The sequence below is a fragment of the Citrobacter sp. CK206 genome (assembly GCF_030333125.1).
Lineage (GTDB): Bacteria > Pseudomonadota > Gammaproteobacteria > Enterobacterales > Enterobacteriaceae > Citrobacter_B > Citrobacter_B koseri.
Window position 1 is genome coordinate 57,371 of sequence record NZ_JAOWGM010000021.1, and the last position, 114,143, is coordinate 171,513.

The 114,143-nt window shown below is 52.7% G+C and carries 116 protein-coding genes and 2 pseudogenes (2 of these 118 running past the window's edge); 69 read left to right on the top strand and 49 right to left on the bottom strand.

Annotated features, from left to right (window positions below; translation table 11 throughout):
- Nucleotides 1–430, bottom strand: the 5' portion of a protein-coding gene (locus tag OGX81_RS03320; protein WP_121265172.1) for an inovirus Gp2 family protein. It extends 182 nt beyond the left edge of the window; only the first 430 of its 612 coding nucleotides appear in the window; it begins with the start codon at nucleotides 428–430; its stop codon lies off the left edge, out of view.
- Nucleotides 431–812: 382 nt separating this feature from the next.
- Nucleotides 813–1,019 (bottom strand): helix-turn-helix transcriptional regulator, encoded by a 207-nt coding sequence (locus OGX81_RS03325; protein ID WP_121265174.1) that lies wholly within the window; start codon nucleotides 1,017–1,019, stop codon nucleotides 813–815.
- 393 nt (nucleotides 1,020–1,412) lie between these two features.
- Between OGX81_RS03325 and OGX81_RS03330 the strand changes: the two genes are divergently transcribed.
- The 12 genes and pseudogenes from OGX81_RS03330 to OGX81_RS03385 form a co-directional block, all read left to right on the top strand.
- Nucleotides 1,413–2,324 (top strand): hypothetical protein, encoded by a 912-nt coding sequence (locus OGX81_RS03330; protein ID WP_121265176.1) that lies wholly within the window; start codon nucleotides 1,413–1,415, stop codon nucleotides 2,322–2,324.
- 90 nt (nucleotides 2,325–2,414) lie between these two features.
- Nucleotides 2,415–3,278: a GTPase family protein gene (locus OGX81_RS03335; protein WP_121265177.1), complete on the top strand. Its 864-nt coding sequence runs from the start codon at nucleotides 2,415–2,417 to the stop codon at nucleotides 3,276–3,278.
- Nucleotides 3,279–3,367: 89 nt separating this feature from the next.
- Nucleotides 3,368–4,195, top strand: coding sequence for a DUF932 domain-containing protein (locus OGX81_RS03340; protein WP_047738083.1), 828 nt, complete (start codon nucleotides 3,368–3,370; stop codon nucleotides 4,193–4,195).
- A 225-nt stretch (nucleotides 4,196–4,420) separates the two neighbouring features.
- Nucleotides 4,421–5,107, top strand: a complete 687-nt coding sequence (locus OGX81_RS03345) for a WYL domain-containing protein (RefSeq protein ID WP_275055240.1) — start codon at nucleotides 4,421–4,423, stop codon at nucleotides 5,105–5,107.
- A 72-nt stretch (nucleotides 5,108–5,179) separates the two neighbouring features.
- Nucleotides 5,180–8,023 (top strand): Ag43/Cah family autotransporter adhesin, encoded by a 2,844-nt coding sequence (locus OGX81_RS03350; protein ID WP_275055239.1) that lies wholly within the window; start codon nucleotides 5,180–5,182, stop codon nucleotides 8,021–8,023.
- 141 nt (nucleotides 8,024–8,164) lie between these two features.
- Nucleotides 8,165–8,629: an antirestriction protein gene (locus OGX81_RS03355; RefSeq protein WP_121265179.1), complete on the top strand. Its 465-nt coding sequence runs from the start codon at nucleotides 8,165–8,167 to the stop codon at nucleotides 8,627–8,629.
- Nucleotides 8,630–8,644: 15 nt separating this feature from the next.
- Nucleotides 8,645–9,121: a JAB domain-containing protein gene (locus tag OGX81_RS03360; protein WP_114263041.1), complete on the top strand. Its 477-nt coding sequence runs from the start codon at nucleotides 8,645–8,647 to the stop codon at nucleotides 9,119–9,121.
- 8 nt (nucleotides 9,122–9,129) lie between these two features.
- Nucleotides 9,130–9,351 carry a DUF987 domain-containing protein gene (locus tag OGX81_RS03365; RefSeq protein ID WP_023233115.1) on the top strand — a complete coding sequence of 74 codons (222 nt, stop codon included), beginning with the start codon at nucleotides 9,130–9,132 and terminating at the stop codon, nucleotides 9,349–9,351.
- A gap of 18 nt (nucleotides 9,352–9,369) precedes the next feature.
- A complete protein-coding gene (locus OGX81_RS03370) occupies nucleotides 9,370–9,687 on the top strand; it encodes a type IV toxin-antitoxin system YeeU family antitoxin (protein ID WP_275055238.1) in 318 nt (105 codons plus the stop codon).
- A 20-nt stretch (nucleotides 9,688–9,707) separates the two neighbouring features.
- On the top strand, nucleotides 9,708–10,076 hold the full coding sequence (locus tag OGX81_RS03375; protein WP_121265183.1) for a TA system toxin CbtA family protein: 369 nt from the start codon (nucleotides 9,708–9,710) through the stop codon (nucleotides 10,074–10,076).
- A gap of 14 nt (nucleotides 10,077–10,090) precedes the next feature.
- Complete coding sequence (locus OGX81_RS03380) at nucleotides 10,091–10,432, top strand: hypothetical protein (protein WP_286487528.1); 342 nt, start codon at nucleotides 10,091–10,093, stop codon at nucleotides 10,430–10,432.
- A 54-nt stretch (nucleotides 10,433–10,486) separates the two neighbouring features.
- Nucleotides 10,487–10,907: pseudogene (locus tag OGX81_RS03385) on the top strand (tyrosine-type recombinase/integrase); the annotation flags it as partial.
- 630 nt (nucleotides 10,908–11,537) lie between these two features.
- On the opposite strand, the pseudogene OGX81_RS03390 reads toward OGX81_RS03385, so the two are convergent.
- A pseudogene (locus tag OGX81_RS03390) lies at nucleotides 11,538–11,894 on the bottom strand (DUF4113 domain-containing protein); the annotation flags it as partial.
- A gap of 100 nt (nucleotides 11,895–11,994) precedes the next feature.
- Between OGX81_RS03390 and cscK the strand changes: the two are divergent.
- The 5 genes from cscK to OGX81_RS03415 all read left to right on the top strand — a co-directional run bounded on the left by cscK (nucleotide 11,995) and on the right by OGX81_RS03415 (nucleotide 18,487).
- A complete protein-coding gene (gene cscK / locus OGX81_RS03395) occupies nucleotides 11,995–12,900 on the top strand; it encodes a fructokinase (protein WP_012133766.1) in 906 nt (301 codons plus the stop codon).
- Nucleotides 12,901–13,071: 171 nt separating this feature from the next.
- Entirely contained in the window at nucleotides 13,072–14,589 is a 1,518-nt protein-coding gene (locus tag OGX81_RS03400; protein WP_047458720.1) for a carbohydrate porin, read from the top strand.
- A gap of 67 nt (nucleotides 14,590–14,656) precedes the next feature.
- Nucleotides 14,657–16,027, top strand: a complete 1,371-nt coding sequence (locus OGX81_RS03405; RefSeq protein WP_012133764.1) for a sucrose-specific PTS transporter subunit IIBC — start codon at nucleotides 14,657–14,659, stop codon at nucleotides 16,025–16,027.
- Nucleotides 16,027–17,433, top strand: coding sequence for a sucrose-6-phosphate hydrolase (locus OGX81_RS03410; RefSeq protein WP_012133763.1), 1,407 nt, complete (start codon nucleotides 16,027–16,029; stop codon nucleotides 17,431–17,433). Before OGX81_RS03405 ends, OGX81_RS03410 begins: the two co-directional genes overlap by 1 nt.
- A 28-nt stretch (nucleotides 17,434–17,461) precedes the next feature.
- The gene (locus OGX81_RS03415; protein WP_012133762.1) at nucleotides 17,462–18,487 is read left to right on the top strand and encodes a LacI family DNA-binding transcriptional regulator; all 1,026 of its coding nucleotides are present in this window, start codon (nucleotides 17,462–17,464) and stop codon (nucleotides 18,485–18,487) included.
- Between the two features lie 519 nt (nucleotides 18,488–19,006).
- Here the strand turns inward: OGX81_RS03415 and OGX81_RS03420 are convergent.
- A complete protein-coding gene (locus OGX81_RS03420) occupies nucleotides 19,007–19,375 on the bottom strand; it encodes an outer membrane protein (RefSeq protein WP_024130640.1) in 369 nt (122 codons plus the stop codon).
- Here OGX81_RS03420 and OGX81_RS03425 point away from each other — a divergent pair.
- Nucleotides 19,367–19,546, top strand: a complete 180-nt coding sequence (locus OGX81_RS03425) for an Hpt domain-containing protein (protein WP_047458716.1) — start codon at nucleotides 19,367–19,369, stop codon at nucleotides 19,544–19,546. The two genes, OGX81_RS03420 and OGX81_RS03425, sit on opposite strands and share 9 nt — an antisense overlap.
- A 143-nt stretch (nucleotides 19,547–19,689) precedes the next feature.
- Here the strand turns inward: OGX81_RS03425 and OGX81_RS03430 are convergent, their stop codons facing one another.
- The 9 genes from OGX81_RS03430 to OGX81_RS03470 form a co-directional block, all read right to left on the bottom strand.
- Nucleotides 19,690–20,721, bottom strand: coding sequence for a methionine synthase (locus tag OGX81_RS03430; protein ID WP_104869049.1), 1,032 nt, complete (start codon nucleotides 20,719–20,721; stop codon nucleotides 19,690–19,692).
- A 27-nt stretch (nucleotides 20,722–20,748) separates the two neighbouring features.
- Nucleotides 20,749–21,732, bottom strand: a complete 984-nt coding sequence (locus tag OGX81_RS03435) for a DUF1852 domain-containing protein (RefSeq protein ID WP_104869048.1) — start codon at nucleotides 21,730–21,732, stop codon at nucleotides 20,749–20,751.
- A gap of 269 nt (nucleotides 21,733–22,001) precedes the next feature.
- Entirely contained in the window at nucleotides 22,002–23,225 is a 1,224-nt protein-coding gene (locus OGX81_RS03440) for a Zn-dependent hydrolase (protein ID WP_104869047.1), read from the bottom strand.
- Entirely contained in the window at nucleotides 23,222–23,704 is a 483-nt protein-coding gene (locus tag OGX81_RS03445) for an L-2-amino-thiazoline-4-carboxylic acid hydrolase (protein ID WP_012133757.1), read from the bottom strand. The genes OGX81_RS03440 and OGX81_RS03445 overlap by 4 nt, the downstream gene beginning before the upstream one ends.
- Before the next feature lie 17 nt (nucleotides 23,705–23,721).
- Nucleotides 23,722–24,879: a branched-chain amino acid ABC transporter substrate-binding protein gene (locus tag OGX81_RS03450; protein ID WP_058668647.1), complete on the bottom strand. Its 1,158-nt coding sequence runs from the start codon at nucleotides 24,877–24,879 to the stop codon at nucleotides 23,722–23,724.
- A 27-nt stretch (nucleotides 24,880–24,906) separates the two neighbouring features.
- Nucleotides 24,907–25,626 carry an ABC transporter ATP-binding protein gene (locus OGX81_RS03455; protein ID WP_058668648.1) on the bottom strand — a complete coding sequence of 240 codons (720 nt, stop codon included), beginning with the start codon at nucleotides 25,624–25,626 and terminating at the stop codon, nucleotides 24,907–24,909.
- Entirely contained in the window at nucleotides 25,619–26,386 is a 768-nt protein-coding gene (locus OGX81_RS03460) for an ABC transporter ATP-binding protein (protein ID WP_012133754.1), read from the bottom strand. The genes OGX81_RS03455 and OGX81_RS03460 overlap by 8 nt, the downstream gene beginning before the upstream one ends.
- The gene (locus OGX81_RS03465) at nucleotides 26,383–27,489 is read right to left on the bottom strand and encodes a branched-chain amino acid ABC transporter permease (RefSeq protein ID WP_049010604.1); all 1,107 of its coding nucleotides are present in this window, start codon (nucleotides 27,487–27,489) and stop codon (nucleotides 26,383–26,385) included. The genes OGX81_RS03460 and OGX81_RS03465 overlap by 4 nt, the downstream gene beginning before the upstream one ends.
- Before the next feature lie 10 nt (nucleotides 27,490–27,499).
- On the bottom strand, nucleotides 27,500–28,450 hold the full coding sequence (locus tag OGX81_RS03470; RefSeq protein ID WP_024130638.1) for a branched-chain amino acid ABC transporter permease: 951 nt from the start codon (nucleotides 28,448–28,450) through the stop codon (nucleotides 27,500–27,502).
- Nucleotides 28,451–28,621: 171 nt separating this feature from the next.
- On the opposite strand from OGX81_RS03470, the gene OGX81_RS03475 reads away from it, so the two are divergent.
- On the top strand, nucleotides 28,622–29,554 hold the full coding sequence (locus OGX81_RS03475; RefSeq protein ID WP_047458702.1) for a LysR substrate-binding domain-containing protein: 933 nt from the start codon (nucleotides 28,622–28,624) through the stop codon (nucleotides 29,552–29,554).
- 52 nt (nucleotides 29,555–29,606) lie between these two features.
- On the opposite strand, the gene OGX81_RS03480 is transcribed toward OGX81_RS03475, so the two are convergent.
- The 16 genes from OGX81_RS03480 to OGX81_RS03555 form a co-directional block, all read right to left on the bottom strand.
- On the bottom strand, nucleotides 29,607–30,413 hold the full coding sequence (locus OGX81_RS03480; protein ID WP_104869046.1) for a phosphate/phosphite/phosphonate ABC transporter substrate-binding protein: 807 nt from the start codon (nucleotides 30,411–30,413) through the stop codon (nucleotides 29,607–29,609).
- A complete protein-coding gene (locus OGX81_RS03485) occupies nucleotides 30,410–31,414 on the bottom strand; it encodes an ornithine cyclodeaminase family protein (RefSeq protein WP_104869045.1) in 1,005 nt (334 codons plus the stop codon). Before OGX81_RS03485 ends, OGX81_RS03480 begins: the two co-directional genes overlap by 4 nt.
- Complete coding sequence (locus OGX81_RS03490) at nucleotides 31,411–32,382, bottom strand: ABC transporter ATP-binding protein (protein ID WP_104869044.1); 972 nt, start codon at nucleotides 32,380–32,382, stop codon at nucleotides 31,411–31,413. The genes OGX81_RS03485 and OGX81_RS03490 overlap by 4 nt, the downstream gene beginning before the upstream one ends.
- 12 nt (nucleotides 32,383–32,394) lie before the next feature.
- On the bottom strand, nucleotides 32,395–33,027 hold the full coding sequence (locus OGX81_RS03495; RefSeq protein ID WP_012133747.1) for an ABC transporter permease: 633 nt from the start codon (nucleotides 33,025–33,027) through the stop codon (nucleotides 32,395–32,397).
- On the bottom strand, nucleotides 33,024–33,647 hold the full coding sequence (locus OGX81_RS03500; protein ID WP_104869043.1) for an ABC transporter permease: 624 nt from the start codon (nucleotides 33,645–33,647) through the stop codon (nucleotides 33,024–33,026). The genes OGX81_RS03495 and OGX81_RS03500 overlap by 4 nt, the downstream gene beginning before the upstream one ends.
- Nucleotides 33,647–35,191: an HAL/PAL/TAL family ammonia-lyase gene (locus OGX81_RS03505; RefSeq protein WP_104869042.1), complete on the bottom strand. Its 1,545-nt coding sequence runs from the start codon at nucleotides 35,189–35,191 to the stop codon at nucleotides 33,647–33,649. Before OGX81_RS03505 ends, OGX81_RS03500 begins: the two co-directional genes overlap by 1 nt.
- 9 nt (nucleotides 35,192–35,200) lie before the next feature.
- A complete protein-coding gene (locus tag OGX81_RS03510; protein ID WP_047458689.1) occupies nucleotides 35,201–36,082 on the bottom strand; it encodes a glycine betaine ABC transporter substrate-binding protein in 882 nt (293 codons plus the stop codon).
- A 366-nt stretch (nucleotides 36,083–36,448) separates the two neighbouring features.
- On the bottom strand, nucleotides 36,449–36,952 hold the full coding sequence (locus tag OGX81_RS03515) for a DUF1543 domain-containing protein (RefSeq protein ID WP_049009514.1): 504 nt from the start codon (nucleotides 36,950–36,952) through the stop codon (nucleotides 36,449–36,451).
- A gap of 141 nt (nucleotides 36,953–37,093) precedes the next feature.
- Nucleotides 37,094–37,681, bottom strand: coding sequence for a LuxR C-terminal-related transcriptional regulator (locus OGX81_RS03520; protein WP_012133743.1), 588 nt, complete (start codon nucleotides 37,679–37,681; stop codon nucleotides 37,094–37,096).
- Between the two features lie 45 nt (nucleotides 37,682–37,726).
- Nucleotides 37,727–38,392, bottom strand: coding sequence for an EAL domain-containing protein (locus OGX81_RS03525; protein ID WP_104869041.1), 666 nt, complete (start codon nucleotides 38,390–38,392; stop codon nucleotides 37,727–37,729).
- Nucleotides 38,393–38,444: 52 nt separating this feature from the next.
- Nucleotides 38,445–39,227, bottom strand: a complete 783-nt coding sequence (locus tag OGX81_RS03530; protein WP_146209150.1) for a response regulator transcription factor — start codon at nucleotides 39,225–39,227, stop codon at nucleotides 38,445–38,447.
- A 317-nt stretch (nucleotides 39,228–39,544) separates the two neighbouring features.
- A complete protein-coding gene (locus tag OGX81_RS03535) occupies nucleotides 39,545–40,636 on the bottom strand; it encodes a fimbrial protein (protein ID WP_104869039.1) in 1,092 nt (363 codons plus the stop codon).
- A 15-nt stretch (nucleotides 40,637–40,651) separates the two neighbouring features.
- Complete coding sequence (locus OGX81_RS03540; protein ID WP_104869038.1) at nucleotides 40,652–43,090, bottom strand: fimbria/pilus outer membrane usher protein; 2,439 nt, start codon at nucleotides 43,088–43,090, stop codon at nucleotides 40,652–40,654.
- A gap of 31 nt (nucleotides 43,091–43,121) precedes the next feature.
- Nucleotides 43,122–43,820, bottom strand: coding sequence for a fimbrial biogenesis chaperone (locus OGX81_RS03545; RefSeq protein ID WP_104869037.1), 699 nt, complete (start codon nucleotides 43,818–43,820; stop codon nucleotides 43,122–43,124).
- A 181-nt stretch (nucleotides 43,821–44,001) separates the two neighbouring features.
- The gene (locus OGX81_RS03550; RefSeq protein WP_024130637.1) at nucleotides 44,002–44,580 is read right to left on the bottom strand and encodes a fimbrial protein; all 579 of its coding nucleotides are present in this window, start codon (nucleotides 44,578–44,580) and stop codon (nucleotides 44,002–44,004) included.
- 773 nt (nucleotides 44,581–45,353) lie between these two features.
- Entirely contained in the window at nucleotides 45,354–45,737 is a 384-nt protein-coding gene (locus OGX81_RS03555) for a nuclear transport factor 2 family protein (RefSeq protein ID WP_232103868.1), read from the bottom strand.
- A gap of 151 nt (nucleotides 45,738–45,888) precedes the next feature.
- Between OGX81_RS03555 and OGX81_RS03560 the strand changes: the two genes are divergently transcribed.
- Nucleotides 45,889–46,599 carry an AraC family transcriptional regulator gene (locus tag OGX81_RS03560; RefSeq protein ID WP_232103860.1) on the top strand — a complete coding sequence of 237 codons (711 nt, stop codon included), beginning with the start codon at nucleotides 45,889–45,891 and terminating at the stop codon, nucleotides 46,597–46,599.
- A gap of 691 nt (nucleotides 46,600–47,290) precedes the next feature.
- Nucleotides 47,291–47,839 (top strand): copper-binding periplasmic metallochaperone CueP, encoded by a 549-nt coding sequence (gene cueP / locus OGX81_RS03565; RefSeq protein WP_012133730.1) that lies wholly within the window; start codon nucleotides 47,291–47,293, stop codon nucleotides 47,837–47,839.
- Between the two features lie 115 nt (nucleotides 47,840–47,954).
- On the opposite strand, the gene OGX81_RS03570 is transcribed toward cueP, so the two are convergent.
- Complete coding sequence (locus OGX81_RS03570) at nucleotides 47,955–48,485, bottom strand: hypothetical protein (protein ID WP_012133729.1); 531 nt, start codon at nucleotides 48,483–48,485, stop codon at nucleotides 47,955–47,957.
- A 311-nt stretch (nucleotides 48,486–48,796) separates the two neighbouring features.
- Here OGX81_RS03570 and OGX81_RS03575 point away from each other — a divergent pair, with 311 nt between their 5' ends.
- Nucleotides 48,797–49,141 (top strand): anti-adapter protein IraM, encoded by a 345-nt coding sequence (locus tag OGX81_RS03575; protein WP_047458657.1) that lies wholly within the window; start codon nucleotides 48,797–48,799, stop codon nucleotides 49,139–49,141.
- A 232-nt stretch (nucleotides 49,142–49,373) separates the two neighbouring features.
- Complete coding sequence (locus tag OGX81_RS03580; RefSeq protein ID WP_158661222.1) at nucleotides 49,374–50,834, top strand: EAL domain-containing protein; 1,461 nt, start codon at nucleotides 49,374–49,376, stop codon at nucleotides 50,832–50,834.
- 126 nt (nucleotides 50,835–50,960) lie between these two features.
- Here the strand turns inward: OGX81_RS03580 and OGX81_RS03585 are convergent, their stop codons facing one another.
- Nucleotides 50,961–51,218, bottom strand: coding sequence for a hypothetical protein (locus OGX81_RS03585; RefSeq protein ID WP_024130634.1), 258 nt, complete (start codon nucleotides 51,216–51,218; stop codon nucleotides 50,961–50,963).
- Between the two features lie 168 nt (nucleotides 51,219–51,386).
- On the opposite strand from OGX81_RS03585, the gene OGX81_RS03590 reads away from it, so the two are divergent.
- Entirely contained in the window at nucleotides 51,387–52,376 is a 990-nt protein-coding gene (locus tag OGX81_RS03590; protein ID WP_012133726.1) for a lysozyme inhibitor LprI family protein, read from the top strand.
- Between the two features lie 60 nt (nucleotides 52,377–52,436).
- On the opposite strand, the gene OGX81_RS03595 is transcribed toward OGX81_RS03590, so the two are convergent.
- The 7 genes from OGX81_RS03595 to OGX81_RS03625 are packed head-to-tail and all read right to left on the bottom strand — an operon-like array spanning nucleotide 52,437 to nucleotide 58,732.
- Nucleotides 52,437–54,533 carry a flagellar biosynthesis protein FlhA gene (locus tag OGX81_RS03595; RefSeq protein ID WP_012133725.1) on the bottom strand — a complete coding sequence of 699 codons (2,097 nt, stop codon included), beginning with the start codon at nucleotides 54,531–54,533 and terminating at the stop codon, nucleotides 52,437–52,439.
- Nucleotides 54,520–55,653, bottom strand: coding sequence for a flagellar biosynthesis protein FlhB (gene flhB / locus OGX81_RS03600; RefSeq protein ID WP_012133724.1), 1,134 nt, complete (start codon nucleotides 55,651–55,653; stop codon nucleotides 54,520–54,522). The genes OGX81_RS03595 and flhB overlap by 14 nt, the downstream gene beginning before the upstream one ends.
- A complete protein-coding gene (gene fliR, locus OGX81_RS03605) occupies nucleotides 55,653–56,426 on the bottom strand; it encodes a flagellar biosynthetic protein FliR (RefSeq protein ID WP_012133723.1) in 774 nt (257 codons plus the stop codon). Before fliR ends, flhB begins: the two co-directional genes overlap by 1 nt.
- Nucleotides 56,427–56,432: 6 nt before the next feature.
- Nucleotides 56,433–56,705, bottom strand: a complete 273-nt coding sequence (gene fliQ / locus OGX81_RS03610) for a flagellar biosynthesis protein FliQ (protein WP_012133722.1) — start codon at nucleotides 56,703–56,705, stop codon at nucleotides 56,433–56,435.
- A gap of 2 nt (nucleotides 56,706–56,707) precedes the next feature.
- Nucleotides 56,708–57,460: a flagellar type III secretion system pore protein FliP gene (gene fliP, locus OGX81_RS03615; protein ID WP_047458650.1), complete on the bottom strand. Its 753-nt coding sequence runs from the start codon at nucleotides 57,458–57,460 to the stop codon at nucleotides 56,708–56,710.
- Nucleotides 57,457–57,855: a flagellar motor switch protein FliN gene (fliN, locus tag OGX81_RS03620; protein ID WP_012133720.1), complete on the bottom strand. Its 399-nt coding sequence runs from the start codon at nucleotides 57,853–57,855 to the stop codon at nucleotides 57,457–57,459. The genes fliP and fliN overlap by 4 nt, the downstream gene beginning before the upstream one ends.
- Nucleotides 57,848–58,732: a FliM/FliN family flagellar motor switch protein gene (locus OGX81_RS03625; protein ID WP_047458648.1), complete on the bottom strand. Its 885-nt coding sequence runs from the start codon at nucleotides 58,730–58,732 to the stop codon at nucleotides 57,848–57,850. The genes fliN and OGX81_RS03625 overlap by 8 nt, the downstream gene beginning before the upstream one ends.
- Before the next feature lie 510 nt (nucleotides 58,733–59,242).
- On the opposite strand from OGX81_RS03625, the gene OGX81_RS03630 reads away from it, so the two are divergent.
- The 10 genes from OGX81_RS03630 to OGX81_RS03675 all read left to right on the top strand — a co-directional run bounded on the left by OGX81_RS03630 (nucleotide 59,243) and on the right by OGX81_RS03675 (nucleotide 69,294).
- Nucleotides 59,243–60,274 carry a sigma-54 interaction domain-containing protein gene (locus tag OGX81_RS03630; protein WP_101743927.1) on the top strand — a complete coding sequence of 344 codons (1,032 nt, stop codon included), beginning with the start codon at nucleotides 59,243–59,245 and terminating at the stop codon, nucleotides 60,272–60,274.
- Nucleotides 60,275–60,293: 19 nt separating this feature from the next.
- Nucleotides 60,294–60,662 (top strand): flagellar hook-basal body complex protein FliE, encoded by a 369-nt coding sequence (fliE, locus tag OGX81_RS03635; protein WP_104869033.1) that lies wholly within the window; start codon nucleotides 60,294–60,296, stop codon nucleotides 60,660–60,662.
- Between the two features lie 10 nt (nucleotides 60,663–60,672).
- Nucleotides 60,673–62,355 carry a flagellar basal-body MS-ring/collar protein FliF gene (gene fliF, locus OGX81_RS03640; protein WP_104869032.1) on the top strand — a complete coding sequence of 561 codons (1,683 nt, stop codon included), beginning with the start codon at nucleotides 60,673–60,675 and terminating at the stop codon, nucleotides 62,353–62,355.
- Nucleotides 62,327–63,364 (top strand): flagellar motor switch protein FliG, encoded by a 1,038-nt coding sequence (locus OGX81_RS03645; RefSeq protein WP_012133715.1) that lies wholly within the window; start codon nucleotides 62,327–62,329, stop codon nucleotides 63,362–63,364. The genes fliF and OGX81_RS03645 overlap by 29 nt, the downstream gene beginning before the upstream one ends.
- A 3-nt stretch (nucleotides 63,365–63,367) precedes the next feature.
- Entirely contained in the window at nucleotides 63,368–64,126 is a 759-nt protein-coding gene (gene fliH / locus OGX81_RS03650) for a flagellar assembly protein FliH (RefSeq protein ID WP_101743924.1), read from the top strand.
- Entirely contained in the window at nucleotides 64,113–65,432 is a 1,320-nt protein-coding gene (fliI, locus tag OGX81_RS03655; protein ID WP_012133713.1) for a flagellar protein export ATPase FliI, read from the top strand. The genes fliH and fliI overlap by 14 nt, the downstream gene beginning before the upstream one ends.
- A 6-nt stretch (nucleotides 65,433–65,438) precedes the next feature.
- Nucleotides 65,439–65,882 carry a flagellar export protein FliJ gene (gene fliJ, locus OGX81_RS03660; protein ID WP_012133712.1) on the top strand — a complete coding sequence of 148 codons (444 nt, stop codon included), beginning with the start codon at nucleotides 65,439–65,441 and terminating at the stop codon, nucleotides 65,880–65,882.
- Nucleotides 65,883–65,887: 5 nt separating this feature from the next.
- On the top strand, nucleotides 65,888–67,321 hold the full coding sequence (locus OGX81_RS03665; protein ID WP_024130631.1) for a glycosyltransferase family 2 protein: 1,434 nt from the start codon (nucleotides 65,888–65,890) through the stop codon (nucleotides 67,319–67,321).
- Between the two features lie 33 nt (nucleotides 67,322–67,354).
- Nucleotides 67,355–68,296 carry a hypothetical protein gene (locus OGX81_RS03670; protein WP_104869030.1) on the top strand — a complete coding sequence of 314 codons (942 nt, stop codon included), beginning with the start codon at nucleotides 67,355–67,357 and terminating at the stop codon, nucleotides 68,294–68,296.
- Nucleotides 68,297–68,406: 110 nt separating this feature from the next.
- Nucleotides 68,407–69,294, top strand: coding sequence for a glycosyltransferase family 9 protein (locus OGX81_RS03675; RefSeq protein WP_158661221.1), 888 nt, complete (start codon nucleotides 68,407–68,409; stop codon nucleotides 69,292–69,294).
- 99 nt (nucleotides 69,295–69,393) lie between these two features.
- Here the strand turns inward: OGX81_RS03675 and OGX81_RS03680 are convergent, their stop codons facing one another.
- The 5 genes from OGX81_RS03680 to flgA all read right to left on the bottom strand — a co-directional run bounded on the left by OGX81_RS03680 (nucleotide 69,394) and on the right by flgA (nucleotide 73,442).
- The gene (locus OGX81_RS03680; RefSeq protein ID WP_071259984.1) at nucleotides 69,394–70,467 is read right to left on the bottom strand and encodes a glycosyltransferase family 2 protein; all 1,074 of its coding nucleotides are present in this window, start codon (nucleotides 70,465–70,467) and stop codon (nucleotides 69,394–69,396) included.
- Nucleotides 70,468–70,485: 18 nt separating this feature from the next.
- Nucleotides 70,486–71,733 (bottom strand): class I SAM-dependent methyltransferase, encoded by a 1,248-nt coding sequence (locus OGX81_RS03685; RefSeq protein ID WP_172958462.1) that lies wholly within the window; start codon nucleotides 71,731–71,733, stop codon nucleotides 70,486–70,488.
- 73 nt (nucleotides 71,734–71,806) lie between these two features.
- Nucleotides 71,807–72,244 (bottom strand): flagella synthesis protein FlgN, encoded by a 438-nt coding sequence (locus tag OGX81_RS03690; protein ID WP_012133706.1) that lies wholly within the window; start codon nucleotides 72,242–72,244, stop codon nucleotides 71,807–71,809.
- Nucleotides 72,245–72,246: 2 nt separating this feature from the next.
- Nucleotides 72,247–72,519 carry a flagellar biosynthesis anti-sigma factor FlgM gene (gene flgM / locus OGX81_RS03695; RefSeq protein WP_012133704.1) on the bottom strand — a complete coding sequence of 91 codons (273 nt, stop codon included), beginning with the start codon at nucleotides 72,517–72,519 and terminating at the stop codon, nucleotides 72,247–72,249.
- Nucleotides 72,520–72,650: 131 nt separating this feature from the next.
- A complete protein-coding gene (gene flgA, locus OGX81_RS03700) occupies nucleotides 72,651–73,442 on the bottom strand; it encodes a flagellar basal body P-ring formation chaperone FlgA (RefSeq protein ID WP_047458630.1) in 792 nt (263 codons plus the stop codon).
- Nucleotides 73,443–73,520: 78 nt separating this feature from the next.
- Here flgA and flgB point away from each other — a divergent pair, with 78 nt between their 5' ends.
- From flgB to OGX81_RS03760, 12 genes are read left to right on the top strand one after another with little or no spacing between them, the layout of a single operon-like run.
- Nucleotides 73,521–73,871, top strand: a complete 351-nt coding sequence (gene flgB / locus OGX81_RS03705) for a flagellar basal body rod protein FlgB (protein WP_012133701.1) — start codon at nucleotides 73,521–73,523, stop codon at nucleotides 73,869–73,871.
- A gap of 23 nt (nucleotides 73,872–73,894) precedes the next feature.
- The gene (gene flgC / locus OGX81_RS03710) at nucleotides 73,895–74,320 is read left to right on the top strand and encodes a flagellar basal body rod protein FlgC (protein ID WP_012133700.1); all 426 of its coding nucleotides are present in this window, start codon (nucleotides 73,895–73,897) and stop codon (nucleotides 74,318–74,320) included.
- Between the two features lie 2 nt (nucleotides 74,321–74,322).
- A complete protein-coding gene (gene flgD / locus OGX81_RS03715; protein WP_012133699.1) occupies nucleotides 74,323–75,006 on the top strand; it encodes a flagellar hook assembly protein FlgD in 684 nt (227 codons plus the stop codon).
- A gap of 34 nt (nucleotides 75,007–75,040) precedes the next feature.
- Nucleotides 75,041–76,231, top strand: coding sequence for a flagellar hook protein FlgE (gene flgE, locus OGX81_RS03720; protein WP_012133698.1), 1,191 nt, complete (start codon nucleotides 75,041–75,043; stop codon nucleotides 76,229–76,231).
- Entirely contained in the window at nucleotides 76,231–76,962 is a 732-nt protein-coding gene (locus OGX81_RS03725; protein ID WP_058668668.1) for a flagellar basal body rod protein FlgF, read from the top strand. The genes flgE and OGX81_RS03725 overlap by 1 nt, the downstream gene beginning before the upstream one ends.
- A gap of 21 nt (nucleotides 76,963–76,983) precedes the next feature.
- Nucleotides 76,984–77,769, top strand: coding sequence for a flagellar basal-body rod protein FlgG (gene flgG / locus OGX81_RS03730; RefSeq protein WP_012133696.1), 786 nt, complete (start codon nucleotides 76,984–76,986; stop codon nucleotides 77,767–77,769).
- A gap of 26 nt (nucleotides 77,770–77,795) precedes the next feature.
- Complete coding sequence (gene flgH, locus OGX81_RS03735; protein ID WP_012133695.1) at nucleotides 77,796–78,461, top strand: flagellar basal body L-ring protein FlgH; 666 nt, start codon at nucleotides 77,796–77,798, stop codon at nucleotides 78,459–78,461.
- On the top strand, nucleotides 78,461–79,564 hold the full coding sequence (locus OGX81_RS03740) for a flagellar basal body P-ring protein FlgI (protein WP_012133694.1): 1,104 nt from the start codon (nucleotides 78,461–78,463) through the stop codon (nucleotides 79,562–79,564). Before flgH ends, OGX81_RS03740 begins: the two co-directional genes overlap by 1 nt.
- Before the next feature lie 9 nt (nucleotides 79,565–79,573).
- Complete coding sequence (locus OGX81_RS03745; protein WP_071259975.1) at nucleotides 79,574–79,963, top strand: rod-binding protein; 390 nt, start codon at nucleotides 79,574–79,576, stop codon at nucleotides 79,961–79,963.
- A gap of 3 nt (nucleotides 79,964–79,966) precedes the next feature.
- A complete protein-coding gene (flgK, locus tag OGX81_RS03750) occupies nucleotides 79,967–81,352 on the top strand; it encodes a flagellar hook-associated protein FlgK (RefSeq protein ID WP_012133692.1) in 1,386 nt (461 codons plus the stop codon).
- 22 nt (nucleotides 81,353–81,374) lie between these two features.
- Entirely contained in the window at nucleotides 81,375–82,292 is a 918-nt protein-coding gene (gene flgL, locus OGX81_RS03755) for a flagellar hook-associated protein FlgL (protein WP_071818870.1), read from the top strand.
- Between the two features lie 5 nt (nucleotides 82,293–82,297).
- Nucleotides 82,298–83,302 carry a hypothetical protein gene (locus OGX81_RS03760; RefSeq protein ID WP_049011795.1) on the top strand — a complete coding sequence of 335 codons (1,005 nt, stop codon included), beginning with the start codon at nucleotides 82,298–82,300 and terminating at the stop codon, nucleotides 83,300–83,302.
- Nucleotides 83,303–83,342: 40 nt separating this feature from the next.
- On the opposite strand, the gene OGX81_RS03765 is transcribed toward OGX81_RS03760, so the two are convergent.
- Nucleotides 83,343–83,813 (bottom strand): hypothetical protein, encoded by a 471-nt coding sequence (locus OGX81_RS03765; RefSeq protein WP_012133689.1) that lies wholly within the window; start codon nucleotides 83,811–83,813, stop codon nucleotides 83,343–83,345.
- A complete protein-coding gene (locus OGX81_RS03770) occupies nucleotides 83,785–84,738 on the bottom strand; it encodes a winged helix-turn-helix domain-containing protein (RefSeq protein ID WP_047458621.1) in 954 nt (317 codons plus the stop codon). The genes OGX81_RS03765 and OGX81_RS03770 overlap by 29 nt, the downstream gene beginning before the upstream one ends.
- Before the next feature lie 743 nt (nucleotides 84,739–85,481).
- On the opposite strand from OGX81_RS03770, the gene OGX81_RS03775 reads away from it, so the two are divergent.
- The 13 genes from OGX81_RS03775 (at nucleotide 85,482) to OGX81_RS03835 (ending at nucleotide 96,391) form a co-directional block, all read left to right on the top strand.
- Nucleotides 85,482–86,360, top strand: a complete 879-nt coding sequence (locus tag OGX81_RS03775) for a flagellin N-terminal helical domain-containing protein (protein ID WP_024130628.1) — start codon at nucleotides 85,482–85,484, stop codon at nucleotides 86,358–86,360.
- Between the two features lie 247 nt (nucleotides 86,361–86,607).
- A complete protein-coding gene (locus OGX81_RS03780; RefSeq protein WP_024130627.1) occupies nucleotides 86,608–87,501 on the top strand; it encodes a flagellin N-terminal helical domain-containing protein in 894 nt (297 codons plus the stop codon).
- Nucleotides 87,502–87,705: 204 nt separating this feature from the next.
- Entirely contained in the window at nucleotides 87,706–89,034 is a 1,329-nt protein-coding gene (gene fliD, locus OGX81_RS03785; RefSeq protein ID WP_047458617.1) for a flagellar filament capping protein FliD, read from the top strand.
- Nucleotides 89,035–89,056: 22 nt separating this feature from the next.
- Complete coding sequence (fliS, locus tag OGX81_RS03790; RefSeq protein ID WP_012133681.1) at nucleotides 89,057–89,449, top strand: flagellar export chaperone FliS; 393 nt, start codon at nucleotides 89,057–89,059, stop codon at nucleotides 89,447–89,449.
- Entirely contained in the window at nucleotides 89,446–89,751 is a 306-nt protein-coding gene (locus OGX81_RS03795) for a hypothetical protein (RefSeq protein WP_012133679.1), read from the top strand. The genes fliS and OGX81_RS03795 overlap by 4 nt, the downstream gene beginning before the upstream one ends.
- Nucleotides 89,751–90,824: a flagellar hook-length control protein FliK gene (locus OGX81_RS03800; RefSeq protein ID WP_012133678.1), complete on the top strand. Its 1,074-nt coding sequence runs from the start codon at nucleotides 89,751–89,753 to the stop codon at nucleotides 90,822–90,824. Before OGX81_RS03795 ends, OGX81_RS03800 begins: the two co-directional genes overlap by 1 nt.
- 13 nt (nucleotides 90,825–90,837) lie before the next feature.
- The gene (locus OGX81_RS03805; protein ID WP_012133676.1) at nucleotides 90,838–91,308 is read left to right on the top strand and encodes a flagellar basal body-associated FliL family protein; all 471 of its coding nucleotides are present in this window, start codon (nucleotides 90,838–90,840) and stop codon (nucleotides 91,306–91,308) included.
- Nucleotides 91,309–91,327: 19 nt separating this feature from the next.
- Nucleotides 91,328–92,023: a FliA/WhiG family RNA polymerase sigma factor gene (locus OGX81_RS03810; RefSeq protein WP_110123515.1), complete on the top strand. Its 696-nt coding sequence runs from the start codon at nucleotides 91,328–91,330 to the stop codon at nucleotides 92,021–92,023.
- A 7-nt stretch (nucleotides 92,024–92,030) separates the two neighbouring features.
- Entirely contained in the window at nucleotides 92,031–92,894 is an 864-nt protein-coding gene (gene motA, locus OGX81_RS03815; RefSeq protein ID WP_012133674.1) for a flagellar motor stator protein MotA, read from the top strand.
- Complete coding sequence (gene lafU / locus OGX81_RS03820) at nucleotides 92,894–93,841, top strand: putative lateral flagellar export/assembly protein LafU (RefSeq protein ID WP_104869027.1); 948 nt, start codon at nucleotides 92,894–92,896, stop codon at nucleotides 93,839–93,841. The genes motA and lafU overlap by 1 nt, the downstream gene beginning before the upstream one ends.
- 16 nt (nucleotides 93,842–93,857) lie before the next feature.
- Nucleotides 93,858–94,670 carry a C40 family peptidase gene (locus OGX81_RS03825; protein WP_309146682.1) on the top strand — a complete coding sequence of 271 codons (813 nt, stop codon included), beginning with the start codon at nucleotides 93,858–93,860 and terminating at the stop codon, nucleotides 94,668–94,670.
- Between the two features lie 43 nt (nucleotides 94,671–94,713).
- Nucleotides 94,714–95,748 carry a plasmid segregation protein ParM domain-containing protein gene (parM, locus tag OGX81_RS03830; protein ID WP_197982146.1) on the top strand — a complete coding sequence of 345 codons (1,035 nt, stop codon included), beginning with the start codon at nucleotides 94,714–94,716 and terminating at the stop codon, nucleotides 95,746–95,748.
- The gene (locus tag OGX81_RS03835; RefSeq protein ID WP_146209151.1) at nucleotides 95,741–96,391 is read left to right on the top strand and encodes a hypothetical protein; all 651 of its coding nucleotides are present in this window, start codon (nucleotides 95,741–95,743) and stop codon (nucleotides 96,389–96,391) included. Before parM ends, OGX81_RS03835 begins: the two co-directional genes overlap by 8 nt.
- An 80-nt stretch (nucleotides 96,392–96,471) precedes the next feature.
- Here the strand turns inward: OGX81_RS03835 and mtr are convergent, their stop codons facing one another.
- From mtr to OGX81_RS03855, 4 genes are all read right to left on the bottom strand, one after another.
- Nucleotides 96,472–97,716 carry a tryptophan permease gene (gene mtr, locus OGX81_RS03840; protein WP_024130622.1) on the bottom strand — a complete coding sequence of 415 codons (1,245 nt, stop codon included), beginning with the start codon at nucleotides 97,714–97,716 and terminating at the stop codon, nucleotides 96,472–96,474.
- Between the two features lie 136 nt (nucleotides 97,717–97,852).
- Nucleotides 97,853–99,241, bottom strand: a complete 1,389-nt coding sequence (gene tnaA, locus OGX81_RS03845; protein WP_012133668.1) for a tryptophanase — start codon at nucleotides 99,239–99,241, stop codon at nucleotides 97,853–97,855.
- Nucleotides 99,242–99,366: 125 nt separating this feature from the next.
- Entirely contained in the window at nucleotides 99,367–99,462 is a 96-nt protein-coding gene (tnaC, locus tag OGX81_RS03850; RefSeq protein ID WP_024130621.1) for a tryptophanase leader peptide, read from the bottom strand.
- 221 nt (nucleotides 99,463–99,683) lie between these two features.
- Nucleotides 99,684–101,846, bottom strand: a complete 2,163-nt coding sequence (locus OGX81_RS03855) for a TonB-dependent siderophore receptor (RefSeq protein WP_060816139.1) — start codon at nucleotides 101,844–101,846, stop codon at nucleotides 99,684–99,686.
- Between the two features lie 449 nt (nucleotides 101,847–102,295).
- Between OGX81_RS03855 and OGX81_RS03860 the strand changes: the two genes are divergently transcribed.
- The 10 genes from OGX81_RS03860 to OGX81_RS03905 all read left to right on the top strand — a co-directional run.
- Entirely contained in the window at nucleotides 102,296–103,123 is an 828-nt protein-coding gene (locus tag OGX81_RS03860) for an ABC transporter ATP-binding protein (protein ID WP_058668675.1), read from the top strand.
- Nucleotides 103,120–104,133: a FecCD family ABC transporter permease gene (locus OGX81_RS03865; RefSeq protein WP_104869025.1), complete on the top strand. Its 1,014-nt coding sequence runs from the start codon at nucleotides 103,120–103,122 to the stop codon at nucleotides 104,131–104,133. Before OGX81_RS03860 ends, OGX81_RS03865 begins: the two co-directional genes overlap by 4 nt.
- Nucleotides 104,130–105,182, top strand: a complete 1,053-nt coding sequence (locus OGX81_RS03870) for a FecCD family ABC transporter permease (protein WP_012133662.1) — start codon at nucleotides 104,130–104,132, stop codon at nucleotides 105,180–105,182. Before OGX81_RS03865 ends, OGX81_RS03870 begins: the two co-directional genes overlap by 4 nt.
- A 15-nt stretch (nucleotides 105,183–105,197) precedes the next feature.
- Nucleotides 105,198–106,145 carry an iron-siderophore ABC transporter substrate-binding protein gene (locus OGX81_RS03875; protein WP_012133661.1) on the top strand — a complete coding sequence of 316 codons (948 nt, stop codon included), beginning with the start codon at nucleotides 105,198–105,200 and terminating at the stop codon, nucleotides 106,143–106,145.
- Between the two features lie 2 nt (nucleotides 106,146–106,147).
- On the top strand, nucleotides 106,148–107,041 hold the full coding sequence (locus OGX81_RS03880) for a MurR/RpiR family transcriptional regulator (protein WP_012133660.1): 894 nt from the start codon (nucleotides 106,148–106,150) through the stop codon (nucleotides 107,039–107,041).
- A gap of 188 nt (nucleotides 107,042–107,229) precedes the next feature.
- Nucleotides 107,230–107,796, top strand: a complete 567-nt coding sequence (locus OGX81_RS03885; RefSeq protein ID WP_049009383.1) for a TetR/AcrR family transcriptional regulator — start codon at nucleotides 107,230–107,232, stop codon at nucleotides 107,794–107,796.
- A gap of 160 nt (nucleotides 107,797–107,956) precedes the next feature.
- On the top strand, nucleotides 107,957–109,078 hold the full coding sequence (locus OGX81_RS03890) for an efflux RND transporter periplasmic adaptor subunit (RefSeq protein ID WP_012133656.1): 1,122 nt from the start codon (nucleotides 107,957–107,959) through the stop codon (nucleotides 109,076–109,078).
- Complete coding sequence (locus tag OGX81_RS03895; protein ID WP_012133655.1) at nucleotides 109,078–112,185, top strand: efflux RND transporter permease subunit; 3,108 nt, start codon at nucleotides 109,078–109,080, stop codon at nucleotides 112,183–112,185. Before OGX81_RS03890 ends, OGX81_RS03895 begins: the two co-directional genes overlap by 1 nt.
- Nucleotides 112,186–112,188: 3 nt before the next feature.
- Nucleotides 112,189–113,553, top strand: coding sequence for an efflux transporter outer membrane subunit (locus OGX81_RS03900; RefSeq protein WP_012133654.1), 1,365 nt, complete (start codon nucleotides 112,189–112,191; stop codon nucleotides 113,551–113,553).
- Nucleotides 113,554–113,571: 18 nt separating this feature from the next.
- Nucleotides 113,572–114,143, top strand: partial view of a multidrug effflux MFS transporter gene (locus tag OGX81_RS03905; RefSeq protein ID WP_012133653.1) — the 5' portion only. 598 nt of this gene lie beyond the right edge of the window; the window shows 572 of its 1,170 coding nt (coding positions 1–572); the start codon lies at nucleotides 113,572–113,574; the stop codon falls past the right edge of the window.

The window sequence follows — 114,143 nt, forward strand, 5'->3', positions numbered from 1 at the left end:
GGCTCAACTGTAAAGCACTCAGCCAGGCTGCCTGTATCAGGCTGGCTAATCCAGTTCCATTTTCACTGTACGCCCCTAACCCGTTGAAAGTATCTTTATTCACAAAGAGTACCATGTGGTAATGAGACTTCTTGTTTACTTCTCCAACCTCCCGGACCCAGGCGTAACGTAAATGACATGGGTAGCATCGAACACCCTGCTTTTGTTTGCTTCGATATCGTGCTTCAATCTTTGCATTTAGTGATTCTATAAATCGAGAGATAAGACCAGCCTTACATTCATCATGGTTATCAGGAAGTCGTAGGTCTACACGAACAGCCATTGTTCGTGGATATTGTGCTGTAGCGTTATTAATTACGCTAAGCATCCGTTGCAGATACATTGTATTGAATGGGGAATGACGTTGATCAAGATAAATATCGTTAAGCATCATAAATTCCTGTTGTCTGTATAGTATCTAGGGTGATTCCTTACCTTGGGTTGACGAGGTAATTAAATGGTGATTTATGGTTTTGATTTGAATGTTTGTTAGTTTGATTTGTGGGGTTGTGTATATGTGCAGAGTGTATTGACTGTTGTCTTTTATATACTTGCAATGGATGAGTGTGTTGATGGTTGGATGCGTTGTATATTGTTGTATATATTACCAATCCGGGGCGTTAATTTTAATGTGTGTCATGCAAGATGTGGTTTTATTAGCTGGTGGTCATTTATTTTTACTCCGAAGTTAACATGTGGGTTATATAATGATGTTTATGATGTAAATATGCAGTCCGATATTTAAATTGTTGGGGTGTGGGCGTAATTTCATTTCAGATTCGCGATGCTTTAACTCGTTCTCTTAACCAATTTTCAACTTCACTCTGTAACCAGCGAGAACTTCTCCCTAGCTTAATAGGTTTTGGAAATTCACCATCTTTAATTAATTTATAAAACCACTTATCAGTTAATCCAGTTAGGGTGGTGATAAATAACATGTCAACTAATTTGTCTTCAGTTAATAGTGTTTCAGTTGTCATATTAGATTCTCCGGTTGTTATTAGTGTGGTAGAGCTCAATTTGGAATTGAGTTTGCGTTCTGGCATAACAACCGGTTGTTATGTAAAAATTATAATGAGCCTTTTAAGTGATTCTGGAAATTGAAATATCCCACTTCATGCATATAAAGCAGTAAGGTTTTTTATAATTCGTAATGGCTATTTCAATCTGTTTATATTTGCGCTTAGAGTTTTATATCCCTTTGTAATCCAGTACCCAAACAGTTCTTTTACTTCTTCCCTTCTGCTATCCCCCAATCCTCAAGAAGCCAAATTTTCGTGACCGTATACACGTTATCAACAATAACTCATTGAGTTAATGTGCAAAAATGGGTATTTTTGTACCTATAATCACGTAGTGACAAGGGGGTGGTGGTGGTTTCATTTTATGATGAAAGGAATCTCATTTTATTTTTGTACTTTAAATTAAAGAAATTCGAGGTTGATATTCCTCCTGAGTCGTCCGAAGCAAATCTTGCAAACTATGAAAAGAGAGTGCGCAATTTATTATTGAGTGGGAATAAAGGTTCCGAAAGAGAAGTAGATACTTTTATCAATAACACCCGGGTTGAAGCTAAAAAAGAGATTCCATGTGAAGATGAGCTTGAATGGTTCACCACAGACTCCAGGGCTAGTTATTGGTTACTTTGTAAAACAGATCAAGATCACGTTACCTCGGGTTATGCACCCTATACAAACACTTTCCCTATTCAGGTAGGAAATTCTCTGTTAAATGAACCATTCACTTTAGGATTCGATATTCCACCGGTCCATAATCTTCGGGTGCGGCTTATCAAAGATAAAGTTGTAAAAAGTATTTCTGAAGGCAATACCAGGCAATATATTCTAAAATTACATAATGAGTGGAATGAATTAATCACAAAGAAAAATTTATTTTCTGATGTTAATGGGAAAGCAGGGGTAACCATTGACTGGTTGCTGAATTATTTGCAGGAAAATAATGTTACCTTGCAAAGGTATCGGCATGCTGAAGGAACAGAAGAAAAAATCGCATACTGTTATGCATCATATTTTATCTGGCGTGAGGATTTTTTTAGGACTGAAGCAGAAAGAGAACTATTCATAAGAAAATTTAAAAGTGCATTGAGCACACAGAAAAGTCGAGAGAAGAAGCGTGCAGATAAAAATAAAGCCCTTAACGTGATCATTTCTCAGGAGACTCATGATAAGCTTCGTGATATATCTGTGAGAGAAGGGATCTCAAATGCCAGAGTTATTGAATATGCTATTCATCTGGCATGGAGGCAAAAATTGAATCCACGCTGAATGTTTTTTTGGATATATATCATCCCCATGAAGGATTCAAAAAGGCAGCCGTGTAAGCTGCCTTTTTATTATCAATAAGAGGGTGGTGTTATGAAAAATAAATACGGTTATTCTTCTTTGCTAAAGCCGGTATCTGGATTACCTGAATGGGTTACTGAGCATTTATTGCAACAAATAAGACAGATAACTGAGTATGAACCGGTTATAGGTATTATGGGTAAAACGGGAGCAGGCAAAAGTAGCCTTTGCAATGCCCTGTTTGCTGGTGAGGTATCGCCTGTCAGCGATGTGGTAGCCTGTACCCGGGAACCTCTGCGCTTTCGCCTTCAGGTTGGCGAGCGCGTTATGACGTTGGTAGACCTGCCCGGCGTAGGGGAAAGTAGTGCACGCGATAGCGAGTATGCCGGGCTGTACCGTGATCAGCTTCCCCGGCTCGACCTGGTGCTGTGGCTGATCAAGGCCGATGATCGGGCGCTGGCGGTGGATGAGCATTTTTATCATCAGATAATTGGTGAGTCGTACCGGCATAAGGTGCTGTTTGTTATTAGTCAGTCGGACAAGACCGAACCCACTAGCGGTGGCGGTTACTTATCCACAGAGCAGAAGCAAAACATTAGCCATAAAATTTGCCTGCTGCATGAATTGTTCCAGCCTGTTCATCCTGTATGTGCCGTATCGGTCCGGGCTAAGTGGGGATTACGAACAATGGCGGAGAGAATGATTCGTTGCCTGCCGAGCGTGGCCAGCAGCCCGGTGGTAGCGCAATTGCAGTCTCCCTTTCGCACAACAGTAGTCCAGGAAAAAGCGCGCGTTGATTTTGGTGAAACTATCGGTGCGGTGCTGGATACGGTGAGTACTTTCCCGCTGATACCGACTCCGGTGCGGACCATCATTCAGGCCATGCGCACCACCGTGGTATCAGTGGCCCGTGCTGTCTGGGATTTCTTCTTCTGAGCGTTTAATTCCAACCTGTTATTCCATGAGCCCTGTCGCCTGTGCGGCAGGGCTTTCTATTATTGTTTTCCATTATGAGGAGCCTGTTTATGACCCGTCTGGCTTCGCGCTTTGGCGCAGCAAATCTTATCCGTCGTGACCGTCCGTTAACCCGCGAAGAACTGTTTCGTGTGGTGCCCAGCGTTTTCAGCCAGGACAAACACGAATCCCGCAGCGAACGTTATACCTATATTCCAACCATCTCCCTGCTGGACAGCCTGCAGCGCGAAGGCTTTCAGCCATTCTTTGCCTGTCAGACCCGCGTGCGTGACCCGGGGCGTCGGGAACACACCAGGCACATGCTTCGCCTGCGGCGGGAGGGGCAAATTACAGGTAAACAGGTGCCGGAAATCATTCTGCTTAACTCTCATGATGGCACCAGTTCGTATCAAATGCTGCCGGGATTATTTCGTGCGGTGTGTCAGAACGGGCTTGTCTGCGGTGAATCGTTTGGTGAGGTGCGGGTACCACATAAAGGTGATGTGGTGAGTCAGGTGATTGAAGGGGCTTATGAAGTGCTTGGGATTTTTGACCGGGTGGAAGAGAAACGCGATGCCATGCAGTCTCTGATGCTACCGCCACCTGCGCAGCAGGCACTTGCGAAAGCAGCGCTTACGTATCGCTTTGGTGAGGACCACCAGCCTGTTACTGAATCGCAGATACTCTCCCCACGCCGCTGGCAGGATGAGAGCAATGATCTGTGGACCACTTATCAGCGTGTACAGGAAAACCTGATTAAGGGCGGGCTTAGTGGACGCAATGCTAAAGGCGGACGAACGCATACCCGTGCGGTGCGTGGCATTGACGGGGACGTAAAACTCAACCGTGCGCTGTGGGTGATGGCGGAAACGATGTTGTCACAGTTTCAGTCTGTTTAACTTCAGATTCTGCATCTGAAAAGTTAATGCCTCGTTAAAGAATGACATGCCCTGTCAATTCACCTCTTCTTGTATTGCTGATTAATTGAACAAAAAAACGGCTTACCCAGTGAGCAGTGGCTTCCTGTCCATCGAAAAATAGTTATTGCCCCGGACATACCCTGTCAGACCCCTTCTTTAGAATCATAACCCTTTCAGTCAGTTAACTCGTATGGAGAAATGATAATGACACAGACAGAGCGCCGCCACGACAGGCTGGCGATCAGGCTGTCGCTGATTATCAGTCGTCTTGTCGCAGGCGAAACGCTGGATATGCGCAGGCTGACCGCAGAGTTTGGTGTATCTGCACGTACTCTGTACCGCGATTTTCGCGAACGGCTAATGTATCTGGATCTTGAATGTAGCAACGGTTGTTACCGCCTGCGGACGGGCGTGAGTGGTGCGCAGGCCGAGCTGGATGTGCTGACCTTCGCTCACCGTACAGGTGTAGCCGATCTGTTTCCGGGGCTGGACCGTCGACTGGTCAGCCTGCTGCTGAACTGCAACGACGCGCCCTGTCTGGCGGGTGAAGCTATGGGTATAACCAGCCCGTCAGCGTCACTGTCATTCTATCGTCTGGTCAAAGCCATTACCGCCTGCTATCGCGTCACGCTGCTCGCTGACGGACAGCGTTGCGAACGGCTGGCACCGTATCGGCTGATGATGCAGGAAGGTCACTGGTATCTGATCGCTGAATATCAGGAGCGTCCGGCTGTTTTCACCCTGAATGAAATCCATGTGGTACAGCCCACAACGGAGATATTCAGACGTAACGAGAGGCTCTGGCGGATGGCAGAGAATACCGGTTTTGCCCGGGCTCTGCCGCATTTCCGCTGCATCCAGCAGTCGCTGAATGCATTTACCTCACCCTGAAGTTTTTCACCAGCCAGCATCCACGGAGAGTGGATGCTGGCTTTTTTATTTACACACAACAAGGTTAATACGATGAAGCGAAATCTGAATACCAGCTATCGGCTGGTCTGGAACGAAGTTCTTGGCGCATTTGTGGTTGTTTCAGAACTGGCAAAAGCAAAAGGAAAGCGTACTGGCGCAGTACTCGCACTAGCCGTTGCCGGACTGACCTCTGGTACAGCACTGGCGGCAGAGACCTCTGTACCTGTCGGGGAGACGACTGACGGGGTGGTTATCAGCAATAACGACACACAGCTGGTTTACGGGCAGGCGAATAACACCACCATTAACACTGGGCTTGAGTACGGCAGCGATGATGAAGATAACAATCAGGGCGGCCAGTTCGTACAGGATGGTGGCGTAGCAAACCACACCACCATAAACAGTAACGGTCTTCAGGCGGTGCTTGCAGGCGGCAGTGCCAGCGATACAACGATAAATACCGGTGGTGGTCAGAGCGTACACGGTCAGTCTTCCGGTACGGTACTGAACGGTGGCGAGCAATGGGTACATTCCGGCGGGATTGCCAGCGGTACCGTCATTAATGAAGGCGGCTACATGGTAGTTAAAGGGGGGGCTCAGGCAATTGGCACCGTTGTGAATACCGGCGCACAGGGTGGTCCGGATTCGGAAAACAGCGACGGGATGTTTGTTTCTGGTACCGCAACAAATACAACCATCAATGAAAATGGCCGCCAGGTCGTTTTCGAGCAAGGGACCGTCGTCGCTACGACGGTGAATGCTGGCGGTGACCAGAGCGTTCATGGCAGTGCAGAAAATACCACGCTAAATGGCGGCTATCAGTACGTTCATTCCGGTGCGGCAGCAACGGATACCGTCATCAACAACGGTGGCTGGCAGGTAGTTAAGGACGGCGCTCAGGTCAGCGATACCACGGTCAATAACAGCGGCAGACTCAGCGTGGTGGCGGGTGGCAAAGCCTCAGATGTCATTATCAATGCCGGTGGCGCACTGGTGACAAATACGGCTGCGGATGTGTCCGGCACCAACCGGCTAGGCAGCTTCAGTGTTGATTCGGTTTCCGGTAACGCAAGCAATGTGGTGCTGGAAAATGGGGGGCGACTGGATGTCCTCACTGACAATGCCGCAGACACAACAATGGTCGATAAGGGCGGTGTGCTGGCGGTTAACAACGGCGGAACGGCGACAAACGTGACTATAAATGAGGGCGGTGCCCTGATTGCCGACAGCGGTTCAACGGTCAGCGGTACAAACGCGCATGGTGAATTCAGTATTGATGCTGCATCTGGCAAAGCCAGTGGGCTCTGGTTGGAAAACGGCGGTCACTTTAGCGTTAAATCCGGTGCGATAGCGGAAAATACAGCCGTTGGCAGCGGCGGCGAGCTGAGTGTGAGAAATGGCGGTGGGCTGGCCGGAACCACCAGCCTGGCTGAGCATGCAAACCTGACGATTACGGGGGATGTCATCAGTACCGGCACCATTGAAAATGCCGGTACGATAACCTTCGCGCCTGAGCAAAGCGATGCCGCCAGAACTCGCCTGTTTGCTGCTTCCTCTGATATTACCTTTACTCCCCGCAAGCTCACCACGACAAACATTGTCGGCCAGGGGGGCACCATTAACATGAGCATTAATCTGGCTAACCCAGACTTCCCGGCTGATATGCTGGTTATTGATGGTGGGCAGGCAACGGGTAAAACCTGGCTGAATTTCACCAATGCCGGTGATGCCGGGCTGGGCCTCGCCACCACGGGGAACGGCATCAAAGTAGTGGATGCGATTAACGGTGCCACGACGGATGCCGGGGCCTTTGCACTTGGCAGCAAACTGCAGGCTGGTGCGTATAACTACATCCTGAACCACGGTGCTGCGGATGAAAACTGGTATCTGACCAGCGAAGCTGGCTATCGTGCTGAAGTTGCTCTTTATGCTTCGCTGTTTGCGCAGAGCATGGACTATGACCGCGCACTGGCAGGCAGTTACAACCAGCGCAGCGCGGTCAAAGGTGACAGCGGAGTCTGGGGACGCATCCAGGGCGGTCACATGGGACATGATAATAACGGCGGAATTGCACAGGGTGCGACACCGGAAAGCAGCGGCAGCTACGGCTTCGTACAGCTGGGTGGTGACATGTTGAGTACGCCATCACTGAAAGCCGGTGTGTACGGTGCAGCAGGACATTCTTCTGTTGATGTAAAAGACGATGACCGCTCCCGCGCCGGGACTGCCCGTGACGATGTGTACAGCCTGGGCGGTTACCTGACCGCCGTGCATGCCGCCAGCGGCCTGTGGGCGGATGTGGTGGCTCAGGGCTCCCGTCATAACCTGAAAGCGACGTCTGATGCAGACAGTTTCGCTACCCACGGCTGGGGCTGGCTGGGCTCGCTGGAAACGGGCCTGTCGTTCAGTGTGACCAGTGGCCTGATACTGGAGCCGCAGCTTCAGTATGTCTGGCAGGGGCTGTCCCTGAATAACGGCTATGACAATGGCGGCTACGTGAACCTCGGTGACGGTAGCGTACAGCATATTCGTGCCGGTGTTCGCTTCGGCAGCCAGTCAGAGATGGCCTTCGGTAACGGTACTTCCACACAGGCAGGTTTTGGCGACAGCACGAAACGCAGCGTAAGCGAACTGCCGGTGAACTGGTGGGCGCGTCCGTCTGTTATTCGTACCTTCAGCTCAGATGGTGATTTGAGCATGGGAACGGCCACGGCGGGAAGCAATGTTACCTTTACCCCGTCTCAGGATGGCACAGCGGTTGATCTCCAGGCGGGTATCGATGCACTTATCCGCCAGAACGTGACGCTGGGTATTCAGGGCGGCTATACCCGTAGTGTCAGCGGTAACAGCGCTGACGGTTACAACGGGCAGGCCACGCTGAAAGTCGCCTTCTGATAGCACAGCCCCACTAAAACAGAGATAACCACTCTCATCCGGCCCCTGTTGCTTATGCAGCAGGGGCTTTTTGTTTTTAACGTTATGTAATCGACTTCACGCCAGCACACAGTCGCTGGCTTTTTATTTCGGAGAAACATCATGAACGCATTCAATAGCAATAGCGTTACGCCCTTTCAGGAACAATCGCCAGCGACAGGTATTACCGCCTCTGTTGTGCCCGATCGTCAGCGGCTCTCATTCTGGCCGACACACTTTGGTTCCATTCCGCAGTGGATAATCCTGAAGCCCCGCATTTTCGCCTGGATGGACCGCTTCTGTGATGAGTACAGCGGTGGTATCTGGTCCTTTTACACGCTCAGCAATGGCGGCGCGTTTATGGCTCCTGATGCTGACAGTGACGATAAATGGCATCTTTTCAACAGCATGAACGGTAATGGTGCGCAAATGAGCGCAGAAGCCGCAGGTATTGCTATCTGCCTGATTGAATACAGCCATCACGCCTGTCGTACAGAATGTGACGCAATGACCGCACACTATTATCGCCTGCGGGACTATGCCCTGCAGCATCCCGAAGCTCACGCCATTCTGCGTATCATCGACTGAAAGGAGGAACAACGGATGAAACAGCTTTCCTTTTTACCCGGCGAGATGACGCCACAGGACCGGCGTCTCATTCAGCGGGCGCTCAGGGCTCTGGAGCGGCACCTGCATGAGCCTGGGGTAGCCTTCACCTCCACTCATGCCGTTCGGGAGTGGTTGCGACTGCATATGGCCGCACTTGAGCGGGAAGAGTTCCGGGTGCTGTATCTGGATAATCAGAACCAGCTTATCGCTCATGAGACGCTCTTTAGTGGCACGATTAACCGCACCGAGGTTCATCCCCGGGAAGTGGTCAAACGCGCCCTGTACTTCAATGCGGCAGCAGTGATACTGGCGCATAACCACCCTTCCGGCGACACCACTCCCAGCCAGGCAGATAAGACCATAACGCAGCGTCTGGTGCAGGCGCTTCAGTTCGTTGATATCCGTGTGCCTGACCATCTCATCGTCGGTGGCACGCAGATATTGTCGTTCGCTGAACACGGTCTGCTTTGAGGTATTACATGAAAATTATCAGTAAACGCCGGGCGATGACGATTTACCGTCAGCATCCGGCCTCCCGCATTTTTCGATACTGCACCGGCAGATACCAGTGGCACGGCAGTGTCTGTCATTACACCGGTAAGGTAGTTCCTGACATTCCCGGCGTGCTGGCGGTATACGCCGAACGCCGCCAGGACCGCAACGGGCCTTATGCCTGCCTGATGAGTATCACCCTGAACTGACAATAGTGGAGAACTGTAATGAGTAACATCACCTGGGGCCTGCAGCGGAATATCACTCCACGCCTGGGAGCCCGTCTGGTGCAGGAGGGGAACCGGCTGCATTATCTGGCTGACCGGGCCAGTATCACCGGTAAGTTCAGCAAAGCAGAATGTCTTAAGCTGGATGTGGCATTTCCGCATTTTATCAGCCAGATGGAATCGATGCTGACCACTGGTGAAATGAATCCCCGCCATGCCCACTGTGTCACCCTGTACCACAACGGTTTCACCTGCGAAGCCGATACCCTGGGTAGTTGCGGCTACGTATACATCGCCATTTATCCCACACAACGCTAACAAATTTCACGAGAGCAAACATGAAAAAACTACCTGCTACAATTTCGCGGGCGGCGAAGCCCTGTCTGTCGCCCGTTGCAGTCTGGCAAATGTTACTTACTCGTCTGCTTGAGCAGCACTATGGCCTAATGCTAAGCGACACACCTTTTAGCGATGAAACCGTTATAAAGGAGCATATCGATGCCGGTATCACTCTGGCTAATGCCGTTAACTTTCTGGTAGAGAAATATGAGTTAGTTCGTATCGATCGCAATGGATTTACCTCTCAGATACAAGCACCATATTTGACTACGACAGACATTCTTCAAGCTAGGAAAGCGTGCGGGCTGATGAGCCGGTGTTCTTACAGGGAGGTAAGTAATATTGTTCTTAGCCGATCACGGCTGTGAGGGGATGGAGATCTGTGAAGGTTTCCACGATACGTGAAGAATTTGATGAGATTAACGACTCGATGAAAGTCTCATCGAGTCGCATGAAAAACAAGGTGGGGGCACAAAAGGGGGCATTTATAAAGATGAAACAAGAAAATATATGTATTTATCAAAGAGAATATGCGATGTGTTATGTTCCTATTATCATTCCAAATTCTTCCCAGGTCTACCGAAATCAACTCAAAGCCCGTATACTGCGCCTTCTGGCCCGTATCTTATCTCCTGTTATCAACTGGACTCAACCGGAATCAAGTTACAGTTGGGGGCACAAGTGGGGGTATTCTGTGCTCGGTCCAGGGATATGCCCCCAATGAAGCTAAAATGCCCGACAGGTTGATGCCGCTAAATCCAGAGAGAAAGCCTGCAAGCTGGCAGACGGAGCTGGTTTGTATCTTGAAGTCGTTCCCTCTGGTTCTCGATACTGGCGGATGAAATATCGCTTCAATGGAAAAGAGAAGCGTATGGCTTTTGGTGTCTATCCGGCAGTCTCCCTTGCACAAGCCAGGGCACTACGTGATGAAGCCAAGAAAAAGCTGGCCGAAGGTATCGATCCATCATTTTGCCAGGAAAGAAGAAAAGCGGGTTGATGTGCAGCTCAACAACACGTTTCAGGCCGTGGCGCTTGAATGGCACGGAACGAAGCCGATGGTCAGAAGGGTATGCTTCTGACGTTCTGGAGGCCTTTAGGTTCTACTGAATGTGCTACGTCGAATGGAAAGCCGTGGCGCGACAGAGAAGGCAAAGAAGGTTCGCCAGCGTTGTAGTGAAGTCTTTCGCTACGCTATCGTTTAAACTTATAGTTCCGAAGGAACGATACCGCATCTGTGTGAACACGTTCACATACGTTATCTTCCTCATCACGCCATCGCTGTACTATATTGATATCAAGCTCAATACCTATATTTCTGTCGGCCGGTAATTTATTGCGCATGACAGCCCCACCACTTGGATGGGTTTCAATATAAGTATGGTGCTGCGGCATAATATTAATGAGCCGCTGAAAGCACTTGCTTTTTCCGCCTGGATATTTCATTACTCAATCATCGCCATAAATGATGATATAAAGTTATTGTCCCGTTCATTATATCTCTCATCATGTAGTTAAATTCATGACATTTACTCTGTCAGGTGTTGACATTGCACATGATGGGGTCCGTTTGGAAAAAGGAAAATATCTCAAGCTAAGACTTTTTTGTACTACCCAGTGTCAACTGTGCGTAATGACCGATGCCCAAATATTTGCAGCCTTTTACCGTCATTACTTTCAGTTTTTTGGGTTGTCTCTACGGAGGTGTTTGCACTCGATGTCACTGCGTATCATCGCGTTCAGTTTCATATGTCTGAAGAGGAAGCTGCAAAGTCGCTGAAGCAGATTACTCCGCCTGCAGGTTAACCAGCGTATATACCGGGTGGTCAGAATTAGCAAATGTAAGCGCGAGGAAGATCTGACCATTTTGTTGCATAAGATGGTGAGAGCATTTCACTATTCATTTGCCATTCCGGCGCTATCCCTCCGAGGTTGTAACTCGTCAAACAGGTTAAGCTGAGAAACGCCAGAAGGGGTAAAGTCATTCAGCATCACACCTGCCTTCGCGTAACAATGGCCCTCAAGAAAGATACGATCCAGAGCCTTTACAGCGGCGGTGATGATGTCACATGTATCGTGGGTGGGAAGACGCAACTTTTCGCTGGCCACGTTGCTGTAGTAAGTCTCTTTGACTGCAAATAGTGACGTTTTTTGACGTGCCGGCAATATTGTCGTTCTCCTCGCAGCTTAGCGGTCTTTCCGGGGATCTCTAACCCATGTATTTCCCAGTATCCTGGCTTGTGCTTAAATAGCTAAATCGGTTTAACGTTATTTAGCTATGAGGATTACATGGAAAAGATCTGGGTGCTTGGCGACGCGGTTGTGGATCTTCTGCCGGATGGTAAGGGCAGATTACTGCAATGCCCCGGGGGCGCACCGGCCAATGTCGCGGTTGGCATTGCCCGCCTCGGCGGCAAAAGCGCGTTTATCGGCAGAGTCGGTGATGACCCATTCGGCAGGTTTATGCAAAAGATGCTTGCGGACGAACAGGTCGACGTTCAGTGGATGCGGCGGGACCCGCAGCATCGCACATCAACGGTGGTGGTTGATCTGGACGAACAGGGTGAACGCTCGTTTACGTTTATGGTACGCCCGAGCGCCGATCTGTTCCTGACATCTGATGATCTCCCGCCATTTCAGGTTGGGGAGTGGCTGCATGTCTGTTCGATTGCCCTGAGCGCAGAACCCTCTCGTTCCGCTACACTTCAGGCAATGGAAACCATCAGAAAGACCGGTGGTTTTGTCAGCTTCGACCCCAACATCCGCCACGATCTCTGGCGTCATGATGCCGAGTTGCGCCAGTGCCTTGCGCAGGCATTGACCAAAGCCGATGTGGTGAAACTTTCCGTGGAAGAGTTGAGCTATTTAACGGGGGAGCATCAGGTACAGGACGGTCTGACGGCGTTAATGCAAAGCTGTCCTGCCAGTCTGGTGCTGGTAACTCGGGGTAAAGAGGGGGTGATTACCTGGCATGAGGGCACGATGACCCACTATCCCGCGACGTCAGTGGAATGCGTTGACACCACCGGCGCAGGGGATGCCTTCGTGGCGGGACTTCTCTACGGACTGGCGTCAGCAGGCTCTGCCATTCCCCATCATCTCCCCCCGATAATCGGACTCGCACAACGCTGCGGCGCACTCGCCACAACGGCCAAAGGGGCAATGACTGCACTGCCGTATCTCCACGAACTGTAATATCCCTCCGCAGGCTGCCTATCGGTGGCCTGAATTGTTGCCCTGATCACAATTGTTAAACCGGTTTAGCAAAAAGCATTGCCGATTCAGAATCCATCAGTTTAGTATCACTTTCCTAAACCGGTTTAGCTGATTAGCAATATTCAATAACTTCTTTCAGGATGCGACAAAATGTATAAAAAACGCAGAATTGCCGTGATGATAGGCATGCTGATCGGCAGTACCTCTGTTCTTGCCCAGACGGATATGACGAGTATCGAATCACGCCTTGCGGCGCTGGAGCAGCGTCTTCAGGACGCAGAAACCCGCGCACAGGTGGCTGAGAAACGTGCCATAGCAGCAGAACAAAAAACGCAGCAGTTGGTTGCCGCCCAGCAACAGGCGCAAACCATCACCCGGGAGGTGGCGCAGCGGACTACCGCGCTGGAAAAGAAAGCCGATCAGAGTAGTGGATTTGAGTTTCACGGCTATGCTCGTTCCGGCCTGCTGATGAACGACGCAGCCTCGAGCAGCAAAAGTGGCCCGTACCTGACGCCAGCCGGGGAAACAGGCGGGGCGATTGGGCGTCTGGGGAATGAAGCAGATACCTACGTCGAGCTAAACGTGGAACACAAGCAGACCCTGGACAACGGCGCAACCACGCGCTTTAAGGCCATGCTGGCCGACGGGCAGAAAACCTATAACGACTGGTCAGCGGACAGCAGTGATCTCAATATTCGCCAGGCCTTTGCTGAACTGGGCAATTTGCCTGATTTTACCGGTGCGCTGAAAGGCAGTACCTTCTGGGCGGGAAAACGTTTTGACCGCGATAACTTTGACATTCACTGGCTGGATTCTGACGTGGTGTTCCTGGCCGGTACGGGCGGCGGTGTGTATGACGTGAAGTGGGACGACACGCTGCACAGTAACTTCTCTGTCTATGGGCGCAATTTTGGCAGCGAGGAGGAGATCGACAACAACGTTCAGAACTACATCCTCAGCATGAACCACTTTGCCGGACCGTTCCAACTGATGGTGAGTGGTCTGCGGGCTAAAGACAACGATGACCGTAAAGACAGCAACGGTGACCTGATTAAAACTGATGCGGCGAATAACGGTGTTCACGCTATGGCTGGCCTGCACAACAAGAGTTTCTACGGCCTGCGGGAGGGATCTGCCAAAACGGCGCTGCTGTATGGCCACGGCCTGGGTGCGGAAGTAAAAAGTATTGGTTCCGATGGCGCACTGCTGTCTGAAGCTGATACCTGGCGCTTTGCCAGTTATGGTGTCACGCCTCTGGGCGGCGGCTGGCATATTGCACCTGCAGTCCTGGCGCAGAGCAGTAAAGACCGTTACGTCAAAGGCGACAGCTATGAATGGGTCACGCTCAACACTCGTCTGATTAAAGAGGTCACGCAGAATTTCGCCCTGGCGTTCGAAGGTAGCTATCAGTACATGGATTTGAATCCTGAAGGCTACAAAGACCGTAATGCGGTCAACGGGAGTTTCTACAAGCTGACTTTCGCCCCGACATTAAAAGCAGGCAAGATCGGCGATTTCTTCAGCCGTCCGGAGCTGCGTCTGTTCGCCACCTGGATGGACTGGAGCAGTAAACTGGATAACTACGCCAGCGATGACGCCTTTGGCAGCAGCGGCTTCAATGCTGGCGGGGAATGGAACTTTGGGGTTCAGATGGAAACCTGGTTCTAAGCCTTCACGCTCCTGCGTGGCGGGAGCGTTTTAAACACCATAAAAATGAAGTCAGGCAGAGGTATATATGGATTTTGATAATATCGCCCGCGAACTCATCCCGCTGCTCGGAGGCAAAGAGAACATCGCAAGCGCCGCTCACTGCGCAACGCGTCTGCGTCTGGTTCTGATTGACGACGCGCTTTCCGATCAGCAGGCCATTGGCAAGGTCGAAGGGGTGAAAGGCTGTTTTCGTAACTCCGGGCAGATGCAGGTGATTTTTGGTACCGGTGTGGTTAACAAGGTCTACGCCGCGTTTATTCAGGCTGCGGGGATTAGCGAATCCAGCAAGTCCGAAGCTGCAGATATCGCCGCACGTAAGCTGAACCCGTTCCAGCGTATTGCTCGTCTGCTGTCTAACATCTTCGTGCCAATCATTCCTGCCATTGTGGCGTCCGGTTTGCTGATGGGCCTGCTTGGGATGGTAAAAACCTACGGCTGGGTGAATGCGGATAACGCGCTTTACATCATGCTGGATATGTGCAGCTCGGCGGCGTTTATTATTCTGCCGATCCTGATTGGCTTTACCGCAGCCCGGGAATTTGGCGGTAACCCGTATCTGGGGGCGACGCTGGGTGGCATTCTGACGCACCCGGCGCTGACCAACGCCTGGGGCGTGGCGTCCGGCTTCCACACCATGAACTTTTTCGGTTTTGAAATCGCCATGATTGGCTATCAGGGAACCGTGTTCCCGGTACTGCTGGCGGTGTGGTTTATGAGCATAGTGGAGAAACAGCTGCGCCGGGCGATCCCGGATGCGTTAGATCTGATCCTGACCCCGTTCCTGACTGTTATTATCTCCGGCTTTATTGCGCTGTTGATCATTGGCCCTGCGGGCCGCGCGCTGGGAGACGGTATCTCCTTCATCCTGAGTACCCTGATTGCTCATGCAGGCTGGCTGGCCGGGCTGTTGTTTGGTGGTCTGTATTCGGTAATTGTTATTACCGGTATTCACCACAGCTTCCACGCCATCGAGGCCGGACTGCTGGGGAATCCGTCGATAGGCGTTAACTTCCTGCTGCCAATCTGGGCGATGGCGAATGTGGCGCAAGGCGGGGCGTGTCTGGCGGTGTGGTTCAAAACCAACGATGCCAAAATCAAAGCCATTACATTACCGTCGGCGTTCTCTGCGATGCTGGGCATCACCGAAGCGGCGATTTTTGGTATCAACCTGCGCTTCGTGAAGCCGTTTATCGCGGCGCTGATCGGTGGCGCGGCGGGCGGTGCTTGGGTGGTGTCGGTGCATGTCTACATGACCGCCGTGGGACTGACTGCTATTCCGGGCATGGCAATAGTACAGGCCAGCTCGCTGCTTAACTATATTATCGGCATGGTGATTGCTTTCGGTGTGGCGTTCACCGTCTCCCTGCTGCTGAAATATAAGACGGACTCTGAATAATGACTTTAGCTTCCCGCTGGCCTGCCGTGTTGCAGGCAGTAATGCAAGGCCAGCCGTGTGCACTGGCGGACAGCCATTATCCGCAGTGGCATCCCGCGCCGGTAACGGGGCTGATGAACGATCCGAACGGGTTTATCTGGTTTGCCGGGCGCTACCACCTGTTTTATCAATGGAACCCACTGGGCTGCGATCATCGCTATAAGTGCTGGGGACACTGGAGCTCCGTGGATCTGGTGCACTGGCAGCACGAGTCAATTGCCCTGATGCCCGACGAAGAGTATGACCGTAACGGCTGTTACTCCGGCAGCGCCGTGGATAACAACGGCGTGCTGACCCTGTGCTACACCGGTAACGTCAAGTTTGACGACGGCGGTCGCATCGCCTGGCAGTGTCTGGCGGTGCAAAATGACGATGGCAGTTTTACCAAGCAGGGGCCAGTGTTGCCCCTGCCGGAAGGGTACACCGGGCATGTACGGGACCCGAAGGTGTGGTGCCATGATGGGCAGTGGTACATGGTGCTCGGTGCGCAGGATCTGCAAAAGCAGGGCAAAGTGCTGCTGTTCACATCCGATGATTTACACCACTGGCAGCCCTGCGGTGAGATTGCTGGACAGGGCGTGAACGGTCTTACGGACTCCGGGTATATGTGGGAGTGTCCGGATCTGTTTGCGCTTGATGAAACACATGTGTTGATCTGCTGCCCGCAGGGGCTGGCGCGCGAACCGCATCGCTATCTCAATACCTATCCGTCAGTCTGGATGAGCGGGGCATTTGATTATGAAACGGCTTCGTTTGCCCACGGCGAGCTGCATGAGCTTGACGCCGGTTTTGAGTTTTATGCGCCACAAACCACGGTGGCGGAAGACGGAAGACGCATCCTGATCGGCTGGATGGGCGTGCCGGACGGTGAAGAGATGCTTCAGCCCACATGTGCGTACGGCTGGATCCACCAGATGACCTGCCCGCGGGAATTGAAGTATCGCGACGGCAGGCTCTGGCAAACGCCTGCCAGAGAACTTGAACAGCTTCGCGAAGCCGAACACCAGTGGCAGGGCCGCGCCAGCGATGCGCCAGAACTGGAGGCGACGCGTCTTGAGTTTGAACTGAGCACTTCGTACGTGAATGCCGATTTTGCCGGCGCGTTGCGTCTCACGGTCGATGACTACGGTGTGCGTCTGGAACGCGCCAGTCTGAAAAACGGTGAAATGTTGACCCGCTACTGGCAGGGCGACGTCAGCCATTTACGCGTTCTGTGCGACAGCTCCAGTATTGAAATTTTCATCAACCATGGCGAAGGGGTGATGAGCAGCCGCTATTTTCCTGACCATCCGGCCCGGGTACGCTTCGAAGGTGCGTCCGACATCACATTACGCTACTGGTCGCTGCGCCGCTGCATGATAGAATAGGAGTTTTGGCAGCCGGATCTAAGTCGTTGTGAGAAAAACAAAACGCGTCACAATAAAAGACATCGCGGAACTGGCGGGGGTCTCAAAAGCCACTGCCAGCCTGGTACTGAACGGACGCAGCAAAGAGCTACGGGTGGCGGAAGAAACACGGGATCGTGTACTGGCTATTGCAAAAGAGCATCACTACCAGCCCAGCATTCACGCCCGCTCGCTGCGTGATAACCGCAGCCACACCATTGGTCTGGTGGTTCCGGAAATCACCAACTACGGTTTTGCCGTCTTTTCTCACGAACTGGAAACCCTGTGCCGGGAGGCGGGCGTTCAGTTGCTGATTTCCTGTAGCGATGAAAACCCAGGCCAGGAGACCGTAGTGGTCAATAACATGGTGGCGCGCCAGGTGGACGGGTTGATTGTCGCCTCCAGTATGTTGAATGATGCGGATTACCAGAAACTGAGCGAGCAGATGCCCGTGGTTCTATTTGATCGCCACATGAACGACAGCTCTCTGCCGCTGGTCATCACCGATTCGATTACTCCCACGGCTGAACTGGTGGCGGATATCGCCCGCCAGCATCCTGACGAGTTCTACTTCCTCGGCGGTCAGCCGCGGCTTTCCCCGACGCGTGACCGTCTGGAGGGGTTTAAGCAGGGGTTACGTGAAGCCAACGTTGAACTGCGCCCGGAGTGGATCATCCACGGCAACTATCACCCTGGTTCCGGTTATGAGATGTTCGCTGAACTTTGCGCCCGACTGGGACGTCCGCCTAAGGCGCTGTTCACCGCCGCCTGCGGGCTGCTGGAAGGGGTGCTGCGCTATATGGGCCAGCACAATCTGCTGCAAAGTAACATGCGGCTGGCCAGCTTTGACGATCACTATTTGTATGACTCACTCACTATTCCTGTCGATACCATCCGCCAGGATAATCATCAGCTGGCATGGCACTGCTTTGATCTTATTGGCAAATTGATTGAAGGGGAAAACCCGGAACCTCTCCAGCGTAAGCTGAAAGCAACACTGCAACGGCGATATAAAACAGAAAAACAGACGCAATAGTCTGTCCTGACACGTTAATAAAAAGAATCGGAGAACCACTGGCTAACGGTATTTTTTTCAGACACGAAACTCAAATTTTAAACTCTTCGGGATAACGCTTACCGTCCATGGGCACCTCTTTTTAAGCCATCTTAAACGACTCTGAGGTGTCTGTTAAACCCGTGGCGATTCAGGATTCAAGCCATTCGGCACCTATATTGATAAGAAGTCTGCGTATCCGTGGCGATTCATATTGGTAAAACGGATAAAGTTAACTGTGCCCCCAGTTGAGTCCAGCATTCAGTCATGTTTTCATCGGATCAATACCAATTATTTTACTTGAATTTAATGGGGTTTTAGAGTGAATGCCAAAGAAGTATCGGTGAACCTACCAACATTATAAGATTTTTTTCGCCATTAGGGCTGTGGGTTAAAAGCCTTACCACCCGGCAGGAAGGCGGTAAGGTCAGGAAAAAAGTGGCATAAAAGATGAGAACAAATACCTGAAAGGAGGGGGATGAAACTCTCTGTCAAAGTGCCTTAAAGGACGTAACGAACGCCGAACACAAATTCATTGTTGACCAGGCGTCCACGCATATTTTCATCCTGTAGAGCACGGGCGTTTACAAAGGTGTTACGGCCGCTTTCGATATTGCCCATATCGACATAACGATAAGTGGCGTACAGGGTCAAATCGTTAATAACTTCATAAGAAGCACCCGCACCAACGGAGTACGTAAAGTTGGTTTGCGTGTTGCCGGCGAACTCGCGGGTGTCATTACCCTGCCAGCCACCTACTTTCACTTTCGCTACACCGGCGCCAGCCGTTGCGTACAGGGCGAATTTATCGGGAAACTTAAACTGCGACTTGAACAGCGAGACCGTGACAAGGTTGGCCGCATGGCACACCGGATTAACGGCGGTGCACGGATGATGAATTATACGCCGCTGAAAGAGACCTGTGAGGCGCTTGAAGTTGCCTGCAATAACGAGCAGGACTGGGAAACGATTGAACAGTTGGTCGAATGTGTGCTGGAAGATATGGTGCGCTTTAATAAGTGGCTGGCAGAAAAATCTTAACCCCCTCCGGGCAGTTATGAACTGTTTGAAAGAGGGCGATAAACAGCAGCTGTCTGGCTGACGCCTTCTGCGCCAGCATGCGGTTCTGCCGCTCAGGGATATATTACCCACTGCGGTTTATAGCCCGTATCTTATTAACAGAGTCATTTAGCCGAAAGTTCTCTTCGGATGATTTCTGCGCCTGCGCTTAGGGCATCGAGCTTACCTCTGGCTACCTGACGAGATAAGGGTGCCATACCACAGTTGGTAGAAGGATAGAGCTTGTCGGCATCGACAAACTGAAGCGCTTTACGTAACGTACTGGCGACGTCCTCTGGTGTCTCAATGGTATTGGTTGCCACGTCAATGGCTCCTACCATGACTTTTTTACCGCGAATCAGTTCAAGCAGATCCATTGGAACATGCGAGTTATGACATTCCAGTGAGATGATATCGATATTAGACGTTTGCAGTTTGGGAAAAGCTTCTTCATATTGTCTCCACTCTGACCCCAGCGTCTTTTTCCAGTCGGTATTGGCTTTGATGCCATATCCATAGCAGATATGCACAGCGGTTTCGCATTTTAGCCCTTCAATGGCTTTTTCTAATGCGGCGATCCCCCAGTCATTCACTTCATCAAAAAACACATTAAATGCGGGCTCATCAAACTGGATTATATCGACACCGGCAGCTTCTAACTCTCTGGCTTCCTGATTGAGAATTTTTGCAAATTCCCAGGCCAGCTTTTCGCGGCTTTTATAGTGGGCATCGTAGAGCGTATCGATCATCGTCATAGGCCCTGGCAGCGCCCATTTAATTGGCTGACGAGTGAGCTGGCGTAAATACTTTGCATCTTCAACAAAAACGGGTTTTTGACGCGCTACCGCATCAACAACGGTCGGTACGCTCGCATCATAGCGATTACGAATTTTAACAATCTGACGTTTCTCAAAATCAACGCCGCTGAGGTGTTCAATAAACGTGGTGACAAAGTGTTGGCGCGTTTGCTCGCCATCACTAACAATATCAATACCTGCCCGTAGTTGATCATCCAGGGACAAACGTAGCGCATCTTGTTTTCCCTCGATTAATTCCTCATTTTGCAATTTCCAGGGCGACCAAAGCGTCTCAGGTTGAGCAAGCCAGGAAGGTTTAGGTAAACTGCCAGCCGTTGAAGTGGGTAGTAATATTTTCATAATCGATGACCTTTTATTTTCGGTTAATCAAAGAGCGTAGTGAGCAGACCATTTTTCAAGAATATCTTTGTATGGTTTGATGAAATGCTCTTCTGTAAACTTTCCCTGCTCAATAGCCAGCTGGCTGCGTTCTTCCCGATCATAAACAATTTTTGTTAATGAATGATCCTGGTGGTTCAGATTTGGTTGATAGCATTGACCTGCGGCGGCGTTGGCATTGTAAATTTCAGGTCGGTAAATCTTCTGGAACGTCTCCATCGTGCTGATGGTGCTGATAAGTTCAAGATTCGTGTAATCACTAAGTAAATCACCAGAAAAATAAAAGGCTAAAGGTGCAACGCTATTTTTTGGCATAAAATAGCGAACCTGCAAATCCATTTTTTTGAAGTATTTCTCAGTTAACGAAGAACCACCTGGCTGGTATTCGATACCCAATACAGGATGCTGATTCCCAGTCCGATGATAGATATCGTTACTTGACACGCTGAGACATATCACAGGTGGTTTTTTGAAATGCTCTTTGTATTCATTTGAGTTTATGAAATGTTTAAATATGTTACCATGCAAATCACCAAAATTATCTGGAATGCTAAACTCAGGTTTGTTTTTGTTATGCTCTGGCAGTAATACGCTAAAATCATAATCTCGCACGTAAGAGGAGAAATTATTCCCGACAATACCTTCAAAACGTTCGTTGTTCTTTTTGTCAATAATATTGGTTTTTAATATTTCAATTGCGGGGAACGTATCGCTGTTGCTATCAACGTTAATATTCATCGCAACAGAAATGATATCAAGTTCCACAGAATAACGATCGCTTTTGGGGTTATCCCAATACGCCAGTGTATTGAAGCGATTGTCAATCATCACTAACGTGTTGCGTAAGTTTTCCTGGCGGTTCTTTCCTCTGGCCAGATTCGCAAAGTTGGTAGTAATACGCGTATTTTCAGAAGGGTTATAATGTTCATCGAAGCGACTGCTTTTGATCGTAAATGTAAAATCGTTATTCATCGTGATCCTGCATCCTAAGTCATGATATGAAAACTGAATTAATTTATTGATTTTACAGAGTTACCTGACTTTATTATTTAGCAGTCTTCATGTTATCAATAAGTGAGTAAGGTCTCTTTTATGCCAGAGTCACTGGATGAGTGAAAGAGACTTAATTTCATTACAACATGAGTCATATTCATGGTCTGCTGTATGGTCAAACCCGGTCATGCTTGTAATCGATTAAGTTGAATAGTGATTCTTCTGACTGACCGGTTCACCTGGCTCTGTTATTCAAGCGCAGCTGGCAGGAGGCTGTGCAGCAGAACATTAGCGCCTTTTTCTGCCCATTCCGGCTGAATGTTTTCTGCCTCGTTATGGCTGATGCCTTTTTCGCAGGGGATAAAAATCATGCTGGCAGGCGCGATTTTGCTGATATAACAGGTATCGTGACCGGCGCCGGACACCATCCGTTTGCTGCTGTATCCCAGTGCCTGGGCCGCGTTTGCGCTGCGCTGTAGGCAGGTCTCGTCAAATGCGATGGGGGCGTAATCGAAGATACGTTCCACGTCGAGCTGAATGCCGCGCTGATTCAGATCGGCGGTTGCCTTGCGAAGCGCCGTTTCCATTGCCTGGAGGGTGGCAGTCTGTGGATGACGAAACTCCACGCTGCAATGTACTTCCCCTGGCACTACGTTACGCGATCCCGGTGAAATCTGCGCCATACCGATTGTCGCTCTGCCGTTTGGTTCGTGCTGATTGCCAATATCCTCCACCGCCAGCGTCAGACGGGCGAAGGCGGTCAACGCATCGCGGCGGCTGGCCATTGGCGTGGTGCCGGCATGGGCGGCAAATCCGCGAATTACAACGTTGAACCAGCGCTGGCCCATAGCGGCATGCACCAGGCCGATATCAATACCTTCCTCTTCGAGAATCGGGCCTTGCTCGATATGTAGCTCGTAACAGGTGTAGACAGGGAAGGCGACGGCGGGCTGGTCGCCACGGTAACCGATGGCCTCAAGCGCTTCGCCGACGCTGATGCCATCCTGATCTTCACGCGCCCACGCGTATTGTTGTGTGAACTGCCCGCTCCAGACGCCGGAGGCCAGCATTGCTGGCGCGAAGCGCGCGCCTTCTTCATTGGTCCAGTTGACCAGTACAATATCGCGTTCGGTCTCTATGTTCTGATCGTTTAAAGTACGCAGCACTTCCAGCCCGGCCAGCACGCCGTAAATTCCATCATATCGCCCACCCAGCGGCTGAGAATCAACGTGTGAACCGGTCATCACCGGCGCAAGCTGTGGTTTTTTACCGGCGCGGCGAATAAACATGTTGCCCATGCTATCGATTTCGCAGCGGAATCCGGCTTCCAACGCCCAGTCGCGCAGTAAATCACGGGCGAGGCGATCCTCATTGCTTAATGCCAGTCGGGTGACGCCACCGGCTGGTGTGCCGCCGATTTGCGCCATTATCTCAAGCGTCGACCATAAACGCTCTGCATTCACGCGGATCATACGTCTTCCTTTTTGGTGCGATAGCGAAAGTCACAGCATGCGCCACCCTGCATGATGGTGGTCGTACGGGTCAGCTCCACGTCGGGCGCGTAGCCGACGATAAATTTCTCATCGCGGGCGCAGGAGAGCAGGTGGCCAATCTCACCGAGGCCCATCTCGTGGTACATCTCGGCATAACGGCAGCGGGTGACGTTATAGTTGTACTGCTTGTCGTCGGCGTCGATCACTTTGACATCCAGCGCGTTATCCTTCTCCCACAGGTATTGCAGGGCGATAAAACTCTTCACGTCTGTGCCATTCGGCTCCTTGCGCGCAAATTCTTTACCGGCATCGATCGCCGCCTGCTCAATGGCTTCGCCAATGACCGCCTGGGCGCGGGCTTTCCCTATCTCGCGCACCAGGATTTCATAGATTGGTTTAATAATCTCTGCTTCTATTTTGCGGCGGGCGAGAATGCCCAGCTCATTATTATCACTCATCACATTGCCTCACTGCGTTACTTCGTTTTGGCGCCGCCCAGTACCGTTTGCGGCTGCCATTTACCATCCACGACTTTGTAGACGGTGAAAGACGGCGATTTCAGGTTGCCTTCATTATCAAAAGCGATCTGCCCGGTAACGCCGGAATAGCTTATTGCGCGCAGAACCGGCAGATACTCAGCCGGATCGACAGAGTCGGCTTTTTCCATCGCAGCAACCAGAACGCGGGTGGCGTCATAGGCGAACGGGGCGTGGAGTTCAATATGGGTGTGGTAGCGAGACTGATACTCTTGTTCGAACGCCTTACCGCCCGGCATTTGCTCAACCGGCAGGCCCGGCTCCAGCGCCACGACGCCTTCACCTTCTTTCTGGGCCAGTTGTAGGAAGGTCTGGCTGACGAAGCCGCCTGCGCCCATCAGCGTGGCGTTCATACCCAGCTGTTTGATACGACGCGCCAGCGGCGCGGCCTGGCTATCCACGCCGCCGAAGAAGATCAGGTCAGCATTTTTGCTACGAATGGCGGTCAGCACGGCGCTGAAATCCACGGTTTTGTCGTCAACGTACTGACGGTCAACAATCTTCACGCCCTGCGCTTCAAGTGATTTTATAAACTCGTCAGCCAGCCCCTGACCGAATGCGGTACGGTCGTCGATCACGGCAATACGTTTTGCCTTCAGGGTATTCACCGCGTACTGACCGGCAAACTGGCCGCCGTCGTCGTCATGCCCCATCACACGGAAGCTGGTATCAAAGCCCTGTCTGGTATAGGCATGACCGGTGGCAACGGGCGCGACCTGGGCGATACCCGCATCGTGATAAACGCGTGCCGCCGGAATACTGGTGCCGGTATTCCAGTGGCCGACCACGCCCGCCACGCCGCTATCGACCAGACGCTGCGCCACAGCCACGGCAGTGCGCGGGTCAGACTGATCGTCTTCAGATTGCAGCCTGAAGGTCACCGCTTTACCACCGATGGTCGGGTGCTGCTTGTTGATATCGTTAATCGCCAGTTGGGCGCCGTTCTCCAGATCTTTACCAATACGGGCAGACGGGCCGGTAAGCGGGCCTGCAAGACCGATGGTCACGGTTTCGCTTTTAGCTGACCATGCACCTGTAGAGGCAAAACTACTGAGCAGAATAGCGGCGCTGAGCGCACTGATTTTTACTGTTTTCATTGTTTTTCCCTGCTGTTGGTGAGTGTGTTAAACAGGCATTTCGCCCAAATAAATCTGTGCAATTTGATCGTCATTAAGCATCGCTTTCGACTCGCCGTGATGCACAATGCTGCCGCTGTCCATCACCCAGGCGCTGTCGGTTACTTCCAGCGCCAGTCGGGCGTTTTGTTCAATGAGCAGCAGGGCGACGCCGCATGCGCGCAGCCCGGCGATCACGGTAAAAATGTTTTCCACCATCCTGGGGGCTAACCCCATAGACGGCTCGTCGAGGATCAGCAAACGCGGGCGGCTCAGCAGGGCGCGGTTGAGCGCTAACAGCTGCTGTTCGCCGCCAGAGAGCAGTCCTGCAAGCTGGTGCTGGCGTTCGCCAAGACGCGGGAAACGCTCAAAAATCTCTGCCATTTCGCGCTTAACGCTGGCGGCGTCACGCCTTAACCATGCCCCCATCTGCAAATTTTCAAGCACCGTCATGCGGGCAAAGATGCCGCGACCTTCCGGCACCATCACCAGCCCGTTGCGCAGCAGCGTCTCCGGTTTCTGTTTGCGTACGGCTTTGCCATTGAACTCAATGTTGCCGTTAAAACTTTCCAGCCCGGTGATGGCGCGCACGGTGGAACTTTTACCCGCGCCGTTGGCGCCAATCAGCGTGGCTTGTTCACCCTCATGCAGGGTAAAGGAGATATCGCGAACGGCCTGAATACCGCCGTAATGCACATCCAGGCGTTCCACCTTCAGTAACTCAGACATGCTTATTGCCTCCAAGCCAGGCTGCGATAACTGCCGGGTCGCGACGCACGCTATCCGGCGTGCCGCAGGCCAGCGTTTTGCCGTAATCGAGCACCGTCAGGCGGTCGCAGATGTTCATCACCAGCTTGACGTCGTGCTCGATCATCAGCAGGGTTTTGCCATCTTCACGAATACGGATTAACAGCTCGCCAAGCGCGACCTTCTCGGCGGCGTTCATCCCCGCAGCAGGTTCGTCAAGCGCCAGAAGCAGCGGATCTGTAGCCAGCGCGCGGGCGATCTCAAGACGACGCTGGTGGCCATAGGCCAGATCGCAGGCGCGGTAATGGGCAAACTTTGCAATGCCGGTGTACTCCAGCCAGCGCCAGGCCTGTTCGCGGGTTTGCGCTTCTTCCTCACGGGCGCGTTTATGGCGGCTCAGTGCAGCCCATAGCCCATTACGGGTACGAACGTGGCGACCGACCATCACGTTTTCCAGCACCGACATCTCGTTGAACAGACGCACGTTTTGAAAAGTGCGTGCAATCCCGGCGGCGGTGACTTTCTCTATCTGTTTTGGGTAATAGGGTTGGTCTGCAATAAAAAACGCCCCCCTGTCTGCCGGGTAAAGCCCGGTAATCAGGTTAAAACAGGTGGTTTTTCCGGCTCCGTTGGGGCCGATCAGACCGTAGATCTCGCCTTTATTAATGGAAAGCGAGACATCGTCCACGGCGGTCAGGCCGCCAAAGCGTTTGGACATATTGCTCACGGTTAACAGGCTCATGCTTTCACCTCTTTGTGGCGAACCGGCCAGATACCGGATGGGCGAACCAGCATCACCAGCACCAGTGCAAGGCCGTAGAAGAGCTGACGCAAAATTTCCGGGTCAATCAGTACCGTACCGAACAACATCTGTTGAACAGGGGCCGCCTGGCTACGGAGCAGTTCCGGCAGAGCGGTCAGCAACACCGCACCGAGGATCACGCCGGGGATATGGCCCATACCGCCCAGCACCACCATCGCCAGCACGGCAATGGACTCTTGCAAGGTGAAGGATTCCGGGGAGACAAATCCCTGAAACGCGCCAAACAGTGCGCCAGCGACGCCGCCAAACGAGGCGCCCATAGCAAAAGCCAGCAGCTTATAGTTGCGCACGTTAATGCCCATCGCGCGGGCCACGTCTTCGTCCTCACGAATCGCGTGCCAGGCGCGACCGATACGTGAGTGTTGCAGGCGCAGGCAGACAAAAATGATCGCCACAATGACCAGCATCAGCAGGTAGTACCACAGCCACAACGCGGGCACTTTAAAGCCGAGCCAGTGATAAACACCGCTGAACTTCAGGCCAAACAGGTTAAGCGTATCCACGCCGGTGATGCCTTTGGCGCCGTTGGTGATATTCACCGGACGATCGAGGTTGCGCATCAGAATGCGGATAATTTCGCCAAAGCCCAGCGTAACAATTGCCAGATAATCCCCACGCAGCTTCAGCGTCGGTGCGCCAAGCAAAATGCCGCATACGGCAGCGACCAGTGCCGCAGCCGGAACGATCAGCAGATACGAGGTATGTAGCCCGTCCGGGAACCAGACGGTGAGGATTGGGAACACCTCAGACAGATGGGGAGAGGCCAGCAGAGCGGCCAGATAAGCCCCAACGGCATAAAAGGCAATAAACCCCATATCCAGCAGGCCGGTATAGCCCACGACGATATTAAGCCCCAGCGCCAGCATGATGTAGAGCAGGGCGAAATCGATCACGCGGACCCAGTAGTTACCGCCAAGCTGACTGGCAACGACAGGAGCGATCAGCAATGCGATGCAGAACAAGGTCATGCCTGACCAGAATTTGCGCGTCGTGGCTGGAGCTTGCAGTTGTACGGTTGTCATTGATTTTCCCTTACGCTCTGTGCGCCACGCGCTCGCCCAACAAACCTGCCGGACGGAATACCAGCACCAGGATCAACACGATGAAGGCAAACACGTCCTGGTAATTACTGCCAAAGACGCCGTTAGTGAGTTCACCGAGATAGCCCGCACCCAGCGCTTCTATGACGCCCAGTAAAATCCCGCCGATCATCGCGCCGCGAATATTGCCAATGCCGCCAAGCACGGCGGCGGTGAACGCTTTAATTCCGGGGAGAAAGCCCATTGAGAAGCTGGCGTTACCGTAGTTGCTCGCCATCATCACGCCGGCCAGCGCCGCAAAAATGCCGCCGATAGCAAACGTCAGGGTGATGATGGCGTTTGGGTTAACGCCCATCAGCGTGGCGACTCGCGGATTCTCTGCCACTGCGCGCATGCCTCGCCCGAGGCGAGTGTATTCAACCAGCAGCCACAGACCGGTCATGACTGCCAGCGCCAGCCCGACGGTGACAATGCCGGTGAGAGTGATAATCGCGGGTGGATGAGTTTCGCCGCCGGAGGTCACGGCGATCGGGGCCATCGACAGGATCTGCGGGAACATCAGCGGGTTGCGGGTCCAGACGATCATCGCCACGGTTTGCAGTAATACGGAAACGCCGATACCGGAGATCAGCGGAGCCAGCCGTGGAGCGTTACGCAGCCTGCGATAGGCGAAACGTTCTACCGCCATTGCCAGCAGGGCGCAGACGGCCATCGCAATGAGCAGCGCTACACCGAGTTGCAGTAACTGCGGCATAGCAGGGAAGGTATGATTCAGGACATTGATGGCGGAGAGCGTAGTAAGCGCGCCAACCATCAGGATATCGCCGTGAGCAAAGTTAATAATACGCAAAATACCATACACCATGGTATAGCCCAGCGCGATCAGCGCGTAGATGCTGCCCAGCATCACACCGTTTATCAGTTGTTGTATGAGTGTGTCCAACGTTTGTACCCGACAAATTGCTCTTTCAGTGGGTACCATCCAATAATTGAATAAAATTGTAAAATACACATATATTATTTCTTATGATAAACAGATATTTTCATATCTTAATGATTAATATGATTATTTTATTAATCACAAAACAAGGTTACAGCCTAAAGAAATCAATATATGAATAAAACAGAACAATTGACGACATTGCCCTCCTTTGCGGAGAGTCGCCTTGCCAACGATCCTCCGTTGCGGGCGGTGCGCGCCTTTGAAGCCATTGCCCGGTTAGGAAGCGTGACGCAAGCCGCGAGGGAACTGGCGATTTCGCCATCTGCGGTTAGCCATCAGCTCAAATTACTTGAGGGATATCTGCAAATCGCGCTCACCGAACGGCATGGGCGACGACTGGCGCTGAGCCAGCAAGGGCGTGAATATTATCGTTCGATCCGTGCGGCGTTTAACGTTTTGCGTCAGGCGACGGAGCATCTGGTGGAGCAGGAGCAGACCCGGCAGGTAACGATTAGCTTGATTCCGCTTTTTGGGATGGGCTGGTTTATTCCTCGCCTGCCGATGTTTATGCGCGCGAATCCGCATACCGAGATTAACGTGGTGTATGCCAATCACCGCAACTATCTGAGTGATGCTTCAGACATGTCGATCCGCTTCGGCAATGGCAACTGGGCGGGATACCAGAGTGAAAAACTGATTTCCGGGCGCATGGTGCCAGTATGCAGCCAGGCGTTTTTGCGACTGCATGGTCATATTGATACCCCGGAGCAACTGATGCAGATGCCGCTGCTGCATGATGAAGAACGAACCACCTGGCATCAATGGTTTATTCAGCAGGGCGTGAAGCGTTCCCCGCCGCGCAGCGGCCCCTTGTTTGAGGACGGTCTGCTGACGCTGGCGGGCGTACAGGCAGGACTGGGATGCGCCCTGATGCGCGAACCCCTCATTATGCCGTACCTGGACAAAGGCGAGCTGGTGAAGATTTTCGATCTGCCAATAGATGACGGGCGCGACTACTATTTGTGCGTCCGCCAGGATAGTGAAATGACGCAGGATGGCAAGCTATTACAGAATTGGTTAAGGCGCGAAGCGGCTACCGTATAACGACATCACCGCGTATGAAGCGAGTTGGGGGCGACATAATAAAATGCCGTTTTCAGCGCAGCGTTGCATAACCTCTGGAGAACGCAATTTCTTCCCGGTCGCAGACGACTTGCCAGGCGTCTGCTGACGGGGTGATAAATCCCCGCAGCCCCAGAGGCCGTAATAGCGTGGCGTCGCGCTCTGTATTCAGCGTCAGCAGCGCCGTTTGCAGTGCCGTAATGGTCTGTGGATTAACGGTATCGCTTGCCACCAGTAAAGGCATCGGTGCGGGAACGCTGCGCGTCAGTATGCGCACATGGCGCGTTAATTCCGGCTCATACCGGCACAGAAGCGACCAGGCATAGCTGTCCAACGGGCCGACATCCGCTTCGCCCGCCGCCAGCGCTTCCACCACGCGTCGCGGGGTGATTAGCGGCCCGACAAGCGTGCGATAGAGCGTCTTTCGCGTCTCGTTAATGTATGCCGACAGATGATAGCGTACCGCGTTATAGCCGGAGTGCGACTCCGGGTTGGTATACGCCAGCCGCCCGCCGAACGTCTCTTCCAGACATCTGGCGGTAGACGATGTCGGCACCATAAATAGGGTGCGGTAGTGCCCTGGAATCCCTTCTCTGGCGGCCTCTTCCGTAACCGGCGCGGCCACCGGGCGTACCGAAAAGCGCCGCTGCGCGAAGGGCCAGCCGCACATGAATACCGCCAGCAGATCGGAACGAGCCCATAGCCCCTCCAGCCTGGCCGGGGCCGGGTAGTCAACAATCTCTGCCGTCAGCCCGGCGCGGCGCACGGCTTCGGGCAGGAGTCTTTTCCACCCCTCCGCCGCAGCCGGAGTTACCGAGTACATTCTTGCGTTAACAATCATCGGTATCGTAGCTCCTGACCAATACCCAGCGCATGCGCTTTCTTCAGCATCGTATGCCCCAGCGCAATATCGCTTAGCGACAGCCCCCGGTGCCAGAAGAGGATGGTTTCATCATCATTTTCACGGCCTGGCTTCGTGCCCGCGACAATGTCGCCCAGCTCGGCATGCAGGGTATGCTCACTTAATTTTCCCGCTTCTACGTGGGCTCGCAGTGAACCAAACATGCCGCCTTTGCACTGCCCCCAGTCGTCCACCACCAGCTTGTCCATCATGTCGGTGAGCGACAGTTCCACGGCGCTCATGGTGCCGTAGGGCACAACAAAGGCGCCGGGCTTTATCCATTCTGTTTTTAACAGCGGCGTAGGCGCATTAAGACGCGAGGCTTCGACCACAATATCCGCGCCGCGCACGCAGCTTTCCCAGTCATCAGTAACGATGATTTTTTTGCCGAGATCCTGCTCCAGACGGCGGGCAAATGCGGTACGGCTTTCCGGGCGACGCGAATGAATGCGGATTTCATCAAAATCATAAATGCTGTTGAGCAGACGAACGTTCCACCAGGCGGTTCCCCGCGCGCCGATATGTCCCAGCACTTTACTGTTGCGGCGGGCAAGGTGGCGTGCGCCCAGCGCGGTAAGCGCGCCGGTGCGCATATCGGTGATCGCTGACGCGTCCAGAATGGCGACCGGCATCCCGGTGCGCGGATCGAACAGGTTCAGCAGCGCCATTTCCGAGGGCAGCCCGAGCGTATAGTTATTGACGTAATCGCCGACGATTTTTACCCCGGCGAGTCCCAGCGGTTCGATATAACCGCGCAGCACGTTAAAGTGGCCGTTAAACGCTTTATCGGGAATTAAATGCATGCGCGGTTCAATGACTGTTTTTTTCTCTCCCTGTGCCCGCAGCCCGTCCTCCACCGCCGTGAGGATTTCTGTATCCGTGAGCTTCAGTTGGTCAACGTCGAGGCCGTTTAGCCAGGTTAAATGGATGGGTTGAGTCATAGATTTCTCTCACTGATAGCATGGTTCGCATCGGGTCGTACGTGGGTGAAAAGCCGCTGGCGAGTTAATACGCCAACGGGCGCGCCGCATTTGGTGACGGTGATGCTGTCGGCGCGCCGGGAAAGCATCAGCGCCAGCGCATCTTTCAGGGTAGCGTTGACGTCAAGCCGTTGTGGATGGTCAGCGCTCAGAGACGTTTCCATCGCCTGGGCGACCGGGGTAATAGCAAGAAGTTTCAGCGCCGCATCGCTGCCGACAAAAGCCGCGACGAACTCATCTGCCGGGGCCGAGAGCACTTCAGCGGGCGGGGCATACTGGCACAGGCGTCCTTCGCGCATAATGGCGATGCGATCGCCCATTTTGATGGCCTCATCAAGATCGTGAGTGACGATAATCACCGTCTTTTTCACGCGTTGCAGAATCTGCTTAAACTCGGTCTGTAATCGCCCGCGAACCAGCGGATCGATGGCGCCGAACGGTTCATCCATCAGCATGACCGGCGGGTCCGCCGCCAGTGCGCGGGCAACGCCGACCCGTTGCCGCTGACCACCGGAAAGCGCGGCAGGAAATCGGCTGGCGTATTGCCGGGCATCCAGCCCGACCAGTTCCAGTAATGTTTCCACTCGCGCCTGAATACGCGAGGCGCTCCAGCCCAGCAGGCGCGGCACCGTGGCAATGTTGTCCGCGACGGTCATATGCGGGAACAGTCCGACGTTCTGAATAACGTAGCCGATATGCCGACGCAGCATCACCGGATCTTCCGTTGCGACGTCGCGCCCATTTACCCGGACACGCCCGGAAGTGGGTTGTTCCAGCCGGTTGATTAAGCGCATGGTGGTGGTTTTACCGCAGCCGGAAGGGCCAATCAGGGCCGTGGTGGTTCCCTCTTCAAACGTCATGGAGAGATCGTCAAGCGCTTTACGCGGCGAACCAGGATAAATTTTGCTAATATTTTCCAGTGTAATCATTACATTAGCCCTTTACGTCGGCTGAGAAAACAGGCGCTCAAGCAGGGCGAAAAGCGCTTCGATAGCCACAGCGAGCAGAATAATCGGCACCGCGCCGACCAGCAGGCGCGACATGTCCATGATGGCAATGCCGGTGGTGACAAAATCCCCCAGACCGCCGCCACCGATAAATGACGCCAGAGCCGCGCCGCCGACAACCTGTACGGCGGCGGTACGGCAGCCGGCGAGAATGCCGGGAGCCGCCAGAGGCAGTACGATTTTGCCTGTGACCTGCCAGGGCGTCAGCCCCATGCCGTGCGCCGCTGAGAGCGTATCCGGGTTCACGGACTGAATGCTGGTGCAGGTGTTGAGCAAAATCGGCGGCACGGCCAGCACCACCAGCGCGACGACTGAAGGCAGCAGGCCAATACCGAGAAACGGCATGACCGCCGCAAGGATCGCCAGACTTGGGATCGTCCGCAGCGTGCTGGCGCCGCTGGTGATGATAAAAGCGAGGCGAGGGATGTTCGCGATCAGCACGCCCGTCGGGATAGCAATAATCAGGGCGATGCTGAGCGCCAGCCCGCACATCATCAGATGCTGCCACACTGCCTGCCAGAACAGCGGCTGGTTATCCAGCACCCATAGCCATGCCTGGATTATCATTGGTCTCTCCCCTGTAAAACGCGCCGCTGTAGCCGGACAAAAAACAGATCCGCGCCGATCGCCAGCAGTGACGTCAGGCCGCCGCCGATATATATTTTCTCTGGATAGCGCTGATCCAGCCCGGCGAGAATAATCGCGCCAAGTCCACCGGCGTTGATATATGCCGCGACCGTAGCGATGCCGATAAGCGTGGTGGTGGCAATGCGCAGTCCGGTGATGATGAACGGTAGCGCCAGCGGCAGTTCCACTTCGCGCAAATTGCGCCAGGCGCCATATCCCATTCCGCGCGCCGCTTCGCGGACGTCCAGCGGAATGGCATGAAAACCGGTGGCAATATTGCGGGTCAGGATCATCAGCGCATAGGCTGTCAGCCCGACAATAGCCGGGAGCATTCCGATGCCGAGCCACGGGATGAGCAGTGCGAATAGCGCCAGCCCTGGAATGGAAAAAATCATGCCGGTGACCGCCATCACCAGCGCATACAGTCGCGGGCGGCGGGCGGTGGTAATGCCGAGAAACAGTGAAATGGCGAACGCCATCAGCATTGCGGCGCCGACCAGTACCAGATGCTGCCAGAGCGCCAGCAGAATGTCGTCATAGTGTCGCGTCGCCCAGCGCATCAGGAGGTCTCCAGCAATACGGCCTGGCCTGCAAGCCATTCCGGCTGCATTATTGCGTCGGCCAGAACGGAAATATCGCCAGCGCTGGCGCGATCTTCATCCAGCGGCGCCACCCGAGCGCGAATCTTGTCGTGTAATGCCGTTGCATAGCGTCCTGGGCGTGGCGACGCCTGAAGATCCAGCGCCTGCGCGGCAACCAACAGTTCAATGGCCACCAGATAGCGCAGGCTTTCCAGTAGTCGTGTGGTTTTTGCGACCACCCCCATTGCCTGCGAGGCGTAATCTTCAATCCGATCGGCTACCGGCATCGTCAGCGGGGAGAGCGGCTGGGCATGATGGGCGATATCGCTGACCAGCGCGGAAACCGTTTTTTGCAGCGTGGCGAAGCCTGTCTGCCCGGCGTGGCGGGTGAGAAAACGCGGCAGGCCGCTGGCGGCGGGTGACATCAGTTTCATGATGCGTTCACCGCTGCATGCGGCATGGCGGGCGAGAGCCAGCCCGAGGCTTTCCAGCGCCAGCGCCAGATGCGTGGCATCAAAATTGGCATTTGCCAGAACCTGTTCAGACTCAGCCAGCAGGCCGGGATTGTCGTCGGCGCTGTTGAGTTCCAGTTCCACCGCCGCGCGGGCATTCAACCAGGCATGGCAAACGCAGGCCAGCACCGGCGCGACGCAGCGGAAGCTAAGCGGGTCCTGCAACGAACGCGCGCTGCCGGGCTGGAGTAGCGGGCTGCCTTCCAGCAGCGCCAGCAGATACGCGGCGGTCCTGGCCTGTTGCGGTGCGGGGCGCATCCGCGCCGCCCAGGGCGTCAGCGGCGAGATATTAGCGCGAAACGCTTCAAACGAGAGCGTGATAGCGCCCGCGTGGACGTTCATAAGCCGGGAGGCGTCGTGCAGCAGCAGCGCGGCGAGGCCGACGCTGGCGGCGTTAGACGACACCAGCGCCAGCCCGTCTTTTCCACGCAGCGGCGCAGGCGTCAGACCCGTCTGGTTCAGCAGTGCGGAGACCGGCGCCACCGTACCCTGATATTCCGCTTCGCCATCGCCGATGAGCGCGCATCCGATATGCGCCAGCGGCGCGAGATCCGCTTCGCCGATAGATCCGATAAGCGGAACGCGCGGATGGATGCCTTCGTTGATAAAGGCCAGCAGCGCCTGCGCCACGGGCAGAGAAATACCCGATGCGCCCTGCACGAAACCCGCAAGACGCGCCAGCATGATCGCGCGAACCTGTGCGGGCGTTGCCTGCTGGCCGACGCCGACCGCCCGCGCCAGCGGGATTCGTCGCTGAATCGCCTGTAGCAGATCCTCATCGTGACGGTCATTTTGCGTGTGCAGCAGCGTCGTATCGACATTAGCGCCAAGCCCGGTGGTGACGCCATAGATATGTTTTCCGGCGCTGATGCTATGCAGCAGAAAATCAAAGGACGCGCTGATGGCCTGCTGCGCCTGCGCCCCCAGCGCGACAGTCTGGCCGCAGTCAGCGACAGCTCGCATGTCATCAAGCGTGAGCGGCGCGTCGCCCAGAAAAAGTGTCGTTGTCACGGTCGTACCCTATTTAATTACGCCTTTTGCGCGCAAAAAGTCTTCCGCCACATCGCGCGGTTCTTCTTTATTCTTTTCCACTTCCGCATTCAGTTTTTGCATCGTGGCGTTATCAAGCAACTGGCTGATGTTATTTAAAATGTCGCGAACCTGGGGATGTGCCTGTAGTGCGGCATCGCGCACGACCGGCGCAACTTCGTAGGGAGGAAAGAGGTGTTTGTCGTCTTCCAGTGCGACATACTGGTTTTCCGCGATTTGCCAGTCGGTTGCGAAGCCGTTTGCGACGTCTATTTGCCCGGCAGCAAGGGCGTCGTAGCGCAGGCCGACTTTGGCAAACTGGCGGAAGGCTTTAAATTTAATGCCGTAGGTCTGCTCCAGCCCTTTCAGGCCGTCCTGGCGGTCGCCAAACTCCGCACCTGCGCCGATGGTCAGTTCCGGCGCTGCTTTGGCGAGATCGGAGAGCGTTTTCAGGTGGTATTTCTCGGCGGTTTGTTTGCTCACCAGCAGTGCGTAGCCGTTGTTCACGCGGGCTGGTTGCAGCCAGGTGAGATGATATTGCTGCTGGTAGGCGTCGCTGACCTGCTTAAACACCTGTGCGGCATCGGAGGAGGGCTTTCCTTTGACCACTGCGCTGAGCGCCGTACCGGTATATTCCGGGTACATATCAATTTCGCCTTTCAGCAGCGCGGCGTGGGCGATTAACGTCCCGCCCAGGTTTGTTTTGCGTTCAACGGAAAGACCGGATTGCTCCAGTGCCTGGGCATAGATTTCCGCCAGAATATATTGTTCGGTAAAGTTTTTGCTGCCCACAACGAAATCCGCTGCCTGCGCCTGCGCTGCGAACAACCCCAGCGCCAGCCAGGAGGCTGCCAGTTTGTTTTTTATGCTCATCCCCGTTTCCCCGCAAAGAAATGCATGAATTTACTTGTATATACAAACCAGCGAAGCTAGCAGCATATTGACGGCGCATGAAATAGGGATTCGTTCTTTCTTATAACGAAACTTTAAATGTTTACTATTTGGCTGACTTCCCCATGATGTGCCGTTTATTGATGCTGATTACAATATGGATAATGGGTTCGAACGTGTGAAACCGTAAATTTCAGGGAAGGGAGTTGTATTATGGAAAGGAGTAAAGCCATTTTTTGATAATGGCTTAGTCAATGGGGAATACCCGCTTACCCCGCTAAATGATGAAGGGTAAAGGCCCGATTGCCGCAGAATGTATACGCAGGCCGGAGAGCAGGCTCCTGAATGTTATTCACCTATCGGTTGATAACCCTGCCATTCTGGTTGGTCACGACGTCCTGTCGGGCAGGGTGTCAGATGAATAAATAGCCCGCCTACCTTTTCAAGTAACAGACAATCATCGACATCCTTCAGATTGTCTTTATGTTGCTGTTCAACGCCGCAGAGCAACGTTTGTAGTGCATTCTTCCTGGCCTGTTGTGCGTCTTGCGCGACAAAAAGATCAAATTCATGTAATTCAGCTAACGTATCAGGCCGGTATCCACCAACGTTAACAAAAAATAACCTGTTCGCCGTTGGGGAGGGTTCAGGAGAGAGTGTGACAGAATAGCCATTCACCCACGTAATACGGCTGTAACCATCAATGTGAATCTTATCCTTGTCACCAAACCATGCTTCTCTTAGCGCAGGCCAGGCGTCTTGTGGCTCGTTGGCTGCGACAAACTGAATATCGTGTACTTCGATATTGGATTTACCGGCATTTCCACCGATATAAAACATATACAGGTTCATGGAAACTCTCTTTTAGCATTGATGTCGTTATGTATTTGACTACATAATGATTGTGGTCGCAACCTGATAAACAATATCGGGAGTCTGGGTATCCCCGGTATCAAAGCGTACCAGCATCGTCAGACAAGTTTCAGGTGGGGCTCAGTGCCGTTGAATGGTCTTAACGGCGGAGAGCGCCGGGTGGATACATAAGTAATTTTGGCTGCTCAGTAATCCCATCTTTTTTAATGCCGACCTCTTGTAGTAAGAGACCGTTTTTTCAGAGATGTTTATTGCGCTGTACATTCGTTTCACATTCCCGGCGCGGACTAACTCGCTGAGAATAAAAAACTCTTTGTCAGTGATGGTGTTACTTTCCGTATTTTTTCTATTTGAAATAGCAATCAGAATATCGTTTAATTCTGATAATGTTTTGTTTTTATTGAAGTAATATACACCGTACTGGCAAAAGAAATGGCGACGGGAATGCAGGCCTGACGGTGATATGCACAGCGTAACCTTACTAAAGAAAAAGGTTATTAACCTGTCGAGTAAACCCGGTTCTCTGACGGAGAGTAACACAACGGTATCTTTTGATAGCGAAAAAGAGGTGGTTAGCGTGAAACGTTCAAACTCGCCAGCATCGCTTAAAAAAATGCTCTCAACACGCGTACCTGACTCTTTCATCCCTTTCGATATACCCGTCAGATAATAGACGTCATCAGACACTATCACTATTTTCAACTTCATTTGAATCCCTTTTTTATATTTGAAATATGCTGGTTTCCTTAATATTTAAATCGTTATTACGAATGATTCTCGCTCATCAACGGGCCAGAGAAACCCCTGGGCATAATGTACGTCGCTCTCCGAAATAAAGCGGTGCTGGTATTCGTTTTCAACGCCTTCCACCAGAACATGATCCGTCAGGTATTCCACCTGTCTTACCAGCGTTGTCATTGCTGAGGTATCCTGTTCAGCGGATATTCTCCAGAGTTCATGTTTATCAATCTTAATCCCATCAAAGCGAAAGGGGAGTTGTGCAATTAACGGAATATGCCTGACATAGAGATCGTCCAGCCAAAGTTGAGTATTAAAAGCGCGCATTAGGGTCAGAATTGCATCAATATGCGGCACAAGCCGCGGAAAATAAGACTCGCTTTGCTGGCAATCAATTTCAATGACCTTTGGGCCAGGTAACATGGCAAGAATCGATCTGAGCCACACCAGATTCATAAGCAATGGAATCGTAATATTCAAAAATAAAATGCCATTGCGATCGTGCTGATTTGCTACTCCCGTGCATATCTGTTCCTGAACAATATGTGACAGGAGTTCTGGCGAAACAGAGCGGAAAAATAGCTCTGGATCTGCCCCTTCCGGCTGGCAGAGCACCTCACCGCCAATCCGTCTACCGGTCTGGACATGAATGATAGGTTCGATACGGCACATGAGTTTCATAATAATGGCATATCCTTTTTAATTATAAACGGTGCATCGGGCTTTTCTGGGATTAATTAAATCGGTCGCGATAAGAGATGCTTGCACTTTTTAGTGGATTACTGTTTATCGCTTTCAGCATTTTTATGTGTTCATTTTTAGTGCTTAGATGCAGCTTTTTATTAATCTTTTTGATGTAGTAAAAAAGCGTGTGATAGCGTTTATTTATTCTTTTTGCGATGTCATGGGTAGGCGTGCTGTGGGCCAATTCGGTCAGAACGGTCCATTCAATGTCGTCAAAAGAATCCGGCTGTTCTATTTCAGCCATGAGATCGTTAATGTACTGGCTGTAAAAAGCCTCATCCAGCCAGCAGGCATGAACGGCATGATTAAGCTCGGACATGGGTTCATACTTAGAAACGATATTGATATAATGAAAACTTCGCAAAACCTGAAGCAGGTAACTGTTACGCGTAAAAGTAAACACCGTTAAGCGAATGCCAGGATAGTTTATCTGCATATCATAAATAAAATTAAGCGCCTCCAGCGCACTCTCCTCCAGCGTAAAAACTTCCATGACGACATTATCAATAATATGGTTTTCTATTTTGTATTTTGCTTCTCTGAATGTCGGGCTGGTGTGTAATACCAAAGGGTTGATCAGGTGTTTGCAAAGAAAATTAATCATATAGTTATCGGTATCAATAATTAACGTTGAATGGAGCGGCTGCGTAACGCTATTTAATGACTTGACAGAGTTTTCTATCATGACTAAATCAAATCTTGCAGTGGAAGGATTACAGGGGGAGTCCTCACTGCTGAGATAAAGAAATTGATCGTTCTGTAGTGTACGCATTATATTTTTCGATCCGCATATCGTTTACAATAATGACAAGATGTAAAATTTAACTGTAACTATTTATAAAATAAGAAAATAATAGTGATGCTATTAAAACACACCATGATAAGGCGTTGATATACACTTCATCCTTCAGACTGCCTCTTTGTTGGCTGCGCTCATTCACCCCGGTCACGTACTACGTGTACGCTCCTGGGGGCTCATTCACTTGCCGCCTCGATGCTTCTCAAATGATTTTGTGTATAAATATTTTTCTTTTTTTGTTGAGGCTTCTGATTATTTCAGTAGATGACTATTCTGTTTCTCGCCTTTTATCATGGGTAAATGATGTTTACTTTCGCCGTGGTTTGTATTCTGCCTTCCGTCGGTTTTGCACCATAGATGTAATAATATGCTCTCAGTGGAATATCAAAATTGCTTCCCCACTGCGCAATCTTATAGAGTTCATACTCGCTGGTAATATTACCTGCGGTAAGCTCTGTCTGGCTGATGGCAATTTTTTTACTGGTATCGGCACGCATAATTCGCACCCCAATATTCCTTGCCGTTCCCTGGGTGTTTTTCAGGGTGTATTTATCCGTATCGACGCTGGCGCTACTGAGATAAAACTGAATGGTGCGTGTGCTCATGCCTTCTAACAGGTCGCTGCATTCGGCATGCAGAGTGAAGTTTTCATAAAACTGCGCTTCCTTTCCTGCGGATATCAGGCTGGTAAGATCGGTTTCCGGTAGCGTGACCGTCGTATCCGGGATGCTACAGGTGCTGACATGAGGACGATAATTGATCGTGATATTCTGGTAGAACAGGCGTTTCTCTTCGTCAGAACCGATAAGGCCTAATATCCATTTAATGAATTCGGCTAAATTAACGCCGGGAAACCAGAAATCGATACCTGAAGCATCAACAACGGATATAGCGTGAGCAAGAGTAATACTGGTTGCGTCCGGGCCAACGTTATAGACATAGGCCGGGTTGGCGCCGCTCGGTACGCTTTTGAGTAACTTAGCCTTATAGGTATAGACCACGTTATTCAGCGAAGTACCGGGAATATGACTTTCTCCAGAGCGACTATAGTCTTTTTTCGTGGGTACAATATTGCCGATGGTGAATTGCAATACATAGTTACCATAATTGATATAGGCCGTGCTGTTGGCCATTTCAGAGATAATAGCAACACGGTTAACATAACCAATCCATTCGCCACTACAGCTAAACGTACCGGATGACAGCGACAGGTTCTGCGAACCTGTGGTTTCGCTGCTGAGGGAAAGTGAATCCAGGTTGAGCACCAGATTGCTCTCTTTTTGCGCGCCGGAATCGCTTTTACAGGAGGCCTGTACGCCATAGCTTATCGATCCCAGTAGCCAGGCAAGAATTAACGTTATTGTACGCATAGTGATTTTCATCCTCTGCTCCTGCCATTAGCGGCAAATATTTATCTGACCATCGTGGGTCGGCTGGCTAATAACACAGCTTTGGCGGCCGTCACTGCTGGTTTTGATATGTAAACGTGACGGGAGCTGTTCCGTTTTCAGGTACAACATTCCTCCCTGGGCGACATATCCGACGCTGGCGCCAGCATCGTCAAAAATTTCGGTGCCGAAGGGGAGAGGGCGCCCGTTAACGGCCCGTGCTGGCAACATGAACTGCCGCCGTTGGTCGGTATCGAAGCGCACATAGGTGACGGAACCCGCATAAGGCACCACTTCCTGGATATTGCCTTTTAGCTCAACGCCTTCCTTCATATGGGTGGTATCTAACTGGATTCGGTTTTTACGGTACGGGGACAGGTAAGGAACCAACGCTTTCCCGGCGGTATTCGTGGTGCGTGTGCCGTCGCCGCCCAGCGTGGCCCCTTGAGCGCCTGGCGCGTCGATAATCGCAAAGGTATCGCCCAACTGGCTGGACGTCAGCAGGCCGCCCCGATAAGCCACCAGGCTACCGCTGGCTCCCGCGCCGATCTGACGATAGTCTCCTGACTCGCTATAGCTGCCGTTTAAGGTGGTAAACGCAGTGCGATAGCTCAGGCTGCTGCTGGCCGAGTTATTCCCACCGCGACGGTTGCTGCCGCTGACGCTATAGGTCGCCTGATTAAATTCGCCTGCGGTTCCGCTGATCCCCACGTTCGTGTCGGAATAGCCGTCACGATTAAATGTAACGCTGCTGTTGAGGAAAACGGGCCGTTCAAAGAGACTCAGGGGCACCGAGAACGTGAGGTAATAACGTCGTTCTTCGCGCTGATTATCGTTACGCATGCTACTGGCTGAGAGGGTATAACTTACGGCGCCAACGTGGTTGGAATACCCCAGTTGATACTCTTTTGTTGTGCCATGACCATTCCAGTAGTCCCGCCAGGTTCCTGATAAGTAAAGGGAACCCAGTTCCTCACCCAGAGACTGGCTCAGGTTGATATTAAAGGTGTTTTTCTGGCGCATATATCTGGCATTAGGGCTGTCAGCGTTCTCTTTTTGCCAGTTGTGCAAAGCGATTGCATCATTGAAGCTGTAATAGTTTTTCGTGGAATAGCGATACGCCGCCAGCGCAAAGTTCGTCCCGGTGACATTGAAGAAACGGCTAAAGGCGACTTTGTAACTTTGCCCACGGACTTTTTTATCTGCCGGAATTTGCGTTTGTGACTGTGTGACGTCAAAAGACAGCGCGCCAAACGGGAGATTAAGGCCGCTCCCGAGAAGAAACGCGTTATAGTCTTCGCTGTAAATTACCCCGGTATAACCGGTGATCAGGTTATTGATCCCGTATTGATAGCTGCCCTGGGCAAACTGGGGGCGATAGCGGCTTTCTTCCGTGCGCGCTTCCCCCAGCAACAGACCATATTTCCCAATCCCTTCTTGCAGCATGTTTGGCACCGAAGAAAAGGGGACGATGAAACTGCTGGTGCGCCCGTCTGCTTCAATGACTTCGACATTCAGATCGCCGCCTGAGCCGGTAGGAAGGATATCCGCAATTTCAAATGGGCCAGGCGACACGTTTTTCTGATAAATAACCTGCCCGTTCTGACTAATTTTAACCAGCGCGTTAGACTGTGCGACGCCGCGTACAATCGGGGAAAAGCCCTGCTGAGAATCGGGTAACATGCGCATATCCGTGCCCATGCTGACGCCGCGAAAACGCAAAGAGTCAAAAAGATCGTTGCTGGAATAGCTGTCACCCATGCGGATGATCGATTTAAGCGCAGCGATCCCGCGCTCAACGTAGCGTGTATTGTTTGTCCATGATCCTTCCACGCCCTTGCTTTTGTTATAGCTGGAGCTATCGCGAAATTGCCAGCCAAACGCATTCAGCCCGCTGTTTAACTGGAAATAGGCGTTTTCCTGATTGCGTCCTCCGCCTTTGGCTTCGTTGTAGTTATAGTTGGCATTGTATCCCAGCATCAGCGCCGGAATGCCTTCATCCCAAAAGACGGGATCGACATAACCGCGCAGCGTCTGGCGAATATACGCCTGGGGAATGGTCAGACGCAGCGACATATCGGCCGCATTGACTTTCATACTGCCTCCGTGCAGTAACGTATTCACATCCACTCGCTCGCTGGCGCTATTTGCGGCAGGGACTATTGAGGGAAGAAGCCCAAGCTGGGCAATATTCTCATGCTGGAAAAACGTTCCTTCATCCGTGATATAAACGGGAAGCCGGCCTTTCCATTCCTCGTTAATAAAAACATCAAACGGGTATTCACCAGGAGGAAGCGCAGAGGCACGATAAAAACGCGACATATCGGCATTTTTAGAGTCACCGGCTAAAAAGTCAGTATTGAAAGCCACGGCATACGCCCGACTATAAATAGACATCATCGCCAGTATTGGCAATAAACATGCGTATTGACTCTTTTTACCAGCCATTGCCATCCCCATTCATTTGGACATTATTATATTATTTTGTGGTGAATGAATATTTTTGATATGAACCGTAATCATCAACTAACAGAATATCCAAAGCCTGCCCCGATAAAACCGCCCCTGTCGTGGGTATTGTCAGTGTTGACAATGGCGCAATCATTTTAGGCTCGCCAGTAAGAGATTTACCTCGTGAACTCATTGTGGCAATCGATGCGAAATAAGGAGCCCGGTTTGTGGCGACAAGTTGATTACCCTGCGCGGTAAACGATAAATACTTATGTAAATCGCTGGCCGGAATCGTGAGTTCGGTCGGGCGATAAAATAATTTGATGCGCGACTTAATGGCGATTTGCATCGTGTTTTTGCCATCAAGATTTTCCTGTTTTGGCGGAATATCCAGCACATTCAGGTAATAAACGGATTCCCTGTCCTGAGGCAGTGCGTTGGCTGAACCGGTATAGCGAATGCGCAGCTGCTGGCCGCTACCGCCTTCAACTTTCACCACTGGCGGCGTCAGCAAAAAGGGAACCTGAGCGGTTTCTGGCGTAGAGTCTGGATTACCTTCGTCTATCCAGGCCTGAATTAACGCCGGACTGTTGCCACGGTTAATCAGCTGAACCGTTGTTTCTTTTTGTTCTTCAGGATAGATAACCCTGGTATTGCTAATAATAATATTCGCCAGACTGCTAAAGCTGAAGGCAATAAGCGTTAGAAAAATGAGAGAACGTTTCATATTAACCTGAAAAAAGAGAGCCTAATCTAATCAATATACCTGGTCGCGTTTATTTTCTCTCTTCCCTCCTGAATTGCAGGTATAAGAATACCTCACCAGAAGGTGAAAATAATTCGCGAATACAATAAGTCAATAATGACGGATCAGGCTCTTTATTTATATGAGTAAATTAACCCGTTGCTTATAAATACGCGACGGTATAAGTCAGCATGGTGTTAACGGCACCGGTATCGGCAGCGTCTGAACCGACTTTATAGTAGTTCGCATACAGATCGACAGTGGCGCTATCACCTTCAACATTCGTATCAAGGTTAGTATGCAGGTTCAGCGGCGTCTGGCTATTGGCCAGCGTGCTGAGTGCGATACCCACGTTTTTCTTCGTGCCGTCGGTTCTCAACTGTGTGTTGTTCAGATACAGACCATCGTTAGAAATACTGTCTGAACTCAGGATCAGATTCAGGGTATTTTTATTTCCCGCGCCATCGTCCTGCCCCAGGGAAGCAGAAGTACAGCCGGTAAATTCCAGAGTAAATTGTTTACGGTTTTTCTGGATCAGACCTGCGGTAGATGCATCGCTAACGGCGATGGGATCTAATGGAATCGTCAGGTCAGCAGAGTTTCCGCCGTTAATTGTACAGGTTGTATCAGTAACCTGGCCGGTAAAGGTGATAGTACCGCCAGAAGCCTCGGTTGCAGCGCTGACATTAAAGGCTGCGAAGGATGACGCGATAACGAAAGAAGAGATAGCGAGCTTTTTCATTGATATTAACTCCAGTATGTTTGCTCCCGTCCTGGGGACAAACATTTCATGTCACAAAACCGTCCTGGTCTTGCTGTCTACATCCGTAAAATCCCTGAAAACGGAAAAATGGAGCCTGCATCATTATTTCCATCAGGTTAGGTGATGATCCTAATTGATGTAACACAATCTTAAAATATCAGTTTAAGAATTTACTTAAATTAAGTGTATAAGTCTGCTGTTTTGGTTTTTTTTCTTGTTTATCAGCATATGGCACTGATCGTGTAACTGAGATGTAACTTTAAATTTTAAAATTCTTATAAAACGAAAGGCAAAATGGAAAAAATCTGATGCTTACATTCAGTAATATTGATTTACACAATCAGGTAACGACAAAAAAAGAGAATATTTTGCGCGCTAATGTTATATTTATAAAGAAAAGTAGTTAAATGTTCTTTGTTTGTTTTATTTTTGTTTCATTATTCAGGGTGGATTATTTTAATTAATAAGATTTATTAAAATGAAAGTGGGTGAAGAGGATGAGCAAAAGGGATAAAAACGCCCAGGCATGCAATATAAAATGGCGTTTTAATAAAAAGGAGAGCGGAGGGGGATTGCTGCTTATTCTTACAGGTACGCACTGACGCTAACTAAATAGCGCAATGGCAGGGGAGCAGAGTGTACGGCTTTGCCATATGGGGACTGTTATATACCGTAAACTCCGTATTTTTATAGGCGGGGCTGCGTTCTGTCGTTGCATTCCGGCCTTTATCTGCCCCTTAATTCGCTCCCGATCACCGCAGACTTCCCAGCATTTTATCTTCTTCGGCGCCGCTGATTAACCGGGTTAATTCCTGACAGGCAGCAATACGGCCATTTTCTAATGTGAAACAGGCAAAGACTTCGGTTTGTGCCTGTTCGCCGTTCGTTTTGATGACGGTCACCAGGTGATGGGTCAGAACGTGATTGCCCTGCTGAGCGATGGCCAGAATGTTCACCTTCATGGTACGAGTAACCTGTTTTAGTTTTGCCATGTGCGTGACGAAGTTATCGTAATCAAGGTCGATGCCATTTACCGTCTGGCGATAATCGGGCGTGAAAAATAATTCGATAGTGTGTTCATCGTGCCCGGGCCGGGAAATAACGGCATCAAGCGCCTGAGCAACGCGTTGCATCATATTTTTCAATGTTCTCTTCCTCATCGTGATTGTGTACAGGGAAGATTACCCTCAGACTGAAGCGGCAAAGTAACCGTAGTAAGACAATAAATACGCTAAATCGGCCATGATGATAGAAAGCATTCAACCTTTACATCACTCCTCTAAGCATATGACTCAGTGGCATCATCACCCTGGCGGGCAGTTGTACTGGATCACGCGTGGCATGGTGATGGTCGAAACGGAGCAAGGGCAGTGGGCGTTGACGCCCGGTTCGGTAGGGTGGATTCCGCCGTCGTTACCCCATTGCGCGTGGATGCCGGTGAGTGCATATGGCGCCAGTCTGCACTTCAGCGCGGAATATTGCGGGGCCTTTCCCTCCTCGCCGTGCATTCGGGCAGCGTCGCCTTTTTTACTGCTGTTGCTTGAGAAAATTTGTGGGGAGGGAACCATCGGAGAGCCTTCAGAGCGGCTGGCTCACCTGTTGCAGGTTATGGTCGATGAGATTCGCTATGCTGATGCGCTCTCTTCACAATTGATCCTTCCCGACGACAGAAGGGTCAGACAGATTGCGCAAAAAATACTGGCCGACAGGGCCTATACGCTGAGTCAGGCAGAGCTGGCGAAACAGGCCGGGCTGAGCGTCAGGACGTTGAGCCGCCTTTTTATACAGCAGACGGGATTAACATTCGGTCAGTGGAAGCAAAAAGCGAAAGTCATTTTGTCGCTGGAATATTTACTGCGCGGAGAGCCTGTCAGCCTTGTCGCGCAATTAGCGGGTTATGAGAATGTGAGTGCATTTATTGCCGTGTTCAGGCGTTTTATGGGAATGACGCCAGGGCAGTTCTATCTGCGTTTCGGTCATGGTACGAATGTGGTTTAAAAAAAGGTCGCATAAATAGAGTTACTTATGCGACAAGGCACACGGAGTCAGACATCCCTGCCTGTATAATAGAATCTTATGATTTGTTCTTCGTTTTCTCCAGAATGACGCCTTCCAGAAAAATAATTCTGTTTTCCAGCAGATTAATATAATCCTTCATCAGGACATTTTCTTGTCGCAACGTTTTAAAGACATTAATTTTTAAGTTAAGGTCGTGGTCTATTTTATTTCTTCCTGTTTTTTTTATGTTTAACAGTTCCCTTTTCATAAATATTCCTTATGCTTATAAGGTTATGCCTTTATTTCTTGTTGCCCATATTTATGCTGTGTAATTATCTTGTCAAGATTATTATTTTTTCTCATTGGATTTAAGATGCAAGGACAATGTACCGGAGAGAATAAATGAGACTCTGGACTCAGGCGTGTTCTGTTTACATTGATGTATTACGCTTTTATCAGTGTTGACATGTTATCAGTTAGTTGTTTATATAACATATGTTTTACAGGGAAAAGTTCATAATTGTGATATGGTCACTTGAACTCTTTTTTATTGGACTGCATGTCTTTCATTTTTTTGCTTATTTAGCACGCTCATACAGATCTTTTCTAAACTTTACCTGATGTGCGCCTGTCTTCTTCTTCCTGAAAAGACGTATAATTGTGAAACACAATTCGTACAAGGATAATAATTATGCCGAAAATCATTCAGTCTTTATTATTATTTATTGCACTAAGTAATATCTCAATGGCATCGACGCAGGAAACGGCGTTTTTGGCTGAACGCGGGCTGGCGGGAAAATCGGTTGAGCAAATGGTGGATGCTATCGATCAAAACCCTCAGGCTCGTCCTTTACCGTATACCGCTTCTGTGACCAGCACGGATCTGAAACTGTCGGCGAATGGCGAAACGTACACCTTTCCGCTGGGTGAGAAATTTTATCTCTCGCTGGCGCCTTATGAATATCAAACCCATCCCTGTTTTAACCACAGTCTTTCAGGTTGCCAGGGAGAAATGCCGGACACCTGGTTTGATGTGAACGTGACAGATCGGAACGGTACGGTGTTGATACATAAGAAAATGAAAAGTTATCAGAATGGCTTTATCGGGTTATGGCTGCCGCGTAACACTGAGGGGATGATTGAAATCAGTCATGAGGGGAAAAAAGCGGCTTATTCGTTTAAAACCGCGAATGACAGTCAGACTTGCCTGACCGACCTGCAATTACGCGCTGCCTCGTAAAGAGATAAACAGCCTGAAGAGATGACTGACGATGTGCTGCATTCTTCGCCAGTCTCTATCTTCAGGGCGATTCCCTTGCCGGTGACTCAGCCCCGCATCGGGTGCGAATCACGTATCATGTAATGGTGACTTCTTTTCGGATTTTGTTTTGAAATTCCGTAGACAGCGATTTAAATTGCGCTCGCTTTTCTGTCAGTGTGGTAATGACTTTATTGCTGCTGGTACATCTGCCGTAGATAAAGTCAAAATAGATAGAGCAGTTTGAAACTTTACACAGCGTATTATAATCATCCTGTAGATGCGGAAAGTAAATAGATATTAATGCTTTTATTTTGGAGTAAAGTTTGCTGTCGCCGCTTATTGTCGGTTGTGTTATCGGCGTTTCTGTGGCGCTTTTACTCTTCACTTTTGTAATGAAAAACTCAATGGTGGATATTCGATACGTATGCCATTCGATTTCCATTGCTAACAGCTCCTCATATTTTTGCAGAATTTTATTATTCTGATCCTCTTTCCTTTTGAGTTCCAGCCCATCCATTATTTTTTGTTCTATTTTAGCTTCGGCTTTCAGAATGAGTATCCATCCTCCAGACAGTGCCAGGATGCAGCCAATTATGATTAAGGAGATAATAAATATTATGTCCATACATCAGACTCCTTCATTTGTTATTTTGCTCAAATTGCCTGAGTACCATTGCGACACAATCCGGCCTGTACTTAAATCTTATGTTGTATGATTGCTATAAATTCTGTTGATATTTTAAAAAATAGATGCAGAGTTAGCTGATATGTTTCATTAAGTCAAATCAGATCGCCTTGTCAATGTGTAAATAAAGTATTTGTTTTCTGTTCAAGCGTAAGGTTTTTGATTTTTCTTATTTCTGTTAGACATGAGGCAGAGTATTAGTAATTCTCTTAGGGCGTTAATGGACGAACATACAACAAAAGGAGTTTGTTATGGAGTGGAGCGTCGAAAATAACCTGGTGTGCCCGACAACGGGAACCGCCTTTGCGCTGACCAGCGGAGCGGAAAATCTTAAGTTCATTCTGTGGTATAAGGGCGATTATTTTTTACGCACAGGTTCCGTTATCTCCCCGGAGGATTCAGGCGTCCTGGCGAACGGGAAAAAAAGAAACATCAAAATCCTGCACGTTTTCCCCTACAGCAATGCGTTATGGGCCTCTTTTCATAACCGAATTGACTGCCCGGGAAATGGCGTTGTTACCATCAATCACTGTGCGCGACAGCAGCGGTGCGTATTCACGCTTTGTCCGTATGGCGCGAGGACTGTCACCGGATAAAATAATTTATGGCGTGACTATTCTGGCATCGCAGAACGTCGTCGTTACATGCAAATTGGGTATCCATCCTTTTTATTGCTGTCATTTAAGACGGGCCGGTTTTGTGTCGCCTGAATACAGAGTGCCCTGAGTAGAAAAGAAGCGACCTGATATGTCTTTAAGGTTTATAACAAAATCAGATAAAAGAATCCTTACAGCTTCTGTCTTTCTGTTTTTTCTGGTATTTGCCAGCGTGCTGTGGCTGGAGTTAACGAGCGTACAGCAAAGTAAGCAGGCGCTGCTGCAATCTGAGGTCAAAAGTCTGGCTTTTGTCGTCGATAAAGTATTAGGCGATGCCCGACTGGCGATTGCGCAGGCGCAACCGTTACTGGGTCAGCCCTGTAATACGACACTGGAAAAAAAGCTCAATATTATCCCCACACGCTACCCGCATCTTCAGTCGCTTAACTTTACGCAGGGCAATACGATTTATTGTTCCTCGCTACTCTACAACAAAGGGTACACCCTGAGTCCTGCTCTCTCTTTACAGCAGGGCATAAGGGTTGATCGGGTGATCACCTCTCCGCATGATTTCATCATGATGCTTTATGTTTCTTATCCGGCGGGAAGAATATTTGCGGCTTCTGATGTGCGCATTATTGTTGAGCGCATCAAAAATATGGCGTTCAGCGATCGTATTGTTTTACGCATGAACGATAAAATTTTAACCGCCTCTGGCGTTAAACCGGGGAGTTTGCAGGAGTCGCATTTTTCACACTATATAAAAGCGGAAAGTTATAACAAACTTTATACGATTGCCTGGCGAAAAACCGAACTGGGGGATGCGCTGGTCGTGATCGCCCACTCATGGCGCTATATTGCGATGATTATCGCCAGTGCGCTCGTATCATCCATATTGCTCTGGTTACTGTTATCGCATCGGGCATCATTACCTCATCACCTTGCGGTGGCCATCAGAAGAAATGAAATCCAGCCTTACTACCAGCCGATTGTATGCGCCAAAACAAACCGCGTGATTGGCGCGGAAGTTCTGGCCCGCTGGCAACATTGTGAAGCGGGTTCTGTTTCTCCCGATATCTTTATCCCGGTGGCAGAACGTGCCGGGTTGATTGCCGACCTGACGAAAGGATTACTGGATCTGGTGGTTATCGATATTCAACGCTCGGTCACGGTATTTAAACCGGGTTTTAAATTTAACCTGAACATCAGCCATGCTCATCTGGTGAAGGACTCTTTTTATTCATTCATCGGGACGTATTCAGGTGTGTTTCGCGAACAGAACCTGCAACTTGTTTTTGAAATCACCGAGCGTGGAGAGATCGAAGTGAATGATGATATCTCCAATAAAATTGATTATATGAAGATTCATAATGTCGGGCTGTCGCTGGATGACTTTGGCACGGGATTTTCTAACCTGTCTTATATCACTGGCCTGCGGCCAGAGAATATTAAAATAGGTCGCATGTTTATTAATCTGATTTCGGAAGGGAAAAATACGCCGCTTGTTGATTGTGTGGTCGAGATGGCACAAAGAATGCGTATTCAAACGACTGCGGAAGGGGTGGAGCATAAGTACCAGGTTGATTATCTTCGATCTAAAAATGTTGATTTCTTCCAGGGCTATTTCTTCTCCCGGCCACTTTCATTCGCGAATTTTATCCGCTTTATCAGAGGTTATCAGGTTGTCACGTAACATACTGATTATAGGGGGGATATCCTGAAAGACTCTGCGCGGGGGAGGGGGCGTGATATGAACGATAAGCTATCTCAAGTGCGTGACAGATTACCGCTCATAATAATTATGCTGTATAGCGATGATTCAGACTGGCGTCTCTTTACCTAAATCATACTGAATTAACTGCCATTGCACGGGCGAGCCCTGATAATAAGGCATCATTTCCCCTTTTTTTAGGTTCACTACAGCCGATACCGCGGTGCTGGACAATTGCCAGTAGCCGCTTTGTGGACTGGCCTGCCCGCTGTTACGCGTGATGCCGAGAGGTTTGCGACTGGCATCGTTTTGTGACGAACCTGAGGAGAGTGTCGAAAGCATGTAATTACTACTGTCTATCTTCATAACCTAACAATCCATGAGGAACACATATTGTTATCAAGCGACATTTACCGGCAACAACTTAAATCAGGGAGGTGATTATTCATAATGTGAATAAAATCTTGTGACTTATTGCAAATAAAACATAATTTAGCCAAAATAAGCCCCTGTATTGGTTAAAGATTATTCATAATGATTGGTCGCCTGATTAACTGTCTGATACTCCTTGTGTCATTCTCCGCTGCCAGCGCTTATGCGGTTAACTGTCAGCGTGCTTCTATGCCTTTAGAAAACACCATTTGTAACAACGACAATCTTCATTGGCTGGACAGCACAATGACGGTTATCTATCACACGATGTTGGTCAGAAACCCTTCTCAACAGGTTCACAAGAAGTACCAGGAATGGGAAAAGTCGCTACAGGCGTGTACCTCCGACAGCTGCATTGAGCGCGCCTACTATCAGGGCATCAGTTCTATTTCAGACGTTGCCCCGGATTTTGACTGGGAAGGGCTGTGGTGGAACACCAGTGTGTCCAATTTAAGTGGCGGAATGATCCAGTTCAGCCGGAGCGCGGAATGGTCAGTCACGACGGATATTCGCGTCTGGTCGGGATTGAATAAAGATGAGTTTACGGCCGAAGCCCGAAAACTGTACGGCATGGCGCTGGTTGAACGTATTGCCGATACCAGTAATTGCAAACTGCTGTTTATCCCCCGTAAAAGCGGCGCGCTTCAGGTCTACAGCAACGCGGACTGGGGATGCCGGATTTCGATGCCGACGGGGGCATTTATTGATGGGCGCTATCTGCGCTCGGATCACGATCCCCGCCCGAAGGCGACGCTGTACTCGCTGGGAATTTTCTCCGACCCCAAAATGGATGAGCGCTTCCGCGCGCTGGTGGGGGATGATTACCAGAAGTTTGTGGATACCGCCAACGTTTACATTTATCAGGATGATATAGATAACATCGGCGCAACGGTCGTCTCTATGTGGGTGCGTGGCGCGGCGAACAACCATACGGCCATTATTATGTACACGCAAAGCAATATCTGGGCGGCGAGGGTAGAACGCGACAGCGCCGGAAAAATGCAGTTGTACTACTTCAGCACCAGAGGTAACGATATCAAGAAAATGCCGCGTACGCTCGCTGGCTGGAAACTGCGTTACCTGGATCAATAAAACCTGTCGTTATGGGAAAGGAGATCGTCATCGCGATCTCCTTTGTCGATCTCCTGCCGGTTATGCCAGCGTCCCTACGACGTTCAGATCCGCGTCATCCGGCACTTCATTATAAGAAAGAATATGCAGCCCGCTGGCGAACAGTCGGCCATAGCGGGAGATCACCGGACGTAGCTGCGGCGTTACCAGCAGCAGCGGCGGCAGCCCTTTCGCCTTCATCTGCTCGTAAATCATCGGCATTGTCGTTTGCAACTGGGTCAGAATGTTCGGATCGACAGGGAAGCTATCCAGCGCCACTTTTCCGGCCTGCTGCGCCTGGTTGAGCGCGCCCAGCAGCATATTCTCCAGCTGGCTGTCGATGGTGTAGGCCGCGAGTTGTTGACGATCGCCGTTAATGGTGTGAACGATGGCGCGGCGCAGAGCATAGCGCACGTCGGAGGTCAGCAGCACGGGATCTTTCGTCACGGTGACGCTTTCCAGCAATGTGGACGCGATGGTGACGATATCCTTCAGTGAAATCTGCTCCAGCAATAACTGGCGATAAATGCGCAGCAGCAGACTGTAGTTAAACGCGGCATTTAAATCCTCCGCCAGCTTTGGCGCCTGGAGCGCCAGGCGCGCATGCAGGTGGGTAATATCGTCATAGTTAAACAGATCTGGCAGATGCTCGCGGGCGACCTTGTTGACGTGCGTCGCCACCACGCTCGCGCAGTCAACCACCTGATAACCAAGATTCAGTGCTTTCGCCTTTTGTTCCGGGTCGATCCAGACAATCGCCATGCCGTAAGCGGGGTCGGTATCCAGTATGCCGTTGATCTCCCCGTACAATTCAGTGCCGGGAATCGCCATCAGTTTTTCAGCCTGGACTTCGCCGAGCGCGGTACGAATGCCGTTGATATGAATCGCGTATTGCGCCGGTTTCAGGCGGAAGTTTTCCCGGATGCGGATCTCCGGCAGCAGTACGCCGCAGTGCTCGGAAATGACCTGGCGAACGCCGCGTATACGTTGTGACAACGGACTGCCCTTCGACTCATCCACCAGCGTGACCAGTTTATAGCCGAGATTCAGGCCAATGGGCTCCACCAATGGAATGCTTTCCCAGGAAACGCCTGGCGTCGCATCCGGCGCGATGGCTTCGGTGATGGCCTCCATATCCGTCTCTTCCTGGGCGGGCTGCACCGCTTTGCTCTGCCGCCAGGCGGCAAACAGCAGCAGGGCGGTGAAGCTCAGGAAGGCGATGTGCGGCATTCCCGGCACAATCGCGAGAATAAACATCACGAAAGCGGCGGTATAGAGCACCTTCGGGCGAGAGAGAAGCTGGATTTTAATCTCATCGCTGACGTCATTGCCTTCGCTGACGCGGGTCACGATAATCGCTGCGGCAGTCGCCAGCAGCAGCGACGGGATCTGGGCGACCAGACCGTCACCAATGGTCAGCAGTACGTACTGGCGGAACGCGTGGCTGGCATCGAGATCGTATTTAAAAATACCGATACAGATACCGCCGATCACGTTGATGATCAGCACCATGATCCCGGCGATGGCGTCACCGCGAACAAACTTCGACGCGCCGTCCATCGCACCGTAGAAGTCTGCTTCTTTCGATACTTCCTGTCGGCGGTTTCGGGCCTGCTGCTGGTTAATCAGACCCGCGTTCAGATCGGCGTCGATAGCCATCTGTTTGCCCGGCAGCGCATCCAGGGTAAAGCGCGCGGAAACCTCGGAAATACGTTCCGCCCCTTTGGTGACTACCACGAAGTTGATGATCATCAGGATGATAAACACCACGAAACCGACGACGAAATCGCCGCCGATGACCACCTGACCAAAGGCTTCAATGACCTTACCCGCCGCGCCTTCGCCTTCATGACCGTGCAGCAACACCACGCGGGTAGAGGCGACGTTCAGCGTCAGACGCATTAACGTCGTGATCAGCAACAGCGTCGGGAAAATCGCAAAGTCCAGCGGACGCTGCATATTCACCGATACCAGCAGCACGATGACCGCCAGGACGATATTAAAGGTAAACAGAATATCCAGCATCAGCGGCGACAACGGCAGAATAACCATTGCCAGCACGCAGAGAAGCAGAATAGGCACGCCGACTTGCCCCTGACGGAGCACGCTCAGCGCGTTGCGCAATTTACTGTTCGCCATTGGCTTTCAGTACCTCTTGAGGAATGTTGATTTGCCTGTTCAGGCGGGGCTTTTGTTCCACGTTGCCTTCGCGCCAGGATTTTAATTGCATGACGTAGGTCAGTACGTGGGCAATCGCGCGGAAAAGCTGCGTGGGAATCTGTTGGTTAACGCGGGTGGTGTAATAAACTGCCCGCGCCAGCGGCGGAAATTCCACCACCTCGATATTGTGATTAGCGCCCACTTCACGGATCCAGAGCGCAACATCGTCGATTCCTTTAGCAACGATGTAAGGGGCTTCGGCACGCTGTGGATCATATTTCAGCGCAACGGCGTAATGCGTCGGGTTGGTGATGATAACGTCTGCCGTTGGTACGGTTCGTGCGATTTGCCCCATCGCCATCTGACGCTGAAGCTGGCGGATGCGTCCTTTAATCTGTGGATTACCGTCATTGTTTTTATACTCTTCTTTCACTTCCTGTTTGGTCATGCGCATTTTTTTGGTGAACATGAACTTACTGAGCGGTACATCCAGCAGGGCGAAAATGACGATAACGGCGATGAAGTAGCTGAAGACGTGACGAAAAATGGCAAACCCTTGTCCGATCGCCTGACGAAGATAAAGCTGTTGCAGGTGCAGCAGAGCGTGCATGGAGTCATGCACCATCATGTACAACACGGTAAGAATAATGCCGCACTTGAGCAGCATCTTGCCGACTTCCGTGTAGTGGCTGGCGGAAAACATCCGCTTGATGCCGCTAATGGGGCTGAGCTTTTTAAAATCCGGCTTCAGTTTTGTGGGGGTAAAAATCCAGCCGCCAGGCACCAGGCTTGCCACTATGCAGCACAGCGGAATCGGAATCAGCGTTGCGATAAAGCGCAGTACAACCCAGACGTTCAGCAGCATAAACTGATTCAGCGCCGTGGGATCGTCGAGCCTGCCCGCCATTTCACCGACAGCGGCAAACGATTCACGGATTAACTGCTGATAATAGGGCAGAAATGCGGCGAGGGTGAAAAACGACGCCAGCAGTCCCGCCGCCATCGTCAGATCTTTTGAGCGCGGGAGGTCGCCTTTTTCACGCGCTTTGCGCAGTTTTCCGGGGGTGGGTTTTTCGCTTTTGTCGCCGCTGGAGGACATTACGACACCCTTATGGCGTCGAGCTTCGCCAGTATTTCATTGGTGAGATTGAGATAGTGATCAGGAATGTTAGTCACCATCATCGAGATACAGAGCAACCCAAACAGCATACTGATCGGAAAACCCAGCGAGAAAAGGTTCAGCGTCGGTGAAACGCGGTTTAACAAGCCAAATCCGCCCTGCACAATCAGCATGACGAACGTCGTTGGCAGCGCGATAAGCGTCGCGGATGCCATAATCCAGCCCAGTCCCTGAACAATCAGCGTCAGCGTTGGCTGGTTAATCGCCTGACCAATAGGCCAGTAGCTAAAGCCTTTGAACAGAATCGTGACCAGCAGCAGGTGTCCATCCATGATGAAAAAGAGCAGTGCGCAGAAAACATAAATGATCTGCGAAATCACCGTAGTGGAGCTGCCGTTGACCGGGTCGTTCATCATCGCCATCCCCAGCCCCATGTTCATCGACAGAATATGCCCGGCGGTTTGCAGCGTGACAAAGACGAGCTGGAGCGCCATGCCGAACAGGAATCCCCACAGGAGCTGCTCGCCGATCAGCAAGACGGTGCGCATCGAAAGCAGTTCGCTGAGCACAACATTATTGGGCAGCATGGGGGTGATAATGATCGACAGCGCCAGCGCTGCGGCAATCTTAATGCGACGGGAAAAAGCCCGGTTGTCCAGCACGGGCGCGAACTGCAAAAACGCCAGGATGCGGAAAAAGGGCAGCACCAGAGCCATCAGCGGCGTGAACAGCGCCTGTATATCGATTCCCATCGCCGCTTAACCGACCAGCGCAGCCGCCTGGTGAAAGATCTGGATCGTAAAATCCACCAGTTGCGTCAGCATCCACTTACCGGCGAAGATCAGCACGCCCAGGGTGACGACCAGTCGCGGCAGAAAGCTCAGCGTCTGTTCGTTAATTTGCGTGGTGGCCTGAAAAATACTGACGCACAGCCCGACAATCAGGCTGGGAATAATGGCGACGGCGGAAATCAGCAGCACCAGATGGATGCCGGTCGCCATGATGTCGCCTGCTGTGTCCATGTTCATCATCGCTAAAGACCCTGAACGCTGGAGGCCAGCGTACCGACGATCAATGTCCAGCCATCGCACAGGACGAACAGCATCAGCTTAAAGGGCAGCGAGACGATCAGCGGCGAGAGCATCATCATCCCCATTGCCATCAGGATACTGGCGACAATCAGGTCGATCACCAGGAAGGGGATATAGATCATAAAGCCGATCTGGAAGGCGGTTTTCAGTTCGCTCAGCAGATAGGCCGGAGTCACGATCGTGAGATCCTGCTCGCGCGCATCGCCCTCGATCCCGGCGATGCTCATCATTTGCGCCATCGCTTTATTGTTCGTCTGGGCCAGCATGTAGTTCTTCAGCGGCACTTCCGCCTTCGCCAGCGCCTGTTTCAGCGTGATTTCATCTTTTTGAAAAGGGTCAATGGCGTCAGTATAAATCGTGGTCCAGACCGGGCGCATCACCAGCAATGTCAGCGCCAGCGCAATCCCGGTAAGAATTTTATTGGGTGGACTTTGTTGCAGCCCGAGCGCCTGACGCAGAATCGCCAGAACGATAATGAAGCGGGTGAAACAGGTCATCATCAGCACCATGATCGGCAATAAGCCGAGCAGGGTCATCAGGATCAGGATCTCAATTTTAACGTTGTAATCCTGACCTGCGCCGTTGGCGGCGGTGCTAAAGAGGGTAATGTCGCCATTTGCAGCCAGTGCCGGTTGTGCGACAAGCAGACCCAGGAGCAGCAGAGCGATGCCGCTTCTGTTAAACAAGCGGTTCATCGCGTGAGCTCACCGAGTTCTTTGGCGTTGAATTCAATGATTCGCAGGCCGTATTTATCGTTGAGCACCACCACTTCTGCTTTACCAAACAGAATGCCGTTCACTTTAATGTCCAGCGGCTCGCCCGCCATCTTGTCCAGTTCGACCACCGAATCGCTGTTGACTGACATTAATTCAGCAAGCGAGATATTTACGGAAGCGACTTCCAGTGTCAGCGTCACGGGAATGCGGCTAAACAGCGCCATTTTACGGATATCCGTCATCGCGGTGTTGCGCGTTTCAGGCTGCAAATCCAGGCGGATATTCCCTTCGACGGTGTCTTCCTGCGTCATATCGCTAAGGTTCAGGTCATCCAGATCAAGAGACTGGCTTAGCTCGTGTTGCAAATCACTCATATTGCTTCTCGGTTGTCTTATCATAGATATCGCACAAAAACAGCTTGCTACGATCTTCAACGATAGCAGCCTCAAAAATCTGTTCTTTGCCGATAAATACCGGTAAAGGTTCGTTAATGGCGATGGGGATGATATCCCCGGGTTTAATATCGGAAATCTGGGCGACGGTCAGGTTCAGGCTGGCCAGACGCCCGCTCAGTTTTAACGGCAGACTGTCGAACAACCGTTCTATCTGCGCAGGGCTCAGGGGCACGCTTTTCACGGCGCGGCTATCGGCCGCATCTGGCGAACGGAGTATCGCCAGCATCTGATCAACATGGTGGTGATCGAGCAGAATGGTAAAAGAGCCGTGATCGTACCCTTCGAGGGTAAAGGTAATGCACCAGGACCAGTGGCTAATGACCGTTGAATAATCGACCTTAATATCGAGATTTTCGCCAAAGGTTTCTTTGCAAATCACCAGTTGCGTGAGTTCCTGACCCAGTTTACTTCTCAGGCGCTCTTCTGTTTTTGTCACACGCAACGATTCATCTGGTGCAACATGGCTGCTGTCTTTACTTAAACCGTAATAATCATGAAGGATGTTCAGCAATAAGATGCGATCAATAACAAAGGCGACATTTCCGTAAGGCGTCGAAAAAACCTGCGCATTCTTATATTGCTGGTCGATTGCGAAGGTCATCGACTTCAACGCGGCATTAACACGGAGTTTCTTCAGAAAATAAATGCTCAGGCGTGCATCAAGTATGTCAAAACTGTCATTCATCAACTTGGGTAACTTGTGCCACGGCCGACCGAGTTTACTGGTGTCGAGCTTTACCAGAGAAGGTAAATCCTTTCTCTGATGAATTCTGACTCGCTGTGATGCAGGGTTCATGATTATTCCGGGTTACCAAAAGTTTAGATGAAAAATAACGCCACTTTTTGGTTGTTGTGTAGCGTGAACCGTAAAATTTCCTGGAGGTATTTGAGTTTTAAAAATTATGTGTCGCTCTTGAACAACACAGAAGAAACGTCGCTGTCGAAAACTCTCACACATTACGTCAGGATGTAGATTAGACAATCTTAACCCTGCTATTGCAAGCATCCAGGGGTTATTAATCCATTATTTCTCTAGGAATTTTCTCATTAATAACTTTTTTAATTTATTGATTTTTATAGATTAATATTTTAATACCCATTAAAAACAAGACAATTCCTATTCGCTACGTATACTGCCTTTACTTTATGAAAGTTGCCTGATTCATGAGTTAAAAAAACTGTTTATTTTTATTAACATTTTATAAAAACCCATTAACAAACTGGGTTTGTGATGTTTTTAAAAGATGCTTTGAATAATGGCTGAACAGCATATTTCTTATTTTGTTTTTTCTGTTGGTACACCTAAATGAGTATTATCATTGAATGCGAAGATCGTAATAGAAATGGCTTTATCGCCGTTTCTCCTGCCAGCGTTAGCGTAATGTCGTTAGCGCGTCGCGTTGCTAAGTATAATGTATCAGTACTGATTACGGGCGAAACGGGAACAGGGAAAGAGTGTATCGCCAAATACATTCACGAGAATGCCTGCGGCAGTGACGCCCCGTATGTCGGCGTTAACTGTGCAGCTATTCCAGAGAGTATGCTGGAAGCCATTTTATTTGGTTACGAGAAAGGCGCGTTTACCGGCGCTGTTGCGAGCGTCGCCGGTAAATTTGAGCAAGCTAATGGCGGCACGCTGCTGCTTGATGAGATTGGCGATATGCCGTTGGCGTTGCAGGCAAAATTACTGCGCGTATTGCAAGAGCAGGAAGTTGAACGTCTGGGAAGCCATAAGCGTATTCCGTTGGATATTCGCCTGATCGCTTCTACAAATAAAGATTTGCAGCAGGAAATTGCCGAAGGCCGTTTCCGCCAGGATCTTTTCTACCGTATTTCCGTCGTGCCTATTCATATTACGCCGCTGCGTGAACGCAGGCAGGACATCCTGCCGTTGGCCCAGCGTTTTATCACTAAATACCGCGCTTTTCATAAAGGCGATCTGCGTCTGAGCGATGAGGCGCGTACCGTCCTGCTCAGATACGACTGGCCGGGTAATGTCCGTGAACTGGAGAATGTGATTCAGCGCGGCATGATTTTGTGCAACGGCGAAGAGATTCACGCCGCCGACTTTGGCCTGGCCGTTCGCGCTTCCCAGCCTGAAGCGCCGGTTATCGAAATGATGCCTGCCTATCGCGAGCAGGAGACGGGCAACCCGTCGATCCGCGATGTCAAACTGCACGGACGGCTGGCGGAATACCAGTACATCATCGATCTGCTTAAACGCCATAAAGGCAACAAATCCAAAACCGCAGAGTTTTTAGGCATCACCCCACGCGCTCTACGTTATCGTCTCGCCTCCATGCGCGACGAGGGTATTGATATTGAATGTTATTCCTGAGGCCAGGAAGGATTGATGAATGGATAAGATTACTGCCGCAGGCATCAACACGACACACCAGGCGTTGCTGGACAGAATGCAGCAAACCGCTTCATTAGCGTCAGCCGGTTCGGTTGACGCCTCTTTAACTATTGCTCCCGCCAGCAACGCGTTTGGCGTCAGTGAACCGATTTCCTTTGCGGGCGCGCTGAATAACGCTATCGATAACGTCGATGCGATTCAACACAGCGCAGGCGCAAAGCAAAAAGCGATTGATATGGGGCTGAGCGACGACTTAGCCGGTGCGATGATCGAAAGTCAGAAAGCCAGCGTGGCTTTTTCGGCCATGATGCAGGTGCGTAATAAGCTCACCACGGCACTGGACGAAGTAATGAATATTCCGCTCTAAGGTTTTAACCGTGCTTACTAAGATTAAAAGTCGTCTCCCTTCCGTGTCGGTGCCATCCGGTCTGAATAAGCCCCAGCTCATGGCGATTGTGGGCGGCGTGGTGCTGGCGGCCGCGATTATTCTGTCGCTGTGGAACCGCAATCAGGGTTATGTCGCGCTCTACGGTTCGCAGGAACATCTGCCGGTGTCACAGGTGGTGGACGTTCTGGGGGCAGAAAACATCGCTTACCGCATTAACCCGGACAATGGCCAGATTCTGGTGAGCGAAAGCAAACTGCCGCAGGCGCGAATGGCGCTGGCGGCAAAAGGCATCAGCGCGGCGACGCCCGATGGCTACGAGTTGATGGACAAAGAAGAGATGCTCGGCAGCAGCCAGTTTATTCAGAATGTCCGTTACAAACGCAGCCTGGAAGGGGAACTGGCGAAGAGCATTATGGCGCTGGACCCCGTGGAAAACGCGCGCGTCCATCTTGGGCTTAACGAGTCCAGCTCCTTTGTATTGACCAATAAACCGACCAGCAGCGCATCGGTCATGGTGCAACTGCACTATGGCAGAAAACTGGATGAGCAGCAGGTCGCTTCTGTCATTCAACTGGTGGCCGGAAGCGTACCGGGTATGCAGCCTGGCGCGGTGCGGGTGGTCGATCAGAGCGGTAATTTGTTGTCTGACGGCATCGAAGGCACGGATGGCGGTATGACGAGCAAGCGCATGGGCGATGACGTCATGCAGCGCATTCGCGAGGATACCACGAAAAATATCACCAGCCTGCTGACGTCGTTAGTGGGGCCGGGCAACTTCCGTATCAGCGTTGCGCCGACCGTAGATTTAAGCCGTGTGGAAGAGACTCAGGAACGGCTGGGTAAAGATCCGCGCGTCAGCGATGAACAACTGAGCCAGGAAAACACCACCAATGAAATGGCGTTTGGCATTCCCGGCTCGCTGAGTAACCGTCCGGTCAACCCGACGCCGCAGGCTCCCGCCAACCCGGCGGAGGGCAATCCGCCCGCTGCAAACGCCGCGAATAACACCGATCCGCGCTCGCTTTCCAGCCGCAGTCAGGAACAGCGTAAGTACGCGTTTGATCGTGATATTCGCCATATCCGCCACCCGGGTTACAAGCTGGAAAAACTGAGTGTCGCGGTGGTGCTGAACCAGGCCGCTCCTGCGCTGGCGAAAATTACGCCGGAACAACTGACGTCGATGACGCGCCTGGTGGAAAGCGCGGCGGGTATCGAAAAAGCGCGCGGCGATGCCTTAACGCTGGATGTTCTGACCTTCACGGCCCCGGCAGACGATGTCATGCCAGACCTGAAATGGTGGCAAGACCCTTCCATGCAGTACTGGGGACAGAATGGCGGAATTGGGCTGCTGGCCTTGCTGACATTGCTGTTTGGCGTTCGCCCGCTGGTACAGCGCTTTGGACGTCGCGACCCGATCACCCTTGATGGCGAGGCGACGAAGAAAGAGCTGGAAGCGCCTGACAATGGGGTGGTGATGAACGATGACGAGTTCGCCAGCCTGTCGAAAGCGGCGTTCAACAATAATGAAGATCTGCTGCCGCCGCAAAGCTCCGGCCTGGAAGCCAAAGTGGAATTCCTCCAGCTGTTGGCTCAGAGCGAAACCGAGCGCGTAGCAGAAGTACTGAAACAATGGATCAACAGTAATGACCGAAGCAACAGTAAGCCGGAATGATAAAAACCACTCAGCCTCAGCCGGGCGCAGCCGTCTGGAGCAGGCGGCGATCCTGCTGATGAGCGTAGGCGAAGAGGCCGCCGCGCAGGTGATGCAGAAGCTGAACCGCGAAGAGGTTATGTTGTTGAGCGAAACGATGGCGCGTCTCCATGATGTGAAGGTGCATCAGGCGCGTCTGGCAATGAACAATTTTTTCTCTGATTACCGCGAACAAAGCGGGATCAACGGCGCCTCACGCACGTATCTGCGCAGCATTCTGGAAAAAGCGTTGGGCGGTGAGATTGCCCGCAGCGTGATCAACGGTATCTACGGCGATGAAATTCGCTACCGTATGGCACGCCTGCAATGGGTCGATATCCCACAGCTGGCGGCATTGATTGAGCAGGAACATCTCCAGCTCCAGGCCGTTTTTCTCGCCTTCCTGCCACCGGATATTGCCGCCAGCGTGTTAAGCGTTCTGCCGCAAGAACGGCAGGATGAAATTATCTATCGCGTCGCGCGTCTGGACGACATCAACCGTGACGTTATCGACGAACTGGACAGACTGATCGATCGCGGCGTCGCGGTGCTTTCCGAGCATGGTTCAAAAGTGATTGGCCTCAAACATGCCGCCAACATCGTTAACCGTATCCCCAGCAATCAGCAACAGCTGCTGGATCAACTGCGCGAGCGCGACGAGAAAGTGGTCGAAGATCTGAAAGACGAGATGTACGAGTTCTACATTCTCAGTCGTCAGACGCCGGTGACGTTGCAGCGTCTGATGGATGAAATCCCGATCGAAGAGTGGGCGGTAGCCCTGAAAGGGACGGAGCCGGTTCTGCGTCAGGCCATCTTTAACGTGATGCCAAAACGCCAGGTCACGCTGCTGCAAAGCACCACGACCCGCCTGGGGCCAGTGCCGATCAGCCGTATAGAGCAGGTGCGCAAAGAGATCATGCAGGTTGTGCGCCAGCTGGCTGAAGAAGGTGAAATTCAGGTGCAACTGTTTGCCGAGCAGACGGTGGAGTAAACCATGTTCAAGAAACGGAGTTTACCGCTGGATGCCCTGACCGCCAGCCGCCAGGCGGTGGTTAAGCCGCGCTTATACCGCTTCCCGCCCCTGCGTAATCGCAGGATGCCTGCCGGTGTTGTCGCTGATGAAGACGCCGCACCGACGCTGGACCCCGCCGACTACCAGTTACAGGTAAAAGAGGGGTTCCAGGAAGGGATGAACCGGGGGTTTGCCCAAGGGATGGAAGAAGGCCGGGAAGAGGGCTACCAGGAAGGTATTCGTCTTGGTTTTGACGAAGGGATGCGCAAAGGGCTGATTGAAGGTAAACAGCAGGCGCGCCAACAGTTCCTGGACGCCGCCGCCCCGTTTGAGCGCCTGACCGCAGAGGTGCGGAACTACCTGGAGCGTTACGAGCAGCGTCGCCGCGAAGAGTTGCTGCAACTGGTGGAAAAAGTGACCCGCCAGGTGATCCGCTGTGAACTGGCGTTGCACCCGACGCAACTGCTGGCGCTGGTGGAAGAGGCGTTGACCAGCCTGCCGCATCAGCCGGAGCAGGTGCGTGTTCAGCTGAACAGCGAAGAATTTATGCGCATCAGCGAGGCCGAACCGGAGAAAGCGCGTGAGTGGGGACTGGTTGCCGATCCTTCTCTGGAGCCGGGAGAGTGCCGCGTTATCACCGATACCACGGAGATGGATGTGGGCTGTCAGCACCGTCTCGATCAGTGCGTAGATGTACTGAAAAACAGTTTGCTGCCGGAATCGCCGCATGAGCAGCCTTGATTTTGAAGAGGCGCTGCGCTCTATCGAGCAGATCGATCTGGCGCGCGTCGCCGGGCGGTTGGTCAGGGTCAACGGCATTCTGCTGGAGTGCGTCGGTTGTCGTCTGGCGGTAGGGCAGATGTGCCACGTTGAAAGCGTCGATCAGGAGATGATGGATGCGCAGGTGGTTGGCTTTGATCGTGACGTGACCTACCTGATGCCCTTCAAGCATCCCTCTGGCCTGATCGCTGGCGCACGCGTGTTTCCCGCAGGCAAAACTGAAGGGGTTATGATCGGCGATCAGTGGCTGGGACGCGTGGTAAACGGTCTTGGCGAACCTCTTGATAATAAAGGAAAGCTCGGCGGAGATACGCTGTTAGCACAGCAGCTTCCGCAGGTGCATCCGCTTAAGCGTCAGCCTGTTCATGCGCCGCTGGACGTTGGCGTTCGCGCCATCAACGGCTTGCTGACTATTGGTAAAGGCCAGCGCGTCGGGCTGATGGCGGGCAGCGGCGTCGGTAAAAGCGTTCTGCTCGGCATGATCACGCGTTACACCCGGGCGGAAGTCGTGGTGGTAGGACTGATCGGTGAGCGAGGCCGTGAAGTCAAAGAGTTTATTGAAAATGCTTTGCAGGCTGAAGGGCTGGCGAAGTCGGTGATTGTCGCCGCGCCAGCGGATGAATCGCCGCTGATGCGCATTAAAGCCACCGAGTTATGCCACACCATTGCCAGCTATTACCGCGATAAAGGGAAAGACGTTCTGCTGCTGGTGGATTCCCTCACGCGTTACGCGATGGCGCAGCGCGAAATCGCCCTGTCGCTTGGCGAACCACCTGCGACCAAAGGCTATCCGCCGTCGGCGTTTGGGATGATCCCGCGGCTGGTTGAAAGCGCCGGAAACAGCGAAAGCGAGGGATCGATGACCGCGATCTATACGGTGCTGGCGGAAGGGGACGATCAGCAAGATCCGATTGTGGACTGCGCCCGCGCGGTGCTTGACGGGCATATCGTGCTTTCGCGCCACCTTGCCGAGGCCGGGCATTATCCGGCGATTGATGTCGGCCAGTCTATCAGCCGCTGTATGAGTCAGGTGACGGAGCGTGAGCACCAGCTCGCCGCCCGCACGCTGAAACAGCTGTATGCCGAATACCAAAGTATTAAACCGCTGATCCCGCTGGGGGGATACGTTGCAGGCGCCGATCCGCTGGCAGACAGAGCGGTACGCCTTTCGCCCGCGATCAATCAATTCTTACAACAGGAAGTCCAGGATGCCGCGCTGCTTGAGCCGACAATCAGCGATCTGTGCGCCCTGGCGCAGGCAGGGTAATGCACGATGAGCAAACTGATTTCTACGCTTGAGCAACTTCACCTGCTGCGCACTCGCGCGGTAGAAGACTTAAGCACGAAGCTGGCATCGCAAAACCAGCTGTGCCAACGGTTTGAGAAAAATATCGATACGCTGACGTCACTTGCTGCGGGTCTGGTGTCCCAGAGCGCCAACAGTGCGGCCATGATGATTAACCAGTCGAAATATAAACATAACATTCAACGCATTATCGACTGGCAAAAACAGGAGCAGGCGCTGGCGCACCTGGAAGCGCAAAAAATTCAGGGCAACCTGCTGGCGGAGGCGAAGCGGGAAAAAAGCATTGAGCTGGTTCTCGACGCTAAACGCGCTGACCGGCAGGCTGAAATCAACCGTCGGGAACAGAAAATGACCGATTCGCTCTCTGCCCAGTGCTGGCTGCGTCAACAACGTCTGATTCGTCAACGATAAGCGCTATGAAAAGAAACAAACCGGGTTTCCCGCAAACGTCTTCGCGTTCTCTGATGGGGACGCTGATTCACCGTCAGCAGACGGCGCGCGTTCACAGCACGCCGTTCGTTAGCGTCGTCTGCCCGACGTATAACCGACGCGAGTTCCTGCCGTATCTGCTGTATATCTGGCAGTACCAGGACTATCCGGCTGACAAACGCGAACTGATTATTCTGGATGATTCTCCGGTCAGCAATGCCGATCTGATTGAGATGATGACGGACCCGTCGCAGCCCAACGTGCGTTATGTCCACAGTGAAGCGCGCCTGGTACTGGGGCAAAAACGTAACATGCTCAATGCGATGGCGCAGGGAGAGTACATCCTGTGTTTTGACGATGACGATTATTACCCGCCGGATAAAATTTCCTGGCAGGTGGCGCAGATGCAGGCCAGCAACGCGCTGTTCTCCGGCAGCGATCAGATTTATATCTGGTACAGCCATCTGGACAAAATCTATATCACGCACCCTTTCGGGCCGAGACATGCGCTGAACGGCACTTTTGGGTATCACCGCAATTTGTTGAAAAAAAATCGTTATGACGACGATGCGACAAAAGCGGAAGAGACGGGATTCCTGAAAGGCTTTACCACGCCAGTTCACCAGATAGATCCGAAGCGCGCCATTCTCTGTATTTCGCACAGCAGCAATACCTATGACAAAGATTTCATCATGGGCAGCTCCACGCCGGTGGATCTGACGCTGGAAGACATTGTCGATGACGCGAACTTGCTGGCGCACTACCGTCGACTGAGTCATGCGCCGCTGAATGTTCAGGTGAACTGGCAGGCTTTTGAAAAGGTGGCGGTGCTCTACGACCCGGCAAAAGAGGCGGAACTGGCCCGTCGCTGCGAGGCTTTACTGGATTTTGGCCTGCGCGGCGAACAGATCTGGCCGGTAGCGAAAAACGCGGAGGCGTCGGCGGAACGGGCGGAACTGGCAACGCACTGCCAGGTGCTTGAGCGGGCGCAGAAAGAAGGCTGGAAAAATGTGCTGCTGCTGGATGCCGACGTGCAGTTCGTCAAAAAAGAGAACGCCGTTAACGACATCAACAAGCTGCTGAATGGCCTGAACCAGCTTAACTGGCAGGTGCTTCTGCTCGGCGGGCGCTATGAAAACTTTACGCTCACCCAGTCATTGAAGGGCGTAGCGCGGATCTATAACGCGGGCTGCGGCTGCGCGTATGCCGTTAACGCGGGTTATTACGATGCCCTGCTGGACGCCTATCGCCAGGCGATGGACTATCCGGCAAGCCTGGATCGCTGCTGGGCGGCATTAATGAATAAGGGGGATTTGTGGCTGGGATTCAGCCCAAGCTTTGCCTTCCTGCAACATCACCCGGACCCTAAAAGTGGCGAAATCATCGATTGTACGCACTGGTTTTTCCGTAAACACCGCTAACCGCAGGCCAGAATACGCCTGGAGAGAGCAAACATGGAACTGATAGAACATTACCAACCTGAATTTGTGTCACGCTTTGATGCGCGAGAAACCCTGTGCCAGTGCCCGGCTTGCCAGCATGCGCAGCAAAACTGGCCGCGTATTAGCGTGAAGCTGAAAAACCAGCAGCGTGAAAGTCTGGATATCACCTGTGAAGCGGCGGCCAGAGAGATGCTGCTTAACCCGGAGGCCTTTATCCTGCACACCTCGCAAGGGGAGGCGCAGGGCGAAGATGAGTTATCCGCCTGGAGCGAAACCCTGAACCAGCAATGTATTAACCTGGCGGTACATCCTGCGCTGTCGCTGGAAGGCAGCCTGTATGCGATCGGCGTTTTGCTGAGTAAGGCGCAGCAGTATCTGGACGGCGGCGAGCACGATCCGGCCCTGCTGTCCTCTATGGGAGAGCAACTGGCGATGCTGGCAGAACAAGGCGTGCTGACACAGCAGTTTGCGCTGTTGCCTCCGATTGCTGAAAACCGCATTGCCGCGCTGAAAGAGATGGGCCGGGTACGCCTGAATCTGAATCTGCCGCTGACTGAAAAAATGAGCGTGGCGCTGAAAATGAGCGAGCTGTCGGTGATGCAGCCAGCGCGGCTGGCGGATCGTCTTCAGCAACTGGAATCGCTCTGGTCAACCATTCCACTGTTTGATGAACAGCCGCATATCCTGCGTAATGCGCTGATTTATCAACTGTATAACGATGTATTCCCCGGCATTCAATGCACCAATTACGGTGAGGCGCTACTGGGGCTGGCCAACCAGTTCTTCCAGATCAAAATGCTGTGCGCAATCCGCCGCGAACAGGGAGCGCTGACGCAGGATGATGTCGTGCTGCTGATTAACGCGCTGAAGGGGTGGCAGCAGCAGAATCCGTTCTCCGCGAATGCGGCGCATACCTCTGACTACAGCCTGCTGTGCGGGTTGTCGCTGTTGTAATAAATCATATGGATACTGTTTATTTACATCTTAATGCTGCAATGGGAGATACCCTGTATCTCCTGGCAGCGTGCAGAGCCATCAAAAATAAAACCGGCGCGAGCATTGTTATGCTGAGCCAGCCGCACTTTAGCGCGCTGGCGCGGGCATGCCCGCATATCAGCGAGGTCTGGCCGGTGGATTCTCTTAATGCGGAGCAGCATCAATGCATTCAGCGGGCGCAGGCGCAAGGGCGACTTTTTGACTTTACGCATTGGGCCCATGCGCTCAGACCGCGACATATGATCGATGCTTTTCTCGCGCAGGCAGGGCTTGAGGCGTCCGCAGCGGATAAACACCTCGATTTGGTCATTCCAGAATCTGCCCACAGTGCCGTTGACGCGTTCTGGCAGCAACATAAATTAGAGAACGCGCCGGTGTTATTAATGCACCCTAATATTGGGCACCCAAACCGGACCTGGCCGCAAAATAACTGGCATGAGCTGGCGCAAATGTGGCTGCAAACGGGGTGGCAAGTTGTGTTCATTGGGAGCAATAACAACTCTGAGGCGGGAAAATCGATGGCGGAAGCGTATCCGGCCGGGGTTATCAATGCTATTGACCGCTTTTCAGCGCTGGAAACGGTTGCGCTTATGCAGCGAGCGAACATGCTGGTTTCCTGTGATTCAGGGCCGGTCATGCTTGCGGCGGCAACAGATATCCCTGTGGTAGCCCTCTATTCAACCGTGGCTGCGGAACACCGATTGCCGTTTCGTTATGGGGAAGCGGGCTGGCGTTGTATGGGAATTGATCTCGCCTGTAGTCATGGGCCATGTGCGCGTTTGCTGATGAACGATGTCATTTTCACCACCGTGCTTAAACGCCCTTTTGATGTGCCGACGACTCAGGAATTTGCAAACTGGTGCGTTCATAAAACCCCTTTCCGTTGTCTGCGACAATATGAACCGGCGATGCTGTATACCCAAATGGTCAGTTTTGTTTTATCGCTCCAGGAATAACGTTATTTCTTGTCGTGCCGGTTCCTGAAGGAATATCTGGTAAAAGCGATTGGCTATGCGGCATAGCCAATCGTATTGCTAAATAGCGTGGTATGAAGACTAAAAACCTTCGGCTAATATTCTTCTTTTGTTCTTTATCGCCAGTTCAATTCTGCCTGATAGCGCGATGAATTCGCTCTCATCAATAATATTGCTGTCGCGAGCAATTTGGTTAATCAAGGCATGCAGCAACACAAGCCCATTCTCTGTTGGCGTGTCTACATACAGTTCATGAAAAATGGATGCCAGATAGTGAATCATCTTCTGTGCGGAAAATAAAGGCAGCGTTTCGGGCAAATTACGGATTATCGCATCCTGATATAGCATACCCGTATATCGGTTTAAACATTGTACGGTTTGGGGATTGCTGATATTTCCGGCCCGGGGAAGCAGCAGTCGGAAGGTATCAAGGATAGCCAGCGCGCGTTTTGCTTTGCTGCTGGAAGTGGTGATTGAGCCGTTACGAATGGTATGGAAATACAGTCTGTCGGCAAGGCACCTTACTTTTGCGTCGGGCACGCTGAGCAGCAATTCGGTGGTGAAGTATTCATCCTCAAAAAACGGTGTCTTAAACCGCATATGAGCATACGTTTTTCGCCGCCAGGCATATCCCCAGACCACAACGGAGTAACCGTGTCCTGTTCGGGCGCGTTCGGTAATGCAGTGATTAAAGAACGTTTCGGCATGAAATGTTTTATTAATCAGATTACGCGGCCGTTGATAATACCCGGAAACCATATTGTTGCTGATATGGTGCAGGTGAAATTCCAGATGGGTGGAGAAAAACAGGACATCCAGGTGATGCTTTTCCATTTCGCACACAATGGTTTCGATACCATCCGAAGCGATATGATCGTCAGAGTCCAGGCAATAAATATATTCACCTGATGCGCTTGCTAACGCGGCGTTGCGGGCCTCGGCGAGTCCTCTGTTTTCCTGGTCAACGATACGCATACCCGGCAGACGGCTCTGATAACGCGCCAGAATATCCCGGGAGTTATCTGTCGAACCGTCATTAACCGCGATAATTTCCAGATGCCGCCAGGTCTGCGCAACGAGTGAATCAAGGCAGCGCTCAAGGTATGCGCTGACATTGTAGACCGGCAAAATAATCGATACGACAGGGTGATTCATTGGCTACTCTCCCTGTTGCTATGATTTCAGCTTTTGGATGATTATCTCAATTGCGGATTCAGCAAACGCCGTCCGCGTTTGATCGAATCGAGGCATACCTTTTAAATGGCTATGATTCAGCCTCTCTATTTTCTCAATGCTGAAGTTCCCTGGCAGGGTTTGTAATAACGATAATACGTTGACGGAAACAGGCGACCAGCTCCGATGCTTAAAGGGCGTAAAAGTATGTTTATGATCGTCGTTGAAGGTTGATGGCCAAACGCCTTGCTCGTATAAATCTTCGTCTGGAATGGTTAAAACCAGATGACCGCCGGGTTTTACGACCCTTAACCAATGAGGCAGCGCGACGTAGGGGTCCATGACATGCTCCAGGCAATGCCCTGAATAAACGAAATCAAATTCGTTATCCGGTACTCTGGCTAAATACTGCGCGTCACCTTGTTGAAGATCGAATACGGTTATTGATTGGATTAAAGGAAACAGACTTTGATACAACGCAATACTGTCATCGCCGCCGCCAATATCCAGACCTTTTCCTGACAGCCAGCGAGTACTGAAACGCGCATCAAGCAATCGCCTGTTAATTGACATACAGGTTGATCCTGGTATCCCCGTTCGAAATACGGGGGCCGCAGTCCGGTCTCCTGCCAGAATATGGGTGTTAACGCCGAATTCTCGCCAGCTTTTAGGCCAAAGTACAACGTAGCCCTGGTCATCGGGGTAATGTTTGATGATATGCGTCCCGCTATAGGCCTCAAGCGCTTCCAGAAACGCGTTCTCAGCGTCTTCTGTGGGAGGAGGGAGCGCTTTGCAGCCGGTGGCCTCATGCATAACGCGAAGATAGATACGGCTATCATCAATAATAATCAGCGCATTATCCGCAAATTCTTTTAGCTGGCGTAACTCATTGAGCAGAGGAAGGCGCGTTTCCTCATTGTATTTATTGCTCTGGTAGTCCTCGAATTTAAAATCCGCGCCGGGGAAGTGTGCATCCAGAAAAACAACGGCGCGCTTGATGAAAAGAGTGCGTTTAATTTCTTCATGGGACAAAAATGTCAGGCTGTCTTCATTGTACAGATGCAGATTGTCTATTTTTGGCGCGGCATCAAATAACGGTTTATAGATTTCACAGGAATAAACTTCTTCAGCACCTGAGCGTAAGGCATATACACTTGATGCACCTTTACCAAAACCTGTTTCAATTACATGAGTAACACGATAGTGACGAATCAGGTGGGGAAGGTTGAAGCGTCGTAATTGCCCCATAATATTGGCCTCGATGAAAATTACGGATAGAACGCAAACGGAACAAAGCTACAAATCAATAAATTACAGCGCATTACCCCTGCTGATACAGCCAGTTTTCGGGTTCGCTGATATTCAACAGATTGGTCAGAATCTCCTGCTGCATATTCATCAGCATGGCGTTGTATTCATTGGTGGCCTGACATTGCGCGACCTGTTGCTGGAGACTTTGCCAGAGAGCGGAAACGGAAGGCTGGTGGGCGGCAGGCAGGCGGGCAATGAGCGTTTGCATGCCCTGCGCGTTGGCGTTAATGCCTAACCGCTCAAGCAGGCGATAACGTTGCTGACTGTGCTGCGACAAGTGCTGGTAGCATGCCATGATTTGCGCGTTCAGCACGTCAAGCTCTGCGGCGCGGCGCGCAATAATGTGGTCGCGCTGCTGTATAAGTAAATCATTCAGGACATGGTAATGCTTACGGTCTTCGGCCATGTCCTGTATCAGTGTTTTAACGCTCTGAGCGGCGTTAGTCATAATTACCTCTGGAAATACTTCTGCATCGCATCCGTCAGCGAATCGAGGTTAACCGCGATTTTACCGCTGCTGATAGCGTCTTTCATTTCAGCTACGCGCGCCATATCCACTTCCGGCAGCGCAGAGAGTTGTGTTTGCGCATCGCCCAGTACCGGATCGATCGCGGCGCTGCGCTCAATTTTCGTGCCTTCCTGAGCGACAGTGCGGGTCTGTTCTGCGGCGCTACTCTTGTTGATTGCGGTTGCCAGATTGTATTGATTCGCTACTACTTTCATCGCTTCGCCTCTTTTTCATCTTTTCGTTATGGTTGCGGATGAATCCTGCCCTGCGGAAGGAGGACTTCCGATGCCCTCACCGTTAAAGAGCGGCCTGTTGCCGGTAAAACTTAAACCGCGAATGAATATTTTTAGTTTCCGCTGGCGTAGACCATTTTGACGACGCCAGCGTCCGCGACAATTGCGCTTACCACCCGCTCGCTGCTCTCATTTTTCACCTTAATCATTTCGCCTTTACGTCCCTTTTTCATGGCTTCCCCCATCGTACGGGCCTCTACGCCTCCCTGTTCGGCGATCATCAGAACGCGCTGACCGCGTTCAACCAGCACCGGAGATTCCAGTTGCGTCAGGGTGATCGGCTGTAGTTCACGAATGCGGCGCTTCACGGTCAGCCCAATGGCCTCATCCGGGTCGGTGAGGTAGTTGCCGCGCGTGCTGCTGATGTTGAGCTTTTTGATGGATACGTCGCTGGCGGATAACACCTGGCCGCGCTCCAGCGAATTTTTGGCGATCACCACCGGAAGATAGACATCCGGTTTGACGGTGACGGCGACATCCCAGCCTTGCGGCCCTTCACAGCGCACATCAAAACGCAGGCGGTTGAGATCGATGCGTTCGCCGCCGGGCAGCGACACGGTTAGCGCGTCAGGGCAGGGAGCGTACCGGGAGACGTCGGAAGGGATAAACAGGTTCATCTTCGCCTGATACTCGGGCCACTTGCGGCGCCCGGCCTCCTGGCGAAGGGCTTGCGCTGCGTGATGTTGAACGGCGGCAGTGACCTGCTTACGCGCGCTCTGCACTTTTTCCGGGGCGGCGAAGGATGGCAGCGCCGTAAAAAGCATCAGCAGGAAGGATAACGTTCCAGGGCGGAAGCAACGCTTCACCCGTGTAGGGATAAAACCAATAAAGCCATTAAAAATCATGATGTTAAAACCTTGGCATGAATATTGCTATACAGGGAAGCAGATCATTGCAGGTTTAGCATCACGAGGGTGTGAGTTGTGAGTATTACTTTTGACAAAGCATTGGGCGTTCATCCACAGGCTGTAGCGCTTCGACTTTCCCGAGCAGAGTTGCTGTCAGCCAATCTGGCAAACGTCGATACCCCCAATTTCCAGGCTAAAGATATTGATTTTGCCGCTGAGATGCAACGTTCATCGTGGAGTTTTTCGAATCCGTCAGCGCCGCAAGAGATGTACCGCGTGCCTTATCAGCCCTCTTCCGATGGCAACACCGTTGCGCTGAACGTCGAGCAGGCTGAGTTTGCGAAGAATACCCAGGATTATCAGATGAGCCTGGCATTTTTAAACATGAAATTCACGGGCCTGAAAAAGGCCATTGAAGGTAAGTAATCCTACGCAGGTGATAACGGAATATGGCTTTTACCGATATTTATCGCGTTTCGGGGTCGGCGATGACGGCGCAAACCGTTCGTCTGAATACCATCGCCAGTAACCTCGCTAATGCGGAAACCGCCTCCGCCACCGAAGACGGCGTCTATAAAGCCCGTCGTCCGGTGTTTGCTGCGGTTTATAAGAATGATGAGTTAATGAATAGCAGGGCGTTAACCGGCGCGCGCGTCCAGGTGATGGATGTTGTCGAAACCGGCAATGCCGTACAGCGTTATGAGCCGCATAACCCGATGGCGAATACGGATGGCTATGTCTACTACCCGGATGTCAACGTGGTGGAGGAGATGGCGGACATGATGTCGGCGTCGCGCGGTTTCGAAACCAATGTTGATGTTCTGAACAGTGTTAAAAGCATGCAGCAAAGTCTGCTGAGACTCGGAGAGGTATAAGGATGAATGTAGACGGCACGTCCACCAGAAGTCAGACAGGAACGTCGGATAGCAGCATTGCCAGTAACAACAATAACAGCAGCGCAGCCGGCATGAACACGCTGTTCATGCAGCTTCTGGTCGCGCAGATCCAGAATCAGGACCCGCTGAACCCTACCGATGGCACCGAGTATGTCAGCCAGCTGGCGCAGCTGACGCAGGTTCAGTCAATGGAAACCATGTCGCAACTGATGGCGAACAGTTCCGTATTGATGGACAACCTGCAAACGCTCACCACCGGCAACCTGGTCGGGCAGCATGTGATGGTGCAGACCGACGCTATCAACTCTGACGGCGAAACGACGATTAACGGACGTCTGACGCTGGATCACGCTTCCGGTGTAACGACGGTCATCGTCAAAGACGCGGCCGGCACCGAGCACAAAATTGAGCTGGGGAAACAGGACGCCGGGCAGGTGGACTTCACCATTGACCCGCAGGAGCTGGGCCTGAGCGAAGGGAAATACACCCTTAGCGTTGTGACCGATACGGGCGAGGAAGGCATTCCTGTTGAAGTGGGCGGCATCGTCAACAATGTGCGCATCCCGCTTGATGGCAGCGCCATCCAACTGAATATCACCGGAATCGGTGAGATTGCTTACAACAATATTACCCAGTTTGGCAGCGACTCGCAGAAACGTGCGTAAGTCGGGTTAAGCGTTGAGTTAACAGGAATTTATTATGAGTTTTAATATTGCGACCTCCGGTCTGAATGCAATTACCGAGCAGTTGAACGCCATTTCCAACAACATTGCGAACTCCGGCACCGTAGGATTCAAATCCGGCCGTGCGGAATTTTCCTCACTGTATGCGGAAAGCCAGCCGCTGGGCGTAGGGGTTTCTGGTGTGACCCAGAGTATTACCCGAGGCGGAAACATTTCTACCACCGGAAATGCGCTCGATCTGGCGATCAGCGATAGCGGATTTTTCATGGTGCGTGACAGCACGGGGACCACGGCATATACGCGTGCGGGCTACTTCGGCACCGACAGCAGCGGCAACCTGATCAACAACCTGGGGATGTATCTTCAGGGCTACCCGGTTAATGCTAACGGCGAGATAGAAGTGGGGACGATCGGCAATCTGACGATCAGCAGCGGCTCTATTCCGGCGAAGGCGACCGACAGCCTCGACTTCACCGCCAACCTGGACGCGCGCGCCGCCGAGCCGGAGACGGCGCCTTTCAACCCAAAAGACAGCACTTCCTATAACAATACCTACACCACGCAGGTTTTTGATTCCCTGGGACGCGAGCACACGCTGAACCAGTATTTTGTGAAAACCGGCGAGAACACCTGGCAGGTTCACTATTACATGGACGACGTGGAAATCCCGGACAGCAGCCAGGCGATAGAATTTACCGAGCAGGGCGTCCTGAAAAGCCCGGTTGGCCTGACGAACCTGACCACATCGATCTCCGGCGCGGCGGATCTCTCTATCGATCTGAGCTACAACGGCACCAGCCAGTACGGTTCTGACTTCTCCGTCAGCAAAAACAACAGTAGCGGCTACGCGTCTGGCGAACGTACCGGTCAGGCGATTGATGAAGACGGCAGCGTTTACGCGACCTTCTCCAACGGCGAACGGATGTTGCAGGGGCAACTGGTGCTGGCGAACTTTGCGAACCCGAATGGTCTGGCGTCAAAAGATGGCACGACGTGGGTACAAACCGCCAGTTCCGGCGCGCCGCTGACCGGAACGCCGGGCACCGGTTTGCTGGGTTCTGTGAAATCCGGTGCGCTGGAATCCTCAAACGTGGATTTGACCTCTGAGCTGGTTGGTCTGATGACCGCGCAGCGTAATTACCAGGCGAACACGAAGGTTATCAGCACCAACGACAACATGATGAACGCTCTCTTCCAGGCGGTGTAATGGATCGTTTGATTTTTACCGCCATGAGCGGCGCATCGCGCAGTTTGTCGCAGCAGCAGATCCATGCAAACAACCTGGCGAATGTGAATACCCAGGGGTTTCGTAGCGATCTTGATAATGCGATTTCCCAGCAGGTTAACGGCGAGGGATATGCCTCGCGTTATATGGCGCTGCCTACTCAGGGCGGTGTGGATATGACGCCTGGCGCGGTACGTGAAACGGGGCGCAATCTGGATATCGCCATTAAAGGCGATGGGCTGATTGCGTTGACCAGCGGCAACCGTGAGGTTTACACCCGCAACGGGCAGATCGACGTCAGCCCGGAGGGCGATCTGTCGATCAACGGTCTGCCGGTTGAAGGTGACAACGGCCCGATCGTTTTACCGCCGTTCTCGTCCGTCAGCATCGGTGAGGACGGTGTGATCACTATCGTGCCTGACGACGGCGATATTGCCGCGCCGGTTGATGTTGACCGCATCAAGCTGGTGAACATTCCGGTAAGCGATCTGAGCAAAAATGTGGATGGCTTTCTGGTGAGCAACACGGCGATTAACCCACGCGATGAAGAGGTGATGGTGGCGTCCGGGCATCTGGAAACCGCTAACGTCTCGGCCATTAATGAGATGGTCGCCAGCATCGCGCTGAATCGTCAGTTTGAAGCGCAAATCAAGATGATGAAAGCCGCTGAAGATCTCGCTAATTCAGGCAACCGTCTGATTCGTGGCACCTGATAACAATAAGAAGGAATAAAGATGAATCCCGCTTTATGGATCAGTAAAACCGGCCTGGCGGCGCAGGACGCCAAAATGACCGCGATTTCCAACAACCTGGCGAACGTCAACACCACCGGGTTTAAACGCGATCGCGCGATGTTCGCCGATCTGTTTTATCAGAATCAGCGCACGCCAGGTGGGCAGCTCGATCAGAACAATATCGCGCCGACCGGCATTCAGTATGGCACCGGGGTGAAGATCGTCGGGACGCAGAAAGAGTTTACCGTCGGCAGCATCCAGAACACCGGGCAAACCTTCGACGTGGCGATCACCGGGCAAGGGTTCTTCCAGGTGGAAACTGCGGATGGCGATATCGCGTATACCCGCGCTGGTAATTTCCAGAAAACGCCAGATGGCGTGCTGACGAATGCGCAGGGGCTGCCGCTGGTGCCGCAGATTGAATTGCCGGAGAACGTCAAAGATTTGCAGATTGGTAAAGACGGCACCATTACCGCGACGGTGGCAGGCGAAACCGATCCGGTGGAGCTGGGGCAGTTGACGCTGGTGAACTTCGTCAATCCGGCCGGTCTGGAGGCGATAGGCGGCAACTTATACCGTGAAACGGCGGCCAGCGGCGAAGCGGTTGAAGGCGTACCCGGCGAGGACGCGCTCGGACAACTGGAGCAGGGCTCTCTGGAAGGTTCTAACGTACAGGTCGTTGAAGAGATGGTCGACATGATCACCGTTCAGCGTGCCTACGAAATGAACGCCAAGATGGTCTCTGCCGCCGATGACATGTTGAAGTTTGTCACCCAGTCGATGTAACGACAGGGCTTTAAAGTGAAAGAGAAATGAAAAAGCAGTTAGTTATCAGTCTACTGGCGCTGTTTTTGTCGGGCTGCGAAAGCCCGGCGTTGCTGGTGAAAAAAGACGATGCGGCGTATGCGCCGCCGGAAGATATCGTGGTGCCTGAAACGCAGGTGCGCGGCGGTGGGTTATATAACGGCAACTACAACTGGTCGTTGACCCAGGATCGCCGGGCTTATCGCGTAGGCGACATCCTGACCGTTAAGCTGGATGAGTCTACTCAGGCCAGCAAGCAGGCGCGCACTAACTTTGGTAAGAAAAACGATGTTTCCCTGGGGATACCGGAAGCATTCGGCCATTCAATCGATAAGCTTTCCGGCTCGATTGACGGCAACCGAAACTTTAACGGTAATGCCACCTCGCAGCAGCAAAACAGTCTGCGCGGCGCGATCACCGTTGCGGTTTATAAAGTGTTGCCAAACGGCGTGCTGGCGATTCGCGGGGAGAAATGGCTTACCCTCAACCAGGGGGATGAGTATATGCGGGTGACGGGCCTGGTGCGCGCGGAAGATATCGAACGCGACAACTCCGTCTCTTCACAGCGAATCGCCAATGCCCGTATCTCCTATGCCGGACGCGGCGCGCTCAGCGACGCGAATGCGGCAGGCTGGCTGACCCGCTTCTTCAACCACCCGCTGTTCCCAATTTAATGGAGGCCATGATGCGTAAACTGGCACTCTTTTTCCTGCTGATTTGCAGCATGAACGCGGCGGCGCAGCGTCTTGGCGATGTGGTCGATATTCAGGGCGTGCGCGGCAACCAGCTGGTGGGCTACAGCCTGGTTGTGGGGCTTGACGGTACAGGGGATAAAAACCAGGTCAAATTCACCAGCCAGTCCGTTACCAACATGCTGCGCCAGTTTGGCGTGCAGTTGCCTGCGAAGATTGATCCGAAGGTGAAGAACGTCGCGGCCGTGGCGATTAGCGCCACGCTGCCGCCGGGCTATGCGCGTGGGCAAAGTATTGATGTAACCGTCTCCTCGATTGGCGATGCGAAAAGCCTGCGTGGCGGTACGCTGCTGCTGACTCAACTGCGCGGTGCTGATGGCGAAGTGTATGCGCTGGCACAGGGGAATGTGGTGGTAGGCGGCGTGAAAGCCGAGGGCAACAGCGGCTCCAGCGTGACCATCAACACCGCGACCGTTGGCCGTGTGCCAAACGGCGGCTCGGTGGAGCGCGAAGTGCCGAGCGATTTTCAGCAGGAGCCGGTGGTGATGCTGAACCTGAAACGTCCCAGCTTTAAGACTGCCAACAGCGTCGCAGTCGCGCTGAACAACGCCTTTGGTTCCGGCACGGCGACCGCGCAAAGCGCGACTAACGTGGCGGTACGTGCGCCGATGGGCGCGGGCGATCGGGTGGCCTTTATGTCCTCTCTGGAAGATGTGCAGATTAACGCCGGTAAACAGCCGCCACGCGTGGTGTTCAACGCCCGAACGGGAACGGTGGTCATTGGCGATGGCGTAGTGGTGCGCGCTGCGGCGGTATCACACGGCAACCTGACCGTCACCATCCGCGAATCGTCGAACGTCAGCCAGCCTGGCGCATTCAGCCAGGGAAGAACGGTTGTCACGCCGGAAAGCGACGTCAACGTTAACCGTGGCCGGGGTCAGATGGTGACCATTGCGGCAGGAACCAGCCTGCGCAGCATCGTGAATACCATTAACAGCCTTGGCGCGGCGCCGGACGACACGATGGCTATCTTACAGGCGCTGCATGAAGCTGGCGCGCTGGATGCTGAACTGGTCGTGATTTAAGGAAATACCATGCTGAATGCCATTAACCGACAAACCGCGATTCTGCCCGGCGATCTCTCCGGGCAGGTAAAGCCGCAGAATCTTGAACAGGCCGCCGAACAGTTTGAGGCGCTGATGCTGCGTTCCATGCTGTCGCAAATGCGCAAGGCGTCCGATGTGCTGGGGGAAGACAACCCTTTCAACAGCAAACAGCAGCGGATGATGCGTGATTTTTACGATGACCGACTGGCGTCTGACCTGGCGTCTCAGCGCAGCACCGGGATTACCCAGATGATCATCAACCAGCTTTCGCCGCAGGTGAATACGCCGCTTAAGAAGACGGATGAAATGGCCGCTTTAGAAGAGCAACCGAAAGAACTTAAAACGCCTGTGGTTCCGGTAATGCGCGGGCAGGAGTAAGCCATGAGTATGATTAATATTGCCTTCAGCGGTTTGCAGGCAGCCCAGGTGGGCATGAATGTCACCTCGATGAACATCGCTAACCTGCTGACGCCGGGGTACAGCCGCCAGGGCATTATCCAAAGCTCCATCGGCCCAATGGGGGAAGCAGGTTTTACCGCCGGGAACGGGGTACAGGTCGATAGTATTCGCCGCATCTCCAGTCAGTATCTGGTTAATCAGGTGTGGCAGACCAACTCGAAAGCCAGCTATTTCGAAACCGGAAATCAATATATCGGCGCGCTGGAACAGGTGATCGGCACCGACTCTACCAGTCTTGGTAACGGGCTGGATGATTTTGTCAGCGCCCTGAGCGCATTGACCCAGACGCCGGAATCCCCGGCGCTGCGTCAGCAGCTTATTAACCAGGCGGGCGCGCTGGCGACCCGTTTCAATAACGTTAACAACTTCATCTCCAGCCAGAAAGAGTCGATCAACACCCAGCGCAACGCGATGGTTGACCAGATCAACACCCTGAGTACCAGTATTGCGGACTACAACAAAAAAATTACCGACATGGAGTCAACCGGCGGTAACAGCAGCGTACTGCGCGATCAGCGTGATGAACTGGTAAAACAGTTAAGTACGCTGGCGGACGTGAAGGTGACGGACGATGGTTCCAGCGGGTACACCGTCTCAATGGCGAACGGTCAGCCGCTGGTGAGCGGTAAGGTCGCCGGGCAGCTCAGCGCGGGGCAGGACGCCAACGGCAACTCCACGCTGACGCTGAAATTTTCCACCAGCGAGTTCACGCTGAACCCGTCGGCGGGCGGTCAACTTGGCGCGCTGTATGATTATGAAACCGGCACCCTCCAACAGATGAAAGATTCGGTGCAAGGGATGGCGGAATCGGTGGCAAAACTGTTTAACGATCAGCTGGCGAAGGGCTATGACCTGAATGGCAATTCAGGCAAGCCGCTGTTTACTTTCGATCCGAGCAATCCTGCGGGCATGTTGCAGGTGACGGATCTGAAGCCTGAAGAACTGGCGCTGTCCGGCATCCAGGCCGACGACGGCACGGGCGTACCGGGCAACGGTGATAACCTGAAGGCGCTGATCGAACTGAAAAACCAGAAAACGGATATTCCGGGTCTGGGAAATATGAGTCTGAGCGAAGGGGCTGCGGCGATCATTTCCACTATCGGTATTGCCAGTAAGCAGAGCAAAACAGAAATGGAAGCGGCGTCGACGGTGCGCGACCAGGCGCAGAATCAGCGCGATAACCTGAGCGCGGTAAACCAGGATGAAGAGGCGATTAATCTACAGATCTACATGCAGGCTTACCAGTCGAACATGAAGGTGATCTCCACCGGAAATCAGATCTTCAGCGACCTGCTGGGGATGTTTTAAGCGCCATCAGAGAATTTAAATTATGCGTATTAGTAGTCTTTACAACTCAAATGCCATGCTGGCGCAATTAGGCGTTAACGGCACGCGTATCAGTAAGTTGATGGAGCAGATGTCGACGCAAAAGCGCATTAATGTGCCGTCTGACGATCCTGTTTCCGCAAGTCGTCTGGTGCAACTGAACCGTGAGCAGTCTGCGATTAAACAGTATCAGAGCAATATTTCCAGCCTGAGCGGCGCGCTGTCGATTCAGGAGTCGAACATCACCGCGCTCAGTAACCAGATGCTGGCGGTCGGCGATAAGCTGAAGCTGGCGAATAACAGTACGCTCAGCCAGAAAGATATGGCGGGTTACGGCATGGAGCTTTCTTCAATGCTGGATTCGCTGGTCGCCACCCTGAACGCTAAAAATGAAAACGGCAGCTATCTGTTTTCCGGCACGCAGACTGACAGCCAGACGGTAACGTGGGACGAGGCGAAAGGGCAGTATGTGTACGGCGGCAATGACAGCAGCCGCGAAACGATTGTCGCGAACGGCGTCTCTATTACGGAAAACACCCAGGTCGCTCAGGCATTCTCCGGTTCAGGAAACGACCTTGAGATGCTGAATAAATTGAAAGCGCTCAGCGACAAAATGCAGGACCCGAACGCGAATTACGCTGACTATAAAGACGAACTGGAGGAGATGATCGGTGTCGCGCAAAATACCAGCGATAACATCTCCAGCCTCTTCACCGATCTTGGCGGCCGTCAGAACCGCCTGACGCTGCTCAGCGATGCGCACAGCGATGTCAGCCTTGCGAACGATCAGGTTGTACGGGACCTGTCCGAAACGGACTGGGCGACCACCAGTATCAACCTGCAACTGTATACGCAGTCGGTGCAGATCACTAATAAGGCTTACAGTATGGTGAGTCAGCTTAACTTGTTTAGTCTGTTGTAATTGTTATGCAGGTAGGTTTAAAAACAACGTCCCTTACGACTTCTGCGCCCGCAACCGGGCGCGGAAGCATTGATGCGCCGCAAACGGTCGGCCGCGTCAACGCGCCAGAAATCACCGCGACCCGCAATGCGTTCCCCGAATCGGCGCTGTTGTCCCGCCGTCCGATGCGCTACAACGTACAGCTAAATCAACAACTCACGGCAGTGCAGCAGGCTGACAGCTATCTGGCGCAGACGGAAACGCAATTGTTGCAGGTGCGTCAGTCGTCGCTTCGCGGCGATGCGACGCAGCCGGCGAATACGCTGCAAAAACATTTGATGCGTCGGACGCAGCTTTCCGGCGGCACTGTCGATCGCCATCTGACCGCGTCGCTGGAGCAAAAAAGCACGGTTAACTTTACGCTTCCCGGCAGTGAGAAACTTCTCAGCCAGCCGGGGGGAGAAACGCTGGTATTTTCACTGGGCGGGCGGCAGCGTGAGATGACCGCCATTTCGTTGCCGGAAGAGGCGACGCCGCGTCAGACGTTGACCCAGTTGAATGTGGGGCTGGGCCGTCTGGGGATTCATGCGCGTCAGACGGCAAACGGGCAACTGATGTTCAGCGTGGATGAAAGCCGTTGGGAGCGGGTCAGCCAACAGCTCACCGTGCGCGGAGAGGGCAGACATTTCCCCGCCGATGCGTTTACGTTGCTCACGCCACAGGCGGAAACGGCAAGCAGCGATGAGGTTGTTTCGCTGGCGACGCGTCGGGAAAGGGAAAGCCAGGTAAAGCTGCAAAATACGCTGGAGCACATTACCACCCAGCGCAGCAGGCTTCGCCAACAGCAGGAGCGCGTGGCGTCGCGCATCAATGATATGGCGACGGTATACAGCCCGGCGCAGGCCCGGGAAACCGCGCGCGGCCTGGGGGAAGCGCTGGCGAGCAGCGCCAGCAGCTACAGCACCCTCTCCAGGGCGCTGGGCGCGCAGGCCAACGTCAGGCTGGCGACGGTAAAAAATTTGCTGGGGTGATTATCGTAACCGGAAGCGGGCCTCCGCCTCCGGTTTTGACTTACTGCTGGATAGGGTAGAGAAAAATCGACCCGCTTTGCCCTACCACTAGCGGTTGCCCGTTAAATGCCAGCGGCTCCATCCAGAAATTGGTGTTCATCAACATATCGACCAGACCATCTATCATCAGCCCCTTGTGCGTGGTGGTGTAGTAGATGGGCGTCAGGTAAAAATAGAGTTTGCCGTTTTTCCCTGACGTCGGCGTAAATTTTTCCTTTAGTACGAAACGATTGTCATCAGGGCTGGTAATGGTCGCCAGAATGGTGCCTTTCGTTGTTTTCATCCGCGAATTATAAATTTCTTTCGTCTGCGACATCAGGTCATAGAAACCAAGCTGGAAAGTCCCTTCCACATCCGTATTGGGTCGCTCTGCGCCGCCTGTGAGGGTGCTGGTGCCGAATGCGATGGCGAGAAGCACGGAAATACTCAACAAAATCACAAGATTAACTTTCTTTGCATGTTGCCATTTCATTCAGTTTTCTCCGGGTTTCACGCATAATCAGGTTGTTCAGCCGTGTCGGATCGATACGCCAGTGATAAATCGTCATCGCTAACTGCTTTTTGTCGCACTGGCTGGTAAGGGCGAACGTGTAGTTCAGCGATGAATTGGTGATGCTAAAGTAGACGCTCATCCTGACTGACTGCATTTTGATCTGCTGATTAATGGTATAAAAAGTGTCTTTCAGCTTGGTGTACAAGTTATTGGCGTCATAAGACGGCTCGCTGCTCGTCCCAATGGAATACAGGTTGATGTTGCTGTAAACGTTAGGCTGTATCTCCTGGGCGACCAGATGCTCATGGCCTTTCAGTTTCATGTACCAGCCGGTAAAGAGTATGCTGCCGATCGCCGTCAGCGCGAGCAGTAAAAACACGGTGGTCCAGTGGATGGATTTTTTCACTGGCCTGGTCGTTGCAGGCGGCGTTACGCGGACGATATCGTTCACTTGTTCCGCGACAGGAAGTGACGTCTCGTCGACAACCTCATATTCCCCGGCTAAATCGGAGGGGGCGTTTTCTTCCAGCGGAAGATGATTTTCTTCGGGGTCGCGAACCTCGCTCTCTTCTTTTTCGATAAAGCAGCAATAATCAGGCTCAAGCAAATACCCTTTTTTAGGGATGGTTTTGATGATTTTTTGCTTTTTGCCGTCGTCTTCCAGTGCCGTACGCAGCGCGTGGATGGCATTGGGCAGACTGTTATTACCGATGACGCGGCGTTCCCAGACCAGCGTGGTGAGTTCTTCACGCGTAAAGATCTTTCCTGCATCTTGCATGAGCGTTTCAAGGAGCTTGAGTTGATATTCTCCCAGACGTTTACGTTCCCCTGTTGTTAAATGGAGAATAGATCCAGAGGGGATATCAACCAGCCAGTTATTAACGGAGTAATAGCGTTTATTCATTTATTCATCGATGGATATACCACCCCAGTAAATGCAACGGCTAAATATCGCAAGAAAATATAGCCTGAACACGGATGTTGACTATCTGTTAATTCCATTTGAAATTCTTAATGAATGCCGCTTGCCTGCGGGAGGTGAGGAAACGAAAAGCGCTTTTGCCGATGGCTGAGTTTGTTTTTCAGCCTGAACAGCACTCAGAAACAAGACACCAGCGGCCTGCTGTTGTTCTGATTATCGCGGAATCATCTTTTCCTGGCGCTCTTTTTACGCGATAAAAATGTGATGTGCAACCTCATTTGCAGTGAAAGATTCGCCTTATTATTAATTCTTCTGATTAAAAGTTAATCGAAATAGTTAAAAGATCCTTATGTAAAATCAGGCCCTGCGAATGTGAAAAATTTGTGTTCATCAATCTCCTTTCATGGGGTGTGGGTATATTTTTTGGCAGATTAAAACAATAAACAAGAAAAAATAAAGGAGCGGAGTTAATTTTTTTATCGTTTGTGTCGCCTGATTGAATAATTATGGGGTTGGTTTTATTGCCGGGCTAAAGGTGGTTTATTGAGGATGGTATAATAAGAATAATTAATTGGATATTTTTCGTCTTGAAAAAAGAGGGTGACAAATCTTTAAATAAATTTTCATTAAATGAATTTAATTTTTCGTTGTGGTGGGTCGTTTTTATCAGTCAGCAACGACAAGAACCTGATAAAACAGACAGGTAATCCAAGGAGAAATATATTATGTCGCTTTCGATTTTCACCAGTGCTTCTTCTATGGCATCCACCAATGCCCTGAATAAATCCAACAATCTGCTGTCTACCGCAATGGAGCGTCTGGGCACCGGCAAACGCATCAACTCCGCAGCGGACGATGCGGCCGGCTTGCAGATTGCCACTCGCCTTCAGGGTCAGACCAACGGCATGGCCGTTGCGCAGCGTAACATCTCTGATGCCACCGCACTGCTGCAAACCGCAGAAGGCGCGTTCGACGAAGTGAGCAACATCATGTACCGCATGAAAGATCTCGCCACCCAGGCAGCGAACGACACCAACACCACCAAAGACCGTGATGCCATCAACGCTGAAATGAACGACCTGAATGCCGAACTGAAAAATATCATGGGCAACACGTCTTATGCAGGCGATAAATTATTCGGTACTGGCGGTAAATTTGCCGATTCCCTGAACTTCCAGATTGGTTCTTCCTCTGGAGAAACCATGACCGTGAGCCTGGGTGATGAACTGGGCGGTACAGCGAGTGGCCTGTTTAGCGCTTCTGGTTTCTCGGGTATCGGTGACTGGAACAACACCGCTTCCGGTATCAACATCGGGAGCGCCTCCGACGCTACGGCGATGATGAACTCTCTGGAAACGGCGCTGAATGACGTCGGCGCCGTGCGCTCCAAAATGGGTGCGAGCATTAACCGCCTGGGCCACACCGCGGCCAACCTGGCAAACATGAAAGACAACACCGATCTGGCGCTGAGCAATATTCAGGATGCGGACTTCGCCAGCGAAGCCTCCTCCATGACGCGTAACCAGATGCTGGCGCAGACCAGCATGTCCATGCTGAAACAGTCCAACAGCATGTCCAGCATGGTGATGTCTCTGCTGGGTTAACAGTAAGCCGCCGCTTGCCTGGAAAGGCAGGCGATGTGTTCTTATGACGCTGCATCCTGCACGGGGTGCGGCTTTTTTTGTGTCTGCTGTTGCAGTGCAGCTCCTTTTTGCCGTCTTTCTTCGCCATTTTTTCCCCGGGTTGCCTGAAAAATGGTCATTCGAACGTCGTCGGATTTAATTTTCGAAATGGATGTGTCGTTTTGAGTCAGTACAACGAATGAATGACCTGAATGAATAAGGAATATCTATGTCGCTTTCTATTTTCACCAGCGCTTCTTCCATGGCATCCACCAATGCCCTGAATAAATCCAACAATCTGCTGTCCACCGCAATGGAACGTCTGGGTACTGGCAAGCGTATTAACTCCGCAGCGGACGATGCGGCGGGTCTACAGATTGCCACCCGTTTGCAGGGCCAGACCAACGGCATGGCCGTTGCACAGCGCAACATCTCTGATGCCACTGCGCTGCTACAGACCTCCGAAGGTGCGTTCGACGAAGTGAGCAACATCATGTACCGCATGAAAGATCTCGCCACCCAGGCAGCGAACGACACCAACACCACCAAAGACCGCGATGCCATCAACGCCGAGCTGAACGACCTGAACTCTGAGTTGCAGAACATCATGAACAACACCTCCTATGCAGGTGACAAACTGTTCGGCGCTTCCGGTAAGTTTGGCGAAGCGATGAACTTCCAGATTGGCTCTTCCACCGATGAAACCATGCAGGTTGATCTGTCTAAAGAGCTGAAAGGTTCTGGCACCGACTCGCTGATTGATGCCAGCGGCGGTTTTGGCACGATTAGCGATACAAGCAGCAGCTACTACTCGGCCAGCGGCATCAACATTACTGACGCTGCCGGCGCGAAAGATCTGATGAACAACCTGGAAACTACGCTGAATGACGTCGGCGCCGTGCGTTCCAAAATGGGTGCGAGCATTAACCGCCTGGGCCACACCGCGGCTAACCTGGCGAACATGAAAGACAACACCGATCTGGCGCTGAGCAACATTCAGGATGCGGACTTCGCCAGCGAAGCCTCCTCCATGACCCGTAACCAGATGCTGGCGCAAACCAGCATGTCCATGCTGAAACAGTCCAACAGCATGTCCAGCATGGTGATGTCTCTGCTGGGTTAATCCTTCGCGGATATCTGCCCCTAAAACACCGCTGTATGGCGGTGTTTTTGTATCCGGCAATGCGCTTCCTTCTGCCGGAAATTGCGGAAGGGGACATTCCTCCTCTTACGTAACTCATTGATAAATACTTATTAAAAAATTGGCACGATAGTTGCTTTATCTGCTGTATGTTGAAAGCGGCGCGCGTGCCCGGAGAAACCCACTATGTCTGATTTTGATCCAACGACACTGGCCACACAGTTGGCAGGCTATGACATTCTTGCGCTGCAAACCTCGCTGAAATCACAGACTTCCACGCTGGAAGCGCAGAAAAAAGCGCTTTCCTCGCTGCGTACCGCCCTGTCGGATTTCCGTTCGGCAATCACCGGGCTGAATTCCTCCAGCACCAGCGTGCTGAAAAATACCGCGACCATGAACCAGGAAGGGATCGCGACCATCACCGCCAGCGCGTCTGCCCGTAAAGGGACATACAGCCTGAACGTCACCCAACTGGCTTCTGCGCAGCAGAAAGGGTTTGACGGGCTTGATGATGAGGCGATTAAAAACGCCAGCGGTACGCTGAAGATCAATCTCAACGGCGAGAGCCTTGAAATTGAGATGGATGATTTAGACAGCCTCGCTGATTTTGCCGACGCCATCAATAATGCGGATTTCCCGAGCGCGTCTGACACCGCGACCTCTGACGACGGTCAGAACGGCGTTACCGCTTCGCTGATGCGTATTGATGGCAAGGTGACGCTGATGATGAGCAGCGATCAGAGCGGCGAGAAATACGATATTCAGCTGGATACCAGCGGCATGACCAACGGTCAGGATATCTTTAATGGCGAGAATGTGATTACCGCCGGTAAAGATGCCAAATTCACCGTTGGCGATTCCAGCACCGTTTACTCCAGCAGCTCCAATACCCTGGATAACCTGGTAGACGGCGTTTCGATCAAACTGACCGGCACCACCGAAGCCAACAAGCCGCTGGTTATTTCAGTCGACACGGATGCCACGGGGACAAAGGAGCAAATTCAGGCCTTTATCGATGCCTATAACACGTTGCAGGACACCATCTCCGGGCTGACGGCGACCGGCAGCAGCTCTGATTCGCGCGGCGCGTTTGCCGGTGATGCCAGTATCTCCTCGTTAACCAACGATCTGAGCAACATGCTGCGCGGCACCTTCGGCGACCAAAACATGACGAAGTTCGGCATTACTGCCGACAAAGACGGCAAGCTGTCGATCGACGCCGACACGCTCAATGAGCAACTGAAATCAAATCCGCAATCGGTCGCTGATTTCTTCAACGGGAATAACGGGCTGATTAAAGCGATGGATAAATCGCTGGATAAATACCTGAACACCAGCACCGGTTTATTAAAAGGTCGCCAGGAAACGCTCGACAGACAGCAGCGCGACATCGACACCAAAACCGAAAAAATGAACACGCGTTATGAGTCCTCCTATAACCGCTACCTGAAGCAGTTCACGCAGTTACAGTCGATCATGACGCAGATGAATAACACCATGAGTATGTTTAGCTAATTCTTAGGGAATTTAACTTTCAATGTACGGTAACGAGCAGGAAGGCTTCGGCCTCTATCACCAATCTGACCTGGCGATTCAGGCCGCAGCAGCGAATCCGCATCAGTTAGTGCTGATGTTGTTCAATGGCCTGATGGACGAACTGGTACGCGCGAAAAGCCATATTGCGGCGCGTCGCTACGAACGTAAGGCGCAAAGCATTAATAAATGCATCGACATCCTGAACGCGCTGACCAGCGCGCTGGATTTTGAAAAAGGCGGCGAGCTGGCATTAAGTCTGGCGAATCTTTATGACTACTGCGTTTACCGCCTCTATGACGCCAGCCACAAGCTGTCTGTCGAAAATATTGAAGAGGTGGAAGTTATCCTCGGCAATATTCAGGACGGCTGGGAAAAAATGGGTCAGGGAACATGAGCTATGCGTTGACGATGCGAACGCTGATGCAGGCGTTACGCCAGGCCGCAGCCGACCATAACTGGTCTGCCGTACGGAATGTTGACCTGAAGATTGCTGAATTGCTTACCGCTGTCCGGGGTAAACCCCTGGACGCGGCAGACAGCAAAGCCCTGGACGAACTGCGGGAGATTCACCGTCAGGTGCGCGATTACTGTCAGGGGCAGAGCGACATTATCGCGAACAAAATGGCGCTCGCCATGCGCAATCGTGAAGGTGCGACGGCGTATGCCGCGTTTATGGACGCAGAGGATATGGGGTAATGGATATTCTCAATCTTTCTCAAAATGCGGGGCACGCTTCCGGTTTGCCGATGCAGGCGGAGACGATCGCCGGACAGAGCGGCGCTCAGTCATCTGCCGGGCAGACGCAGCCAGGATTCAACGATGCGTTGATGAATGTTGTCAGCACGCTGATGGGCGGGCAGGGCAAAAATGCCCTGGGGATTACCGTCAGCGCGCAGCCGGTGAGCGTGCAGGATGAGGATGATACGGGCGATCGGCATCAGAAGGATGCCTCTCCGTTGAAAGACGATGCGCAACAGCAGCTGTTGCAGGCGCTGTTGATGACCGGGCAGATGCCGGTTAAACCCGTCAGCTACGCGGGTCGTTCGCAAAACGAGATGAATGCGCTGACGTTGCAGACGCAGCCGTTACTGGCGGGACAGTTGCAGGAGAAGGGGGCGTTATCGCCAACGCTGCGCCCGACGCTGGCGGCAGGGGTTAACGTAACGCCTGCGACCGAGTCGCCGCAGACGCCAACCGCAGGGTTGCAGCACATTACGCCGCAGCTTATGACCGCAGTCGCTGTGGCGACGCCGACAGTGAATGCGCAGCCGGTCTCCGTTGTCTCCACGACGCCAACGGCGGCGGTGACGCCTGATGCAATGTCTGCGCATACCTCGACATTAAAACTTGATACGGAAACCTCCCGCTGGACGCAGCAGTTGCAAAGCGCGTTGGGCGATCGTCTGCAACTTCAGGTGAAGAACCAGATCCAGCACGCCACTATCCGTCTCGATCCGCCTGAAATGGGCAAGATCGACATCTCGTTGCAGCTTGATAACGGGCGCGTACAGGTACAAATCAACGCCAGCCATGCAGAGGTCTATCGTGCGCTTCAGCAAACGAGCAACGATCTGCGCCAGAGCCTGACCGAACAGAACTTTGTTCAGGTAAACGTGCAGGTCTCCTCTCAGTCAGGGCAGCAGCAGGGTAAAGAACAGCAGTTCGCACAACAACACGCCATCATTCAGGCGGGAGATGAGATCGCGGCAGGTCTGCCGGAATCAGAAAGCACCCGCCGTGAAGATGATTCGGTATTACTGACCGTTTAACAAAAAGACATTTATGAACGCAAAAACAATCTCCTTTGGGCTGGCGATCGCTTTGGTTACCGCTTTACTGACGGCATGTTTAACCGTTGCCGGCACCTGGCTACTTCGCGCGGACACGGCATCGGAGAGCAATCCGTTGACGAGCTTATTTAAATCCTCCACGCCGCAACAGGTGGAGTTCGTGGAAATTAAAAACATCCTCATCACCCTGAAAGGGAAAGGTAATGCGGAGCGTTATCTGATGCTGGAACTGAACCTGGCGACCATGAGCGCGGAAAACGCGCGGACGGCGCAAGACATGATCCCTGCGATTCGCGGGGCGACCGTCAATTTGTTTTCTGAAATGGACTATGACGCCGTGCGTGCGCTAAGCGTCAGCAACCTGCACGACAAACTCAAAGCCGCCTATGCCGCCAGATTCGACAGCCTGAAGATGGACGTCCCCTTTGATGACGTCATCATCAGCAAAATGGTCTTCCAGTGATTGATAAGCCGTATTGGACATGATGGATTTTATCGCAAGTGAAACGCTGACGCCTGCGGATGAAGCGCGCTATGTCAGCACGTATCTGCCGCTCGTCAACAAAGTGGTGAAGCAACTCGCTTACCAGACCAGTAGCGTTATTGATCAGGATGATATGGAACAGATCGCGCTAATGGGGTTGTTAACCTCGTTGCGCCGTTACGGCCATCCTGATGAGCAGTTTGCCGCTTATGCCATACAACGCGTTCGCGGCGCGGTACTGGATGAGCTGCGGTTGCTTGACTGGCGTCCGCGTCGTTTGCGACAGAAAACGCATAAGCTCAATGACGCGATCCGCGAGATTGCGCGTCAGCTGGGACGTACGCCCAGCTTTGAGGATATCAGCCACCATCTTTCCATTACGGCTGAAGAGTATCAGGAATATCTCTTACTCGATTGCGCCAAAACGCTGGAGAGTCTCGACGATCTTTTGGGTAATGACGTATATGCGGGGGCGCTGGATAGCCGTCCGCTTGAAGAAGAGATCATCGTCAGCAGAACGTTACGCAACGCGTTGGCGAGTCTTGATGAGCGTGAGCAACTTATTCTCACGCTCTATTACCAGCATGAAATGAGCCTGAAGGAAATTGCGCTGGTCCTCAATTTAACCGAGGCCAGGGTATGTCAGCTCAATAAAATCATTGCGCAAAAAATTCAGTCTTTTTTCCAGAAGTGAAAGGTTTATGCAGAAATTCTTAGGTATTCTCATCATCATGGGGTGTGTTGTCGGCGGCTTTATTTTGTCAGGCGGACACCTCGCCTCATTCTGGCAGCCGGGTGAAATCATCATTATTCTTGGCGCGGGACTGGGGGCGATGGTACTGGCGAACCCCAAAGCGGTGCTGAGCGAAATGTACCGTCAGTTTCGCGGCATTATGCGCAAAAACGAATATACCGATGAGTATCAGCGCCAGCTGCTGATGCTGCTGTATGAACTGCTGGAACTGGTGCAGGACGGCGGCCTGAAGGTGCTGGATGAGCATATCGAAGCACCGGAAAACAGCGCGTTATTCCAGAAATACCCCCTCATGCTGCACGACAAAGCGCTGGTGACGTTCATCTCCGATAACTTCCGCCTGATGGCGATGGGGAAAATCAACGAGCACGAGCTGGAAGGGATTCTCGAACAGGAACTGGTGGCAATGGAAGAGAACCTTCTGCAACCGTCCCGCTCTTTGCAACGTACTGCGGAAGCGATGCCTGGATTCGGCATCTGCGCGGCGGTACTTGGCATCATCATTACCATGCAATCCATTGACGGCTCGATTGCGGTCATCGGCGTGAAGGTTGCGGCCGCTCTGGTGGGAACCTTCCTCGGCGTATTCTTCTGTTACTGCCTGATGGACCCGGTGGCGAACGCCATGGAGCAACGCACCAAAAAGCAAATCTCGGTGCTGGAGTGCGTGCGTACCGTACTGGTGAACCACGTTGCCGGTAAGCCGACGCTGCTGGCGGTCGATGCCGGGCGCAAAATGCTGCCGATGGACACGAAACCGACATTCGCGACGCTGGACGGTTGGGTAAACCAGATGATGGGTGATGCCTGATGCGTAACCGCAGCAAAGAACATACCACGATCATCAAACGCTCCTCGCGTAAAAGCCATGATGAATTTCATGGCGGCGCCTGGAAAGTGGCCTTCGCAGACTTCACGCTGGCAATGATGGCGCTGTTTATGGTGCTGTGGATCATGGGCGCGGTAACGGAAGAAGAACGTAAAGAGATTGTCTCCATGCTCAATGGCGAGTCGGTCTTTGAAGGCAACTCATTAACGCCCATTACGCAAAAAGAGGGGCAGGGCGGGCAGCTTTCGCTGATTGACAGTCGTCATCCGAAAACGCCTAAACCGTCGAAAACGGCAGAGTCGTCAAAACCGTTGACCGATGCGGAGAAGCAGATTGCTCAGCAGGCGAAACAGACGGAAAGCCTGGACGACGTGAACGCCCGCTCGCGTAATGAGATTGAAGATCTGGCGCGCATTATCATGAAAATCACCTCGACGTACGATGCGCAAGCCAACCTGAAAATGGAAATTGTGCCGCAGGGGCTGCGTATTCTGGTCTCGGACGATCAAAAACGCGAGATGTTCCAGCGCAGTAGCGCAATCCTGACGCCGTTTTTCAAACGCTTACTGACGGAGTTCGCGCCGGAACTGAACAAGATTGACAACAAGATCATCATCACCGGCCATACCGATGCCACGCGTTTTCGCGATCAGGTGCTTTATAACAACTGGAACTTGTCCGGCGAACGCGCCATGCAGGCGCGAGCGGTTCTGACCACCGGGGGGCTGGATCAAAGCAAAATTCTGCAAGTGAGCGGCATGGCGGATCAGATGTTGCTTGACCCGCAACATCCGCTGAGTTCCGCGAACCGCCGCATTGAAATTATGGTGCTGACGCATTCCGCCAGTGATTCTCTGTACCAGTTCTTTGGGCAGCATGGCGAAAAAGTCATTAAACCGCTGACCGATAAACTGACGAAAAACCATTAATCAGATCGTTATTGCTGTGAAACGTTTCATCCGTTCTGTCCGTTTTGTACCTGCCCGGCATGTTCTGTGCCGCCAGGTACCTTTTTTTTCTCTCATCCTGTTATTGCTGATGCCGACGGGCTACAGCATCGCAAAGCCGAAGCCTGTAGAAGCGGGTATGACGCAGCAGGAAAACGCGTTGCAGATGCGGAAAAAAAATCGCGAGCGGCTGATGGCGAAAGTGAAAAAACGGACTGCCGTCGTACCGTTAACGCCGGAACAAAAGCAGCGGGAAACGGCGCAAAAACTGGCTGACCGCACTAAAAACCGCGAGATGCTGGCAATGCATGCCCGCTGGCAGCCCGGTAGCCTGGGCGGCTCCGACACGCTGTGGAGTCAGGCACGCAAAGGGAAAGACAAAACGGGGCGCATCAGCCCGAAACTGGCGTCCCGATTACATACCGTCATCAAGCGTCTGGAAGACCAGTTAGGTAAGCCCTATGTCTGGGGCGGTAAAAATCCGCTGGAAGGATTTGATTGCAGTGGCCTGGTTTTCTACGCCTTCAATCATGTGCTGGAGCGCAAGCTACCCCGCACGGCAAACGGCATGTATCAGGACCCCACTCTTAAACATATTCGCGTAGATAAACTCCGTCGCGGCGATCTGGTGTTTTTTAACATTAACCAGCGACCGGGCGCCGACCATGTTGGCGTCTACCTTGGAAACGATGAGTTTATTGAGGCCCCGCGTAGCGGGCTAAATATCCGCATTAGCCAGCTTTCAGATGATTTCTGGCAATCGCATTACCTCGGCGCTCGCCGCATTCTGACGGAAGAGGCGATGCTGTAAAAATGACCCTTAGATTGAGTTAAAACCCATGACCGCAACACGTATGAAATTCGCCATTGATGATGGCTCAACCAATGTGAAAATTAGCTGGATTGAAAACGGTACGCTGAAGACCGTTGTTTCGCCGAACTCCTTCCGTAAGGACTGGAAAAGCGCGGCGCTGCTGCGTGGTCAGTCGGTATACAACTACACCATCGGCACCACGAAATACACCTATGATGCGACCTCGGATAAAGCGCTTTCCACGACGCACATCGAATACCAGTATGACGATTTGAATCTGCTGGCGGTTCATCATGCGCTGCTGCAAACCGGCCTGACGCCGCGTGACGTTGAAGTTATCGTCACACTGCCGATTACGCAATTCTACAAGCCGGACGATTGCCAGCGTAACGATGAGCGCATCGAAGCGAAACGTCGCAACCTGATGCGTGAGATCTCGCTGAATAAAGGCGAGCTGTTCCGTATCGTTGATGTGCATGTTATGCCGGAGAGCCTGCCTGCGGCGCTGTCGCATCTGCTTAACTCCAACGTGAATGAATTCACCAAGTCGCTGGTCATCGACTGCGGCGGGACAACGCTGGACATGGGGGTGATTGTCGGCGAGTTTGACGATGTTTCCGCAATTTACGGCAACAACGAAATCGGCGTGGCGATGGTGACGGACGCCACGCGTAAATTACTGGCGGCGGCGGACAGCGACTCCAGCTACCTGGTGGCGAACGAGCTGATCAAGCGTCGCAACGATCTGGATTTTGTCAGAAGCGTCATCAACGATGAATCGCGGATTGACGAGATCCTTGAACGGATCGAGATCAAGATTCAGGAGCTTGGCGATCAGGTGGCTTATGAAGCGAAGAAATTCGCTAAGAACCCTAACCGTGTTTATCTGGTCGGCGGCGGCGCGCATCTGATCGAATCCGCTCTGCGCCAGGCCTATTCGACGCTCGGCGATCGCGTGGTGACGCTCGACAACCCGCAAAGCGCGCTCTCTCGCGAGATCTGCCTGTACCATGCTGAGTCAGGCGTTGAGCAGATTGATTCGCCGCAAATGGTTGAGGTAGGCGACGATGAGTAACAGGCAGATCCGCCGTGTTAACCTCTCATTGCATTTGTCGCCAGAGCGATCGCGCGCGGATTTGCGCGCGATGCTGCAACTAAAAAAATGGTATGGCGCAGTGCAGCGGGACGGGAGCGACGTCAATGACGCCAACATGGAGATCCGCCAGTTTCATCGCAATATCTATCTGTCCGGCCTGCAATTGCATCTTCTCAACCCGCAATTGTGCAGCCATGTTGCAGAATCCCTGAGCCGGGAAGGTTTGAGCCTCGAATCCCTTTGCGCGGAATTGCAGGAGAGCAATTTGCTGCCCGTCGCCCTCATGACCGGCGATGGCGATGCAGAAAAAGAGAAAGACTTCAGCGAACAGCAGCTGGCGCAAATGCGTACGCTGATGGCGCAGGCCCTGCAAAAACAGCAGGTCGCCGCAGCGCCATCGGATAACACGCAGCATGAGGAGACGGCAAAACTGCGTGAAGAGGTCGCCCAGCTCAAAGTCTTGCTGGAACAGCAGCATCTGCTGTTGCAACAGCTGCGCGTAACAGGGCGCACGTCAGCGGCGGAACCGGCTAAATCCGTAAATGCTGAAGAAGTCGATCTCAGTACCGTAGACGCGCCAACGCAGAAGATGAGTAAAGTGCGTCAGAAAGGGATCTTTTAGACTTTCGCCCAGCGCGTCACCAGTGTTGAAAAGGGAACCCGGCGGTTCCCTTTTTATTTTATGCCGCCGCGCATGGCGTACTACCGGTATACCGGCAGAAGGTTAATGCTGGATAGAATATGGATAAGCGCGTTAGCTGCCCCAAAGCATAAAATCAGGACGATCATCGCGTTGCCTCCCCATACCCGATAGTGCGGGCTGTTAAAGCGTTTGCGCGATGCGCGCGCCAGCAGCGCCGGGACAATCGCCGCCCAGACGGTGGCGGCCAGCCCGGCAAAACCGATGGCGTAGATAAACCCATTTGGCCAGATTAAACCGCCGGTGATGGGCGGCAGAAACGTGACCAGCGCAGTTTTGAAACGTCCTTTTGGCGAGTCGTCGAACCTGAAGAGATCGGCGAGGTAATCAAATAATCCCAGCGTAACGCCGAGGAACGAACTGGCGACGGCAAAGTTGGAGAAGACGGTCAGCAGCAGATCGAGCGTTGAGCTGTTCAGCAAACCGCTCAGCGTCTGTACCAGCACATCGATATTGCCGCCTTTTTCGGCGATCTCAATAAACGCCGGACGCGGAATATTCCCCATCGTACCGACCAGCCAGATGATATACAGCACCAGCGCCATCAACGTTCCCAGCAGCAGGCAGCGGCGGATGGTCAACGGATCTTTGCCGTAATATTTCATCAGACTGGGCACGTTGCCGTGATAACCAAATGAGGCGAGACAGAACGGCAACGTCATCAGGACGTAGGGCAGGTAGCTGGGGCTGACTTCAGCGGTATTGAGTAAAATTGTTGGCTGGACGTGCCAGAGCAAACCGCCAAACGTCATAAAGAAGGTGAGAATTTTAGCGCCCAGCACAATGGTCGTCATACGGCTCACCGCCCGGGTGCTTAGCCAGACAATAAACGCCACCGCCAGGGCGAATAATAACCCGCCGAGCCTGGCCGGAAAGACGATCCCCATTTGTGCAAAGGTATGGTGAATAACCGAACCGCTGGCGGAAATATAGGCGTAAGTCAGAATATACAGCACGAACGCGACGGTCAGACCGTTAATAATATTCCAGCGATTTCCCAGCAGGTCTTTGGTAATCGTGTCGAAGCTGGCGCCAATATGATAATTCAGGTTTGCTTCCAGGATCATTAACCCGGAATGCAGCATACAAAACCAGGTAAAAATTAATGCCAGCAGTGACCAGAAAAACCAGGCGCCAGACATCACCACCGGGAGAGAAAACATGCCCGCGCCAATAATGGTTCCACCGATAATCATTGCCCCGCCGATCAGCGACGGCGCTTTATTTGCGACCGATAATGTAGCCATAGTGCGTTTTCCTCGCGTGGCTATGCCCGTCATTGTGCAGAGAAAAGGGCGATCCCGCTTTTCTCATGCCTGAATGCGTTGAATATCGTATTAAATAGCGGAATCGCGCTCCCGCAGGGGAGCGCGTATCAGAACGTTATTTCACCGGTTTCAGCCGGGCCACAAAGTGGCGCAGCACCGGCGGTTCATAGGTGAAAGTCAGCCCTTTGATCGATGCGGCGCGGGCTTTTACGGCGATTAACGCATCCGCGATATAGTCCATGTGATCGTTGGTGTAGACCCGACGTGGGATCGTCAGACGCAGTAATTCCATTGGCGACGGTTTTTGTTTGCCAGTGGCCGGATCGCGCCCAAGCAGCAGAGAGCCAATTTCCACGCTGCGAATCCCGGCTTCCAGGTACAGTTCGTTATTCAGCGCATGAGCCGGGAACTGTTCTGCCGGAATGTGCGGCAGCAGCAGCTTCGCATCGACAAATACCGCGTGGCCCCCGGTTGGATACTGGATTGGAATCCCCCCTTCGCGCAGCCGTTCGCCCAGGTATTCCACCTGGTTAATTCGATAGGCGAGGAAATCTTCATTCATCCCTTCTTCGAGGCCGATCGCCAGCGCTTCCATATCGCGCCCCGCCAGCCCGCCGTAAGTGACAAACCCTTCCATCGGCACGCAGCGAATGCGCACGTCGTTGAACAGATCTTCATCATCACGGAAGCAGCACAGCCCGCCGATATTGACCATCGGATCTTTCTTCGCCGACATGGTCAGCATATCCCCATACTGGTACATCTCACGGACGATCTCTTTCACCGTTTTATCTGCGTATCCCTCTTCGCGCTGTTTAATAAACCAGGCGTTTTCGCAGAAGCGGGCGGAGTCGATGACCACCGGAATATTGTGCCGCTTCGCTATTTGATACACCTCGCGCATATTGGCGATGGAAACCGGCTGGCCGCCTGAGCTGTTGCAGGTGACGGTGGTGATAATCGCCGCGACGTTTTCTGCGCCATGTTCCGCGATAGTGGCGTTGAGCAGGTCGATATCAAAGTTGCCTTTCCAGTCGTACCATGAGGTGGTGTCGAACGCTTTTGGCGTCACCACGTTGATGGCTTTCGCGCCGTTTAATTCGACATGGGCGGCGGTCGTATCAAAGTGGAAGTTGGAAATAAAGACCGGTTTTTCAGCGTTGCGGCGGGCAATCAGGCAGGGAAACAGAATTTGCTCGGCGCCGCGTCCCTGGTGCGTAGGGATCGTGAACGGGTAGCCGATCAGCTCTTTTACTTTGTCGCACAGATGGTAATAGTTGCGTGAGCCGGCGTAGGCTTCATCGCCCATCATCAGGCCTGACCATTGACGGTCGCTCATTGCGCCAGTGCCGGAGTCGGTCAACAGGTCGATATATACATCATCGCTTCTGAGCAGAAAAGGGTTATATCCCGCTTCTTCAAGCGCTTTAACACGGTCGTCCCAGGTGGTCATACGAATGTTTTCTACCATTTTAATGCGGAACGGCTCAGGAATACGTTTCATATTATTTCTCCAATAGCATGTCGTGCTACGTGAACGTTATTTTTGTGCCTTTAACAGGCGCAAGAAATACCGACCAAACGTAGTGTTCAGTTAATTTTTTATTGATGTTGAACGGCTAAGGAGAATTAACGCGGAAAGTCGTTAGAAATACGCGGATCGAGGTTATACCAGAAGTGCAGACCGCCTGCGGCAATGAGGCGATAAAACGATTTGTGTTTCATTACATCGTCCTCCATGAGTGAAAGGGAATTTAAAAATAGCGGAAGATTAAAATTTATCCGCGATAAAAATCACAAAATGTTAAATCTGATACAGTTCAGTTAAGAAAGTTGATGAGGCGCGCATTTTTGCGTTCATTGGGTGGTGTGAGTTTATTCATCTTAATGTGAGGGAATAGCGGGAATACCCTGCCAGAATTGACAGGGTATTTGGATGAGAAGGATCAGAACTCCATTTTTACCGTGAACTGAACTTCACGCGGGTCGCCAATCTGATTACCCAGATTATTGGTAGCAATGGATGAGGTGTAATACGTTTTATCAAACACGTTTTTCACGTTGAGTTGCAGAGTCACTGGGTATTGCAGTTTCATCTTATAGGCTGCAAAGGCATCGGCCACAAAATAACCAGGCAGATAATAGTCCGCGCCGTTGGTGGCGGAACGACGGCTTACGCCATGTCCGCCGCCGCCAATGGTCAACGTATTGCCCATAAAGGCGTTGTGAATGTCATAGGTCAGGAACAATGAACCGGTATGACGCGGTACGTTAGGCAGCGGTTTCCCTTTGTAATCGGGATCTTCCGTGACTTTCGCTGCGGTATAACCGTAGCTGGCGATGATATTGGTATTGGGCGTTAGCGAGCCTGCGACATCCACTTCCACCCCCTGTGAGCGTACGCGCCCTGCGGTTTTCGCCACGGTTTCGCCATCCACGATTTCGTTGTACAGCACGTTGCGCTTATCAATATTGAACAGGGCGATATTGGCGGTGATGCCGTCAAAGAGATCGAATTTCGCCCCCACTTCATAGGCGGTAGAGGTTTCCGGCGGCAGATCGCCAATGTAGCTGGCAATAGAGTATTGCGGCATAAAGGCGCGCGATACGTTGCCGAACAGCGACACAGAAGGGGTCAGCTTATAGACCATGCCGAATTTCGGCACCCACTGCTGGTCCGTACTGTCGGTGTTGACGTTGAACGGGCGGCCCTTCCCGGCATATTCGGTGTAGTACTGATAGCGCATCCCGGCGACGGCGATCCACTTATCGGTCAGATACAGCGCATCCTGTACGTAAGCGGAATAGCTCTCCTGCTTAATCGTCTGGTCGCTGTCGGAGGCCGAGACGCTGGTGCATTTGCCGAGCGTACCGTAGACCGGATTGTAAATATTAAAGCCTTTCACGTTCTTACAGCGAATCATATCCGTGCGCAGCAGATCGTAATTCTCATAAGAGACGCCGGTCAGGATCTCGTTATAGAAACCAGCGATATCCACGTTTCCTTGTAAATCGGCGCGGGTCGCATGCATCCGTTGGGTGGAGCCTTGCGTCGCATCCACGCGGCGGGTCAGGTTCCCGGTAGCGGAATCATAAGCCATCACGCGAGCCTGGTTATCGCTGTATTTATCCTGACTGAAGCTGTAATCAAACTTCGCCGTCCACGCGCTGTTGAAGCGATATTCGGCATTGAGCTGCGCCAGATCCGATTCGCCATCGGTGATATTGAATTTCTCATCAAAGCGGGTTTTCCGATCCACGTTAACCGGCTGTTTGGTATTGAGATCGAAAATGGTGCCGCGATCGAACGGGGCTTTGTAATTACGGTGCGAATAGAGCACGCTGACCGTCGCGTTGTCGCCAAACCAGGTCAGGGAAGGGGAGATGAAGCTGCTCTGGTTAGTGCCATAGTTGCGCCAGTAGTCCTCGTGCTGATACTCACCGATCAGGCGATACGCCAGTTGGGTGCCTTCAATCGGCCCGGTGATGTCAAACTGGCCTGTGCCGCCGCCGAAGCTGGAGGAGGTGGCGGAAATCGAGCCGCCAAATTGCGTTTGCGGACGTTTGGTTACGACGTTAATCAGGCCGCCGGGATCGAGAATACCGTACAGCGTGGAGGCCGGGCCTTTCAGCACTTCCACCCGCGATGTGGCCGCGTTGAAACTGCGCGGCAATACGGTTTTAAGGCCGTTGGTCATCACGGAACCGTCACGATTCGCGCCGAAACCACGGCGAACAAACGCATCCTGCGTTCCGCCCAGCGTGTTGGTTTGCACAACGTTGCTGACGTTATACAGCGCTTCATCGAGGGTTGTGGCGTGCTGATCTTCCAGCACTTTGTCGCTGACGGTATTGACCACCTGCGGGATATCCAGCAGCGGCATCGACGTCAGCGTGGCGGTGGACGAACTCAGCGGTTGATAACCTGACGTGACGGCCTGATCGGCAGAAGAGGCGTCTGCGCGCACGGTCATCGTCTCTTCATTTTTGAGCGGCGAGTTTTCTTTTTCCGCCGCCATGACCGCAGGAGCCGTCGTGATACCCAAAAACAGAGCGGAGCACAGCGCTCGCCCTTTCATCCCAGAAAAATAAGGAGTTAACTTAGCCATCTTTTATTTATTCCGCAAAATACCCTGCCAAAAACGGGAGGGAAAACAGGTTTATCCAGTTCATTGCCCGGCTTGCTAGCCATGCGTTTTATCCATCTTTTAACCAACGTAAACGGCGTCAGATGTGTAATTGAGAATCATTCAATCATGGGCGTTTGTAGTAGTAAACGTAAAAATGAAAAAGAAACTACAGCAGGGTTAACGTCATAAAACCGTAGTGTTATTGCGGGAAAATAATTTTTAATTTATTGATATTTATCTGTTTTTGTAAGTTTGTTCGTCTTTTTCTGCGGCGTTTTTGTTGCGTGAGTACGGTGATGTAACTACAGGGCGTAATTGCTTGACTACTACGGCGCAACCCAGCAAGATCTTAAAGAGAATGAGTTTTATTTTTATTTGAAAGGCTGCGCGCGCTGGCTTTGCCAGTCTGCGACGGCGCAGGAGTGAACATGCCACAGCATGTGGAAAACACCGCCCACAGAACGGGCATTGAGCTGAAACAGCTTTCTGCTGGTTATCGTCAGCACGCCATCGTGCATGACGTCTGCCTCACTATCCCGCAAGGTAAAATGACGGTACTGGCCGGGGCGAACGGCTCAGGCAAATCCACCTTATTAAGTACGATTGCCCGAATGCTGAAGCCGTTGGGCGGCAGCGTGCTGCTTGATGGTAAAGCGATTCATCAACAGCCGACCAAAGCGGTTTCGCGTCAGCTTGGCATCCTGCCGCAATCCCCGCTGGTGCCGGAGGGATTAACGGTTTTTGAACTGGTTTCGCGCGGGCGTTTTCCCTGGCAGAATTTTCTCCAGCAATGGACCGATGATGACGCACAGGCCGTAGAGCAGGCGTTACAGCTCACCGGAACAACCGACTTCGCCCATTTGCCAGTGGAGAGTCTCTCCGGCGGGCAGCGCCAGCGGTGCTGGATTGCGATGGCGCTGGCGCAGCAAACGCCGTTTATTTTGCTGGATGAGCCTACAACCTTTCTCGATCTGCGTTATCAGGTAGAGATCCTTGAGCTTCTGCACTCCCTGACCCGTCATCATGGTCGTACCGTGGTGGTGGTGTTACATGATCTCAATTTCGCGGTGAATTACGGCGATATGCTGGTCTTTCTCAGACAGGGGCGGCTGGAGGGGATCGTACATGAAGGAGAGCACTGTACGCCGGAGCTGATCAAATCGGTGTTTGACGTCGATGTGCAGATGTCGGTGAATCCGTTGACCGGAAAGCCGTTTTTCATGCCGTTTCGTGCCAAGGCTGGAGCGGAAGAATGACGGCTATGGTCATCGCATCAGGCCGCCGTCGTGGTCGATTTCTGCTGGCGCTTCCTGTCTTGCTACTGCTGCTGTTTATGCTGTCGGTGATTCATCTGGGCGTCGGGGCGCGTGCCGTCAGTCCGCAGACCGTCATTCAGGCGTTATTTCACTTCGATGCCAAAAACTTTGATCACCGAATCGTTATTTCTCTGCGTCTGTTGCGTATGGCTGCGGCCATGCTGGTTGGCGCGGCTTTGGGCGTAGCCGGCGTTCTGTTACAGGCATTGATTCGCAACCCGCTGGGTGAACCGCACATTCTGGGGCTGAATGCGGGGGCCGCGTTCTCCGTGGTGCTGTGTACCGCGCTGGGCGTCGCGGGGCTCAGTCAGTCACTGGTTGCGGCAGGGGGCGCAGCGGCACTCTTTTCGCTGGTGATGGCGCTCTCTTCCGCCGGGCGTGGCGGACTGACGCCGCTGAAGGTCACGCTCTGCGGCGTGGCGCTGTCGGCGATGGTGTCGTCGCTCACGGCGGCAATCCTTATTCTGGATGAGCAGACGTTGCTGGCGATGCGCACCTGGCTGGTGGGCGATCTCGCGGGGATGAGTTGGGAAAAAGTACGCCAGGCCCTCCTGCCGTCGCTGGTTGGCGTTGTACTGGCGATAGCGATAGCGCCGGGGCTGAATATTCTGGCGCTAGGCGACCGGATGGCCTGTGGGTTGGGCGTTAATATTCTGCGCATTCGTCTGATGGCGATGATCGCCATTGCGCTGCTGTGCGGCGCGGCGGTATCCGTCGCCGGGCCGCTGGGTTTTATCGGGCTGTTGGTTCCGGGCGTCATCAGACGCCTGGTGACGGAAGACATTCGCCAGATGCTCCCGCTGGCGGCGCTGCTGGGGGCGGCAGTGCTGCTACTGGCGGATATCGTTGCCCGAACCCTGCTTGCCCCGCAGGAGCTGGCTACAGGAGTGATGACCGCGCTGGTCGGCGCGCCGGTGTTTATTTTCATTGCGTCGAGATTTCTTAAATGAGCGTTATTCTGGCGCGTGCCGGGCTGCGCGCATGGCGGGTGGGGAAATTCTCACGCCTTGTCCGGCTGAAAACGGTGTGGTGTGTGCTGGGGTTTGCCACGCTGGCCGCCGTACTGCTGGTTTCGGGCGTGTTGCAGGGGTCGCTTCCCGTTCCGGCTTCCGCCATCGGGCGTGCGTTGTTCTCTCCGCAGGCGTTAACGGAGCAGCAGCAGTATGTTGTCTGGGATGTCCGTCTTCCGCGTTTGCTGATGGCGCTGCTGTGTGGAGCAATGCTGGGGCTGGCTGGCGCGGCGATGCAGTCGATTACCCGTAACGGCCTGGCTGACCCCGGTCTTATCGGCGTGAAAGAGGGGAGTAGCGTGGTGGTACTGGCGTTAGTGCTGCTCTTCCCGTCGGTCAGCCTGGTCTGGCGACCGCTGGCGGGTATTGCTGGCGGATTACTGGTCGCCGCGCTGGTCATGCTGCTGGCCCGTGATTTCTCCCGCCCGCGATTTGTGCTGATCGGCATTGGCGTCTCATGGTTCTTTGCTGCGGGAATGGGCGTTTTTATGACGACAGCCGATGTCCGCGATGTGCAAACGGCGCTGGTCTGGCTGGCCGGAAGCCTGCACGCCGCCACCTGGCCGTTGCTGTGGGTGGCGCTGGGGTGGGCGTTGCCTGCGGCTGTTCTGCTGTTTGCGACGGCGAGAGCATCGGATGTGGCGCTGCTGGGTAATCACACCGCGACCGGGCTCGGGGTGCGTCTGTCTCATCTGGCGCTGCTGCGTTTTATGGCGCCGGTCTTTCTGACCGCCGCCAGCGTCTCCTGCGTGGGCAGCCTGGGGTTTGTCGGCCTGATGGCGCCGCATATGGCGCGTTTTTGCCTGCGCGGAGGGCAAATGGCGCTGCTGTGGGGCAGTGCGCTCATTGGCGCTCTGCTGGTGCTGCTCACGGATACCATCGGGCGTCTGGCCTTTGCGCCGCTGCAAATACCGGCGGGGATCGTGATTGCGCTGGTCGGCGGCCCTTTCTTTTTACTGTTGCTCTGGCGTCGCCGGGATCGTTTGTAATTTTTAAGAGGGTGTATGCGTTTACTTTTTTCGCTGTTGCTGCTGCTGGGGTGCTCTGTACAGGCAGAGGTTGCCACCCGGCCTTTTACCGACGATCTCGGACGCGTGGTGAACGTGCCGCTGCATCCGCAGCGCATTGTGTCGCTACACGATCTTGATATCACCATTCCGCTGATTGAGCTGGGCGTTCCGCCGGTCGCCAGCCACGGCAGAACGCGTCCTGACGGCAGTCATTTCCTGCGTTCGGGCGCGCTGCTGACCGGCGTCGATTTTGATCATTCGACAATAAAGTTTATTGGTACGGCGGACATTGATATTGAAGCGATTGTCGCCGCGAAACCCGATTTGATCATCACCGAGCCGAGTCGCCATACGCCCATCGAACAACTGGAGAAAATCGCCCCGACGGTGAGCATTGATCATCTCGACGGCGGCGCGCCGGAAATTTACCGCAAGCTCGCGCAGCTTACCGGAACTCAGGCGCGACTGGCTATCCTGGAGCGTCGCTACCGGGAAGAGATTGACCGGTTGAAACACACGGTGGATACCCAACACATTACGGTGTCAGTCATTCAGGCAAACCAGGGAAAAATCAATGCGTTGCACACCTATCATTCGTTAGGACGCGTCCTGCGCGATGCCGGGTTTTCCTTCCCGAAACTGATCGACAGCATTCCGCCTGGAGGGCGGATTGACGTGAGCGCGGAGCGTCTGCCGGAGATGGACGCGGATTTTGTTTTTGCCACCTGGCGCGGTGATACCGGTGGTAAGCCGCAGGATGAAATTGCCGCGATGGATGCTGTGTTGCCGGGCTGGTGCGAGTTTCTTACCGCTTGCCAGCGCGGGCATTACGTTTTGATCTCCCGTGAAGAGGCGATTTCGAACTCCTTTGCATCACTCAGCCTGATGGTTGCACAGGTACAGTCGCATATTGCCGGGCGCCACTTACCGGAGGGGAAATAACCATGCTGACGGCGAAGAAAGTGAAAAATCGTATTGATGTCTACGGCGATCGCTTCCGGGCGCGGGCGCATCTGCTTTCGCCGAGGATGCAGGCGGTGGCGCGTTATATCCATGAGAACCGGGAAGTGGTACTGGAATTTACGGCGATAGAAATTGCGGCCGCCACTCAAACTTCTGACGCGACGGTTGTCCGGGCGATTCAGGCATTGGGGTTTGCCGGGCTGCGCGATTTAAAACAGACCATCGAACACTGGTTTGGCCCGGGTATCACCTCGGAAGAGAAAATGACGACCACGGTGAATACGCTTTCCTGCGATGTAAATTCGAGCATTGATTTTGTTCTGCAAGGGCATCAGCGCACCTGCGACGTGCTGTCTACGCCGCAAAACCGTTACGCGATTGCGCAGGCGGTCGCACTGCTGGTGGAGGCGCGTCAGGTGGGGATATTTGGCATTGGCGCATCCGGGATACTTGCGGACTACACGGCGCGTCTGCTCAGCCGTATTGGCTTGCCGTCGGTGGCGTTTAATCGTACCGGGATTAACCTGGCGGAACAGCTTATTGCGCTACAGCGGGGGGATGTGCTGATTATGATGGCGCAGAAATCGCCGCATCGCGAAGGGTTGACGACCATCCGCGAGGCGAAGCGGTTGGGCGTGCCGGTGATTTTACTGACCAATGCGCTGGAATCACGTTTTAGCAAGGAGGCGGATGTGGTGATCAATGTGCCGCGCGGCGGTGAGAACGGGAAAATGCCGCTGCACGGTACGGTGCTGGTTTGCCTGGAAATGATCGTGTTGTCTGTCGCTTCGACAGCCCCGCAGCGTTCGATTAAGTCTGTTAAGCGCATCAATGAATTGTACCGGGGAATTGGAAAGTCAGGGGCAAAGAAATAAATTTAAATATTCTCTCCATCTGATTTTCAGATTTTTTTCATTAAATCTCCATAATCTCTCCATTATTTTCCTGGCAAATAATGCAGGAAAATAATAAGCAAAAAAATCCTTTTCAATGTGCGCAGGAGACGTATAATTAGCCAAAATGAGAACGATCATTCTCACTTTTGAGGTGACGAGGAGATGCGATGAGCAGCAAGCTGGAAATCCGCCAGAAACAACGACAGGATGAGATCATCAACGCCGCGCGCCAGTGCTTTCGCGCAAGCGGATTTCACGGCGCCAGCATGTCGCAGATCGCTGCTGAAGCCCGTCTCAGCGTGGGGCAAATCTATCGCTACTTCGCCAGTAAAGATGCCATTATCGAAGAGATGATCCGCCGTATTATCGACTATCGCATCACGCAGATAGAAGATAAAACCCAGACGGAGCGTATCCCCGGAATCCTGGCCTGGCGGCAAACGCTGAGCGAGGATGATGATGCGCTGATGCTGGAGATGGCGGCTGAATCGACCCGCAATCCTCATGTTGCCGCGATGCTCGAAGAGGCGGATGCGCGGATGTTCGACAACGCCTGCGCGCACCTGAGAAAAACGTGTCCGCAACTCAGCGAAGCCCGCATCCGTTGCTGTGTTGAAGTGATTGCAACCATGATGGAAGGGGCGGTTTACCGTCGCCTGACGCCGCAAAAAAGTGACCCTGATGCGTTACAGGAGATATATCGGGATATCGTTACCATGCTTGTGAATGGCTGAATAAAGAATCTAATAATCAAAGGGAAATAAATTATTTCCCTTATTGTCGTTGTGAGAAATAGCTCATGACGCGATACCGCTGTACCTGAAATAACGTTCAGTCGCCTGGTGCTACCTTGTTAATTTTAACGGGGCAGGCGTTTCTCACCCTGGAAAAAAGATGAAATACATAACAACATCAATTATCGCGCTATTGTTATTATCCGGCTGTGATAATACGCAAACCGACAATACCGCTTCTCCGTCTCAGGAAGTGGGCGTCGTGACCCTTAAAACAGAACCCGTTTCTGTGGTCAGTGAACTGACCGGACGCACCAGCGCAGCGCTCAGTGCCGAAGTTCGCCCGCAGGTGGGGGGCATTATTCAAAAACGCCTGTTTAATGAGGGCGATATCGTCAAAGCGGGGCAGGCGCTGTATCAGATCGATCCCGCCAGCTATCGCGCCGCATGGAACGAAGCGAATGCCTCGCTCAGACAGGCGCAGGCGCTGGTGAATGCCGACTGCCAGAAGGCGCAACGTTACGCGCGGCTGGTTAACGATGACGGTGTTTCCCGCCAGGATGCCGATGATGCGCAGGCCACCTGTGCTCAGGACAAAGCCAGCGTGGAGGCAAAGAAAGCCGCATTAGAAAGCGCGCGTATCAATCTGGACTGGACCACCATTACCGCCCCGGTTTCCGGGCGCATTGGTATCTCATCCGTCACGCCCGGCGCGCTGGTGACGGCTTCACAGGAGACGGCGCTGGCGACCATTCGTGGGCTCGACACCATGTATGTCGATCTTACCCGCTCCAGCGTGGATTTGCTGCGCCTGCGTAAGCAGTCTCTGGCGACCAACAGCGATACCCTGAACGTGACGCTGACGCTTGAAGATGGCACGACCTATAGCGAAAAAGGAAAGTTAGCGCTGACGGAAGTGGCGGTAGATGAGTCTACAGGCTCAGTCACGCTGCGGGCGATTTTCCCCAACCCTCAACAGCAGCTGTTACCCGGTATGTTCGTTCGCGCCCGCATTGATGAAGGGATCATGAACGATGCGATCCTCGCGCCGCAGCAGGGGATCACGCGCGATGCGAAAGGCAATGCAACAGCGCTGGTGGTTACTAAAGACAATAAAGTGGCGCAGCGTACCCTGGAAACAGGCGATACCTATGGGGATAAATGGCTGGTGCTGGACGGTTTACGTAGCGGCGACCGGTTGATCGTTGAGGGATCAAGTAAGGTCACGCCGGGTCAGCAGGTTAACGCCGTTGATGTACAACTGAACGGAGGCAAAGGCTGATGTTCTCCCGTTTCTTTGTGCGCAGACCCGTTTTCGCCTGGGTTATTGCCATTCTGATCATGCTGGCCGGTATTCTGGCGATTAAAACGCTGCCTGTTGCGCAGTATCCTGACGTGGCGCCGCCGTCGGTGAAAATCTCGGCGACCTATACCGGCGCTTCCGCTGAAACGCTGGAAAACAGCGTGACTCAGGTGATTGAACAGCAGCTTACCGGGCTGGATAACCTGCTCTATTTTACCTCGACCAGCAGTTCCGATGGTTCGGTCAGTATTGATGTCACCTTTGAACAGGGCACCGACCCTGACACCGCTCAGGTGCAGGTACAGAACAAGGTGCAGCAGGCGGAATCCCGCTTGCCGAGCGAGGTTCAACAATCCGGCGTCACGGTGGTGAAATCGCAAAGTAACTTCCTGCTGATTGCCGCCGTGTATGATAAGTCCGACCGGGCGAGCAGCTCAGATATCGCTGACTGGCTGGTGAGTAACGTACAGGACCCGCTGGCACGCGTGGAAGGGGTCGGGAGCCTACAGGTGTTTGGGGCGGAATACGCCATGCGTATCTGGCTGGACCCGGCGAAACTGGCCTCCTATTCTTTGATGCCGTCGGATGTGCAGAGCGCCATTGAAGCGCAAAACGTCCAGGTTTCCGCCGGGAAAATCGGTGCGTTACCTTCCCCTGACACACAGCAATTGACCGCTACGGTTCGCGCGCAGTCGCGCTTGCAGACGGTAGAACAATTCAAAAAGATCATTATCAAAAGCCAGTCTGACGGGGCCGTGGTACGCATCCAGGATGTGGCGCGCGTGGAGATGGGCAGTGAAGACTACACCGCCATCGCTAAACTCAACGGCCATCCGGCTGCGGGGGTTGCGGTCATGCTTGCGCCGGGGGCGAACGCGCTGGATACCGCCACGCTGGTAAAAGATAAAGTCGCTGAATTTAAACGGGATATGCCGCAGGGCTATGACGTGGCGTATCCGAAAGACAGCACCGAATTTATTAAGATCTCCGTAGAGGATGTGGTTCAGACGCTGTTTGAAGCCATCATTCTGGTGGTCTGCGTGATGTACCTGTTCTTGCAGAATCTTCGCGCCACGCTGATTCCGGCGCTGGCGGTTCCGGTCGTGCTGCTCGGTACTTTTGGCGTGCTGGCGCTGTTTGGCTACTCCATCAATACGCTGACGCTGTTTGCAATGGTGCTGGCGATAGGCCTGCTGGTCGATGACGCCATTGTGGTGGTGGAAAACGTCGAGCGTATTATGCGCGATGAAGGGCTGCCCGCGCGCGAAGCTACCGAAAAATCGATGGGGGAAATCGCTGGCGCGCTGGTGGCTATCGCTCTTGTTTTGTCTGCGGTATTCCTGCCGATGGCGTTCTTTGGCGGCTCTACCGGCGTCATTTATCGCCAGTTCTCTGTGACGATTATCTCGGCAATGCTGCTCTCGGTCGTGGTGGCGTTGACCCTGACCCCAGCCCTGTGCGGTTCGATTCTTAGCCATACCGCGCCGCATAAAAAGGGCTTCTTCGGGATATTCAACCGATTCTATAGCCGAACTGAACAGGGTTATCAGCGCGGCGTCCTGCATGTGCTGCGTCGCAGCGTCAGCGTGATGGGCGTTTATGCGCTGTTATGCGGGGCGATGGCGCTGGCGATGTGGAAGCTACCCGGCAGCTTCTTACCGACCGAAGATCAGGGTGAAATTATGGTGCAGTACACCCTGCCCGCAGGGGCGACGGCGTCGCGAACCGCAGAGGTCAATCGTCAGGTGACAGACTGGTTTCTCAATAAAGAGAAAGCCAATACGGACGTTATTTTTACCGTCGATGGTTTTAGCTTCAGCGGCAGCGGGCAGAATGCCGGGATGGCGTTCGTTTCGCTGAAAAACTGGTCGGAGCGTAAAGGCGAAGAAAATACCGCACAGGCTATTGCGCTGCGTGCCAGTAAAGAACTGGGCGCTATTCGCGATGCGACGCTTTTTGCGATGACGCCGCCGTCGGTTGAGGGGCTGGGGCAAAGCAACGGCTTCTCTTTTGAGCTGATGGCGAATGGGGCGACCGATCGCGATACCCTGTTACAGATGCGTAATCAGCTGATCGCCCAGGCAAACCAGAGCGATATTCTGCACGCCGTGCGCGCAAATGACCTGCCGCAAATGCCGCAGCTTCAGGTGGATATCGACAGCAATAAGGCCGTCTCGCTGGGGCTTGGCTTAAGCGATGTGACCAGCACCTTATCCAGCGCCTGGGGGGGAACCTATGTCAATGACTTTATCGATCGCGGCCGCGTGAAGAAAGTCTACATTCAGGGCGACAGCGAGTTCCGTTCTTCGCCTGCGGACCTGGGCAAATGGTTCGTGCGCGGCAGCGATAACAGCATGACGCCCTTTTCCGCCTTCGCCACCACTCGTTGGGAGTACGGCCCGGAAAGTCTGGTGCGCTACAACGGCTCTGCCGCCTATGAGATTCAGGGAGAAAACGCCAGCGGTTTCAGCTCCGGCGCCGCGATGGACAAAATGGAAGCGCTGGCAAACAGCTTGCCTGCTGGCACCACATGGGCGTGGAGCGGGTTGTCATTGCAGGAAAAGCTGGCCAGCGGTCAGGCTATGAGCTTGTACGCCATCTCTATTCTGGTGGTTTTCCTCTGCCTGGCGGCGCTGTATGAAAGCTGGTCGGTACCGTTTTCGGTGATTCTGGTCATCCCTCTGGGGCTGTTAGGCGCAGCGCTGGCGGCCTGGATGCGTGATTTAAATAATGATGTTTACTTCCAGGTCGCGCTGCTGACCACCATCGGCCTGTCGTCGAAAAACGCCATTCTGATCGTCGAATTTGCCGAAGCTGCGGTTGCGGAAGGTTATTCCCTGAGCCGGGCTGCGCTGCGAGCGGCGCAGACCCGTTTGCGCCCAATCATTATGACCTCTCTGGCCTTTATTGCCGGGGTTACGCCGCTGGCTATCGCCACAGGGGCCGGGGCGAACAGCCGTGTGGCGATCGGGACCGGAATCATCGGTGGGACATTAACCGCCACGCTGTTGGCTATCTTCTTCGTCCCGCTGTTCTTCGTGCTGGTTAAGCATCTGTTTACCCGCAAGTCCCGTCGTCAGGAGTAAGTTATGTTGCGTATTTTTCTCTTTGTTTTCGCTCTCCTGAGCGCAGGGTGTGTGTCGCTTGATCCACACTACAGCACGCCCGATGCGCCGGTTCCGGCAAGTTTACCGGGCGCGCAGGGGCAGGGGAACGCTGTCAGCCGCGACTGGCAGCAGATTGTTAACGACGCGCGGCTGCAACAGGTGGTGAACACCGCCCTTAACAGTAACCGTGATGTACAAAAGGCGATTGCTGATATCGACTCCGCACGGGCGTTGTATGGCGAAGCGCGTGCCTCGTTGTTCCCGACGGTGAATGCTTCACTCAGTTCTACACGTAGCCGTACGCTGGCGAACGGAACCGGAACGAGCGCTGAAGCCGATGGCGCGGTGTCCAGCTTTGAGCTGGATCTGTTTGGCCGCAATCAGAGCCTGTCACGGGCGGCGCGAGAAACCTGGCTTGCCAGCGAATTTACCGCGCAGAACACCCGTTTGACGTTAATTGCCGAGATCAGCACCGCGTGGCTGACCCTGGCGGCAGATAACAGCAATCTGGCGCTGGCCAGGGAGACGATGGCCAGTGCGGAAAACTCGCTGAAAATTGTTCAACGTCAGCAGCAGGTCGGGACAGCCGCCGCAACGGATGTCAGTGAAGCGATGAGCGTTTACCAGCAGGCGCGCGCCAGCGTAGCCAGCTATCAGACTCAGGTGGCGCAGGATATCAACGCCCTGAACCTGCTGGCGGGCACAACGCTGCCGGAAAGCGTGCTGCCCGGTACGCTGGAAAGCCTTGATGCGCAGGTGATTACGCTGGTGCCCGCTGGCGTCTCTTCTTCCGTGCTGTTGCGTCGGCCGGATATTCAGGAAGCGGAACATAACCTGAAAAGCGCCAATGCCGATATTGGCGCGGCGCGAGCGAACTTCTTCCCGACTATCTCCCTGACGGCAAGCGCCGGTGTCGGCAGCGATGCGCTTTCGTCCTTGTTCAGTCATGGCATGAAGGTGTGGTCGTTTGCGCCTTCCATTACGCTGCCGCTGTTTACCGGCGGCAGCAACCTGGCGCAGCTCCGCTATGCCGAAGCGCAAAAACGGGGACTCATTGCTACCTATGAAAAAACGGTGCAAAGCGCGTTCAAAGATGTGGCTGATGCGCTTGCCCGGCGTGCGACGCTGGATGAACAGCTGGATGCCCAGCGCCAGTATGTCGCCGCAGAACAAAAAACGCTGGATGTCGGGATGCGTCGTTATCGCGCCGGGGTCGGGGATTATCTGACCGTACTGACGGCGCAACGCACGCTGTGGTCGGCGCAGCAGACGCTTATCGCCCTGCAACTGACGGACAATGAAAACCGCATAACGCTCTGGCAGTCGCTCGGCGGCGGGGCCCGGTAATCAGAGGGAGGTGTTTTTATGGCGCGCGTGTCGCTTTCGTGGGTGTTGATCCTCGGCTTGTTAACCGGGATCGGGCCGCTGTGTACCGATCTTTATCTGCCCGCTCTGCCGGAGATGTCCGAACAGCTGGCAACGACGACCACCCTGACGCAACTGACGCTGACGTCTTCGCTGATCGGCCTTGGGCTTGGGCAACTGCTGTTTGGCCCGCTCAGCGACCGGATTGGTCGTAAGGTTCCGTTGATCCTGTCGCTGTTGCTGTTTATTGCCTCTTCGGTACTGTGCGCGACAACTCAGGATATTCACTGGCTGATCGTCTGGCGTTTTGTGCAGGGCGCAGCGGGGGCCGGTGGTTCGGTGCTCTCGCGCTCTATTGCGCGGGACAAATATCAGGGCGTGACCCTGACCCAGTTCTTCGCGCTGCTCATGACGGTGAACGGCATCGCCCCGGTGCTTTCTCCGGTTCTGGGCGGCTACATTGCCACCGCGTTTGACTGGCGTATGTTGTTTTGGGTAATGGCGGGGATTGCGACACTGCTTTTGCTCTGCTGCATCCTGTTTATCAGTGAGACGCTGCCGCAGCGAACGCG

Bases quoted from the DNA above. Each gene is read 5' to 3' on its own strand.
- OGX81_RS03670 (WP_104869030.1), top strand. From the start codon at position 67,355: ATGGAACTGATAGAACATTACCAACCTGAATTTGTGTCACGCTTTGAT.
- OGX81_RS03550 (WP_024130637.1), bottom strand. From the start codon at position 44,580: ATGAAAAAGCTCGCTATCTCTTCTTTCGTTATCGCGTCATCCTTCGCA.
- fliP (WP_047458650.1), bottom strand. From the start codon at position 57,460: ATGAACCGCTTGTTTAACAGAAGCGGCATCGCTCTGCTGCTCCTGGGT.
- OGX81_RS03365 (WP_023233115.1), top strand. From the start codon at position 9,130: ATGAAAATTATCAGTAAACGCCGGGCGATGACGATTTACCGTCAGCAT.
- OGX81_RS03865 (WP_104869025.1), top strand. From the start codon at position 103,120: ATGACGGCTATGGTCATCGCATCAGGCCGCCGTCGTGGTCGATTTCTG.
- OGX81_RS03770 (WP_047458621.1), bottom strand. From the start codon at position 84,738: ATGAATAAACGCTATTACTCCGTTAATAACTGGCTGGTTGATATCCCC.
- cueP (WP_012133730.1), top strand. From the start codon at position 47,291: ATGCCGAAAATCATTCAGTCTTTATTATTATTTATTGCACTAAGTAAT.
- OGX81_RS03400 (WP_047458720.1), top strand. From the start codon at position 13,072: ATGTATAAAAAACGCAGAATTGCCGTGATGATAGGCATGCTGATCGGC.
- OGX81_RS03805 (WP_012133676.1), top strand. From the start codon at position 90,838: ATGAACGCAAAAACAATCTCCTTTGGGCTGGCGATCGCTTTGGTTACC.
- OGX81_RS03460 (WP_012133754.1), bottom strand. From the start codon at position 26,386: ATGAGCCTGTTAACCGTGAGCAATATGTCCAAACGCTTTGGCGGCCTG.
- OGX81_RS03475 (WP_047458702.1), top strand. From the start codon at position 28,622: ATGAATAAAACAGAACAATTGACGACATTGCCCTCCTTTGCGGAGAGT.
- OGX81_RS03885 (WP_049009383.1), top strand. From the start codon at position 107,230: ATGAGCAGCAAGCTGGAAATCCGCCAGAAACAACGACAGGATGAGATC.
- flgC (WP_012133700.1), top strand. From the start codon at position 73,895: ATGGCTTTTACCGATATTTATCGCGTTTCGGGGTCGGCGATGACGGCG.
- OGX81_RS03890 (WP_012133656.1), top strand. From the start codon at position 107,957: ATGAAATACATAACAACATCAATTATCGCGCTATTGTTATTATCCGGC.
- fliR (WP_012133723.1), bottom strand. From the start codon at position 56,426: ATGGGAATCGATATACAGGCGCTGTTCACGCCGCTGATGGCTCTGGTG.
- OGX81_RS03795 (WP_012133679.1), top strand. From the start codon at position 89,446: ATGAGCTATGCGTTGACGATGCGAACGCTGATGCAGGCGTTACGCCAG.
- OGX81_RS03645 (WP_012133715.1), top strand. From the start codon at position 62,327: ATGACCGAAGCAACAGTAAGCCGGAATGATAAAAACCACTCAGCCTCA.
- fliS (WP_012133681.1), top strand. From the start codon at position 89,057: ATGTACGGTAACGAGCAGGAAGGCTTCGGCCTCTATCACCAATCTGAC.
- OGX81_RS03545 (WP_104869037.1), bottom strand. From the start codon at position 43,820: ATGAAACGTTCTCTCATTTTTCTAACGCTTATTGCCTTCAGCTTTAGC.
- OGX81_RS03590 (WP_012133726.1), top strand. From the start codon at position 51,387: ATGATTGGTCGCCTGATTAACTGTCTGATACTCCTTGTGTCATTCTCC.
- fliQ (WP_012133722.1), bottom strand. From the start codon at position 56,705: ATGATGAACATGGACACAGCAGGCGACATCATGGCGACCGGCATCCAT.
- OGX81_RS03555 (WP_232103868.1), bottom strand. From the start codon at position 45,737: ATGATGCAACGCGTTGCTCAGGCGCTTGATGCCGTTATTTCCCGGCCC.
- OGX81_RS03325 (WP_121265174.1), bottom strand. From the start codon at position 1,019: ATGACAACTGAAACACTATTAACTGAAGACAAATTAGTTGACATGTTA.
- OGX81_RS03560 (WP_232103860.1), top strand. From the start codon at position 45,889: ATGACTCAGTGGCATCATCACCCTGGCGGGCAGTTGTACTGGATCACG.
- OGX81_RS03350 (WP_275055239.1), top strand. From the start codon at position 5,180: ATGAAGCGAAATCTGAATACCAGCTATCGGCTGGTCTGGAACGAAGTT.
- OGX81_RS03625 (WP_047458648.1), bottom strand. From the start codon at position 58,732: ATGAACCCTGCATCACAGCGAGTCAGAATTCATCAGAGAAAGGATTTA.
- flgA (WP_047458630.1), bottom strand. From the start codon at position 73,442: ATGATTTTTAATGGCTTTATTGGTTTTATCCCTACACGGGTGAAGCGT.
- tnaA (WP_012133668.1), bottom strand. From the start codon at position 99,241: ATGAAACGTATTCCTGAGCCGTTCCGCATTAAAATGGTAGAAAACATT.
- fliH (WP_101743924.1), top strand. From the start codon at position 63,368: ATGTTCAAGAAACGGAGTTTACCGCTGGATGCCCTGACCGCCAGCCGC.
- OGX81_RS03800 (WP_012133678.1), top strand. From the start codon at position 89,751: ATGGATATTCTCAATCTTTCTCAAAATGCGGGGCACGCTTCCGGTTTG.
- OGX81_RS03880 (WP_012133660.1), top strand. From the start codon at position 106,148: ATGCTGACGGCGAAGAAAGTGAAAAATCGTATTGATGTCTACGGCGAT.
- OGX81_RS03860 (WP_058668675.1), top strand. From the start codon at position 102,296: ATGCCACAGCATGTGGAAAACACCGCCCACAGAACGGGCATTGAGCTG.
- OGX81_RS03500 (WP_104869043.1), bottom strand. From the start codon at position 33,647: ATGCGCTGGGCGACGCGACACTATGACGACATTCTGCTGGCGCTCTGG.
- OGX81_RS03570 (WP_012133729.1), bottom strand. From the start codon at position 48,485: ATGGACATAATATTTATTATCTCCTTAATCATAATTGGCTGCATCCTG.
- OGX81_RS03685 (WP_172958462.1), bottom strand. From the start codon at position 71,733: ATGGGGCAATTACGACGCTTCAACCTTCCCCACCTGATTCGTCACTAT.
- OGX81_RS03340 (WP_047738083.1), top strand. From the start codon at position 3,368: ATGACCCGTCTGGCTTCGCGCTTTGGCGCAGCAAATCTTATCCGTCGT.
- OGX81_RS03515 (WP_049009514.1), bottom strand. From the start codon at position 36,952: ATGAACCTGTATATGTTTTATATCGGTGGAAATGCCGGTAAATCCAAT.
- OGX81_RS03450 (WP_058668647.1), bottom strand. From the start codon at position 24,879: ATGAAAACAGTAAAAATCAGTGCGCTCAGCGCCGCTATTCTGCTCAGT.
- OGX81_RS03455 (WP_058668648.1), bottom strand. From the start codon at position 25,626: ATGTCTGAGTTACTGAAGGTGGAACGCCTGGATGTGCATTACGGCGGT.
- OGX81_RS03745 (WP_071259975.1), top strand. From the start codon at position 79,574: ATGCTGAATGCCATTAACCGACAAACCGCGATTCTGCCCGGCGATCTC.
- fliJ (WP_012133712.1), top strand. From the start codon at position 65,439: ATGAGCAAACTGATTTCTACGCTTGAGCAACTTCACCTGCTGCGCACT.
- OGX81_RS03895 (WP_012133655.1), top strand. From the start codon at position 109,078: ATGTTCTCCCGTTTCTTTGTGCGCAGACCCGTTTTCGCCTGGGTTATT.
- OGX81_RS03360 (WP_114263041.1), top strand. From the start codon at position 8,645: ATGAAACAGCTTTCCTTTTTACCCGGCGAGATGACGCCACAGGACCGG.
- OGX81_RS03370 (WP_275055238.1), top strand. From the start codon at position 9,370: ATGAGTAACATCACCTGGGGCCTGCAGCGGAATATCACTCCACGCCTG.
- OGX81_RS03665 (WP_024130631.1), top strand. From the start codon at position 65,888: ATGAAAAGAAACAAACCGGGTTTCCCGCAAACGTCTTCGCGTTCTCTG.
- OGX81_RS03875 (WP_012133661.1), top strand. From the start codon at position 105,198: ATGCGTTTACTTTTTTCGCTGTTGCTGCTGCTGGGGTGCTCTGTACAG.
- OGX81_RS03495 (WP_012133747.1), bottom strand. From the start codon at position 33,027: ATGATAATCCAGGCATGGCTATGGGTGCTGGATAACCAGCCGCTGTTC.
- OGX81_RS03740 (WP_012133694.1), top strand. From the start codon at position 78,461: ATGGAGGCCATGATGCGTAAACTGGCACTCTTTTTCCTGCTGATTTGC.
- OGX81_RS03725 (WP_058668668.1), top strand. From the start codon at position 76,231: ATGGATCGTTTGATTTTTACCGCCATGAGCGGCGCATCGCGCAGTTTG.
- OGX81_RS03810 (WP_110123515.1), top strand. From the start codon at position 91,328: ATGATGGATTTTATCGCAAGTGAAACGCTGACGCCTGCGGATGAAGCG.
- OGX81_RS03510 (WP_047458689.1), bottom strand. From the start codon at position 36,082: ATGAGCATAAAAAACAAACTGGCAGCCTCCTGGCTGGCGCTGGGGTTG.
- OGX81_RS03540 (WP_104869038.1), bottom strand. From the start codon at position 43,090: ATGGCTGGTAAAAAGAGTCAATACGCATGTTTATTGCCAATACTGGCG.
- OGX81_RS03410 (WP_012133763.1), top strand. From the start codon at position 16,027: ATGACTTTAGCTTCCCGCTGGCCTGCCGTGTTGCAGGCAGTAATGCAA.
- OGX81_RS03630 (WP_101743927.1), top strand. From the start codon at position 59,243: ATGAGTATTATCATTGAATGCGAAGATCGTAATAGAAATGGCTTTATC.
- OGX81_RS03535 (WP_104869039.1), bottom strand. From the start codon at position 40,636: ATGAAAATCACTATGCGTACAATAACGTTAATTCTTGCCTGGCTACTG.
- fliI (WP_012133713.1), top strand. From the start codon at position 64,113: ATGAGCAGCCTTGATTTTGAAGAGGCGCTGCGCTCTATCGAGCAGATC.
- flhB (WP_012133724.1), bottom strand. From the start codon at position 55,653: ATGTCCTCCAGCGGCGACAAAAGCGAAAAACCCACCCCCGGAAAACTG.
- OGX81_RS03690 (WP_012133706.1), bottom strand. From the start codon at position 72,244: ATGACTAACGCCGCTCAGAGCGTTAAAACACTGATACAGGACATGGCC.
- motA (WP_012133674.1), top strand. From the start codon at position 92,031: ATGCAGAAATTCTTAGGTATTCTCATCATCATGGGGTGTGTTGTCGGC.
- OGX81_RS03595 (WP_012133725.1), bottom strand. From the start codon at position 54,533: ATGGCGAACAGTAAATTGCGCAACGCGCTGAGCGTGCTCCGTCAGGGG.
- OGX81_RS03855 (WP_060816139.1), bottom strand. From the start codon at position 101,846: ATGGCTAAGTTAACTCCTTATTTTTCTGGGATGAAAGGGCGAGCGCTG.
- OGX81_RS03480 (WP_104869046.1), bottom strand. From the start codon at position 30,413: ATGATTGTTAACGCAAGAATGTACTCGGTAACTCCGGCTGCGGCGGAG.
- flgD (WP_012133699.1), top strand. From the start codon at position 74,323: ATGAATGTAGACGGCACGTCCACCAGAAGTCAGACAGGAACGTCGGAT.
- flgL (WP_071818870.1), top strand. From the start codon at position 81,375: ATGCGTATTAGTAGTCTTTACAACTCAAATGCCATGCTGGCGCAATTA.
- OGX81_RS03585 (WP_024130634.1), bottom strand. From the start codon at position 51,218: ATGAAGATAGACAGTAGTAATTACATGCTTTCGACACTCTCCTCAGGT.
- cscK (WP_012133766.1), top strand. From the start codon at position 11,995: ATGGAAAAGATCTGGGTGCTTGGCGACGCGGTTGTGGATCTTCTGCCG.
- OGX81_RS03430 (WP_104869049.1), bottom strand. From the start codon at position 20,721: ATGAAAATATTACTACCCACTTCAACGGCTGGCAGTTTACCTAAACCT.
- OGX81_RS03355 (WP_121265179.1), top strand. From the start codon at position 8,165: ATGAACGCATTCAATAGCAATAGCGTTACGCCCTTTCAGGAACAATCG.
- OGX81_RS03835 (WP_146209151.1), top strand. From the start codon at position 95,741: ATGAGTAACAGGCAGATCCGCCGTGTTAACCTCTCATTGCATTTGTCG.
- fliE (WP_104869033.1), top strand. From the start codon at position 60,294: ATGGATAAGATTACTGCCGCAGGCATCAACACGACACACCAGGCGTTG.
- OGX81_RS03440 (WP_104869047.1), bottom strand. From the start codon at position 23,225: ATGATCCGCGTGAATGCAGAGCGTTTATGGTCGACGCTTGAGATAATG.
- OGX81_RS03675 (WP_158661221.1), top strand. From the start codon at position 68,407: ATGCTGAGCCAGCCGCACTTTAGCGCGCTGGCGCGGGCATGCCCGCAT.
- OGX81_RS03375 (WP_121265183.1), top strand. From the start codon at position 9,708: ATGAAAAAACTACCTGCTACAATTTCGCGGGCGGCGAAGCCCTGTCTG.
- OGX81_RS03680 (WP_071259984.1), bottom strand. From the start codon at position 70,467: ATGAATCACCCTGTCGTATCGATTATTTTGCCGGTCTACAATGTCAGC.
- OGX81_RS03425 (WP_047458716.1), top strand. From the start codon at position 19,367: ATGGCACACCGGATTAACGGCGGTGCACGGATGATGAATTATACGCCG.
- OGX81_RS03335 (WP_121265177.1), top strand. From the start codon at position 2,415: ATGAAAAATAAATACGGTTATTCTTCTTTGCTAAAGCCGGTATCTGGA.
- OGX81_RS03405 (WP_012133764.1), top strand. From the start codon at position 14,657: ATGGATTTTGATAATATCGCCCGCGAACTCATCCCGCTGCTCGGAGGC.
- OGX81_RS03765 (WP_012133689.1), bottom strand. From the start codon at position 83,813: ATGAAATGGCAACATGCAAAGAAAGTTAATCTTGTGATTTTGTTGAGT.
- flgM (WP_012133704.1), bottom strand. From the start codon at position 72,519: ATGAAAGTAGTAGCGAATCAATACAATCTGGCAACCGCAATCAACAAG.
- flgK (WP_012133692.1), top strand. From the start codon at position 79,967: ATGAGTATGATTAATATTGCCTTCAGCGGTTTGCAGGCAGCCCAGGTG.
- lafU (WP_104869027.1), top strand. From the start codon at position 92,894: ATGCGTAACCGCAGCAAAGAACATACCACGATCATCAAACGCTCCTCG.
- OGX81_RS03530 (WP_146209150.1), bottom strand. From the start codon at position 39,227: ATGCGTACACTACAGAACGATCAATTTCTTTATCTCAGCAGTGAGGAC.
- OGX81_RS03485 (WP_104869045.1), bottom strand. From the start codon at position 31,414: ATGACTCAACCCATCCATTTAACCTGGCTAAACGGCCTCGACGTTGAC.
- OGX81_RS03760 (WP_049011795.1), top strand. From the start codon at position 82,298: ATGCAGGTAGGTTTAAAAACAACGTCCCTTACGACTTCTGCGCCCGCA.
- OGX81_RS03490 (WP_104869044.1), bottom strand. From the start codon at position 32,382: ATGATTACACTGGAAAATATTAGCAAAATTTATCCTGGTTCGCCGCGT.
- OGX81_RS03525 (WP_104869041.1), bottom strand. From the start codon at position 38,392: ATGAAACTCATGTGCCGTATCGAACCTATCATTCATGTCCAGACCGGT.
- OGX81_RS03445 (WP_012133757.1), bottom strand. From the start codon at position 23,704: ATGAGTGATAATAATGAGCTGGGCATTCTCGCCCGCCGCAAAATAGAA.
- OGX81_RS03345 (WP_275055240.1), top strand. From the start codon at position 4,421: ATGACACAGACAGAGCGCCGCCACGACAGGCTGGCGATCAGGCTGTCG.
- mtr (WP_024130622.1), bottom strand. From the start codon at position 97,716: ATGGCTACATTATCGGTCGCAAATAAAGCGCCGTCGCTGATCGGCGGG.
- OGX81_RS03780 (WP_024130627.1), top strand. From the start codon at position 86,608: ATGTCGCTTTCTATTTTCACCAGCGCTTCTTCCATGGCATCCACCAAT.
- OGX81_RS03575 (WP_047458657.1), top strand. From the start codon at position 48,797: ATGGAGTGGAGCGTCGAAAATAACCTGGTGTGCCCGACAACGGGAACC.
- OGX81_RS03870 (WP_012133662.1), top strand. From the start codon at position 104,130: ATGAGCGTTATTCTGGCGCGTGCCGGGCTGCGCGCATGGCGGGTGGGG.
- OGX81_RS03900 (WP_012133654.1), top strand. From the start codon at position 112,189: ATGTTGCGTATTTTTCTCTTTGTTTTCGCTCTCCTGAGCGCAGGGTGT.
- OGX81_RS03465 (WP_049010604.1), bottom strand. From the start codon at position 27,489: ATGACAACCGTACAACTGCAAGCTCCAGCCACGACGCGCAAATTCTGG.
- flgG (WP_012133696.1), top strand. From the start codon at position 76,984: ATGAATCCCGCTTTATGGATCAGTAAAACCGGCCTGGCGGCGCAGGAC.
- fliN (WP_012133720.1), bottom strand. From the start codon at position 57,855: ATGAGTGATTTGCAACACGAGCTAAGCCAGTCTCTTGATCTGGATGAC.
- OGX81_RS03435 (WP_104869048.1), bottom strand. From the start codon at position 21,732: ATGAATAACGATTTTACATTTACGATCAAAAGCAGTCGCTTCGATGAA.
- tnaC (WP_024130621.1), bottom strand. From the start codon at position 99,462: ATGAAACACAAATCGTTTTATCGCCTCATTGCCGCAGGCGGTCTGCAC.
- flgE (WP_012133698.1), top strand. From the start codon at position 75,041: ATGAGTTTTAATATTGCGACCTCCGGTCTGAATGCAATTACCGAGCAG.
- flgH (WP_012133695.1), top strand. From the start codon at position 77,796: ATGAAAAAGCAGTTAGTTATCAGTCTACTGGCGCTGTTTTTGTCGGGC.
- OGX81_RS03520 (WP_012133743.1), bottom strand. From the start codon at position 37,681: ATGAAGTTGAAAATAGTGATAGTGTCTGATGACGTCTATTATCTGACG.
- parM (WP_197982146.1), top strand. From the start codon at position 94,714: ATGAAATTCGCCATTGATGATGGCTCAACCAATGTGAAAATTAGCTGG.
- fliD (WP_047458617.1), top strand. From the start codon at position 87,706: ATGTCTGATTTTGATCCAACGACACTGGCCACACAGTTGGCAGGCTAT.
- OGX81_RS03775 (WP_024130628.1), top strand. From the start codon at position 85,482: ATGTCGCTTTCGATTTTCACCAGTGCTTCTTCTATGGCATCCACCAAT.